Below are 114823 nucleotides of genomic sequence, written 5' to 3' on the forward strand. Positions count from 1 at the left end.
ATCCAGCGACTGCGCCACGAGGCCCCCGAGGGCCCGTTGCGCGTGCGTGCGACAAAGATCGAAAGCTCCCTGCGGGAGTTGGCCCGGCTCTCGGAAAAGCTTATGCAACTGGCCAAGGCCGAAGGCGGCGGGCTGTTGTCCGAAACGCCTCAGGACCTGATTCCCTTGCTGGCCCATGTGGTCGATGAGTGGAAGCACAGCAGTGGTCGGCGGATCGGCTTGCAACTCCCGACCCAGGCCAGTGTTTTTGCGGCCATCGATCCGGACGCCTTCGGCATCCTGTTGCGTAACCTGATCGAGAATGCGTTGAAATACGGCGCGGCGGATCAGCCGGTCGAGGTCAGTCTCACCACCCAGGGTCTGTTGCGGGTGGTCAACGGCGGGGCTGCGGTGCCGGAGCCGGTGTTGCGGCATCTGACCGAGCGCTTTGTAAGGGGCAGCAGCGAGACCAGCGGTTCGGGGCTGGGCCTGGCGATTGCCAAGAGCATCGTCCATGGGGTCAAGGCAAGCATGACGTTAGCCTCACCCGCGCCGGGCAGGACCGATGGTTTCGAAGTCGCCATCCAGTTTCAGCTCGCGCCGACCCTGTCCGCTTGAGCGTTGCCGACTGACGAAAGCGAGTCGAGGTTGGAGCGGGCAGCCAGTCAGTTCTGGGCACGCAAGATCTCTTCATCGCCGTGGAGCTTGGACGGTGACCGCACCTTGATACGACTCGGAAACCGGTTATTACACCGTGCGCGCGGCGTTGGCGAAGTCCCTGTCGGATGGTTCGGTACTCAAGTTGATCGCTGCCATTGCCGAGCGATTCAGCATCCATGTGGGCGAGAAAGCCGCCGCGCAAGCCATACCGGCGATCGGCGCGGTGGGCGGTGCGTTGATCAACCTGGCTTTTATCAATCATTTCCAGGACATGGCGCGCGGGCACTTCATTGTCCGGAAGCTGGAAAGGCGCTACGGCCAGGAGGTGGTCCGGCAGCTCTGCCAGTCCCTTCCCATACGGGGATCACAGAGCTATCGCGTGACCCTTTGAGGCGGGCGCGCCTGCTCGGCAATCACCCGATTGCCGATTACCCGCGCATATCCCGCGGGCTGACCCCCAAGCGCTGCCTGAAGGCCGTGGCCATGTGCGCCTGGGAAGCAAAACCGCAGGCCTGGGCGATGTCCGCCAAGCGCTCCGCCGAGCCGCGCAACAGGCACCGGGCCCGGGCGAGGCGTCGATCGATCAGGTAACTGTGCGGGCTCTTGCCCGTTGCGTCCTTGAACGCACGTATGAAGTAGCCTTCGGATAAACCCAGTGTCTGCGCCATCGCCTGCACGCTCAGCGGCCCGTCGAGCTTGGCGTCAATGAACTCGTCGAGCAGGCGCAGCCGGTGGTTGGTCATCGAACCACGGGACAGCTCCGGCAGCACAGGGTCTCCCGCCGCCCGTTGGGCCAAGGCCAGTGCCCAGGTCTCCCAGTCGTCTTCCACCGAGGCCCGCAACAGCGCGCTGCGCATTCGCTGCGCCAGGGCAATCGCCTGCCGATCAATCCGGTTGTTAAAAGCATGCTCTCCCGCCAGTGCTGTACCGTCGGTGCGGATGATCCGCAGGTATTCGCCGCCCTCGGGCGATTCAGAAAACACGTCGCACCCAGGCGGTATGAATGCCAGGCCGTTGGGCGTGGCCGTGAAGGGGCGCACCCGGTCGCTGCCAATCGCGTGCAGGCCTCGCTGGCTGTCGAAGGCAAAGCCAATGGCGGCCTGGGTCGCTATGTAGCGGGTTGCGTAGCGGGCGCCGGGCAGCAGCTCGATCGCCCACGGCCCGGCCTCGGCACGACGGACCGGTTCGTGTAGGGACGGGGGCGGCAAGTTGTTTCGACGATTCATGGGCACCATCTTACTGAAGGACAACCCTGAAGGTCAGGTCAGTTTTCTGAAAGCCGATGGGCTGTGCTCCTGCCTAGACTGGGCAAAACCTCAGAGAGAACAACCATGCACGGACTGACCCGCGACGACATCGAAAACGCTGCCCGCCAGGTATACCAGGTGATGCCCGCCACCGCCCAATACGCCTGGCCCTTGCTGGCCGAGCGCATGGGCTGCACGGTCTGGGTCAAGCACGAAAACCACACCCCCACCGGTGCTTTCAAGGTGCGCGGCGGCATTACCTTCATGCACTGGCTCAAGCGTACCCACCCGAACACGCAAGGCGTTGTCACCGCTACCCGTGGTAACCACGGTCAGAGCATCGCCCTGGCGGCCCGGGCGCTGGGCTTGAGGGCGCTGATCGTGGTGCCGCGGGGCAATTCCGTGGAGAAGAACAACGCCATGCGCGGTTTTGGTGGCGAGGTCGTCGAGTTTGGCCAGGATTTCGACGAAGCCCGTGAGGAGGCCGCGCGCCTGGCTGAGACGCAAGGCCTCTATCTGGTGCCGCCGTACCATGCCGAATTGATCAAGGGTGTCGCCACCTACTCGCTGGAGTTGTTCAAGGCGGTACCGGATCTGGACACCGTCTACGTGCCCATAGGTTGTGGCTCGGGGATTTGCGGGATTATCGCCGCCCGTGATGCGCTGGGCCTGAAGACCCAGGTGGTCGGTGTGGTATCGACCGAAGCTGACGCCGCGAAGCGATCCTTCGAAGCCGGGAAAATACTGGAAACCGCCTCGGCGAATACCCTGGCCGACGGTATGGCCGTGCGCAAGCCGATCCCCGAAGCCTTTGCGGTGTATGCGGCCGGGGCGGCGAGGATCGTAGCGGTCTCGGACGCGCAGGTTGCCGAGGCCATGCGCGTGTATTACAGCGACACCCACAACCTGGCTGAAGGGGCGGGAGCGGCGGCACTGGCGGCGCTTATGCAGGAGCGTGAGGCCATGGCCGGGAAGAGGGTGGGGGTCATCCTGACCGGTGGGAATGTCGACAGGCCGGTGTATGCGAAGGTGATTGCGTGATCCGCTAATCAGGCAGTCGGGGTCGATTGCTGTCGGGCGCTTCCTGAGGCACGGTCGACCCTCGATGGACAACGCCGAATACGCTCGTTTCGACGTCGCAGCGCCTCCATGGCCAGCAGTAGCGACAAGGCACTGAGCACCATGATGGTTGCCGCGGCAGCGATGGTCGGGTTGAGATTTTCCTTGATGCCCGCAAACATCTGCATCGGCAGGGTGCGTTGCGCAGGGCTGGCCAGGAACAGGGTCACGACCACTTCGTCGAAGGAGGTGGCGAAGGCAAACAGCGCGCCGCTCAGCACGCCCGGTGCAATCAGGGGCAAGGTCACCCGCTTGAATCCATACCAGGGTGTCGCACCCAGGCTGGCGGCGGCCCGGGTGAAGTTGCGGTCATAGCCCTCGAGTGTCGCGTTGACGGTGATCACCACAAACGGTACGCCGAGTACGGCATGGGCGATGATCAGGCCCAGGTAGCTGTTGATCAAACCCCACTGGGCGAAAAAGAAGTACAACCCGACCGCCACGATCACCACGGGCACCACCATGGGTGAAATCATGATCGCCATGATCAGCGCCTTGCCACGAAACTCTCCCCGCGACAACCCGACCGAAGCCAGGGTACCCAACACGGTGGCGAGCAAGGTCGCGGCGGGCGCAATTTTCAAGCTGTTGAGCAGCGCCAGCATCCAGTCCCCGGAATTGAAGAACTCGCGATACCAGCGCAGGGAGAGGCCGCTCAACGGATAGCTGAGAAACGAGCCTTCATTGAAGGACAGCGGAACGATGACCAGGATCGGGATGATCAGGAACATCAGCAACGCCAGGCTGTAGGTGTCCAGAAGCGGGCGCAGCAGACGGATTTCGAACGGTTCGACGTGCTTCATTGCAGGCTCCTCAGGCAGTTCGATTGGCGGGACGCGAGACCTTCGCGTACACCCAGTACAGCAACAACACGACGATCAGCAGTTGAGTGCCCAGCGCGGTGGCCATGCCCCAATTGATGGTGGTGTTGGTGTAGTACGCGACGAAGTAGCTGATCATTTGATCGCCGGGGCCGCCCAGCAACGCCGGGGTGATGTAGTAACCGATGGCCATGATGAACACCAACAGCGCACCGGCCGTCACGCCGGCATACGTCTGCGGCAGGTACACCCGCCAAAACGCTGTGAACGGATGAGCACCCAGGGAAATCGCGGCGCGCTCAAAGCGTGGGTCGAGGCCCTTCATGACCGCGTACAGTGGCAGGATGAGAAACGGCAACAGAATGTGGGTCATTGAAATCAGCACACCGGTGCGGTTGAACACCAACTGCAGCGGTTTCTCCAGGACGCCCAGGTCGATCAACGTGTTGTTGATCAGCCCCCCCGATTGCAGCAGGACGATCCAACTGGCTGTGCGCACGATCAGCGAGGTCCAGAACGGCAGCAGCACCAGGATCAACAGCAGGTTCGCGCGCCGTGCCGGTTGCCGTGACAGCCAATAGGCCAGCGGATAACCCAGCAGCACACAGAACACGGTCACCAACGCGGCGATCAACAGCGAGCGTTTGAGTACATCGACATACAGCGCCTTATCCGGGGCGACAGCGCTGATGTGACCGGCCTCCTTCCTAAGGTCGAACGCCGCCAGCCAATAGAAGTCGGTGTATGGCTGGCCCAGGTGCTTGAGGGTGAACCAGGTCTTGAGATCGGCCAGCGCCGGCACGCCGTTGAGCAACGTTTCACGCACGGGTTTGCCGTTGGCCGGCAGCCGGGTCAGAACGGCATTCGACAGGCTGCTCAAGTGGGCGCTTTCGTAGCCCAGCCGGCGGTTGAAGGCGAACAACTGACCGTTGCTGCGGGCGCTACGCAAATCTTCACCCAGGGCGCTGAAAGCCGCCTCGCCAGGCAGGGCCTGGCCGTCCCAGGTTTTCAACTGAGCCAAGGTCTTTGGCAGGGTGTCGGCGACTTCCGGGTTTTCCACGCTCTTGCTCAGCAGTGAGCCGATGGGGGTCAGAAACCCCAGCACCAGCAACGCCAGCAGGGGAAGAATCAACAGCACCGAACGCCGAGTGTAGGTACGTTTCGTGGCCTGTAATTGCCGTTGTAGTCGTTGCGTCTGAGCCGCTGGCGGCGCTGGCTCGAGGGCAAATGCTTCGGACATGGAGGTCTCCTTTCATCAACCGGACCCGGGTGTGCGGGCGGCGAGCGCCGACACGACCCGGGCAGTCTGTGCGGGCGTTCGATCAGCGCGCCGCCCAGGCGTTGAAACGTTGTTCCAGTTCTTCGCCGTGGTCGATCCAGAAGTTGGTGTCCACTTGCAGGGCGTTCTCCAGGTTGGCCGGGGCCGTTGGCAGTTGTTCCCGGGTCTTGGCGTCGATCAACGGCAGGGTGTCTTTGTTGGTCGGGCCGTAAGGGATATTTTCCGCGAAGACTTTCTGATGTTGCGGCAGGTTGGCGAAGGTAATGAACTGCTCGCCGAGGGCCTTGTGCGGCGAGCCTTTGACGATGGCCCAACTGTCGATGTCATACAGGCTCTGATTCCACACCATCTTGAAGTCATGGCCTTCGTTCTGTGCCGCCGAGACCCGTCCGTTGTAGGCCGAGGTCATGACCACATCGCCCGCCACCAGCCATTGCAGGGGTTGGGCCCCGGCTTCCCACCACTGGATATCGGCTTTGATCAGGTCGAGTTTTTTGAAGGCACGGTCAACGCCTTCGGGGGTACCCAGCACCTGGTACAGCTCGGCGGGCTTCACACCGTCGGCCAGCAGGGCGACTTCGAGGGTGAACTTGGCGCTTTTGCGCAGACCGCGCTTGCCGGGGTAGGTCTTGGTGTCCCAGAACGCCTCCCAACCTTTAGGCGCCGTTTTGAGCTTGGCGCTGTTGTAGGTCAGGTTGGTCGACCAGAGAAAAATCCCGGCGCCACATTCGGTGGCGGCGCCGTTGACGAATTTTCCGGCCTCGCCCAGTTTGCTCCAGTCCAGCGGTTCAAACAGGCCTTCGGCACAGCCACGGATCAGATCGGGGCTCTCGACCTCGACCACATCCCAGCTCACCTGGCGGGTTTGCACCATGGCGCGGACCTTGGCCATTTCGCCGTTGTATTCACCGGCCTGCACCGTGCCTTTGCCGGTGGCGGCGAAGGGCTGGTAGAAGGCTTTGTCCTGGGCGTCCTTGTTGAGACCGCCAAACGACACGACGGTCAGTGATTCGGCATTTACCTGGCCGCCGAAAGCAGCCAGAACAGTCAGTGCAGCAAAACGCTTGAGCATGGCAAGTCACCTGAAGTCATCGATAGGGAGGAGGGTTACGCGGACATGGCACTGAGTGCCGAGGCATCGGCGCTGTGCCAACAGACGGGAAGGCTATGGCCCTCGCGCCAGTGGGGTTGCATCTGGGCGATCGGCACCTTGACGTTGAAGTCATGGTTGCCGGCGACATTCAGGCGTATGCGGACGTGGTCGCCCAGATAAATACACTCTTCTATACGTCCGGCCAGACGGCTGTCATAACGGGCGTCGCCGTCGAGGATCACGCGTTCGGAGCGAATCGACAGGGAAGTTTTGCTGCCACTGACCAGGCCGGGGGTAGCTCGGGCAAATAGAGGTTCGCCCTGATCGAGTTGAACCTGGCAGCGATCTGCACTGAACGAGCCCAATACGCCAGGCAGGACGTTGGTGTCGCCCATGAACCTGGCGACAAAGGTATTGGCCGGGCGCTCATAGAGCGCTTGCGGTGTGTCAACCTGCTGGATGACGCCGTCGTTGAAAATCGCCACGCGGTCGGACAAGGTCAGGGCTTCTGCCTGATCGTGGGTGACGAACACCACGGTGAGGCCGAGGTCACGGTGCAGGTGGCGTATTTCAAGTTGCATCTGTTCGCGCAGCTGTTTATCCAAGGCTCCCAGTGGCTCGTCCATCAGCACCAGTTTCGGTTCGAAAATCAGTGCTCGGGCCAGTGCGATTCGCTGTTGCTGGCCGCCGGACAGTTGGCTGGGGTAGCGCTTGGCGAGATTGCCCAGACGCACCATCTCCAGGGCTTTCTTGACCCGGGTTTCTATTTCATGGCGCTGCATGCGCCGCACCTGCAATGGAAACGCCATGTTTTCGGCGACGCTCATGTGCGGGAACAGTGCGTAGTTTTGGAACACCATGCCAATGCCACGGCGATGGGCGGGGACACTCTCGATAGCCTTGCCTTCGAGAAAGATCTGGCCTTGGGTCGGGGTTTCGAAACCTGCCAGCATCATCAGGCTGGTGGTCTTACCGGAGCCGGAAGGGCCGAGGAGGGTCAGGAATTCGCCCCGGGCGACATCCAGGTCCAGTCGTTTAACCACGGTCTTCAGTCCGTCGTAACTTTTTTCCACCCCTTTGAAGCGGACGAAGGCGCTTGCATTGTTACCGGTCATCTCAAACCCTCCACATTCGTTGTCATTATAAAAACATGATGCATCATGTTTTGTTTTAAGCAGAATCTGTGCCATGGAGCCTGGCTCGCCGGATCTAGGGGTATCGGGGTGAAAGCCCCCGTCCGGCGCACCAGCGGTGTGCCTGGACGCGCGAATCGATGACGAATTGCCCCGGATGAGGGACCAGGCATGGGCGCCGAAGCGGGTTTAGCCAGACCGGCGCCGGCAATGCGTGACGCTCAGCGCAGCTCGTTCAAGGTGCTATCCAGGCGCTCGAGCAGCAAATCCGCATGCTCACGGGCAAAGACCAGGGGCGGGCGAATCTTGAGGATATTGGCCTTGGGCCCGGTTGAGCTGATCAACACCTGACGGCGGCGCATGCCATTGACGACCGCCGCGGCCGCCGCCGTTGCCGGGCTTTGCGTTTGACGATCGGCCACCAGTTCGACGCCGATGAACAGGCCTTCGCCGCGTACATCGCCAATGACTTCGTGATGCTCGGCCAGTTTGCGCAATCCCGCCTTGAGGTAGTTGCCGACCTCACGGGCATTGGCTTGCAGGTCTTCTTCACGCAGCACACGCAGTACCGCCTGCGCGGCCTTGCAGGACACCGGGTTGCCGCCGTAGGTATTGAAATAGCGTTGTTGGCGGCCGAATTGATCGAACAGTGCCGAGCGCCCGACCACGGCGGCGACCGGATGACCGTTGCCCATGGGTTTGCCGAGGGTGACCAGATCCGGAACCAACGCCTCACGGGCAAACCCCCAACGTTGTCCGCCGGTACGGCCAAAGCCGGGCTGTACCTCGTCGGCGATATACAGGCCACCGGCGTCACGTATGCATTGCGCGGCGGCGACCAGTTCGCCGTTGGCGGGGCTGAACACCCCGTCGCTGGAGAAAATGCTGTCCACCAGCAGCGCCGCGGGCTTGATGCCGTGAGCACGCATATCTTGCAACGCAGCTTTTACGCTGCCGACGAAATCCGCCGTTTTGCGATACGTGTCGGGTGCATCGACCAATCGTACATGACTGGCGGTCGGCAGGCCGGTGGCCAGCGACGGCGAAACGTCGGCCAGTGCGCTGGTCACGCCGTGGTAGGCCCAGCGGGTGACAATGATGCCGCTTCCACCGCTGTGGCCACGGGCGATACGCAGCGCCAGGTCGTTGGCCTCGCTGCCGGTGCAGGTCATGGTCAGGTTATCCAGCGGCGCGGGAAACTCGCTGAGCAGATCTTCGGCGTAATCCACGATCGAGGGGTGCAGATAGCGTGTGTGGGTATTGAGCTGGGCACTTTGCTCGGCAATGGCGGCGACCACGGCAGGGTGGCAATGACCGATGGACGCCACGTTATTGTAGGCATCCAGATAGGCTGTGTGGTCTTTGTCGTACAGCCATACGCCTTCACCGCGCACCGGCGCGAAAGGTTCTTCGTAGAACAGTCGATAGCTGGCGCCCAGCGCGCGTTGGCGCCGGCTCAGCAGTTCAGCGGTAGTGGACGAACTCATGGAACCTCCGGCGTGCAGGCCTGGATCAGGCTCTGGGTCAGCAGCCCTGCGGGCAGGGCGGTGAGGCATTGCAGATTGCGCCAACTGTTACGCAGGTTGCGCAGCACGTAGGTGCGGTTTTCCGGATACAGGCTGGCGCGCCATTGGGCAATGGTGATGGCCATGGCCATGCGCAGGGCGATCAGGTCGCCCAGCAACTCAAGCTCCTCGCGCTGCAACGGGATCCGTGCATGGTAGGCGGCGACAAACGCCTTGATCTGCCACAGCGGGTCGAGCGCAGCCGCGTCGAACTGGTAGGAAAGGGCGGTGCCCAATTCGTTGATCAGCGGGGCGTGAAGGGCATCGCCGAAGTCGATGATGGCGGCGACCCGGCTGCCGGTTTCGCCGTCGAGCATGACGTTATGGGGGTTCAGGTCGTTATGAATGACCTGTGCCCTGAGGCTGCCCAGGCGTGGCTTGACGTAGCTTTCGTGGCGATCCAGCAGCGCTGACACCAGGGGCAGTTGATCGGCTTCCAGGCAGTGCAGATAAGGCCTGACCCGTTCGGCGTGGCCGACATCCCAGAGCAGATTGCGGTGCGCGGCCGGGTGTTGGAAATCCTTGAGGGCAAGGTTCACTTCGGCCAGGGATGTGCCCAGTTGGTGCATCAAGGCCACGCTGGGCTGACCCAGATTTTGCGAGATACCGTTGAGGTAACTGACACTGCGCAGTGTCAGTTGCTGCTCGCCGACCCGGACTTCGGGCTCGACCTCGCCGTTGCGCGCCACCAGGACCCGCGGCACTGGCAAATGCGCACCGTGCTGCTCAATGTGCAGCAAGACCTGGGTCTGGAAACTGATAACGCTGGGGTCTTCGGCGGGGTTGATGAATTTCAGAACGAAGGCGCCGCGCGGGGTTTGCAGCAGAAAGTTGGTGTCACGTTCGCCATTCAGTCGCTTGAGCGTACCCTCAAGACCATACACCTGACGGGCGATGTCCAGCGCTGCGCGGCTATCGATACTCGGCGCTTGGGTCGTCATCACGTCGGCGCAGCACACGGGCCCCATGACCGCCTCAGACATGCTGGCCACCATTGACGTGGATCTCCGCGCCGTTCACGTAGGAAGCGCCGCTGGTGCAGAGAAAATAGATCAGAGAGGCGACTTCCTCAGGTTTGCCCAGACGGTTCATCGGCACCAGTCGTTCGACGATATCGGCGGTGCCTGGAGACAGAATCGCGGTGTCGATTTCGCCGGGGGCAATGGCGTTGACCCGAACCCCATGTGGGCCGAAATCGTAGGCCATTTCCCGGGTCAGGGCCGAAAGCGCCGCCTTCGAGGTGGCGTAGGCGACACCGGCGAAAGGGTGGACCTTGGACCCGGCAATGGAGGTAACGTTGATGATGCTGCCCTGGGCCGCTTTCAGTTCATCGAACAGACCCCGGGCCAGCAACGCGGTGGAGAACAGGTTGACGTTGAACACCTTCAACCAGGTGGCGTAATCGGTTTCCAGCACGCCGAGTCGGCTGCTCTCCGGGCCTTTTGGCGAGATGCCGGCGTTGTCCACCAAGGCATCCAGGCGCCCGCCGAGTTTGTCCTTGATGGTCGCCAGGCTGGCGCTGACGCTGTCGATGTCTTCCAGATCCAGGTGGATATGGTTGAGCAAACCTTCTGCCCAGGGACATTCAGCGACCCAGTTTTGCCGGGAGGCGGTGAAGACTTCCCAGCCCGCGGCATTGAAATGCTTGACCGTCGCATGGCCGATGCCGCGGCTGGCACCGGTTAACAGCAGCTTTCTTTTCACGCTCATGAGTGCACCTCTTCAGATTTGAAGTTTGATGCATCATGTTTTTAGGCGTGTCGAGTGTCAATAGGCCGGCGCACGAAAGTTTCGCTAGGCCGTCACTTCCTGGCTGACGGCGATGAACTCGAGCATTTTTTGATTGCCGTCGAGAATGTCGGTCTGAATCGCGTGCTTGGCGGCGGCGGGATCTTGTTGGCGCAGGGCGTTAAGCACTTCGACGTGGTGCTCGATGGCCATGGTCAAGGAGAAATGCACATACGCCTGGGCGATCAAGGGGCCGGCGCGCATCCACAGGCTATCCAGATAGCTGCGCAGTAACGGCATGCGTGCGGTTTCCGCGATCAGAAAATGAAACTCGCTGTTAAGGCGTAGCGCTTCAGGCAGGTCGTTCTGCTTGATGGCTTCAAGGTTGAGCTGGATGTTGGCGTCGATACGCTGCAGATCGTTTGAGGTGGCCAGCCGTGCGGCGGTTTCGGCGCCAAGGCCTTCGAGATTCAGGCGTAGCGTGCGGATTTCCAGATAGGCCGCGCTATCGAGCACGGGCACCCGGATGTCCTTTGGGGTCTTGAGCACCAACGCTTTCTCTTTTGCCAGTTGCAAAATGGCGTCACGCACGGGGGTGACGCTCGTCCCCAACTGACTGGCCAGCTCCCGGATACGCAGGCGGTCATCAGGCTTGAGGCCGCCGGTGATCAGCGCGTTGCGCAGTTGGGAATAGACGTTGCTGCCCAAATAGGTGTGAGTGATAGCGTCGAGAGGGTAAGACATGGATCACCGAGTGCATGGAAGCGTTTAGTCAAAGACTATACAACATGATGCATTAGGCTTTTTGCGAAAATTGGCGTTGCTCCTACCCACGCGCGGTTGCAGCATGGGCATAGACCGCGAGGCCCAGGGCGATTGACTGCTATTCTGACAGGCTCAAGTGCTCCAGCGCGGACTTGACCTGCGTCTGGCCATAGCGATGCGATGGGTATGCGCAACGGTCTGTTGGCCTTGCCCATCATCCGACTGACGCTAGACTTTTCCAGGCCAGGCATCTGGACCCGTTGAGCCGCCGTCAGGGGGGGGCGCGGACTCGATCTCAAGCCGCGCGTGCACCGCGGAGTGCATCTCATGCTCAGAAATGTGAGGCCTCTCGGAAAATCGCATAAACTACACGTCATCATTTCAACCACATGGAAGGGTTTCATGATCACAAAAGCGACCTCGTTTCTTAAAGGCGAGTGGGCCGATGCCACGCTCAAGGTCGGCCATGTGGTGCTTTTTGTGGCAGCGGTATGTATCTCATTGATCGCGATCAGCATCTGGGGGGTATTCAATTCTCTGGAGTATCACCTGCATGACAAAGAAATCGAGATGTCAAATCTTTCCAAGACCTTGTCATCCAATATCGCGGCGACACTGACTCAAGCAGATACCGTGATATTGGGCATTCAGGGGCAAGTGGAAGTCGAAGGCACCGGGGCGCAGACCTTGGAACGCTTGGGCGGCATACTGAAAAACCAACAAAAAAGCCTGCCGCAAGTCCATGGGTTTTTTATTTATGATGAGCAGGGGCGCTGGCTGTTCAATTCGAACGGTGCCGTGCCGTACGGCGTCAATAACTCGGATCGCGACTATTTTATCTACCATCGTGAGCATGCCAGCTTGGCGCCCTATATTGGCCCGGCGATACGCAGTCGCTCAACAAATGAATGGGTCATTACCATTTCGCGAAGGCTCAATCACCCGGACGGTAGTTTTGCCGGGGTGACCCTGGCCACGCTCTATCTTAAATATTTTCTCAGCCTCTATGATGGCATTGACATGGGCGCGAATGGCCTGATCAATCTGACCTCCGCCGCAGGGCATATCATCGTACGCAAACCCTTCCGCGAGATTGATATTGGCACCGATATTTCAACGGGAGAGATATTTGCCTTGTTAACCCCCGAGGTCAGCTCGGGCACCGCCACCATCCGATCATTTATTGACCATGCCGAACGGGTCATCAGCTTTCAACGGGTCAGTGGCTACCCTCTTGTGGTGATCGCCGCCTTTGATAGAAATGAAATACTGGCGGATTGGCGCAGCGAATCCTTTGCCAGTTTTCTTATATCAGCGGTGTTGCTAATTATTCTCAGCGTTCTTGGCTATCGACTGATAAGGCTTATGAGTCGGCAGTTGCAACTGCAAAAGGAGTTGCAGCGTTCTGAGGCAAACTATATCGAGGCCAACAAGGTGCTTGGGCAGTTGGCTCTCGAGGATGGGTTGACCGGTCTGCCCAATCGTCGCAAGTTTGACCTGTTTATCAATACGGAAGTCTACAAGGCAAGACGACGACCCGATGACGTTGCGCTGATCATGATCGATGTCGATCTGTTCAAGAAATACAATGACCATTATGGCCGTGTACAGGGCGATGAGTGTTTGAAAGTGCTGGGCGCTATCATCAAAAATAATATCTCTCGGGAAGGTGACCTGGCCGCCAGGTACGGTGGCGAGGAATTTGCCATCTTACTGTCGAACACCGACTATGTAGGCGCCTTTATCATCGCCGAGAGAATTCGCACTGAACTGGAGAGCAGTTCGATCCAACACAGCGAATCACCCGCCAAAGTCGTCACCATCAGCGTGGGCATCAGTGTTTTATCAGGCTCAAAAGGGGACACGCCCGAGAACTTGATCGATATTGCTGACAAAGCACTGTACGTGGCAAAAACCAACGGCAGAAATCGGACCGTCATTTCCAATCACCGGTCTGATACCTCGACTTGAGCTGATACGCCAGCGGGCGGCGTCGCTCAGGCGTTCGCCAACCAGGCCTGCTGGCGTGCCTGAACCGAAACCGCGGACTCACCCACCCGCTTGGCGTAGACGCCCGGCGCTGATCAGCAGGATGCGTGAGCGGGCGTTGATGCCAACCGTTGGGATTGGCGAGCAACATAACGGACTCCGTCAGGCAAGGCCGCGCCCATCACCACCGGTTTTTTGCCGGTAGCGCGTGGTTTCGGATGGGCATTACAACAGGATATTCAGGCGTCGCAGGACCACATCAAGGAGCACCTGGGCGCCCTTGATCAACTGATCGTCATCGGTGTGTTCGCGGGGGTTGTGGCTGATGCCTCCACGGCTGGGCACGAAGATCATCGCCGACGGCGCAATCCTTGCGATCATCTGCGCGTCGTGGCCCGCACCTGAGGTCATGCGCTTGTGGCTGAAGCCGAAGCGTTTGGCGGATGCCTCGATTTCGTCGGCCAGGCCGGCGTCGAATACCACTGGTTGGAAGCGCACCAACTCCGTGGTGCTGATATGCACGCCCTCGGCTGCCGAGATTTCGGCAAGGAAGCGCGAGAGCCGCTGTTCAGCGCGAACCAGTCGCGTTTCATCGGGGTCGCGCAGGTCCACCGTGAAGCTGGCCTTGCGCGGTATGACGTTGATCACGTTCGGCTCGAAGCTCATGCAGCCGACGGTGGCCAGGGTGGTTCCGTTCGCGTCCAGGGCGATCTTGCGCAGTTCGGCAACCACTGCGCTGGCCACATAACCGGCATCGTGCCGCAAGCGGGTCGGGGTGGTGCCCGCGTGGTTGGCATTGCCTTGCACGATCACCTGTTGCCAGGAGATCCCCTGGAGGTTTTCCACCACGCCGATCAAGGTATTCTCGGCTTCGAGGATGGGACCTTGCTCGATGTGCAGTTCCAGGTATTCGTGTGGAATGATGGAGCCTGGTTGCAGATCGCCGGCATAGCCGATGCGCTCCAGCTCGTCGGCGAGGCGGGTGCCGTCCGTGCCCAGGGTGGCCAAGGCCGCTTCGACCGACATTCCCCCGGCGTATACCAGTGAACCCATCATGTCCGGTTGATAGCGGACACCTTCTTCATTAGTAAAGGCCACGATGACAATGGCGCGTGGCGGCAGTCCACCTGACTCGCGGAAGGCACGGGCCACGGCCAGGCCCGCCAACACGCCATAACAACCGTCCAGTGCGCCGGCATTGGTCACCGTGTCGATGTGCGAGCCGATCATCAGGGGGGCTTGCCCGGCTTGGTCGTCAGCAGCGTGGAGCGTGCCGAAGAGGTTGCCAATACGATCAACCTGGATATCCAGATCCAATTCTTTCATCCAGGCCACGAGCTGGTCGCGTGCGGATTTGTCCGCATCGGTCAGCGCAATTCGGGTACGACCACCGTTCAGGGGGTCGGTACCCAGTTCGCCTAACGCACGGAGCTGCTGAAGAAGCATGGCGCCGTTCAGGTGAAGATCGGGAAGGGGGCTCATGGGCTCTCCGGGCGGCTGAAAGTCCAGCAGGTAGGTCAGTGGACTGCGGTTGTGGAGTCAATCTTATTTCAATGCGATGCACTTATTTATTGAATCTCGATGAGTAACGTCAAGGTAGGACTTGAGGTCCCGGCAACGTTTGAGTCATGGCCAGGCGGATTGTCAAACATCTGATTTACCCCGGGACAAACATCGCTACCGCCGCCGTCCCCATCACCGCCGTCGCTATCCAGCCCAGGACAATCAACGGCCGGCTCACCGTGAAATCACCCATCACCGATTTCTTCGACACCAGGATGATGATGACGACCATTAGCGGTACGGCAACGACCCCGTTGATCACCGCGCTCCAGAACAAGGCTTTCATGGGGCTGATGGGCGAATACTGGATGGCCAGCGCGGCGAGCACGCTGATGGCGATGATGCTGTAAAAGCCTCGGGCGTCGCGCACTCTGCGTTCGAGGCCTTCGTTCCAGCCCAGCGCTTCGGACAGGGCGTAGGCGCCGGAACCCGCCAACACGGGGACGCCGATCATGCCGACGCCCAGTATGCCAAGGGCGAAGAGCAGGTAGGCGAAATCGCCAGCCAGTGGTCGCAATGCGCTGGCGGCCTGCGCCGCGGTGTTGATGTCGGTCACCCCCGCCATATTGAGGGTCACGGCCGTCGCGAGAATGATGAAGTAGGCGGTGATGTTGGAGTAGAGCATGCCGCTCCAGGTGTCCCAGCGGATGCGTCGCAGCTCCTTGCGAGCGGTCCGCGAATCTTGGTTGAGCGGGACACTGTGGGGGTTTTTCTGCATGTCCTCGACCTCTTCGGAGGTCTGCCAGAAAAACAGATAAGGGCTGATGGTCGTGCCAAAAAGCGCCACGACGACCGCTGCGGCGCTGGCATCCGGAGTGAGTTGGGGCCAGACCGTATGTAGGGCCACCTGCTCCCACGGGATATGCACCGTAAACAGCACGGCGGCGTAAGCCAGCAGCGAAAGTGTCAGCCACTTCAGGAACACGACGTAGCGGTGGTAGGGGATGAACATCTGCAGTGCCAGCGTCCCGAACACGAAGATGGCGGTCATCAGATGCCGGTTGACGCCGCTGACCAGTTCCGCCACTTCGCCCATGGCCGCCACGTCGGCGGCAATGTTCAGTGTATTGGCGATAAGCAGTAGCAGCACCACGGCCTGGAGTACGAGCGGTGAAAATGCTGTTTTGATGTTGGCGGCCAACCCCTTGCCGGTCACTCTGCCCAGGTTTGCGCACATCAATTGAACGGCTGCCATCAAAGGAAAGGTCAGTGGCATCGTCCATAGCATGTTCAGGCCGAACTGAGCGCCCGCCTGTGAGTAGGTAGCGATGCCGCTGGGGTCGTCGTCGGCCACGCCGGTGATGAGTCCGGGCCCCAGCTTCGACAGCGGATGTTCTTTCAGGCGCCCCCAAAGGATCCGAAAAACATTCGCTCGGGGAGTGCCTTTGACATCCATTGATACACCTCAATAGTGCTGCGACGGGAGGAGAGTGGAGTGAGTGTCGCAGTCGAAGATGAACGGCTTCTACCTGCGATCAGCGTAGATGTCAAAGCAATCAAATAAGGGCGTCCGGTTGTTTCAGCGCCAGCACCCTGGTGAGCCATTGGACGTTCGCATCCGTGAATCCCCTCGGCCCGTACGACCTTGCGGGCGGCATCCAGGCTGGTTTGCCTGGTGTCTGTTGTGGCTATGATTTGTTTTCTACCTATCGATAGATATATGTTGACAGGAGATAGTGCGCGGCCTCACTGTCTACCTCCCGATAGATAGATAGCAGCGGAGTCAGCATGAAGATCTACGATATCCCCGGTTTTCCTAGCCCGTTACGTATTCGCGTGGTCATCGCCGAGAAAGCATTAGCCTCCAAAATCGAGTTCATCAAGATCGACTTGCCGGCGGCCGAACATAAGCAAAGCGCCTTTTTGGCGATCAACCCTACCGGCACGGTTCCGGTTCTGGAGCTGGATGACGGTACGTATCTGTCTGAGTGCACGGCCATTACCGAGTATCTCGACAACCTCGAGGGCAGTCCCACGCTCACCGGCATCACGCCGAAAGAGAAGGGGGTGATCCACATGATGCAGAAACGTGCCGATGACCAGCTTATCGACGCCATCGGCATCTACTTTCATCACGCCACCGATGGGCTCGGGCCTCAACTGAAACCCTATAAAAGCCCGGAGTGGAGCGACCGGGCCGTATGGGGTGAGCGGCATCGTGAGAAAGCCATCAGCGGCATGCGCTACTTCGACCAGGTCTTGAAAACCCAGCCATACGTGGCGGGCGATCAATTCTCGATGGCCGATATCACCGTTTGGGCCGGTCTGGTCTTCGCTGGTTTTGCCCAGATTGCGATTCCGGATGAATGCACGGCCCTGGTGGCCTGGAACGCCAAGGTCAGTGAGCGGCCAAGCGTAAAAAACCCGGCCTGATGTCTATCTGGAGCAAGGTCTAGGCGGACGTCAGGAAGTTCGCGATGCGGGCCTGGGGCAATGTGTTTGTCGTTACCGGTCCGAGCTGGACTTCAGAAAGGACCTCGTCGCCCTGAGCAGCTCATCGGCCAACGGTGAACCTGTGGTGGCGCGGGCCAATGTCATGGCGCCGACCATCAAGGTGTACTCCACCAGGGCGGTTTGTCTGGCGTGGTCTGAGTCAGCGTCATCCAGGGTGCCCTGGTAAGTCGCCAGCAACTGCTCCAGGCCTTCGACATAGCACTGTTGCAGCGTCGAGGGGACGGGTTCGTGGGCCAGGTCGCTGGCAAAAGCCAGCACCGGGCAGATCTCGGCGTCGTGTGCTCGCAGGCTGTCGGACAGGTAATTGTCGACGATGGCCTGGCGCGACTTGCTCTTTTTGCGATGAGCATCGACGCGTTCCCGCCAGGTCTTGGTGGCCTGCTCGAAGGCCTTGGCACAGGCTTCGTTGGCCAGGGCCTCCTTGGAGTCGAAGTGGCCATAAAAGCCGCCGTGGGTCAGCCCGCTGGCCTTCATCACCTCGTTCAAACTGACGCCGTTCATGCCGCGCTGGCGGAACAGCCGGCTGGCGGTTTCAGTGATGGTGACACGGTTCTGTTCGCTCTGTTTCCTGGATACCCTGGGCATGGTCGCCTCGCGTGATGCTGAAAATATATGTCAACGATCATACATGTCGACGAATCGACAGTCTTGCCAAGCAATAATACATGATGTAAAACATTTATTAAATAAAGGTCGAGCATAATCTATTTGGCCCTTCCCCCCGATGAAGCGCGGCCCGCCCCGCAAGCATAAGGAACACTCCATGTTGTCTAGATTGGTCGCAAACCGCCTGGCACGGCGCCAGGTTCACTATGGCTGGGTGGTCGCCGCCGTCACCTTCCTGACCATGCTGGTGATGGCTGGCGCCATGGGCGCGCCGGGTGTGTTCATCGTGCCTCTGGAGCATGAGTTCGGCTGGAGCAGCGCGCAGATCTCTTCAGCCCTGGCGATTCGTTTCATGCTGTACGGGTTGATGGGACCTTTCGCGGCGGCCTTCATGAACTACTTCGGTCTGCGCCGGGTCGTACTGGTGGCGTTGGCGATCGTGCTCGGTGGCATGATCGGTTCGATGTTTATGAACAGCTTCTGGCAATTGGTGTTGTTGTGGGGCGTGGTGGTGGGTGTCGGCACCGGACTCACTGCTATGGTGCTCGGGGCTACGGTGGCGACCCGCTGGTTTTCCCATCGTCGCGGCCTGGTGGTCGGGCTGCTTTCGGCCAGTTCCGCCACCGGCCAACTGCTGTTCATGCCACTGATGGCTTCCCTGACGGAGCACTATGGCTGGCGCTTGGCGCTGGGCTTGATCTGCGGCGCCATGGCGGTGGTCGTGGTGGCGGTGCTTGCGCTGTTGCGCGATCGTCCAGTGGACCTCGAATTGCCGCTGTACGGGGAGAAGGACGTGTTGCCGGCGCCTGCCCAACGGGGCAGTTTGCTGCAGATGCTGATAAGCCCGTTGAAGGTGCTGCGCGACGTGTCGGGCAGTTGGACGTTCTGGGTGCTGTTCCTCACTTTCTTCGTCTGCGGAGCCAGCACCAACGGGCTGATCCAGACCCACTTTATCAGCATGTGCGGCGATTTCGGCCTGGTCGCCACCAGTGCCGCGGGTATCCTGGCGATGATGGGGATCTTCGACTTCTTCGGCACCGTGGGGTCGGGCTGGTTGTCGGACCGCTTCGATAATCGCTGGCTGTTGTTCTGGTATTACGGCTTGCGCGGCATCTCGCTGATGATCCTGCCATTTACCGACTTCACCGTGTTCGGCCTGTCATTCTTCGCAGTGCTCTATGGCCTGGACTGGATCGCCACCGTGCCGCCCACGGTAAAACTGGTGGCGCAGAAATTCGGCGGCGAGCGGGCCAATATCGTCTTCGGTTGGGTGTTTGCCGGACATCAACTGGGTGCGGCCTTTGCCGCCTACGGCGCGGGGCTGACGCGGACTTTGCTGGCCACTTACATTCCGGCGTTTTTTATCGCCGGGCTGCTGTGCGTGATCGCGGCACTGATTGCCCTGTCGATACCGGTGGTGCTGAAAAAAACGCTGGCGCGTTCGCAATCTCCGGCCTAACGGGGCCAGCCAGGGCAACAAGCGTCCTGGCTGCTTCCGTTCACTCCCTTCAAACACTCAAGGCGAGATAGTCGGTGTAACCCTTCTGGCTGCCGCCGAAGAAGGTGCTGTTGTCCGCTTTGTTCAGCGGCGCATCGGCCTTCAACCGCTCGACAAAATCCGGGTTGGCCAGAACCATCTGACCGTAGGCTTCCATATCCGCCAGCCCGGTAGCCAGGTCGGCGCCAATCTGTTCCCGTGGGCGGCCAGGGCGGTTCACAATCAGAGTGTTGTTCCAGGCCTTGCGGATGTCCGCCAGCAGCGTGTCGTCGCCTTGATGCATGACGTGGAGGTAGGCAAGGCCCAGCTTGTTCAGTTCGGCCACCAGGTAGCGGTAGAGGTCCGGACCTTCTTCGCCTTCGTCAATGCCCCACAGGGTGATGCCCGGTGAGAGGCGAATGGCGGTTTTATCGGCACCGATTTCCTCGGCGATGGCGGTCGCAACCTCGATGGCAAAGCGTGCGCGGTTCGCGATGGAGCCCCCGTATTCGTCCGTTCGGGTGTTTGCGCTTGGCGCCAGGAACTGTTGGACCAGATAAGCGTTGGCGCCATGAATTTCGACACCGTCGGCCCCGGCTTCAATGGCCCGGCGTGCGGCGAGGCGGAAGTCGCCGACTGTCTGGCGCACTTCTTCAGTACTCAGTGCGCGTGGCACGGGGATGTCCTGCATGCCCGTGACGGTGAACATGGGGGTATTCGGCGCAATGGCAGACGGCGCCACACCCTGACGATGGTGGGGCGTGTTATCGGGGTGGGACATACGACCGGCATGCATCAACTGGATAAAAATATGCCCGCCTTGGGCGTGCACCGCGGCGGTGATTTTTTTCCAGCCGGCAACGTGCGCATCGCTATGGATCCCCGGTGTCGTAAGGTAGCCCTGACCATCGGCGGAAGGTTGTGTGCCCTCCGTGACAATCAGGCCGACGCTGGCGCGCTGGGCATAGTATTCGGCCGCCAGCTCTCCCGGCGTGCCATCGAATTCCGCGCGGCTGCGGGTCATGGGGGCCATGGCCAGACGGTTTGAAAAAGTCGCCTGGGCGACCTGTATGGGGCTGAAGAGTGAGCTCATGGTGCGATCCTCAAAAGTGTATGTTGCTGGAACCGCATCATCAGCCTTATTATTTTTGGGATAAATAGTGGTTTCTTGATTTAATTGATCCATTTGTGGAGCAATTGGCGTGGAATTTCTGAACGATATGGCGTTGTTTGTCGAGGTCGTTAAAGCGAAAGGATTTCGTGGGGCGGCCGAGGTGCTGGGCATGCCGAACTCCACTCTGTCACGGCGTATCAGTAGCCTGGAGAAGGCGATCGGTTTGCGCCTCCTGCATCGGACCACGCGCAAGGTCGAGGTGACTGAAGCCGGGCAGATCTACTTCGAGCGCTGCAAGCGGATTGTCGATGAGGCCCGGCTGGCCCATGAGCAGCTTGGCGAAATGCTCGCGCAACCCAGCGGTGTGCTACGGGTTTCATTTCCCGTGGACTTCGCGGTCACTTACCTGGCGCCCTTGATCGCCGAGTTCGCCAGCCTCTATCCGGGCATCAGCTTCGATTTCGACCTGACCTCACGGCGCGTCGACCTGGTGAGCGAGCCCTTCGACGTCGCCATTCGGATTGGTGAATCGGAGGACTCACAGTTGATCGCCCGACCCTTGACCTCCGTGGTGGCGTATTTGTACGCCTCGCCGCGTTATCTCGAAGTCTCGGGCGAGCCCCGCACACCGAGTGATCTCGAACGGCATCAGTGCCTGAGTATTCAGAAGGGCGGGAGCTGGACACTGAACGATGGCGTACAAACCCTCTCGGTAGCGGTGGGAGGGCGTTTCATGGTCAACAGCGTCGGGATGCTTCGGCGGCTTGCCGCGCTTGATCAGGGCATCGTGCTGATGAACGAGGAAATCATTGCCGATGAACTGCGTAGTGGCCAGCTTCGTCGTGTCATGCCCGAATGGAAGGGCAAACCGGTGACGGTCTATGCGGTGACCGAGACCCGATTACTGCCGGCCAAAACCCAGCGTTTCATTGAATTCCTTCGGGCGCGCCTGGAATAAGCGCGGCGGCCGTTAGGCCACAGGTGTGGACATCGGCTGTTCGGCTGCCTCCTGGTGATGAGTGGTGCCAATGAACATATACATGGCGGGCACCATGAACAGTGTCAGCAGGGTGCCGATCGAGAGGCCGGCGAAGATCACCAGGCCCATGTCGTGACGCCCGGCCGCGCCGGCACCGGAGGCCCAGACCAACGGGACCACACCCAGGACCATGGCCGCCGTGGTCATCAGGATCGGCCGCAAGCGTACCGCCGCGGCCTCTTCGATGGCCTCGCGCTTGCTGCGACCTGCGCGTTGCAGTTCGTTGGCAAACTGCACGATCAGAATCCCGTGTTTGGTGATAAGCCCGAGCAGGGTCACCAGGCCCACCTGGGTGTACACGTTGATCGAGGCAAAGCCCATGGTGATGAACGCCAGTGCGCCGAAGAGCGCCGGCGGCACCGAAAACAGGATCACCACCGGGTCGCGGTAGCTCTCGAACTGGAAGGCCAGCGCCAGGTAGACGATCAGGATGGAGAACAGCAGCAGGCCGACAAAGCCGCCCGACTCCTGGATGAACTGACGCGACTCACCCGATGCATCGGAGGTGTACCCCGAGGGGGCGACCTGGTTGAGGATAGTGTCCAGTTTCGTCAGCAGTTCACCCTGGGACAAACCACTCACGCCGGACAGGGTAGCCGAGTTGAGTTGCTGGAAGTGGTTGATGGACTCCGCCTCGGTCGACGTCTCGATATGGGCCACTGTGCGCGCCTGGATCATTGCCCCGGAAGGCGTGCGAATGTAGTAATCGAGAATCTGCTCGGGGTTGAGACGGTCGACCTGCAGTACCTGGGGAATGACTTTGTACGAGCGCCCGGCGGTGGAGAAGTAGTTCACGTAATTGCCACCCAGCGCCGCCGAGAGGGCTGCGCCGACGTCGGCCTGGGTCATCCCCAGGGTTGCGATCTTGTCACGGTCGACGATCAGCTTGGCCTGCGGCTTGTCGATCTTCAGGTCCAGATCGGAGAACCAGAACAGCTGTTGCTTCTGGGCCTCGGTCATGACCGCCTGGGCCACTTCATTCAGGTTCTCGACCGACTCCGTGGTGGTAATGACAAACTGCACCGGCAAGCCTTGGGCGCCCGGCAGCGACGGCAGTGGAAAGGCCGCCATCTTGGCGCCGGCCACCTGGTTCCACTTCTGTTGCAGGTCCAGTATCAATTCTGCTTGCGAACGGGTGCGCTGTCCCCAGGGCTTGAGCAGCACGCCGCCAAGCCCGGAGTTGAGTGACGGCACCCCGGTCAGCTGGAACATCTGCGCGTACTCGGGCTCGGTTTTGGCGATCTGGAAGGCCTGGTCAGCCAGCCGTTCCATCTGCTGCGGGGAGGCTGTCGGCGCCCCCTTGACCTGCATGAACACCAAGCCCTGGTCTTCGGTCGGCGACAGCTCGCTCTTGGCCGTCATGCCGCTGGCGGCCACCAGCAGGAACAGGATAAAACCAAAGGTGACCAGCACCGGCCAGCTATTCAGCCCGGCTGACAGCACCCGGTGATATCGCTTGCGTAACCGGTCGAAATAGCGATCCAGCAGGCGGGCAAATCGACCCTCTTCCTGCCCTGATTTGAAGAGCCGTGAGGTCATCATCGGCGAGAGACTCAGCGCCACCACGGCCGACACGGTCACGGCACCGGCCAACGAGAAACAGAACTCCTTGAACAACGCACCGGTGAGACCGGTGCGCAGTCCGATGGGAACGTACGCGGCAATCAAGACCACGGTCATCGCGACAATCGGACCGCCGAGTTCCCTGGCGGCGACCATGGCGGCCTCCAGTACCCCTTTGCCTTCTTCCTTGATATGGCGGTCGACGTTCTCGACCACAATAATCGCGTCATCGACCACCAGGCCGATGGCCAGTACCAGTGCCAGCAGGGTCAGCAGATTGATCGAGTACCCCAGCAGGAACATGATGAAGAAGGTCCCGATCAGCGACAGCGGTATCGCCACCAGTGGCACAATCACCGCGCGAAATGAGCCGAGGAACAAATAGATGACGATCGAGACGATGATCATGGCTTCGACGAGGGTCTTCACCACCTCGTAGATCGAGGTATTGATGAACTCCGTGGAGTCGTAGACGATCTCGCCCCTGACGCCGCTCGGCAGTTGCGATTGCAGGTCGGGGAAGGCCTTCCTGACGCTGGCGGCGACCGTCAGGATGTTCGCATTGGGCGCCACTTTGATGCCGATGAACACCGAGCGCTTGCCGGAGAATGCGACGCTGGTGTCGTAGCTTTCCGCGCCCAGGGTGACCGTGGCCACATCCTCCAGGTGCACCAGCGCATCGCCGTTCTGCTTGATGACCAGTTGTTTGAATTCATCCACGGTGTGCAAATCGGTACCGGCGGTCAGGTCCACCGTCACCATCTGTCCTCTTGTCGAACCCAGGGCGGACAGATAGTTGTTGTTTGACAAGGCGGCGGAAACGTCCTGCGCCGAAACGTTGTGGGCGGCCAGCTTGCCCGGATCCAGCCAGGCGCGCATGGCGAACTGGCGCCCGCCAAGAATCTCGGCCGTCTGCACGCCTTCGATCGAATCGAGCTTGGGCTTGACCACCCGCAACAGGTAATCGGTGATGTTGTTGGTGGGCAGTACATCGCTGTAGAAGCCCAGGTACATGGCATCGGTGGTCTGTCCAACCGCCACCGTGAGTACCGGCTCCTGGGTCTGCGCCGGCAGCTGGTTCTTGACCGAGTTGACCTGGGTGTTGATCTCCGTCAGCGCCTTGCTGGCCTCGTAGTTGAGCCGCAGGGTCGCGGTAATGGTTGAGATCCCGGTAATGCTCGAGGACGACAGGTAATCAATACCCTGGGCCTGGGCGATGGCCGATTCGAGCGGTTGGGTGATAAAACCGGCCACGGTGGCCGCGTCCGCACCGTAGTAGCTGGTGGTGATGGTGACCACTGTGTTTTCGGTGCGTGGCCACTGGTTGACCGGCAGCCCGAAGATCGATCGCAGCCCCAGTATCAGGATAAACATCGAGACGACAACGGCCCAGACCGGTCGCTTGATGAAGATATCGGTGAGTTTCATGGGCGCGCAGACCTATTGTTCTTGTGGCTTCGGCGACGCGTCGTTCAAAGGCGCGCCCTGACTGTCGATTTTCACCGGTGAACCGTTCTTGAGCTTCATCTGGCCACTGGTGATCACCTGGTCGCCTTCCTTCACGCCGGAGAGGATGGCCACCTGGTCACCGCGGGTTGGCCCGGTCTCGATGAACGTTTGCTGCGCGGTGAGCACCTCGTTGCCCTGGTCGCTCTTCTGTACGGCGATAAAGACCGTCGTCCCATAAGGGTTATAGGTGACGGCGGTTTGTGGCACGGTGAGGTAGCGCTGCTTCGCGCCGGACTCCACGACGGCCTGGGCGAACATGCCCGGCACCAGGCTTTGTTTCGGATTCTCGACGGTGGCTTCAACGACAACGTTGCGTGTGGTCGGATCGAACCTGGTGTCGATGGCCGTGACCTTGCCGGCGAAGGTTTGCTTGGGCAGGCCGCCAGCCGTGACCGCGACCGCCTGGCCGAGGGAAATCGCTGCCAGCTGCGCTTGCGGTACGTTGAAGTCGATGTAGATGGGGTTGAAGGTTTGCAGGGTCGCGATCTTGTCGCCGGGGTTGAGGAATTGACCGGGATTGACACTGGTGATCCCGATCTTTCCGGCAAAGGGCGCGCGGATGGTTTTCTTCGCCAGCAACGCTCGTTGTTGCTCTGCCGCCGCCACTTTCGCCTTCAGGTCGGCGTCGTCCGCTTCGACTTGGGCTTGGGACACCGCGTTCACCGCCAGTTGCGCCTTGTCGCGCTTGAGGACCGTTGCGGCCAGGTTGGCGGTGGCTTCGAGCGAGTGAAGTTGGGCGATGTCCGAGTCCGCATTCAACTGGACCAGCAGGTCGGCGGCCGCCACTTGCTGGCCCGGCTTGAAGCCGATAGTGCGAACGATACCGCCGACCTCGGTGGTGACATCGACGCCCCGTACGGCCTTTATCGAGCCCACGGCGGAAACGCTCGGCTGCCAATCGGCAAGCTCGGCCCGGATGACGGTTACCACGGCGGCTGGCAGCGGGATTTTTGATTGGGCGATCAGCTTCGATATCTGGCTGAACTTCACGCCGGCGATGATCGCAACGATCACCAGCACCACCCCGATCATGACGAGCATAGGCTTGAGCAACCGTCGTTTACGGGCACCGCCAGGTTCGTTCGGCGGGGTCGATGGAGAAGCGGCGATCTTGGCGTCGGCCATGGTTTTTCTCACTGTTTCAATAACGCTCAAGGCTTCCCACGGAGGCAGGGGCCACATCGGTTCGGTTCCACCAGCCACCGCCCAGTGCCTGGAAGAGGGCGGTGGTGTCACTGTAACGGGCGCTTTGCGCCCTGACGCGGGTGAGTACCGCGTTCTGATAGGTCTGTTGCGCGGTCAACAGATTCAAATAGGCCACGGCACCCAGTTGGAACTGCGCCTGGGCCAGCGTCAGGCTTTCGTGGGCAGCCTGTTCGGCCAGCACTTGCTGGTTGAGGGTGTCGGCGTCGGCTTCCAGTGCCCTGAGTGCGTTGGCGACATCCTGGAAGGCGCTGATCACGGTGCCGCGATAGCGCGCGGCCGACTCATCATAGGCGGCCACGGCGGCCTGCTTGCGATGTTTAAGGGTGCCGGCGTCAAAGATCGTCTGGCTGACCGAGCCGGCGAGACTCCAGAACCCCGTCCCCGACGAGAACAGCCGGGTGCCGCTCAGCGCACTGGAGCCCAGTGTTCCGCTGATGCTGAATTGCGGCAGTTGATTGGCAACGGCCACGCCGATATTGGCGCTGGCCTGATGCAGTTGCGCCTCGGCGGCGCGCACATCCGGTCGCTGCTCGACGATGCTCGAGGGCAGGCTGAGCGGTAACCGCTCTGGCAGGTGGAGGGAGGCCAGGTCGAAACTCTCGCCCTGATCCTGATTGGGAAAACGGCCGAGATAAGCCATCAATTGGTTACGGGTTTGCGCGAGCTGCTTTTGCAGGGGCGGCAAGGTTGCGCGGGTTTGCGCGAGTGCCGCCTGCTGCGTGAGCACATCGGTATTGGCGATTGCCCCCAGCCGCCGTCGCGACTGCAGGAGATCAAGCTGATCGTTCTGCAGCCGGATGAGTTCCTGGGTGGCGGTCACCTGGTCGCGCAGGGAGGCCAGGGTGATGGCTGTGTTGACGACATTCGAGGTCAGTGTCAGGTAGGTCGCTTCCAGTTGGTAGCGCTCATACTCGGCCTGGGCCGTGGACGATTCAATCTGGCGACGGCCACCGCCGAACACGTCGGCGTCGTAAGAGACGCTCAGCGAGGCTGAATTGACAGTGAGAATCCGCGCGGGCAAACCAAAAGTGCTGGCGGTCGACGGCAACTGTCGCGTCCTGGACGCACTGCCGCTCAGGGAGGGAAACAGCGAGGACTGCTCGGCGTAAGCCAGTTCGTTGGCCTGATGGAGGGCCGCTTGCGCGGCGGCCACATCCGAATTGGCCTTCAGCGCCTCTTCCACCAGCGCGTTCAGGGCTGGCGAGCGGAACAGCGTCCACCATTGGCCGGGGATATCCATGCCTTCGACCAGTTTTTGCGCCGCGCCTCCTGCCGCCACATCGGCCGAGGCGGTCGTCGTCAGCTTCTCCCGTGAATAGCCGGCATCTTTGGCCGTGCTGGGCCGAACAAAGTCCGGGCCTACGGCACAGCCTGTGAGCATGGCGACGCAAAGCACGCTCGCAGGCGCAAGAACCTGCCAGGTGCGAGAAGTCGCCTGCCGCTGGGGTTGCTCTTTCATGGGCTCTCTAATCAATTAGTCAGTTGTATGAATAGATCAAGCCTGTGCCCTTTGCCTCCTTGCACCAGGGGTCATGCGCAAAATTCGGGGGAGGGCGGCGCCGCGCTCAAGGCGCCACTGCTCATCAGCAGCCTAGTTCTTGAGTTAATGACCGGCAAGTCAAGTGAATGTTCCCGTGGGCGCGAGCCAGCGCTTGAGACGTTGCTGCAAGTGCATGGGATAACGAGCCCGCCCGATCACTGGCTGCATTGCGTGATTCGCCCTTACAACCCCTGGCTGCTGCGAATCAGGTCATAGGCCCGGCGTACCAGTGGGTTCACGGTATTGGGCCGGATCCACAGGTGATAGGTCACATCCGGCAAGCGCGGCAAACCGTCGTTTTCCCCCAGTACCCGCATATCCGGCCCCAGCAGCTCCATGCTGCGCGGTGTCACGCCGAGCCCGGCGCGAATCGCTGCCTTGATGCCGATCAGGTTCGAGGCCAGGTACGCCTGGCGCCAGGCGATGCCTTCACGTTCCAGTGCTTCGATGGCATAGCGTCGGTAGATGCTCGGCTCTTCCACCAGGATCAGCGGCAACGGTTCGCTGGGGACGTGGATGTACTGCGCCGAGCAGATCCACCAGACCGGTGAGGTGCGCAGGGCAAAACCTTGCAGGCGCGAGTCCTCGCGGGTGGAGATGACCATGTCGATCTTGCCCCGGTGCAGGTCCTCCATCAGGTACGGGCTGCGGCCCACATCGATTTCCAGGCGCAGGCGCGGCGCCGAGCGGGCGATATGGCTGAGGATCGGCGGCAGGATGGTGTCGGCGATATCGTGAGGGGAGCCGATACGCAGCACGCCGCTCATATGGTTTTCCTGCAGCGAACTGAGCGCCTCGTCATTCAGCGACAGCAATTGCCGGGCATGGCGCAGCAACTGGCGCCCCGGCTCGGTGAGCTGCTTCTGGCGCCCCTGTTTCTGGAACAGGCCGACGCCCACCTGCTGTTCCAGGCGTTGCATCTGCTGGGTCACGGACGATTGCGTGCGCGCCAGGTGCTGGCCGGCTTCGGCAAAACTGTGATGGTCTACCACCGCGACGAAGGTGCGCAGCAGTTCCAGGTCCAGGGTCGGAGAGGGCATGGCGGCTCGAATTCATATCAAGGACGTTCGCCAATAGATTACAGATCCTGATGTATTTGGCGAGTCGAAAATATGGGGGATGCTTAAAGATCCAGTAAACAGGGCTTATACCGTTTTTCTAAAAAGCTAATAACCAGAAAGTTATAACAATATTAGATATTTGAATTTCCGTTCGCGCCTGGTGCTCCCTAGCATGCGTAGCCACCAGGTCGGGATACGCCGATTGTCATCAAGGGGATAGTCATGTCGTTCAAGCGCACACCGGGCCAACGCCTGCTTCCTGCTTTTATCGGCGCCGTGCTGGCGTTGGGGGCGGTGAGTGCGGTCCAGGCCGACGCCACCCTGGACAAGATCGAGCAGCGCCACACATTGGTGGTTGGCGTGCTGCTGTCCGGCGGGCCCTTCGGTTCCATCGAGCCGTCGACCCAGGCGCCCAAGGGCCTCAATGTCGACCTGGCCAATGCCCTGGGCAAGGACCTGAAGGTCGATGTTGAGCTGGTGCCGGTACTGCCGGCCAACCGCGTGCAGTTCCTGCAGCAGGGCAAGGTCGACCTGCTGATCGCCAATATGGAATGGACGCCGGAGCGTGACGGTCAGTTGGGCCATGTGCCGACGCCGTTTTATAAGGTTGGCGGTACCGCGGCAGTATTGAAGGACAGCAAGATCAGCCGTTGGGAAGACCTCAAGGGGCAGCCGGTGTGCACCTCCCAGGGCAGCAGCTACGTCAAGCCGTTGAGCGAGTTGGGGGCCCAGTTGAAAGCCTTCAAGAGCTCGTCGGAGTCCTTGTTGGCGCTGCGCGGCAACAACTGCGTGGCGGCGGTCCATGACGCGACGCTGATCAATCCGCTGCTGGCGGGCAATCCGGAGTGGCAGGAATATCGCGCCATCACCCCGGAGCTGAACCCGGCGCCGTCGGTGATCTGGACCCGCCAGGGCGAAGTCGACACCCAGAAGCGCCTGGACACGGTGGTCCAGGGCCTGCACCGCAGCGGCTGGCTGATCGAGGCCGAGAGCCGCAATCAGATTTCTCCGAAGTCGCCGGCGCTGGTGGAGCTGCATAACCAGTTCAAGGGTTGATCGTACCTGCAATGTTTTTTGGCGCTCTTGCGGCCCCCTTCGCGGGCAAGCTCCGCTCCCACATTGTCCGAGTGAGCCTGAAGGGGCTGCGGACACTGCAACCTGTGGGAGCGAAGCTTGCCGGGACGCCGGACCGCCGCATAGGCAGACTCCAGGTCGCCCGATCTCTTAAGGATACCCCCGCAATGTTCAAGTATTTGCCCATCGCCCTGGCACTATTCGCCTCCCTGGCCCAGGCCGATGCCACACTCGACAAGATCCAGGCCCGGCACAAGATCAGTGTCGGCGTGATCCTCAGTGGCCCGCCATTCGGCACTATCGACCCGGCCACCGGCGCCCATCAGGGCTATAACGTCGAACTCGCCAAGGGCCTGGCCCAGCGCCTCGGTGTGGAGTTGGAAAGCGTCTCGGTGCTGGCGCCCAACCGTGTGCAGTTCCTGCAACAGGGCAAGGTCGATGCTCTGATCGCCAATATGCAGTTCACCGAAGAACGCGCCGAGATCCTCGACTATGTGCCCACGCCTTACGAAGAAGTCGGCGGCGCCGCGCTGATCCGCAAGGGCGCTGGCATCACCCGCTGGGAAGAGCTCAAGGGCAAGCCGGTCTGCGTTTCCCAGGGCAGCAACTTCACCAAGCCCCTGCAGGAAATCTACGGCGCGCAGATCAAGGCGTTCCGCAGTCAGTCCGAATCGCTGCTGTCCCTGCGCGGTAATGGCTGCGTGGCTGCGGTCCACGTGAGCCCGACCATGCACAGTCTGCTCGACGAGGCCGAATGGTCCGATTACGAGATCCCGTTGCCCACCGACCTGATCCCGTCCCGTTCGGTAATCTGGGTGCGCAAGGGCGAAAAGGATGTGCAGGCCCGTCTCGACGCGATTGTCCGCGACTGGCACCGCAGCGGTTGGCTGATCGAACTGGGCAAGCGCAGCGGCATACCACCGTCCCAGGCGCTGCTGCAGCTGCATGAGCAGTTCAAGGCTGCGGCTCCATTGGCGCAGCTACCATGAGCGGATTGTTCGCGCAGTTACAACAACTGCTGGGCGCCGCCCATGTCCAGGACTCCGTTGCCGGCCGCGCGTTTCTCAGCGACAAGCACCGTGTCTTCCATGGCCAGGTTATCGCCGTGGTGCACCCGGCCAGTACCGAGGAAGTCGCCGCCGTGGTGCGGGTCTGTGCTCACCATGGCGCACCGTTGGTGGTGCAGGGCGGCAATACCGGTCTGATGGGCGCGGCCACCCCGGATGCCAGCGGTAACAGCGTGCTGGTTCTGCTCGACCGGATGAACCGTATTCGCCAACTCGATACCGCCAACGACACCGTCACCGTGGAGGCCGGGTGCATCCTGCAGAACCTGCAGGACGCGGTCCGTGACGTCGGGCGCCTGTTTCCCCTGAGCCTGGGCGCGCAGGGCAGTTGCACCCTCGGCGGCAACCTGGGCACCAATGCCGGCGGCACCGGCGTGTTGCGGTATGGCAACACCCGCGAGTTGACCCTGGGCCTGGAAGTGGTGACCGCCGACGGCGATATCTGGAACGGCTTGCGCGGGCTGCGCAAGGACAATACCGGCTACGACCTGCGCGACCTGTTTATCGGCAGCGAAGGCACCCTGGGCATCATCACCGCCGCCACCTTGAAACTTTTTCCGTTGCCCAAGGCGCAGAGCACCGCCTTGCTGGCATTCGACTCCCTGGAACAGGCGGTCACTTTCCTGTCCCATGCCCGCGCCGGTTTCGGTGCCGACCTGACAGCCTTCGAACTGATGTCCGCCGCCTGCCTGACGCTGTTGCGCCAGCAGTTTCCCGCCGACCCGCAGCCCTTTGCCCAGGCACCGCAAGCCTGGTTCGCGCTGTTGGAGCTGTCCGACAACCACAGCGCCGAACATGCCCGGGAGTCCTTCGAACGGGTGCTGGGCGAGGCCTTCGAGCTGAACCTGCTGGCCGATGCGCTGATTGCCGAAAGCCTGGCCCAGAGCGCCGCGCTGTGGCAGTTGCGGGAAAACATGAGCGAAGCCCAGGCCCGCGAAGGGCGCAACATGAAGCATGATATCTCGCTGCCGATCTCGCGGATCGCCGACTTTGTCCGCGAGACCGACGCCTTGCTGCAGGAGCATTTCCCCGGCGTGCGCAACCTGACCTTCGGCCACCTCGGCGACGGCAACCTGCACTACAACGTCGCCGCGCCCCTCGGCCAGCCGGTCGAAGCGCATATGGCCCACTATGCGGCGCTCAGCGCCCTGGTGCATCGCAACACCCACGCCCACGGCGGTTCCATCAGTGCCGAGCACGGCATTGGCCAACGCAAGCGCGCGCTGCTGGCTGAGGTCAAGAGCCCGTTGGAACTGGACCTGATGCGGCGAATCAAACAAGCCCTCGATCCCCGTGGCTTGCTCAATCCAGGCAAGGTGCTGCCATGACTGTTCGACTGTCCAAACGGGTGCAAAGGGTTTCGCTGTCGGCCAATGCGGCGGCCAAGTCCCGGGCTACGGCCCTGCGCGACGGCGGTCGCGACGTGCTTGACCTGACCACTGGCGAGCCGGATTTCGATACCCCGCTGCATATCAAGGAGGCCGCCTCTGCGGCCATCGTCGCCGGGGCGACCAAATACACCGCGACACCAGGTGTACCGGCCTTGCGCGAGGCGGTACGGCGCAAACTCCAGCGCGAGAATCGCCTCGACTATGCACTGCCACAGATCGTCATCGCCAACGGCGCGAAACAGATCATCTTCAATGCCTTTGTCGCGACCCTCGACGAGGGCGATGAAGTGCTGGTGCCAGTGCCGTACTGGCCGTCTTTCCCGGACAGCGTGCGGATCAACGGTGGCGAGCCGGTGTTTATCCCGTCGACCCTGGAGCAGGGCTGCAAGCTGACCCCGGCGCAATTGGACGGGTTGATCAGCGAGCGCACCCGCTGGCTGATCCTCAACAGCCCGGGCAATCCCAGCGGTGCGGTGTACAGCGCCGATGAACTGGGCGCGTTGGCCGATGTGCTGCGCCGCCATCCCCAGGTGCTGGTGCTGCTCGATGAGTTGTACGAGCACATCCGCTTCGACGGCCAGCCGCCGCTGAACCTGCTCAATGTCGCGCCGGATTTGCAGGCGCGCTGCCTGCTGGTGGGCGGCGTGTCGAAGACCTACGCCATGACCGGCTGGCGGATCGGCTTCGGTGCCGGTCCCCTGGCGCTGACCACGGCCATGAGCGTGGTCCAGTCGCAATCGGCATCCGGTGCTTCGTCGGTCAGTCAGGCGGCGGCCTTGGCGGCCTACGACGGCGGGCTGGATTTCCTCAAGCCGCAAGTGGCGGCCTATCGGCTGCGCCGCGATCTGCTGGTGGCGGCCTTGAGCGAAGTCGACGGGCTCGAAGTGTTGCAACCCGAAGGCGGCTTTTTTGTGTTCGTCCGTTGTGCCGGCCTGATCGGTTGCTTGCGTCCGGACGGTCAGGCCATCGGCAGTGACAACGAACTGGTGGACTATCTGCTGGAGGAGGGCGTTGCCGGGGTCGCGGGCAGTGCCTATGGCCTGTCGCCCTGGTTCCGCCTGTCGATTGCCACGACCACTGACAGTGTCCGTGAAGCCGGCCGCCGGATCGCCGCGGCCTGCGCTCGCCTGGTCGAGGGCTCGGCGTGATGGAAACCTTTGTGCAAGGGGCCGCCCACCTGGGGCTCAACTACCGCTTCCTGCTGGATGCCTACCAACGCGGCAGCCTGATCGACGGGGCCTGGACCACGCTGCTGCTGTGCGTGCTGACCATCATCGGCAGTTTGCTGGCGGGAATCACCCTGGCGGCGATGCTCACCAGCGGGAACAAGGCGTTGTCGCGCCCGGCCCGGGTGTTCGTCGAGGTCACCCGCAATACGCCGACCCTGGTCCAGCTCTACTGCGCCTTCCTGGTATTGAATATGCTGCTGACCCAGGCGGTGGGCGCGGCCAACCCGCTGACGCCGTTTGCCTGGGTGGTGATCGTGATTTCCCTGCACAAGGGCGCCTTTCATGCCGAAGCCCTGCGCGCCGGGATCGAGGCGGTGCCGGCGGTGACGATGGAAGCCGCCAGTTCGCTGGCCTTCAGCCGTCGCCAGTTGCTGTGGAACGTGCAGCTGCCACTGGCCCTGCGCTTTGCCCTGCCGTCGCTGGTCAACAACCTGATCGACCTGGTGAAGATGACCGCCGTGGCTTCGGCTATCGCCGTGGGCGATATCACCTACGCCTCGATCATGATCTGGACCCAGAGCGACAACGTGCTGGAACTGATGATCCTGATGCTGAGCTTTTTCGGGGTTTTGAGTTTTATCGTCAACTGTGTGGGCCGGGCGTTGGAAGCGCGGTTGAGGATGCCCGGTTATGGTTATTGAAGCCTTGTGGCAATGGTCGCCGGCGCTGGCCGTGGGCTTTGCGCAGAATATCCTGATCAGCCTGCTGGCGATTGCCATCGGCTCGCTGCTGGGCTTGCTGATCGGTGCGCTGGGGTTGTCGTCGCTGCGGATCCTGCGCCTGCCGGCACGCTTGTGGGTGCAGTTGTTTCGCAACGCGCCCTGGCTGGTATTGATCTACTTCACCACCTACGTGTTTCCGTTCGAAATCCATGTCGGCAGCTACTACCTGCCGTTTCCCGACTGGCTGAAGGTCACCGTCGGCCTGGCACTGCCGGCCAGCGCCAACGTCGCCGAAATTTTTCGCGGGGCCATCGGCTCGATCCCCGGTACTCAATGGGAGGCCGCGCGCTCCCTGGCCTTCAGTCGCGGCCAGTTGTTTCGCTCGATCATCCTGCCGCAGTGCTTCAAACGCATGTTGCCACCCTGGATGAACCTCTATGCGGTGATCACCATGGGCACCGCGTTGGCTTCCCTGGTGGGCGTGCATGACCTGATCGACACCGCGCAGATCGCCAGCAACACCGTCAACCGCAGCGGTTTCACCGTGCTGATCTACTTCAGCGTGCTGGCGTTGTTCTTCGTCTATTGCTACCCGATTTCCCGTCTGACCCAACGCCTGGAGCGACGCTATGCCTTCTACTGAACCCCTCGTCAGCCTGCGCGACCTGCACCTGTCGTTCGGCGCCAACGCGGTGCTCAAGGGCATTGACCTTGATGTGCAACGCGGCCAGGCGGTGTCCATCATCGGGCCTTCGGGCTCGGGCAAGTCGACGATCCTGCGCTGCATCACCGGGCTGCTCAAACCTCAGCGCGGCACCATTCGCGTCGGCGCCACCGAGGTGCAGCAACTGCAGCGCGAGGCGGAGCTGATCGAGTTGCGCAAGCGGGTCGGTTTCGTCTTCCAGCAATACAACCTGTTCCCGCACCTGTCGGTGCTGGACAACCTGCTGATTGCCCCGTGCAAGGTGCTCGGTCGCCGCCGCGCCGACGCCGAACAGGAGGCCCGGCAGCTGCTCGCCAAGGTGCGCATGGAGCACAAGGCCGAGGCCTTTCCCGGGCAACTGTCCGGCGGTCAGCAACAACGGGTGGCAATTGCCCGTGCCCTGGCCATGCGCCCGGAGCTGATCCTGTTCGATGAGGTGACCTCGGCCCTCGACCCGGAAACCGTCGGCGAGGTGCTGACGGTGATTCGCGAGTTGACTGAGGAGGGCATGACTTGCGTGCTGGTGACCCATGAAATGCGCTTTGCCGAGGAAATCAGCGACCGGGTGTATTTCACCGAAAACGGCCTGATCGTCGAATCCGGCAGCGCCCACCAGGTATTCCAGCAGCCGCAAAGCGAGCGCACCCGCGAATTTCTCCGGCATGCCTTGGGCGATGTCGGCCGTCGCCACCTGCAACCCGATCCGTATTGGCTGAACAATATCAGCCGCTACAGCCTGTCCGTCTGACCGTGATCCACCTGATAAGGAGCCTGCCCATGAGCACCACCGAACGCGCCAACGTGATCGAATCTTTCCTGGTGAAGATCCGCGCCATCCACCAGCGCGGCGTCGACCGCGCCGCTTTGCAAGAGATCGTCGCCCTGTTGGAAGCTCTCGCCGAGCGCCGTGATCTGTTCAATTTCGAAACCTTTCCGGCACCCGTGGCCGGCGAGGGCAATACCGCCTTCCGCTATCGCCTGAACGACGACGGTGAAACCCCGACCCTGTACCTCAACTCGCTGCTGCCGGGCAAGAACACCATCGCCCATAACCACGAGACCTGGGCGGTGATCAGTGCCGTCGAAGGCCAGGAACTCAACCGTGTCTATGCCCGCGCTGACGACGGCAGCGACCCTGAGCGCGCCGAGCTCAAGCTTGAGCGTGAAGTGGTGGTGCAGCCGGGTACCTCCATCGCCTTCCTCGGTGAAGACCTGCACAGCATCCGCGTCGATGGCGAGCAGGCGACCCTGCATTTCCATCTCTACGGGCGTCCGCTGGAATCGCTCAACGGCCGCTATGGCGTGCAGGACGACGGCAGCATCCTCAACTACAACGCTTCGCAGATGGCGCCTTCGATCAAGGCTTACGCCGCATGATCGACCTCCATTACTGGCCGACGGCCAATGGCTTGAAAGTCGGGATCCTGGCCGCGGACGAGCGCTCGTGGGGGCTGGAATGACCTCTTCACTGGAAAGCAGGGTTTCTGTGAGTAAAACCATTACACCGGCACAGTTGCAGCAATGGCTGTTCGACGGGCGCGAAATCGCCCTGTTCGATGTGCGCGAACACGGCCAGTACGGTGAGGCTCATCTGTTTCACGGGGTGCACTTGCCCTATAGCCGCCTGGAGCTGGAAGTCCGTCGTCTGGCACCCGAGCCGCGAGTGCGGCTGGTGATCTACGACCAGGAGGGCGGCGAACTGGCCGCCCGTGCCGAGCAACGCCTGCAAGCACTGGGCTATGAGCAGGTGCACATCCTGCAGGGCGGTGCCGACGGTTGGCAGGCGGCGGGCTTGCAGTTGTTCGCCGGCGTGCATGTGCCGTCCAAGGCCTTTGGCGAGTTGGTGGAAGAAGCCTGCCATACGCCGCATATCAGCGCGACTGAACTGGCCGACTGGCAGGCCCGGGGCAAACCCTTGGTGTTGCTGGACGGTCGACCGTTCGACGAATACCGCAAGATGACCGTTCCGGGTTCGGTCTGCTGTCCGAATGGAGAGTTGGGTTATCGCCTGCACGATCTGGTGGAGGACCCATCGACGCCGATCGTGATCAACTGCGCCGGGCGTACCCGCAGCATTATCGGGGCGCAGACGCTGATCAACCTTGGGGTGAAGAACCCGGTCTATGCCCTGGAAAATGGCACCCAGGGTTGGTTCCTGGCTGACCTGCAACTGGAGCATGGCAGTACCCGCCGCTACGCTGATGCGGCACCGCCGGCCGGTATCGAGCAGCAGCGCGAGGCTGCCCGCGTGCTGGCCCGGCGTGCCGAGGTGCCGACGGTCACGGCGGCGCAGGTCACGGCCTGGGCGCAGGCGGGCGAGGGCAGTCTGTTTCTCTGCGATGTGCGCAGCGCCGAAGAGTTTGGCCTCGGCAGCCTGCCCCGCGCGCAACATACGCCAGGCGGCCAGTTGATCCAGGCCACCGACCTGTATATCGGTGTGCGCCAGGCGCGGCTGGTGCTATTCGACGACGATGGCGTGCGTGCCCCGGTCGTTGCCAGCTGGCTGCGCCAGTTGGGGCACGATGCCCGGGTACTGGAAGACGGACTGTACAGCGGTTTGCGCTTGCCGGTGGCTGCAGCCTTGCCGTTGCCCGAGCTGCCCGTGCTTGAGGCTCGGGATTTGTCCCGTGAACTGGCTGAAGGCGCGGTGGTGCTGATCGATCTGCGTCCGAGCATGGCCTTTCGCAAAGCTCATCTGGTCGGTTCGCGCTGGTCGATCCGTTCGTTGCTGGCCGCTGAAGTGGCCAATGAAGAACGGCCTCTGGTTTTACTGGCGGACGATATCGCCGTGGCGCAGTTGGCGGCCCTGGAGTTGCCCGAGGTCCAGCGGGCGCGGCTGCGGTTTTTCCGCGCGGACCTGTCGGCCTGGAAAGCGGCCGGGCTGACGGTGAGCAACGACCCGTCGGCGTTGCCTGACGAGCGTTGCATCGATTTCCTGTTTTTCACCCACGATCGTCATTCCGGCAACAAGGACGCGGCGCGCCAGTACCTGGCCTGGGAAACCGGCCTGCTGGGGCAAATGACGCCGGCGGAGATCGCCAGCCTGAAGCCGCTGGCACCCGCCAAGGCGCCAGTGGATGTACGGACTCGGCTGATTCACGCTGCTCGTACCGTCAAGGGCAGTGGCCCGCGTTCGGTGAACGTGCCGGTCACCCGCTTGAGTACCGTACTGTTTGACAGTCTGGCGGATATGCGTGACGCCCGCCGCCGCCGCGACAGCGAACGGGTCCTGAGCTATGGCGCCCGGGGCAACCCGACGGCCTTTGCTCTGGAAGACCTGGTGACGGAGCTGGAAGGCGGCCATCGCACACGTCTGTTCGGTACCGGGCTGGCGGCGGTGGCGCAGACCTTCCTGGCCTATCTGCGCCCGGGCGACCATGTGCTGATTAGCGATGGCGTCTACTTCCCGGTGCGGCGTCTGGCGCAGGAGTTCCTCGCGCCCTTCGGCATTGAAGTCGGCTATTTTCCGGCGGACGGCCGGGATATCGAGTCACGCCTGCAGGCCAACACCCGGATGGTCTATTGCGAGTCGCCGAGCTCCTTGCTCTACGAACTGAACGACCTGCCGGCCATCGCGGCCCTGTGCAAGCCGCGCGCTATCCTGCTGGCGGTCGACAATACCTGGGGGTCGGGTTACCAGTACCGGCCGTTGGCCCTGGGGGCGGATATCTCGATCATGGCGTTGACCAAGTACCTGTGTGGTCACAGCGATGTGGTCATGGGCAGCGTCTGTACCTGCGCGGCCGCTTGGCCGGCGCTGGCGCGGATGAGCGACAGCTTTGGCAACACGGTGAGTCCCGACGATGCTTATCTGGTCCTACGCGGTGCGCGGACCCTGGCGGCGCGCCTGGAGGTGCACCAGCGCCAGGGCCTGGAAATCGCCCGCTGGTTGCAGACGCAGCCGCTGGTGCGGCAAGTGTTCCATCCGGCCTTGTCCACGCACCCGGATCATGCGCTATGGGTGCGGGATTTCAGCGGCAGCAACGGGTTGTTGTCGTTCGAGTTCGCCGAGGCCGATCCAGGGCAGTTGCAGCGTTTTATCGGCGCCTTGCAGCTATTCGGGCTGGGCGCTTCGTGGGGCGGCTATGAAAGCCTGGTAACGGTGGCGGATGTGAGCGACCGGCAGTTTGCCGGGCCGAGGCGCAATCCGCTGATCCGGCTGCATATCGGCCTGGAGGCGGTTGCCTCGCTGATCGAAGATTTGCAGCGCGGTTTTGCCGCCCTGGCACGACCCTCCACCTAGCACGGTCTCCCTGTAGGAGCTGGCTTGCCAGCGATGGCGGCCGCAAGGCCGGTACAAGCCTCAAGGGCCTCATCGCTGGCAAGCCAGCTCCTACAGGTCCGCGTTCTGCCTCTGAATCCGGGTCATCAGCCGTGGTTCTGCTCGGTCAGACGTTGTACCGCCAGGCGCCGGTAATGCGAAGGGGTCATGCCCTTGAGTTGCTGGAAGCGCCGGTTGAAGTTGGAGATATTGTTGAAGCCGGACTCGAAGCAGACATCGGTCACTGGCTTGTCGCCGTCCGCGAGCAATTCGCAGGACTTGCTGATGCGCAGGCGATTGACGAATTCGACGAAACAACGGCCGGTGGCCTGCTTGAATACCCGGGAAAAGTAGGTGGGTTTCATGCCCAGGTACTCGGCCACTTCTTCCAACGGCAGTTCGCGGGCGTAGTGGGCAAAGATGTAGTCGACCGCCCGGTTGGTGCGGTCGATATTGTGCTCGTCGGCCAGTTGTGGTGTGGTAGCGCCAGACAGCAACTGGTAGTCGTCACAGTTGCCCAGCAGTTCCAGCAGGATCAGGAAATGACCGAGCCGGGTGACCCCCCGGGAGTCGGCGATACGTTGCATCAGTGTCGTGGCCTGGCGCACGGTGTGCTGGCAACGGAACTCGATGCCGTACTGGGCCCGTTCCAGCAGCGGTGTCAGGGCTTTCAGCTCGGCAAACACCAGGTGGCCGCTTTCGAACAGTTCGTCGGTGAAGTTCACCAGCATGTCGCGCTTGGGTACCACTTCATCCTCGGCCACCTGGCTGATCCAGTTGTGGGGCAGGTTGGGGCCGGTCAGGAACAGGGTCTGCGGGTAGAAGTTGCCGATATAGTCGCCAATGAACACCTTGCCGGAGCTGGCGACGATCAGGTGCAGCTCGTATTCCTTGTGGAAATGCCAACGAACCAGGGGGCAGGGAAAACCATGCTGGCGATAGATGATCGACAGGCCGTTGTGGTCGTCCATCAACTCGTAGGAGGGGTCGGTGACGCGGGCTGCTCGGGTCATGCCTGGCTACTTTTTGTCGTTTTTTGTTGTGGGCGCCTGCCGATAATGCCCTCATCCTCGCCATCGCGCCAGTTGCACCGTGCCCAAGATGGGCCCGTGCCAGGCGCCGGACACCTGGAGCGCCAGTCATGAAAACCCTCCTGCTGATCGGCATGGGCCCCGGGCACCCGGAGCAGATCACCGTGCAGGCGATCAACGCGCTCAACCGCGCCGCGGTGCTGTTCCTGCTGGACAAGGGCGAGGCCAAGGACGATCTGCTGAATCTGCGCAAGGCCATCTGCGAGCGTTATATCCAACAGCCCGGCTGCCGGCAGGTCCAGGTCAGCGATCCGCTGCGCGAGGACTCGGCGGCGTCCTACGAGGCGGGGGTCGAACACTGGCATCGGCAGCGGGCCAGCCTGTTTGCACGACTGATCGACGAGGAGCTCGGCGAAGATGAGTGCGGTGCGTTCCTGGTCTGGGGCGATCCGGGGCTCTATGACAGCACCCTGAGGATTCTCGAGCGGGTTCGCGCGCTCGGCGGTCCGGCGTTCGCCGTCGAGGTGATCCCGGGCATCAGCAGCATCCAGGTGCTGGCCGCGCACCATCGGATTCCGCTGAATCGCATCGGCGAGCCGCTGCTGATCACCACCGGGCGGCGTCTGGCGGCGGCCGACCTGGACAACGTGGTGGTCATGCTCGACGCCCGCTGTGCGTTCGGCCAGTTTGCCGACCAGGACCTGGAGATCTATTGGGGCGCCTACCTGGGCACCGAAGACGAACTGCTGGTGGCCGGCAAGCTGCACGAGGTCGGCGAGCGGATTCGCCGTGTGCGCGAAGCGGCGCGCAAGCGCAAGGGCTGGATCATGGACTGTTACCTGCTGCGCCGGCCACTGAAGTCCTGATTGTGGTGTGGGAGCGGTGCGGCGGTCCGACAAGCCCCGCGCCAACATCCGCAGATTTTTAGTGTTTTCACTCGATTCGAGGGGAAGGGGACTACAGGGCATTTTCTCCTCTGTCAGTTAAGGTTCGTCGGTTTACACACCTGAATCGACGAGGACAACATGAAGGCCACGCCGCCGCGCTGGGTGAATGATCGTCGCTGCTTGCAGATCTGGCTGACCCTGCTCGGATCGGCCTTATCCCTGACGGTCGAATGCGCTTCCCTGGTCTACCTGCCCCATCGTTCAGGTACCTTTGTCATCGACCCGGCCAGCCTGGCCGTGTCCTTGCTGCACCGCGACGAACACCGGCCCCCGGACCTGCTCAGTGCCGCGGCCTTCGACAAGGACACTCAGGTCATCGAGCACACCGGCAACCGCTGGCGGGTCCGACAGGCTGAGCAGGATTTCAGGGTCGAGGTCGGGATGGACCGGGAGGCCCTGGTGGTGACGGTGCATGCCCAACAGCCGGGGCGACTGGAGTGGCCTCGGCCCATCGACGGCGGGGCGATCGAGGCCCATGCGATTCCGTTTGGCGAAGGCGCCTATATTCCCAGTGATGATCCGAAATGGCTGGACTGGCTGCTGCGGCGCTATCAGCCATCGCGGCTCAACGGCGTGCTGTCGATGCCGTTCTGGAGCGAACTGCGCAAGGACTATTCACTGACCTGGATCGTCGAGACGCCGTTCAACACCAGTTTTGGTATCAAGGAGCAAAACGGTCGCCCCGTGCCGACCCTCGGCCATACCTTCAATCGCTTGGCCCCCGATGCACCTTACCGGGTGCGCATTGTCGTCGGCCCGCGGGAGTCGCTGATCGGCGCACGGCTGTACCGGCAATGGCTGCGGGATAACGATCAGTTCGTCTCGTTGCGCGAGAAAATCCACAGCCAACCGCAGATTGCCCAACTGGGCGGCGCGCCGCATATCTATCTGTGGGATGCCGGGCCGCTGAAGGCTGGCGATGTCCTGCACTGGCCGGAGTTCCTACGCTTTTTTGCCCGCCACCGCGACGATAGCGATCACCTGGCGTCCAGGCTCTGGGGGGCCTTCGAACTCAAGGCCCGTGAGGCCTTCTTGCTGGCGCTGGGCGAAGCCGATAGCGCCTCTGAGCAGGTTCCGCCTTTTGCCCGGATCCAGGTGATCCGGGCGATCAACTCCGGGTTGCCTGCGGTGATCGTACGCGAGGCCCGGGCGCCGTTGCCCGGCAATCACGATCCGCAGGCCGAGGTGGCCTGGGCGCAAACGGTGCGTCGGCAGTTGCGCGAGGCCTTTGGTGATCTGCTGGCGCCGGCCGAGCGCTGGGGCGGTGGGTTGTCCCTCGACACCGTTGTCGCCTTGCAAGGCGCGGGTCTGGCGCGGGCCTGGTTGGGCGCCGATGACTGGCGCGACACCTTCTGGCACCCCGAGGCGGTGGACGCCGCCAAGGCCGCCGGCTACCTGGTGTCGGCCTACGACAGCTACGGCAGTGCGCATCCGTCGAATCTGCAAGCCAGTTGGGCGACCGCGAAGATGGGCGATGAACTGGCCGCCGCCGGTTATACCGATGAGCAGGGCAAGAAAGTCCAGGGCTTCAATGGTCGAGGGGTCTACGTCAATCCACGCCGTGTCGAAGCCTATGCCAAGCGGCGGATCAGCGCCGTGGCGCAGGCGGGGCGCCTGAACAGCTACTTTCTCGATGTCGATGCCGCCGGCCCCGAGTTCAGTGATTACACGCCGGGCCGGGAAACCAGCCAGGTGCAGGATGCCGAGGCGCGCCGCCGGCGTCTGGCGTATCCGGTCCAGGCGCTGGACCTGGTCACGGGCAGCGAGGGTGGGCTGGCCTTCTATGCGCCGGTCATCGCCTTCAGCCATGGCATTGCCACCCAGCCCTTTGCCTGGATGGACGCGGATATGCGCAAGAACAAACGCTCGCGCTATTACCTGGGCGGCTATTGGCCGCCGGAAACCCCCAACCTGTATTTCAAGGCGGTGCCGTTGAAGCCGGAGGTGGCGCGCTTCGTGACCTCGGCCGAGTTTCGCTTGCCGCTGTATCAGATCGTGTTGCATGACAGCCTGGTCAGTACCCATCACTGGGAGTACGGTTCGCTGAAATTTTCCAGCGAACGCGAGGTCACGGCGTTGCTGCAATTGCTGTACATGGTGCCCCCGCTGTATCACCTCAACGATCAGGTGATTTCCCGCGATTTGCCGCTGATCAGCGCCTACGACAAGGTGTTCCGGCCCCTGCACGAGCGCCTGTTCAGCCAGGCCATGGATGACTTCCAGATCCTGTCCGCGGACCGCCTGCTGCAGCGCTCGACCTTTGCCGACGGCACGCTGATCACCGTCAACTTTTCCGTCCGGCCCAGCCGCACGCCGGAAGGTCGGCAGCTGCCGCCGTTGTCGGCGCATGTCGTGGTCTCCGGCGAGCCGGCGCAACTGATCGAGATCCGCCAGGTCCTCGGCGCCTCCTGAACATCAGTCGACGCGGTTTTTCGCCTCGATCCACTGGGACATGTACTGGGTGCTCTTGTGGTGATGATGCCGCAGCATCGCCCCGGTGAAATTGTCCCGGCGGTGGGCCGCGAGGTCGAGGCGGCAGGCCTGGATCCGGGCAATCAGCGCGGGGCCGTGGACCCGGCGCTCGTAACGGGCGGCGAGCAGCGCCTGGCCGTTGGCCTGGGCCTGCTGCCACAGCGTGCGGTCCTGGTAGAGGCGCACGGCCGCTTGGGCCAGGGCGACGGCGCTGGTTTCGATGGCGCCGGCCCAGGGCAGCCCACCGTGCATGGCTTCGGCACCGATGGGGGTGGTGACATTCGGCGTGCCGCAGAGCATGGCGTCGATGATCTTGCCCTTGATCCCGGCGCCGAAACGCAATGGCGCCAGGCAAATGCGCGCCGCCGCCATGACGTCCAGGGCATCCTCGGCCCAGTTCATGATGTGAAAACCCTGGGCGGGGTTGTGCAGCGCGGTGGCCTTGGGCGGGGTGTAGGCGCCATAGATCTGCAGCTGGGCCGTGGGCAACTGCTGGCGGATCAGCGGCCAGAGCGTGGTCTTCATCCAGAGCACGGCATCCCAGTTCGGCGCGTGGCGGAAGTTGCCGATGCTGAGAAAATGCGCACGCTCGTCGAAATCGCGATAGGCCGCCACAGGTGTGTCGATCATCAACGGGCACCAGTGCAGCAACGCCGCCGGGACCTTGAATTGTTCGACCAGCAACTGCGACTCGACATCGGAAATCATCAGGCTCAGGTCCGAACGGTAAATCGCGGCGATTTCCCGCTGGGCCTGATCGGTTTCGCTCATCTGTTGGAACACCTGCCGCTGATCGGGAGCGAACAGGCTGCTGAAGTCATTCTGGTCCTGATCGTCTTTCAGGCGCGCCTTGAGCTGTTGTTGGCGGGCATCGCGCAAGCTTTGCAGGTCCGCGGTCTCCAACACCCGCAGGGCCTCGGGGCAGTGTTTTTCCACGCGCCAGCCGAACTGCTCCTCCATCATGAAGCGGTCGAACAGCACCACATCCGGTTGCAGGCCGGCGACAAAGCTGTCGAAACTGCTGCTGTTGAGCTCGATGCGACACTCCTCGATACCCAGGCTCGCCAGGTCGGCCTTGTGTTCGCCGACGGCGGCGGGGCTGGCGAAGGTGACGCGCCAGCCGGCGTCGAGAAAACTCTCGAGGATCTGCATCATGTGGCCGCCAGCCGCCGACGAGCGCGGTTCCGGCCAGACGTAACCGATAACCAGGACCTGAGTGATGTCGGTGGCGTGCATGAGTACGATTCCTTGAAACGGGCAGGGCGGGAAAAAGGGGCGCAATTAAACCACAGCGACGCTCGCGATTGACCTGCCTCGACGCACTGCGTAGCCTTGCAGCTTCGAGGTTCTTCGGCATTCGGCCGAAGCTAAGAAGGGAACGCGGTATGCCGCGGCTGCCCCCGCAACTGTAAACGGTTCGATAGCCCTGCAATGCCACTGTCTGCGGACGGGAAGGCGCAAGGCCAGGTCTACCGCGTGCTGCCCAGAAGGCGCCGCGACGGCCCGACCGTAAGCCAGGAGACCTGCCTCGTGACCGTTTCTCACTACAACCGGGCGGGGTGATCCGGTGGCGAACGCATCCGCGCCCCAGGGCCGTGGTTCTCGTCCCGTATGCCCGCCACTTTGCCAAAGGGCATCCGATGAAAACACTGGCCAAGCTTCCCGTCACCATCGTCACCGGCTTTCTCGGCTCGGGCAAGACCACCTTGTTGCGCCATATGCTCGACAACGCCCAGGGCCGCCGCATCGCGGTGATCGTCAACGAGTTCGGCGAACTGGGCATCGACGGCGAGATCCTCAAGCAGTGCTCGATCGGCTGCACCGAAGAAGAGGCCAGTGGTCGCATCTATGAACTGGCCAACGGCTGCCTTTGCTGCACGGTCCAGGAAGAATTCTTCCCGGTGATGCGCGAATTGGTGGCGCGCCGTGGCGACCTCGATCATATCCTCATCGAAACCTCCGGTCTGGCGCTGCCCAAGCCCCTGGTGCAAGCCTTCCAGTGGCCGGAAATCCGTAGTGCCTGCACCGTCGACGCGGTGATCACCGTGGTCGACAGCCCGGCCGTGGCCGCCGGCACCTTCGCTGCGTTCCCGGACCAGGTGGATGCCCAGCGCAAGCTTGATCCGAACCTGGATCACGAGTCGCCGCTGCACGAACTGTTCGCCGACCAACTGTCCAGCGCCGACCTGGTGATTCTCAACAAGGCCGACCTGATCAGCCCTGAAGACCTGGCCCGGGTGCGCCTGGAAGTGGCCGAAGAACTGCCGCCGGCGGTGAAGGTCGTCGAAGCCAGCAGCGGCCGCCTGCCGCTGGACGTGCTGCTGGGCCTGGGCGCCGGTTCCGAGGAGCATATCGACGGCCGTCACAGCCACCACGATCACCACCACGATGCTGACGATCATGACGATCACGATCATGATGCCTTCGACTCGATCTCCCTGGAGCTGCCGCAAGCGGATGAAAGCCTGCTGCTGGACGTCCTGACGCAACTGGTGGTCAAGCACGGCATTTTGCGGGTCAAGGGCTTCGCCGCGATCCCGAACAAGCCGATGCGTTTGCTGATCCAGGGTGTAGGCACACGTTTCGACAAGCATTTCGACCGTGCCTGGACGGCGGCCGAACCCCGCGTTACCCGCCTGGTGCTGATTGGCCAGGATCTGGATGCCGCGCTGCTCGAATCGACCTTGCGCACCGCGCTGACCGCCTGACCCATGCACCTGCTCAGGACCCAGCCCGGCGGTTTTGTGTCGGATGACAATATTGCCGACCTGGGACAAACCCCCGCCGAGCTGGTGATCCTCTGCAGCGGCGATTCCAGCCTTGCGCTGCTGGCCGAGGCGGCCGGGCAACTGCCCGACGATTACCCGAGCCTGCGCCTGGCCAATCCCATGCAGGTGCAGAACCATGCCTCGGTCGACCTCTATGTCGACCAGGTGCTGCGACATGCCCGGGTCATCCTGCTGTCGCTGCACGGCGGGATCGGCTATTGGCGTTACGGTATCGAGCGTTTGGTGCAACTGGCCGAGCGCGGGGTGACCCTGATCCTGGTGCCGGGGGACGATCGTCCGGACCCGGAACTGAGCGACTTGAGCAACGTACCCGCCGCGGAGGGTGAGCGACTCTGGCATTTTCTGCGCCAGGGTGGCTTGGGCAATGCCCTGGACCTGTACCGCTGCCTCGCCAGTCGTTGGTTGGAGCGCGACTATGCCTGGGCCGAGCCGAAGCCGTTGCCGCGCACGGCGATCTATCATCCTCGCCACGGTGACGCCGGACTGGCCGGCTGGCGCGCCGATTGGCGGGTCGGTCAACCGGTCGCGGCCTTGCTGTTCTATCGCTCGCATTTGCAGGCGGCGAATACCGCCTTTGTCGATGTGTTCTGCCAGCGCTTGCTGGTGGCCGGGCTCAATCCCTTGCCGATTGCCGTGGCCAGTCTCAAGGAGCCCGGGTGCCTGAGCGTGGTTGAGGACCTGCTGGACGAGGTGACGGCCGCAGTGATTCTCAACACCACCGGATTTGCCCAGTCCAGCCCCGAAGCCCCGCATCTTCGGCCATTTCGCCGCGATATTCCGGTGATCCAGGCCATCTGTGCCCAGGACAACGAGCCCGGTTGGCAGGCCAGCGAGCAGGGCCTCGGCCCCCGTGACCTGGCGATGCATATCGCCTTGCCGGAACTGGACGGGCGCATCATCAGCCGGCCCATCAGCTTCAAGGACTTGGCTTGGCGCAGCGAGCGCAGCCAGAGCGATGTGGTCTGCTATCGGGCCCAGCCCGAGCGCATGGATTTCGTTGCAGAACTGGCCCGCCGCTGGGTCGATCTGGCACGGGTGCCGAATGCGAACAAGCGCGTTGCCCTGATCCTCGCCAACTATCCGACCCGCGACGGGCGGATCGGCAACGGCGTGGGCCTGGACACACCAGCGGCGGCGCTGAATATCCTGCGCGCGCTCAAGGACCAGGGTTATCCGCTGAGCGAGGCGTTGCCTGAGAGTGGCACGGCGCTGATCCAGGCTTTGCTCGGTGGGGTCAGCAACGACCTCGATAGCCTGGACCTGCGGCCTTGCCAGCAGAGCATGGCCCTGGCCGACTACCAGGTGATGTTCGAGCGCCTGCCCGAGAGCAATCGCCAGGCGGTGTTGGCGCGTTGGGGCCGGCCGGAACAGGACCCGATGTTCCGTGGCGGGCGGATGATGGTGGCCGGTCTGCGTTTTGGCCTGACCTTTGTCGGCATCCAGCCGGCCCGGGGTTATCAGGTCGATGCCAGCGCGGTCTACCATGATCCGGACCTGGTGCCGCCCCACGGTTACCTGGCGTTCTATTTCTGGCTGCGGCACACCTATGGCAGCCATGCGCTGATCCATGTCGGCAAGCACGGCAACCTGGAATGGCTGCCGGGCAAGGGCGTCGGTCTGTCGCAGCAGTGTTGGCCGGATGCATTGCTGGGGCCGTTGCCGAATATCTATCCGTTTATCGTCAACGACCCGGGCGAGGGGGCCCAGGCCAAGCGCCGGACCCAGGCGGTGATCATCGATCACCTGATGCCGCCGCTGACCCGGGCCGAGACCTACGGCCCGCTGCGCGACCTGGAGCTGCTGGCCGACGAATATTACGAAGCGCAGTTGCTCGACCCGCGGCGTGCCCGCGAGTTGCAGCGGGACATTCTCAAGCTGGTTCGCGAGACGCAGATCGATCGTGAGCTGCAACTGGACGCGGGCCTCGACAGCGATGCCGAGGCGGCGATCTGGCTGCCACGGTTGGATACCTACCTTTGCGACTTGAAAGAGTCGCAGATCCGTGACGGCTTGCATGTGTTCGGCGAATCGCCGACCGGGCGCCTGCGCATCGATACGCTGCTGGCCTTGCTGCGGATTCCCCGTGGTGACGGGCGTGGCGCCCAGTCCAGCTTGTTGCGGGCCTTGGCCAAGGCCTTTGCCATGGGTTTCGACCCGTTGGACTGCGCCCTGGGCGAACCCTGGAACGGGCCTCGGCCTGAGTCGTTGCAAAGCCTCAGCGAGGAAACCTGGCGCACCGCTGGCGACAGTCGCGAGCGCCTGGAACTGTACGCCGGGCAACTGATCGAGCGTGCGCTACGGGGCGAGGTCGATTGCCCGGACACGGCAGGCTGGGCCGATGTCCGGCTGATCATCGACGGACTGCTGACGGTGGTCGCGCCGCGCCTGGATGCCTGTGGCCCGGCGGAGATGAGTGGTCTGCTCGACGCCCTGGCGGGTCGCTTCGTACCGGCGGGCCCCAGCGGCGCACCAAGTCGCGGACGCCTGGATGTGTTGCCCACCGGGCGCAATTTCTTCTCCGTGGATGTGCGCAACCTGCCGACCACCACCGCCTGGCGCATCGGCTTTCAGTCGGCCAACCTGATTCTCGAGCGGCATTTGCAGGACCATGGCGACCATTTGCGCCAGCTTGGTCTGTCGGTCTGGGGCACGGCGACCATGCGCACCGGCGGCGACGATATCGCCCAGGCCATGGCGCTGATGGGCGTACGGCCGGTGTGGGCCACCGGCAGCCAGCGGGTCGACGATTTCGAGATCCTACCCCTGAGCCTGCTGGACCGGCCGCGGGTGGATGTGACCTTGCGGGTTTCCGGGTTTTTCCGCGATGCCTTCGCCAACCTGATCCGGCTGTTCGACGCCGCCGTGCAGGCCGTGGCGGCGCTGGACGAGCCGGCGGAGTTGAATCCGCTGGCCGCCAGGGTCCGCGAGGAGCGCGAGCAGTTGCAGGCCGAAGGCCTGGATGAGCAACAGGCGGCCCGCCAGGCCGGTTGGCGAATCTTCGGCGCGAAGCCGGGGGCCTATGGCGCCGGGGTGCAGAACGCCATTGACGGGCGCTTGTGGCAGAGCCGCGCGGACCTGGCCGAGGTCTACCTGAACTGGGGCGGTTATGCCTATGGCGGCCAGGATGAAGGCACGGCGGCGCGCGGGCAGTTTGCGCAGCGGCTGGGCCAGGTCCAGGCAGTGCTGCAAAACCAGGACAATCGCGAGCACGACCTGCTCGATTCCAATGACTACTACCAGTTCCAGGGTGGCATGTTGGCGGCGGTGGAAACCCTGCGCGGCGCGCCGGCTGCCAGCTATCATGGCGACCACAGTCAGCCGGACCTGCCGAAGATCCGCACGCTCAAGGACGAGTTGAACCGGGTTGTCCGCTCGCGGGCGGCGAATCCGAAATGGATCGACGGGGTCAAGCGCCATGGCTATAAGGGTGCGTTCGAGCTGGCGGCGACCGTCGACAATCTGTTTGCGTTCGACGCCACTACCGGCCTGATTGACGATCACCAGTACGCCTTGCTGGCTGATGCCTATCTGCTGGACCCGGACACCCGCGACTTTGTCCGCGAGCACAATCCCGCGGCATTGCGCGACATGACCGAGCGTCTGCTGGAAGCCCAGCAGCGCGGCTTGTGGCGCGAGCCCGGCGCGTACCGCGAGGCGCTGGAAAACCTGCTGCTGGATATAGAAGAAGATTCCTGAGGTGTGCAAGTCATGAGCGATACCCCGCATTTCCCGCTGTCGGCCGTGGTCGGTGCTGACGACCTGAAGCTGGCGCTGTGCCTGACGGCGATTGATCCGAAGATCGGTGGCGTGCTGATCGAGGGCCCGCGGGGCATGGCCAAGTCGACCCTGGCCCGTGGGCTGGCGGATCTGCTGGCCAGTGGCTTGTTCGTCACCCTGCCGCTGGGGGCGACGGAAGAGCGGCTGGTGGGTACCCTCGATCTGGACGCGGCGTTGGGCGAAGGTCGGGCGCAGTTTTCCCCTGGCGTACTGGCGAAGGCCGACGGCGGGGTGCTTTATGTCGATGAGGTCAATCTGTTGGCCGATCATCTGGTGGACCTGCTGCTGGACGTCGCCGCCAGCGGCGTCAATCGGGTCGAGCGCGACGGTATTTCCCACCAGCATTCGGCGCGATTTGTACTGATCGGCACCATGAACCCGGAAGAGGGCGAGTTGCGCCCGCAGTTGCTCGACCGTTTTGGCCTGAACGTGGTGCTCAGTGGTCAGACGCCGCCGAGCGAGCGCGGGCAGATTATCCGTCGGCGCCTGGACTTCGATAGCGATCCGCAAGGTTTCTGCGAACAGTGGGCGCCGGCGCAGGAGTCCTTGCGCGAGCGTTGTAGCCAGGCCCGGGCCCGATTGCCGGAGATCGCCCTGGATGACCAGGCTCTGGAGGCGATTACCCAGCGCTGCTTTGCGGCGGGTGTCGACGGCCTGCGCGCGGACTTGGTGTGGTTGCGTGCCGCCCGGGCCCATGCGGCCTGGCGCGGTGCCGGACAGATCGCTGCCGAGGATATCGAGGCGGTGGCCGAGTTTGCCCTGCGTCATCGCCGTCGTGAGCGGATGCCGCCAACATCGACACCGGCTTCGAATCCGAGCGCGTCGCCCCAGGCGGCGAGCGAGCCGGACCCGAGTCCGGGTCAGGGGCAATGGGGTGAACTGCCGGCCCAGGCCTTGCCGGTCGGTGCACGTCGGGAAATTCCGAGCTGGCCAAAAAAGCCCCAGGCATCCGCCCTCGACTGAAGCCGGGGGCGGATGCCAGGCCTCGCTCAGGTCACTTGTCTGGTGGGCGTCAAGGCGTCAGCCGGGCCGGCGAAAGCGGCGCGATCAGTTGGGTGGAAACCTTGTTGGGCGGGCGCCCGCGTTCGCGCAAGGACTTGCGCTTTCGTCCGCGCAGCCGTGCGCCCCATGAACTGTGGCTGGTGATTGTCGATGCGTCGGCGTCGACCCGCCGGCACCAAGCGTTGAGTGACGCCAAAGGCTTGCTGGCGCAGTTGTTTGACGATGCTTACCGGCAACGGGCGCGTTTGGCGCTGATGACCGTCAGCGGTGATCGGCCCCGCTGGCAGCTGCAGGGCTTGAAGGCTTCGAGTGACTTGCGCGGTTGGCTGGACGGCCTGGGGGCGGGAGGCGGAACGCCGTTGCAGGCGGCACTGGCGGAAGCGGCGGATTGGTTGAGCAAGCGACAGCGGCGCCATGGGGCTGAACGGCAGCGGGTGTTGTTGCTGACGGATGGGCGCTTGAAAGCCTGGTCGGGCTTGCCGGTCTTCAACTGCCAGGCGTTGCTGGTGGACCTGGAAAAAGGCCCGATCCGCCTGGGGCGCGCTGTGCAGTTGGCGGCGGAGCTGAGCGCGCAGTACCTGCATATCGAAGAGCTTTCAACACTCTGACAGGCTCTGCGATCCTGCTGGGGAGCACGATCAACTGTAGGAGCCGGCTTGCCGGCGATGGCGGGCGTGTGAGCGGCGCAAGGCTCAAGGGCCTCATCGCTGGCAAGCCAGCTCCTACAGGAGGTACGGCGATATCCTGCGGGGAACTCGATCAACTGTAGGAGCCGGCTTGCCGGCGATGGCGGGCGTGTGAGCGGCGCAAGGCTCAAGGGCCTCATCGCTGGCAAGCCAGCTCCTACAGGAGGTACGGCGATATCCTGCGGGGAACTCGATCAACTGTGGGAGCCGGCTTGCCGGCGATGGCGGCCGTACGGCTTGCATCGCCATTGCTGGCAATCGAGCGTCGCCCCCTACAGATCTTGCAGTGTTCTCTGGAGGCGCTTCAGGCCGACAAGGTCCAAGGCTGCAGGTCGTAGCCTTTCTGGCTCAACTCCGCACGGGCCTGTTGCAGCAGGCTGACCAGTTGCTCGGAGTCGGAGTAGGCGCTGCAAGGAATCTGCTGGCGACCGATGCTGTTGTTGGTACGGTCGATCACGGTCAGGCTCAGTTCACCTTTGTCTTGCGCCACCCAGGCAACACACTGGAATGGTTTAAGGGCCTGGCCGGCCATCAGAAGTGCTTCGTTCATACGGAGCGGGGCGTTCATGGATTTTTCTCTCAAGTATGCCCAAACAGTTCGTTGGACCGTCGGCTTGGGCTCACCGTCTCGGTCGGTTACTTGTACTGATGTCCCAACACCGGCATCAGGTCACACAAGTCGTAAAGTTTTTTTCACTTTTTTTCACTTGCTCAGTTCAAGCGTTGTTTCGACCAGACCAACCCCGATGAGTTCGCAGCAAGGGCGCAAAAGCTCTGGTACAGGGCTTCTGGATATAACGCTGGTTTGTCGCCGGGTTTATAACCAAACGGTACAAGATCGCGTCAAATTTTTGCTAGTGTTACAGACAGGTTTGCCAACTGATTGTTTCTAATAAATATTTGAAATTATGGCGCCAAGGATCAGTCATGCAAGAAGCGGTTCCGCTCAGACGCCTGCTGGTGGTTGATCCTTGCGATGACTGTCATCGCTTGCTCCCCGGCTTGCGCATGGTGGGCTGGGATGTCGACAGCTGCAATCTGGACGTCGCCGGCGACCGTTCCTGCGATGTGGGTCTGTTGCGCCTGCAACCTTTTCATCTCGAACGCCCCGAGGCGGTCAAGGACCTGATCAGCCGCAGCGGCACCGAGTGGATTGCGGTCCTCAGCCAGGAAGTGCTGCGTTTGCAGAACGTCGGTGACTTTGTCTGTGAGTGGTTCTTCGACTTTCATACTTTGCCCTTCGATGTTTCCCGCGTACAGGTGACATTGGGTCGCGCCTTCGGCATGGCGCGCTTGCGCGGCCAGGGTTCGATCCATGTCGACCAGCCGGAGCACGAACTGCTCGGCGATAGCCGGTCGATCCGCGAGTTGCGCAAACTCCTGGGCAAACTGGCGCCCACCGAGTCGCCGGTGTTGATTCGCGGGGAAAGCGGCACTGGCAAGGAGTTGGTGGCGCGGACCCTGCACCGCCAGTCCCAGCGCCACGCCAAGCCATTCGTGGCGATCAATTGCGGGGCGATTCCGGAACACCTGATCCAGTCCGAGTTGTTCGGGCATGAGAAGGGCGCCTTTACCGGGGCGCACCAGCGCAAGGTCGGGCGGATCGAGGCGGCCAACGGCGGCACCTTGTTCCTCGATGAAATCGGCGACTTACCGCTGGAGTTGCAGGCCAATCTATTGCGCTTCCTGCAGGAAAAGCATATCGAGCGGGTCGGCGGCAGCCAGCCTATCGCGGTGGATGTACGGGTGCTGGCGGCGACCCATGTGGATCTGGAGGCGGCCATCGGTACCGGACGTTTCCGTGAAGACCTCTATTACCGGCTCAACGTCTTGCAAGTGATGACGGCGCCGCTACGCGAGCGGCATGGCGATGTGGCGATGCTGGCCAACCACTTTTCCCATTTCTACAGTCTGGAAACCGGGCGCCGGCCGCGGAGTTTCAGTGAAGAGGCGCTGGTCGCCCTGGGCAACCATGCCTGGCCGGGCAATGTCCGCGAGCTGGCCAATCGGGTCAGGCGCGGGCTGGTGCTGGCCGAAGGGCGGCAGATCGAGGCCCGGGACCTGGGGCTGGACAGTCTGCCTTGCGACAGCGCGCCCATGGGTACGCTGGAGGACTATGTGCACCGTGCCGAGCACCAGGCGCTGTGCGATGTATTGAACCGACATAGCGATAATATGAGCGTCGCCGCCCGCGTACTGGGGGTATCACGCCCGACTTTCTACCGATTGCTGCACAAGCACCAGATCCGCTAAGGCGCGGTAAGCGAAACGAAAAGGCCCGCAACGTTTGCACGTTGCGGGCTTTTTCATGGGCGGCGTCAGAAGTAGTAGGGGAACTTCACGCTGAAAGAGAAGTTCGGCGCATCGGGGGTCATGCCCAGGGAGAGCATGGGTACTATGGTGAGGTTGGGTGAGGCGGCGATGGTCATGCCGATGTTGAAGAACCCGGAGTTGGCGTCGCTGCCGACCACGTTCTGCCAACCCTGGCCGCTTTGCTGGAGCCGGCTCTTGCGTTGCACCAGGTCCGAGACCGAGAAGGACATGCTCATCTTCTCGTTCAAGGCGAAGGCCACGCCGGCGCCGATTTGGAAGCTGTCGCCGAGCTGAACTTTGCCGGGAACCACCTCGCCCTCCTGCGCACTGATATCGCTGAACGACCTCTCGAAGTTGTGGGTGTAGGCCAGGGTGCCGAACAGTACGGCCGGGTCAAAGGTCTTGACCAGCGAGATGCCCGGTGTCAGGGACCAGACCCCGTTGCCGGTGGGTAAGTCGGTCGGAAAGGTCAGATTGCCCTCGGTGGCCGGGGCCTTGACGAATTTGATGCCATAGGGGTCCTTGCCGGTCGGGGCCTTGACCCGCAGGCTGAAGACCGCGTCCGGCCAGCTTTCCGATTCGTCAAGGAACTTGTAGGCCACGCCGAAGTTGACGTCGCCCAGGGCCGGGTCCTTGGTGACCGTCTGCTCGGCCGTGATTGACGCCGCGCCGTTGTTGCCACCGCCCGATTGATAGGTGGACTCGCGGTAGACAATGGGGGCGTTGATATCGAATTGCCAACGGTTGTCGACGTTGTAGCGGGCCGTCAAGTCCATTGTCCAGGTGTCGGCCTTGATCCTGTCCAGGTTGACCGTACCCAGCAGGATCGAGTCCAGGGCCAGGAAACCGTTGAGAAACAATTGGCGAGTGTCATAGCGCGTATAGGTGATCCCGGTTTCCACGCTGAACTTGCCATTGCCGAAGAAACCGCTGGCCTCGTTGTACAGGTCGGACACACTCTGGGCCGGCGCCGAATCATCCTTGAGCGATTGACCGTAAGAGGCGCCAGAACTGCTGGCCGCAGACCCAGGGGCGTTCGCGCTGGCTGCCGCCACCGTTTGCCCCTTTTTCAGGTCGGCCGGGGATTTGACCAGGCGTTTGGGTGGCGGCGGCGTTGGCTGGTCCTCTACCTGGCGAACCCGTTGTTCCAATACCGACAAGGCTTGTTGTTGTTGTACGTAGCGTTGTTTCAGCTCCTGGAGTTCCTGTTTCAGGGCCTCTACCTCGGGGTCAGGCGCTGCTTGCAGCATCGACGCCGGGAAGAGCACACCCACACATACAGCAGCGCGTAGCGAGAGCGAGAGAGACATGAAATAAGTCGTCCTTTTCTGACGTCCAATGGTCGAAAATGAGCGTAGTTCAGAATCCCATGCTGCGTAGTCCCTTGAGTTGAGTCAGGTTGCAATCCAGTGCTCCTACGGTAGGCATGTTGTTCTGTAACACCACATTGAGTTGAGTCATGCTGCGGACCAGGTTGTTGCCACCCAGCAGGGTGGTGGATTGCAGCACGCCGCCCTGGGCGATCTGCTGCTGCAGATTGCCCTGATTGTTATTGGCCAGTATCTGCATTTTCAGGCCGCTGGAAGAGGCGGAGACGGTGACGCTGCCCGCGGCGCCGAAGCCGGTGATGCTGCCGCCGCTGGTGAGCACTTGCCCCGTTGGCTGAGGACCTCCCGGGACCTGGTTCGCTTCGCTGACATTGATGAGCACGTTGTTGCTGGCGCTGTTGCCGTCGCCAGCGGCGCGCACCACCTGGGTCACACCCGCCGAGGCGTTCAGCCCTGCACCGCCGATAACCGTGCCGGAGCCTTGGGTCGGTGCGGAGCCATTGCCTTGGGTGCTGTAGGTGGTGACGTAGAACTGCGGCTTGACAGTCGATTGCTGAATTTGCAGGGAAGTGGCCGCGCCGATGAGGTCTCCCTGGGCGTTCGTCCAAGTGCTTTGCATGACAATCCCAAAGCTGATGATGCGTCCTGGCATGACATAGCGGCCACGCAGTTCGGAGAGTTCCTGATCTTTCAGTTCGATGGGCTTGAAGGGCAGGGTTGCGTGTGCCGGCAGGCAGGTGAGTGCCAGGCAACTGACCATCAGCCAGTGTGAGTTTTTCATATGCTGCTCCCGGAGCGTCCTGCTCCTTTATTTTTAGTGCACCTTAAAAGAAGTCGCTCTGGATAAAGCCGAAATCCATCAGTTCCGCGTCCTTGATCGGGTGAAAGGTGTCCAACTTGTTCTTGGCCGTGAGCGGCGCCGGTGGGTCGAGCAAGGCGTTGCTCTTGTCGTAGCCGGGGCCGATGATGGCGAAAATGATGCCGTTCCAGCCTTTCTGGAAGTCGGCATTGGTGTAGCGTTTGTGGCCCAGTACCGGGTCGCCGATATAGACCCAGTCCTTGTCGGCGCGCTGCATCACCACGAAATGCTTGTAGCCGCGGATGTCCATCATCACCACGACCGGAATAGTTACGCTGGGCAGGCTGTCGGCGGGAATCTTGTAGCCCCGCGCACGCATGCCGATGCTTTCGATATAGCGCTTCATGTCCAGCATGGAGAAACCCTGTTTCTTGACCAGTTCCTGATCGGAGGTGGTCAGCATGCCTTTGATGATCTGTTCTTCGTTGACGTCCAGCCAGTAGGCTTGGCGCAAGAGGGTGGCGAGTGCGGCGGCACCGCAACTGAAGTCGGTCTTCTGCTCGACCAGATCGGAAAAACGCCGTTCGCGAATGCTTTGTACCTGTTTGTAGAAAAGCACGGCGCCGGGTAGACCGGGCACGGCCATGGTGGCGGCCTGAATTGGAACAGAGAGAAAAAGCGCGAGGGCAAGGGCGATAGCACGCATGGTCATACGCCTCTCAGAGCTGAAAAAAGAGCCCCGTTTCCGGGGCTCTCAGTGCTGTTGCCACTACATGCAGGCGCGGCAGCCGGCAGCAATGGACAGCGTGTTGCCTTGTTGGTTGCCGACACCGGCCGCCACGTTGGCACCCACGTTGCCCGAGGCATTGTTGAGCGAGTTGTTCATGCTGGCGTTGTTGACCACAGGCATTTTCCAGCCATTTGGTGTCATGACTTGATAGGTGATCACACCGTCCAGATCAATGGTGCCCATCTCGGTACCCTTGATGGTTTCTTTCCCTTTGTCACCCCAGCTATCGTTGCCATAACCGCCTTTGCCGCCGCTTTCGGTACCTGAGAAGGTCCCTTTGTAGCTGCCGTCAATATCGATAGTGGCTTTGAGGGTGGTGACTTTGTAGGCTTGTACCGCATCGTTGTTGACTTTCAGGCCGGTGGAGGTCTGGGTAGCCGCACCGCTTGCCGAAGCGACACGACCGCCGGATACCGCGATGGCCAGGTCGTTTTTCTGTTGGTTGAAGTCGCCAGCGGCCACGTTGACACCTATGTTGCCGGAGCCATTGTTGCCGGAGCTGTTCATCGAACCATTGTTCTGGGTGGATTGGTTGTTGACCGTGTTGCTGTAGTTGGTCTGAGTCAAGCTGGTGCTGGAAGTGGCGCTGCCGAAGATGAAGCTTTCGTCGGCGGTGGCCAGCGCGGCTTCGTTGAGTTGCTGGTTGCCATCACCGGCTGCGGTGTTGGCGCCGACGTTACCGCTGGCACTGTTTAGCGAGCTGTTGATGCTGCCGTTGTTCTTGGTGCCTTGGTTGGAGACGACGTTGCCGTGGCTGTCCTGCTTGTCGTTCACCGAGGCGGTGGCGCCGGCGGTGATTTGCAGCAGGGTGGCGAGGCTAGGGTCGTGGTCATGATGACGACGACCGTGTCCTTCATCGCCGCCTGCCTGGGCGGCCATTGCCATGACGGCGGCCAGTGCGAAGACCAGTGGTTTGAGAGCCATTGTGGGTTTCATGGTGTGTATCTCCGTGCTTATTAGTTGAGTTAAGTGTTGGTACTTTCTAATTGGCACTGCACGGGTCAATTCAATCAGCGACCCGGATACTGAGGGTGTTGGCCATTCGGTTGCCCACCCCCGCGCTCTGGCTCACCTGAATCACGCCTCGGCTGCCGGTGAAGGCCTGGTCGCTGGTAACGACCTGGCGGCTGCCTGGTGGTGTGGAAGAGCCTGAGTTCGCTGACAGCGCCACGTTCTGTTGGGACAGGACGCTGTCGTCGATGCTTTGTGGCACCGCACTGATGCTGATGCGCACGACGTTGATCATCTGGTTGTTGGCACCGGCGGATTGGTTGACCCCAACCATGCCGTTACCGTTACTGAAAGCGTTGCCCTGGATGGCCACCTTGGCGTCGATCGCGGTGCTGGCCCCGCTGCTGATTTTCTGGGTCAGCGCGGTGCTGGCGCTGGCGCTGGTGCCGACTGCAATGGCGCGGCTGTTGAGCTGTTGTTGCTGGTCGCCGGCAGCCTGGTTGACCATCACGTTGCCGTTGTATTGCTGGCCGCTGTTGCTGAGGGTGGCGCTGTCGATAACCGGGCTGGCGGAGTCGGCGAGTACGCTGGCGCTGCTGAACAGGGCGAGAAGAAACAGTGAGTGGCGCATGTCATTGCCCCTTGCCGATGGCGCCGAGGGCGTTCATGCCGGCCGAGAGTCCGTGGTTGACCGTATTGGCGATGCTGGCGCCACTGCCGCCGCCGTGTCCGGCGGCCATTCCCGGCAGACCATTGGGGTTGTTCAGGCCCGGCATATCGACGGTATGCTTGTCGATCAGCTGGCTGATGGAGCCGCCGGTGCTGACGCCGGCGATATCGCCATCACTCAGTTCCCGACCGGTAATCGAGGTGATGCGGGCGGACTGGTTGGCGTTGACCGTGGTCGGATTGGGGTCGGGTTGCGCCGGTGCGCGGCCCCACGATTCGGGCTGCAGGGGACGGCTCAGCACAATCACCCCGTTGCCGCCGGCCTGGACCGCGAGGCTGAGCATCGAACTGATCGCGCAACTGATCAGCAAGGTGCGGGTAAAGCCGGTTGTGAGTGTCCCCATGACGAGATTCCTTTTTCAGTACGCTGGCCCTAGCCTGGCGTTGACAAGGAAAGAGCAGAAGTTGTGCCTCTTTTTGTTTTTCTTTTGAAAACAATGAGTTGTTTTGGATTTCGGAGGAGGCGCGCGAAAGCTGTTTCAGGGATGAGACAGGCGCAAGGGGGGCGGGCGGGGGGATTTCTGCGCAACGCAGTAATACGGGCCTTTCAGGGCCGGTGTATCAGCGGCTTAACACCTGGGACATTGTGGGAGTTGAACCGTTGATTTTGAGGCTTCACCTGCGTGCCGGATGTTTCAAGAATGGACACAGGGCTGGAAAATGGCCGGGCCTGACCTTGAAAACACGATGGCTCCTGTAGGCGTTGGCTTGCCAGCGATGAGGTCCTTGAAACTTGCGGTGTCCGTCCGGCCGCGATCGCCGGCAAGCCGGCTCCTACAAGGTGCGCGATGTTTTCAGGCGTGTGTTTTACCTTCCAGCAGTTGGGCGACAGCCGCGAGGGCCTGCTCGCGACGCGCCTGCCAATCGCCGTCAATCACAGTGACCGCTTGTCCATGCCGAGTCAGCCAGTCGAGGCTGGCAGTGAAAAATGCCTGGCGTTCGCCCAGTCCGGGTTGGCAGCGCTGGCCGTCGTCGGTCCAGCCCACGCCTTCGGGGCGCAGTAACAGGTGCAGGTCATAGTGGCGCGCCTGGAGGGCCTGTTCGATCCAGGCCGGGCATTCGCCGAACAGGGTTTGGCTCCAGAGCAGGTTGCTCAGCAGGTGGGTGTCGAGAATCAGCAGCGCCGGTGCCTGCGCGCGGGCCGCGTCCTCCCACTCCAGCTGTCCGCGGGCGATGGCAGGGATGTCCGCCAGGCAGGTGTCGCGCGGGTTGCATTCGATGAAGTAACGCACGTACTCGCCGACCACCAGGCCGCCGAAGTGTGCTTGCAGCTCGGCGGACAGCCCGCTTTTACCACTGGACTCAGGTCCCGCCAGGACGACGACCTTCATGGGCGCGGACATGCGGATTCCTTGGGCTGGAAAAAGGAGGGCGATTGTACCCTCCCGCTGTCACACCTTGAACTGCTTGAGCAAGGTATTGAGCTGCTGGCTCAGGGCCTTGAGTTTTTCACTGTCGACACTCGACTGTTCGGCCGCCAGGGCCGTGCTGTGGGACAGTCCCGCCGCGTCGGTGACGTTCTGGTTGATTTCCTCCACCACATGGGACTGTTCGAGGGTGGCGCTGGCAATCGAGGCATTGAGCCCGTTGAGGTTGCGCAGAGCCTGGCCGATGGCATTCAGGCTCTCGCCAGCGAGACCCGCCTGCTCAATGGTCAATTGCGAGGCACGGCTGCTGTCGCCGATCACTTTCACCGCAGCCTCGGAATGGCCTTGCAGGCGTTCGATCATCGACTGGATCTCCGCCGTGGACTTCTGCGTGCGCTGGGCCAGCAGGCGCACTTCATCAGCCACCACGGCAAAGCCGCGACCTTGTTCGCCGGCCCGGGCGGCCTCGATGGCGGCGTTCAGGGCCAGCAGGTTGGTCTGTTCGGCAATCGACCGAATCACTTCAAGAACGCTGCCGATCTGCGTGCTTTCGGCCGCCAGGGTGCGGATCACTTCCACGGCTTGGTCGATGGTGGCGCAGAGCGAATCGATCTGTTGCAGGCTGTTGTCGATGTTCAACTGGCCCTGCCGGGCCTGGGCTTCGGCGTCACGCATTTCGCTGGCGGCCTGCTCGGCGTTCTTGGCCACATCCTGCACGCCGTAGGTCACTTCGTTGATTGCCGTCGCGACCATTTCCATCTGTTGCGATTGCTGCTGGCTGCGGGCCTGGGCCTGGGTGGCGTTGCTGCCCAGGTCGGTGGAGGATTGGCCGAGCGCCGTCGCCGAGGCCTGGAGCTGGCCGACCACGCTGCGCAGCTTGCTGGTAAAACCGTTGAAATGGTGGGCCAGTTGCGTCACTTCGTCCTGCCCGTGGGTGTCGAGGCTGCGGGTCAGGTCGCTTTCACCGCTGGCGATATTGGCCATGGCGTTCACGCTTTCCTGCAGGGGGCGCACGATGCTGCGGGCAATCATCGTCACCAGCAGCGCCATGATCACGGCAATCCCCAGGCCGATCAGCGACGCGCGCCATACCTGGCCGTAGAACTCGTCCTGCAGGTCGTCGACGTACACGCCCGAGCCGACGATCCAGCCCCAGGGCTCGAAGAGCTGTACATAGGAGGTTTTCTGCACCGGGGCGCTGGCGCCCGGTTTCGGCCAGCGGTAGTTGATCATGCCCGCGCCCTTGGCCTTGGTCAGGGTAACCATTTCGTTGAACAGGGCGTAGCCGTCAGGGTCCTTGATCCCCGAGAGGTCCTGGCCTTCAAGCTTGGGGTTGGCCGGGTGCATGATCATCACCGGGCGCTGGTCGTTGATCCAGAAATAGTCGGTCTGGTTGTAGCGCAGGCCGCGGATCACGCTCAGGGCCTGCTTCTGCGCGGCTTCGCGGCTGAGGGTGCCGGCGGTTTCCAGGTCATGGTAGTAGTTGAGGACGCCACTGGCGACCTGGACCACGTGCTGGGTCTTCTGCGCCTTGCCCTGGTAAAGGTCGTCGTGGATCTGCTGGAGCATCAACAGGCCCAGGGTCAGCAGCATCGCCATGGCGACGATGAGGATGAGCCACAACCGCCGACTGATCGACACATTTCGCAAACTATTCATGAGGACACCGCTCCTGGTTTCTTCTTGTTTTGATCATCGCCGATCTGCATCCAAACAGGTTTTGTCGCTCTTGCCCAGTCAGCTTACGGCTACTTTCCAGGCAGCCACAAACAGGCGTGTCTGATAGGATCTCGGCCCGAAACCGGCAAACCTGAGTTGATGTTTGATTTTTCAGGCATTTTTTACGCTTTGACGACAGACGGTACGGCACGCTGGGCGCCGGTTGCCCACGGGCAGATGATTGAACGTCGAGTTTTTCAAGTGTCACGCGGGGTGCGTGGCAGCATGGGGGAATAATGGATCTTTGGACCGCCGCACAGGCAGTGATTCTGGGTATCGTCGAGGGGCTGACGGAGTTCTTGCCGATCTCCAGCACCGGGCACCAGATTATCGTTGCGGACTTGCTGGACTTCGCTGGGGAACGGGCAATCGCCTTCAATATCATCATCCAGCTCGGGGCGATCCTGGCGGTGGTCTGGGAGTTTCGCCACAAGGTGTTCTCGGTGGTCCGGGACCTGCCGACGCAACGCAATGCCCAGCGCTTCACCCTCAACCTGCTGGTGGCGTTCCTGCCGGCGGTGGTGCTGGGGGTGTTGTTCAAGGAGATCATCGCCACCTACCTGTTCAACCCGATCACCGTCGCCGCCGCGCTGGTGGTGGGTGGTCTGATCATTCTCTGGGCCGAGCGCCGCCAGCACGTGGTGCATGCCGAGACGGTGGATGAAATCACCTGGAAAGACGCCCTGAAGGTCGGCTTCGCCCAATGCCTGGCAATGATCCCCGGCACTTCGCGTTCCGGTGCAACGATTATCGGCGGTTTGTTGTTCGGGCTGTCGCGCCAGACCGCCACCGAATTTTCATTCTTCCTGGCGATGCCGACCATGGTCGCCGCCGCGGTGTACTCCGGCTATGGTTTTCGCCATCAGTTCCAGATGGCCGACCTGCCGGTGATCGCCCTGGGCTTCGTGACCTCCTTTGTCTTCGCGATGATCGCCGTGCGCGGTTTGCTGAAATTCATTGCCAGCCATACCTATGTGGCATTCGCCTGGTACCGAATCGTCTTCGGCCTGGTGATCCTGGCCACCTGGCAGTTCGGCTGGGTCGACTGGTCGAGCCACGAATGAGGGCGTCACGTAGCCCGGAGCGCAGTCGCCAGGCCACTGCTCCGGTTCGGCACCTCAAGCTCAAGCTGGCGGTACTCTTGCTGCTCTGCGCATTGCCCGGATTCGGCGCGTTGCGGATGGGGCTTGGCGGTGGCAGCGTGCTGCCGCTGTGGGCGTACGGAATTGCCAGCCTGCTGGCGTTTTTCCTCTACTGGAGCGACAAGCGCAAGGCCCGCGACGAGACCTGGCGTACACCGGAGAAGGTCCTGCACGCGATCGAACTGCTGGGCGGCTGGCCAGGGGCGCTGATCGCCCAGCAGGTGTTTCGGCACAAGACCCGCAAAGTCTCGTTTCAACTGGTGTTCTGGTTGATTGTGCTGATGCACCAGGTGTTCTGGATCGACCATCTGTTCCTCGGTGCCAGCCTGGTGCACCTGTCCTTCTTATAGCAGCAGGCCGACCTGGACACGCTTGGGCAGTTTCGCCGCCACCAGTTGGTGCGAGCGCTGGATCAGCGCTTGCAGCTCGTCACGGCCCAGCGGATAGGGCGTGTCCATGATGATCCAGTGAGCCCTGGCCAGATACGGCGCCGGGCCGATCCCCGGACGGTCGACGTGACCGAGGAACAGCTCCTTGTCGACCTTGAAGGCCAGCGAGTCGCCGCGCAGCCCCTGCACGGCGAACATCTTGTTCCCGGCAATGGAAAACACCCGCACGCCGCCCCATTTGTAGTCTTCCCGCGCGCCGGGTAGTGTCAGGCAGAAACTCGCGACGTCTTCCCTGTTCATGCTTGATCCTTTCACAGTGCTCTATCTCCGCAACCTTTGAAAACTTCTGCCAGGTGATCGATCCAGGCCCGCACCGCCGGCAGTACGCCGCGCCGATGAGGGTAGACGGCCTGTAGCCAGCCGCCGGGCAAGGACCATTCGGGGAGTATCCGCACGAAGGTGCCGTTGGCCAGCTCTTCCTCACAATACAGCATCGGCAGGACGGTGAAGCCCAGGCCGGCGAGGGCGCAGGCCTTGCGCACGACAAAGTCGTCGACCCCGAGTCGGGCTTCGAGAGTCAGCTCGCGCTTTTCACCCTCGGCGTTGAGCAGGCTCAGGTGCACCAGGCGATCGGCCTCCAGCGCGCCCAATATAGGTGCATTCCTGAGGTCGTCCAGGCGGCTGATAGGGTATTGCTCGAGAAAGGCCGGCGTTGCCAGGATAAAGGTCTGCGCCTGGCGTAGGCGCCGGGTCACCAGCAACGGATCTTCGTCGCCCTGTTCACGAACCCGCAGGGCGACATCGATGCCTTCCGTCACCAGGTCGACTCGCCGATTGACCATCAGCACCTCCAGCTGGACCAACGGGTGCGCGGTCAGGAAGCTGGAGATCACCCAGGGCATGAACTCCTGGGCCAGCCCCACCGGAGAGGACACGCGCAAGCGTCCACGGGGCTCGCTGGACATGCTGGCAACGGCCTCGTCGGCCATCTCGGCTTCCAGTAACATCGCCTGGCAATGGCGCAGGTAGCGCTCGCCGACGGCGGTCAGTTTCAACTGGCGGGTGGTGCGTTGCAGCAAGCGCGCGCCGAGGCGTTCCTCCAACTCGGCGATCCGCCGCGACAGACGCGACTTGGGAATCCCCAGCAGACGCCCGGCCGCCGCGAAGCCGCCGGCTTCGACCACCTTGGCGAAGTAGTAGAGATCGTTGAGGTCTTGCATGGCCGTGACTCGATTGTTCTATGGTTGGGACAAACTATCACATTCAAGCCGTCTAATCGGCCATTGGTTTCGCCTGTAGGATTATCTCAACTTGATCGCCCAGTGGCGATCCTCACTTGGAGATCCGGTATGAAACTCTTGCACATTGATTCCAGCATCCTCGGCGACAACTCCGCCTCCCGTCAGCTGAGCCGCCAGGTTGTCGACGCCTGGAAGCTTGCCGAGCCTTCCGCCGTGGTGACCTACCGCGACCTGGCCAGCGACGCCATCAGCCATTTTTCCAGCCTGACCCTGGTCGCTGGCGGTACCGCGGCGGAACTGCGTGACGCGGCCCAGCGCCACGAAGCCGAGCTCAGTGCCTCGACCATCGAGGAGTTCCTCGCCGCCGATGCCATCGTGATCGCCGCGCCGATGTACAACTTCAGCATTCCGACCCAGCTCAAGGCCTGGATCGACCGCGTCACCGTCGCCGGCAAGACCTTCCGTTACACCGAAGCCGGTCCTGAAGGCCTGGCGGGTGGCAAGAAGTTGGTGATCGTCTCTACCTCCGGCGGCCTGCATGTCGGCATGCCTACCGGCGTGGCCCACGAAGATTACCTGAACGTGCTGTTCGGCTTCCTCGGCATCACCGATATCGAGTTCGTTCGCGCCCACGGCCTGGGCTACGGTGAAGATGTCCGCGCCAAGGCCATGAGCAGCGCGCAGGCACGGATCAGCGAAGAGCTGTTCGCCACCGCGTAAAGCTTTGGTAAACACACGAGCTTCTTTCGGGAACCCCCATTAAACTCTGTACGTTGATCATTCTGAATGGTCAGCGTACGGAGTTTTTTTGCGTCTGGCTGTTCAGGTTTGGCTCGGGTTATGCATCATCGATCAACCATAGGTGCTCTGAAAAACCTCGAAAATTAGCCAAAGCCTGCTCCAGAGCTTTAGTTTCAAGGATTTGAAGAGAATTGGTGTGCTAATTACGCAGCAAAGGTGGGCATCCCCATGATGCGTCTTTGTGCAGTGTTACTGATCTGCTTGTCCAGCAGCCTCCTGACGGTGCAGGCGGCGCCGCCTGCTCATTGGAGCGTTGGCTATCATCGCCTGACGTTCCTTGATCCGCTGGATCTCAAGCCGATGACGGCGATTGCCTTCTATCCTTCCAGTGGCCGCGAGCGTCCGAGCCGGATCGGCAATTACACGATTCAGGCCAGCGAAGACGCCAAGGTCGCCATCGGCCGTTATCCGTTGCTGATGTTGTCCCACGGCAACACCGGCACGCCCCTGGCCTTGCATGACCTGGCCACCTCTCTGGCGCGTAAGGGCTTTATCGTGGTCGCCGTGCTGCACCCTGGCGACAATTACAAGGATCAAAGCCGCCTGGGCACCTTGAGCAACCTTTACGGTCGGCCCATGCAGATTTCCGAAGCCATTACTGCCGCCCTCGGCGACTCGACCCTGTCACCTTTTATCGAAGCCGAGAATGTCGGCGTGATCGGTTATTCGGCGGGCGGCGAAACCGCGCTGATCCTGGCGGGAGCCCAACCGAACCTGGAGCGCTTGCGCCGCTATTGCCAGCAGCGTCCGGATGACAAGGATGCCTGCAACACCAAGGGTGAACTGATCGTCGACCGCGATGACCTGCAGCCGGTGGCTGATCCCCGGGTGCATGCCTTGTTGCTGATGGCGCCGCTGAGCCTGATGTTCGGCCGCCACACGTTGTCCGATGTCCACGTGCCGGTGCTGATGTACAGCGGTGGTGACGACAAACTGGTATTCCCGGACAAGAACGCCGCCGCGCTGGCGCGCAAATTGCCGGTAGCCCCTGAGTTCAAGTTGATCGCCGGGGCCGGGCATTTCGTCTTCATGGCGCCGTGCAGCCCCGAGCAACTCCAGGCCACACCGGGACTGTGTACCGATGCCGAAGGGGTCAACCGCGAGGATATCCATCGCGATCTGATCCACGAAGCCGGGCGCTTCTTCACCAAGACCCTCAGTACGCCGAGCCATGGCGGGATGCAGACCGCCGATCAGTGAGTCAGTCGGCTGCCGCGTGACGTGCCAGCAGCACTGTGACGGATAGGCCGCTGATCGACAAGAGTGCCGCGCTGAAGAAAATCCAGGAATAGCCCAGGTTCGAGGCCACCGCGCCCATCACCGGACCGGCGATGGCCAGTGCCAGGTCGAAAAACACCGCATAGGCACTCAGGCCCGCACCGCGACTGCTGCTCGGCACCTGTCTGATCGCCTCCACCCCCAGCGCCGGATATACCAGCGACAGACCAAACCCGGCCAGGCCGGCGCCGGCCAGGGCGACACCGGTGGACGGCGCTAGCCAGAGCAGCACCAGGCCGAGGGTCTCGATACTCATGCAGGCAATGGCGGCCTTGAAGCCACCGAAGCGGTTGATGCAGCCGATAAACAACAGCCGGGCAAGGATGAAGCAGGTGCCGAACACCGTCAGGCAATAGGCGGCACCGGTCCAGCCGCGGCTGAGGTAGAAGAGGGTGACAAAGGTCGTCAGGGTGCCGTAGCCGATGGACGCCAGGGTCAGGCTGGCGCCATAGGGCGCGATGCGCCCGAACACGGCCCAGAACGGCAGGCGCTCGCCGCGAATCACCGGGACCGAGGGTTTGTTACGGATCAGCAGCAAGGCCCCCAGGGCCAGGGTCGACAAGGCGATGCCGAGGCTGGCGAAGCCGTAATCCTCGACCATCAGCACCCCCAGCGGCGCGCCGATGGCGATGGCGCCGTAGGAGGCGATGCCGTTCCAGGAGATGACCCGGGCAGTCTGGTCGGCACCGACCTGGCCGATGCCCCAGCTGATGGTGCCCACGCCGATCAGGCCCTGGGCGATGCCCAACAGCAGGCGTGCGCCGATCAGAATCCCCAGGCTTGGCAGCGGCAGGTGCTGCACCTGCGTCGACAGCCAGGTCAGGACGCCGCTCAAGGCGATGCCCGACAGACCATAGATGATCGAGCGTTTGGTGCCGATGCTGTCGGCCATGCGCCCGGCCATGGGGCGGCTGAGCAAGGTTGCCAGATATTGCGAGCCAATGGTCAGGCCGGCGATCACCGCGCTGAAACCCAGTTGTCCGTGCACGTAACCGGGCAACACCGCAATCGGCAGGCCGATGCAGAGGAAGGCGATAAAGGTATAGAAAACGATGGAAACGATCTGCAGGGTGATCGTCAGGTTGCTGGACGGTCTGGGCGGTTGCTGGGCGGACATGAAGGCTCGTTCGCGGGCGGGCGGTTAGAGAGCAACATGATGGCGGGATGGTGAGATAAAAGAAAGCAGGCTAACTAATTTCTTGTATGCGCTGTGGACGCTGGCTGCAATGCAAGGCTCACCGCCGCTATCGCCAGCAAGCCGGCTCCTGCCGGTCCGGGGTTGGCTGTCAATCATCGTCGTACATAGAACCTTGTAGGCGCTGGCTTGCCAGCGATGAGGCCCGCCAGTCTTGCATCGACTGTACGGCCGCCATCGCCGGCAAGCCGGCTCCCACAGTATTTAGAACACCACGCCCTGACTGCGCAGGTAGTCGTCATAGGTGCCGCTGAAGTCGATCACGCCGCTTGGGCTCAGCTCGATGATGCGGGTGGCCAGGGACGAAACGAATTCACGGTCATGGCTGACGAAGATCAGCGTGCCCGGGTAATTTTCCAGCGCCAGGTTCAGGGCTTCGATGGATTCCATGTCCAAGTGGTTGGTCGGTTCATCCATGATCAGCACGTTGGGCTTTTGCAGGATCAGCTTGCCGAACAGCATGCGACCTTGCTCACCACCGGAAATCACCTTGACCGACTTGAGGATCTCGTCGTTGGAGAACAGCATGCGGCCCAGGGTGCCGCGAACCACTTGTTCGCCTTCCTTGGTCCAGCGGCCCATCCAGTCGAACAGGTTCGATTCATCTTCGAAGTCCGAGGCGTGATCCTGGGCGTAGTAGCCCAGTTCGGCCGCTTCGGTCCACTTGACGGTACCGGCGTCCGGGGTCAGTTCGTTGACCAGGGTGCGCAACAGGGTGGTCTTGCCGATCCCGTTCGGACCGATGATCGCCACGCGCTCGCCGGCTTCAACGGTGAAGCTGAAGTCCTTGAACAGAGGCTTGCCGTCAAAGCCCTTGGCCATACGCTCGACGATCACCGCCTGGCGATGCAGCTTCTTGGTCTGGTCGAAGCGGATGAACGGGCTGACGCGGCTCGACGGCTTGACTTCAGCCAGTTGGATCTTGTCGATCTGCTTGGCGCGGGAGGTGGCCTGCTTGGCTTTCGAGGCGTTGGCCGAGAAGCGGCTGACGAAGGATTGCAGCTCGGAGATCTGCGCTTTTTTCTTGGCGTTGTCCGACAGCAACTGCTCGCGGGACTGGGTCGCCACGGTCATGTATTCGTCGTAGTTGCCCGGGAACAGGCGCAGCTCGCCGTAGTCCAGGTCCGCCATGTGGGTGCAGACGCTGTTCAGGAAGTGGCGGTCGTGGGAGATGATGATCATCAGGCTGGAGCGCTGGGTCAGGATGTTTTCCAGCCAGCGGATGGTGTTGATGTCCAGGTGGTTGGTTGGCTCGTCGAGCAGCAACACTTCCGGATCGGAAAACAGTGCCTGGGCCAGCAATACCCGCAGTTTCCAGCCAGGGGAGACTTCGCTCATCGGGCCGTTGTGCTGCTCGATGCCGATACCCAGGCCCAGCAGCAATTCGCCGGCACGGGATTCGGCGGTGTAGCCGTCCATCTCGGCGAAATCGGTTTCCAGCTCGGCCACGGTCATGCCGTCTTCTTCGGTCATTTCCGGCAGCGAGTAGATGCGATCGCGCTCGGCCTTGACCTTCCACAGCTCTTCGTGACCCATGATCACGGTGTCGAGCACGCTGAATTCTTCGTAGGCGAACTGGTCCTGGCGCAGTTTACCCAGGCGCACGTTCGGTTCCAGCATGACCTGTCCGCCGGACGGATCGAGGTCGCCGCCGAGGATTTTCATGAAGGTCGACTTGCCGCAGCCGTTGGCGCCGATCAGGCCGTAGCGGTTACCGGCGCCGAATTTGACCGAGACGTTCTCGAAGAGCGGTTTGGCGCCGAACTGCATGGTGATATTTGCGGTGGAGATCAATTACTTTACCTATCAAGGGGTTACGCGCTGCTGATTGGGTGCTTGGGCCATTCCCTGGGCATTTAGGAGCGTGTCCATCTCGCTCCGGTCACCGCTAGAGTTCAGCCAGCGCGCGTACGTAAAGAGCAGCATCCGACGTGGTGTCCGAGCTGCTGTGCAATAAAAAGGCGGGATTCATTCCAGACATTGGCTCCATTGTCGCATACGTGTGACGACAGTTACATGTCTGTCGGCAAGCCCTTGTCGTCCAAGGCCTGGGGACGGCGTGCAATAGATATGTACGGCCTGAGACGTAACGCTTCTGCGCAGAATATTTTCCGGCGGTTCGGGTGGTGTTTCGGGCGAATGCCGATTACCCGGGCTGGTGGCAATGAGTGTCAGTTATTGAAGCCATGATTCTGGAGGCCGTACATGCGCGATGGAGCAGCTACAACCACTGAAAGTGTCGATGGGGCAGACAGCAACGGGGCGTTGAAAAGACCTGGCTCGTCGATCCAGGCGGGAGGGAAAAGACCCAGGCCCCTGGACAGTGAAATCTCGGCTGCGACGCAGGGCCATGAACCGAGCCAATGGGGCGTCGACCTGATGCCTTGGGGACAGTCGACGCGGCAGGCCGAGACTGCTGATCCCTTTGACTGCCAGATCGTTCTCGAACTGGGAGAGGTGCCGGGGATTGCGGACGCCATCCAGACACTCGTGTTGCAACATCCCGACAAGTCTTTGCTGTGGTTCCGGCTCAACGAGCAAGGCTATGCGCCGGTACTGGGCGACCCGACCGTCATGAGCGGCCATGCGCGGATCCTGGTTCTGGGCGTGGCGGCCGAAGCGGGGACCCTGGGCGGTTATACGACCTCAGCCCTGGAGCAAAAGATCAGCGAGTTTCGTGGCTGGCTGCGCAGTCGCTACCACTACGGCGGTTATGGCTTGAGAGGGTCGATCTACGAGGATTACTTGTCCAATGCCCCGTCGTGGAACAGCAAGCACTGGGCTTACCCGGTTTCCGGCATGGGCGGCGACGGCAAGCGCGATCCTGATTTCTGGCGTCAGGTGAAAAAGGTATTGCGCGATAGCGCTGGAACACGCGAACAAAAGATGCAGGCACTCCGCAAGTTGGATCTGCGGCTGGATTTGCATGGCCTGAATTTTTTCCGCATGCCGGGAAGTATCGCCACCGAACTGGAATGGCTGGATGGCGCGCTGATTGCCGATATTCTCCAGCGCAAGTCCGGTGGCGGTCATGAGTCCGCGGTGAGCCGTGTGATAGAGCCCATGGCCGGCTCGGGGGTCTACTCGAACTGGGTCAGGGCGCTGGGGTTCCGGGGCAAGGTCATCGTCAACGATATCAACCCGTTGGTCTCGCTGACACAGAGCGAAGTGGTCAGTCATCCGCAGGTGCTTCTGCGGGCTATACAGGAAATCAAATCCGACCTATTGGCGATTGGCCGCCAGCATGGCTTTGATTTCGACGATAACCTGGCGATGAGCTTTGAGCGCGCCTTTCCAGAAAACCTGGCTTTGCCAGACAAAAAGCAGGAAAGAATAAAAAGAAAAGAAAAATTCAAGGCATTTGTCAAAACGGATCGGGCGAAGCGTCTTCGCCAGGCCATAAACGAGTATTTCGAAGACAGCCTGGCTCAACTGATCACACTGAAAGACGGCAGGGTGATTGTCGATGAGCAGCCGGAAAGGCCACTGATGACGGAAAACCACAGGACAACGGCCAGAACCCGGGTCGCCGCGTTGTTTTATATCATGCAGAATTCGGCCAATCACAATGGCACGGTGACCCTCATTTCTGTCCCCGGCAAAGGGCACCGGCTACATTTACCCCTCAATCTGTTGACGGCTGATGAGCATTACAAGGTCCATCTTCTGCCGTTGAACACCAATGAGAGGAAGTTGCTTTTTCTCAGTCGACTGCACCATGGGCACCCCGAAACCACTGAGTTTCTTTCAGGTGACGGTTGGGCCCTGTTTGCCCGTTCGGATGTCGGGCCGGGTGATTTGATTCTGCTCAGTGGCCATTTCAGTGACAGCTATTTAAGCGTGGAGGCCTTTTATGAAAAAGTCGATCAGTACGTCCAGCGTGCGGCTGAAAAGGGCGCCCAGATCCTTATTGTCAATGATTTCAGCGAGGTCAAAGAGCAAAGGTTCAAGCAGCGCGGGTTCCAGGTTTCCCGTCATGCAAGAGCGAACGGCAATAAAAAGTTCTACCTGCTGGCCTTGAAAAATATTGTGGTATCGCCCGGCACGCCGGAGGCATTGACCGACAACCTGCGAGATTTCGTGGTCACGATGCGTGGCATCGAAAAACAGGTCGGTTTTATTCCTGGTGAAACACCGGCCCTCTGGAATGACAACGATTACTACGACCCCGAGGCGGTCAAAAGGGCCAATGTCAGTGCTTGGAGCCCGGGCGAGGGGCGTGAGCACCTTTCGCAAGAAACGGGTGCGCTCAGCCGGGATGAAGTCGGCGAGTGGGATCTGCCGGTACCGACGGCATCCAACGACAGCGAGAGCACCAGCCGGTTCGATTACCAATTGATTCTTCAGCTTGAGGACAATCCGACGGTCAGGCAAGCGGCGATCGACCTGGCGGGTAAACACCCGGCGAATTCGCTGGTGGTGCAGATGGACGTCACGGCCAAGCTGCAGTGGGGCAATGCCCAGGATGCGCTGTTGACGCGGATCGGCCAGTGGAACCGTCAGGGAAAAAGCCACTGGCGTCTGCAAGCGGTCGGCCACGGTCGGGACAACAGCGCCGGACAGCGGACCCTCGCGGGTTATCTGCCGGCGGAGCTGGCGCTGGCCATCCGGCAGTTGTTGAATCATGGGCTGCTGGATGGGCAGGCGCGGGCCCGTAGCCCTGCGCCGGAACATATCAGCCTGGTGGGCTGCGCGTTGGTGGACAACGAGCCGACGCAAACCGCCAGTTACATACAGGCGTTCGCCCACGCCCTGGACCGGGAAAATATCCCCACGCGGTCCATCGCGGCCCACTCGGCCAGGATCATCGTCAACCCGCGCGGCGGCAAGCGTGGTGTTACCGTCACGGATACCAAGCGGGTGCTGCGCCGCCAGGGCGAGTCCTGGGTAGCGCTGGTCGCGCCAGGAAAAACCGGTTTTGACGAAAGCCTGCTGTTGACTGAGACGCTGGGCGAAAAAATGGCGCAGTTGCGGGTGAAAAACCAGCGACTCGTCATGCTGACGCGGGCCGACGATTTCCAGCAGGGCATGAAACAACTCTACCGCGACCAGCATTTGTCCGCGGCTGAGTGGCTGCCACTCTGGCATAGCCTGACGCCAGAGGGCGGTGATTACCGGCTGGCGTTCGTCGATGCTGCACACCCGGGGCAGCCACCACGGATACTGCGGTTTGCCGATCGGCGCGTGGCGGATTTCCTGGAGCATTACAATCAGCAACTGCTGACGCTCCGCCAGGCCCATGGCGTGGAAGGCGAGTACTTGACCCAGCGGCCTGGGGTGACGGAAGGCGAGGCCCTCGATGGGCTGAACGCCTTGTTCATTGTCCAGAGCCTGTTTGCCTGGTTCAGCCAGAAGAGCCGCGCGCAGGCGGCCGACGGCGAGTTGCCGGAGATCTTGAACCGGACATTGCAGGTGCATGGTTGGCTGAACACGGTGCAGATGGTCCACGGTGCATTGGAGGACGCGGGGAAAGTCGCCCAGCTTTATCGTTCGGCGATGGCCATCAGTGCGGGCAAGGTGCTGTTCAGCGAGGGGAAGTCCCTGACCTTGCTGTCGTCGATCTCGAAACTCAGGACCGGGGCCGGGCTGTTGTTGAACCTGGGCAGCGCGGTCCTCGACATCATCGAACTGTCGCAGGCGCAGAATGAAGCCCAGCGCGCGGTCTTCGCGACCCAGTTGGCCTTTGATAGCATCGGATTGACCACCAGTGTGTTCAGTCTTGGTGCGTCGATGGCCGCGAATGCCGGCGTCGTCGGCGCCGCCACCGCCGCGGGTTTCGCCGGTGCGCTGGCGGTGCCGCTGGCGGGCCTGGGGGTTGGCTTCAACGCCCTGGCCCATGCATTCAGCGCCGTGGCGGAGGAAGCGGCTCAGGTGGGCAGTTATTTTGCCGGGCTTGATGAAGCCTATCGCCTGGGCGGCTACCGCCGTGTGGAACGCAACACCCGCGGCGATCATGAGCAGGGCCCGGCCCATGTCCTGATGGAATCGATCCCGGGCGCGGTGATCAGCACGCTGGATCTGCGCCTGCGGCAACTGACCCTGGACAGCCAATACCTCTATCGCAACGACCCGACCGACGCGATCGGTTCCGGTCGGAGCAACTACTTCTTCTGGTGGCCAGGGCGGGCGCCGAACCTGGAGAAGCAGCAGGCGATCAATATCCGCGAAGGCATCGGTTATCGCCAGGCCCAGGTGGGCTTCGTTGCTGATGACGCGATATTGGTGTTGCCGTCGACCGCGAAGTCGTACCTCAATTACGAGTATATGATTCTGCCGTTTGCCACCGGCCGTAACGATCACGGCTTCGATGTGTTGCGCAGGTTGGAGGAAGACTATCGCTTCGACTTTGATTTCTATGCATTCCCCGGCGAGCGGATTGTCCGGCGGATTATCCCGGAATATGTGGCGACGTCGGTGACGGTGCTACTGGACCGGCAGGCGCGTGACATTCTCGTGCCCGCGCTGCCGGAGATCATGCAGGGCAAACTGTCCTATCAGCTTGAGGGTGATGGGGGTGAATACCGTCTGAGTCTGCAGGAAGGTGTATCGATTTCCCTGGGTGGCAGCGCGACCAGCCGCTGGAGGCTGGATGCCCGCCAATTGAAGGAGGCCGCGATCCGCCTCAACGGCAACCAATTGCAGGTGGGTAGCCTGCGGATCACGCTGCACGAGGCCTGCGGTGAGATATCGCTGATCAATGCCAGTGCCGAGCTTTTTTCCGTCGACCGGGAGAAACAGGCGCTGGTCCTGCTGGAGGCCGATGGCAGCGGCTTTGCCGACTGGCGGGCCCTGCATGCGCACCTGCGGCAGTTGACCAGTCAGGCACCGCACAGCCAGCCATTTGTTCCGGTCGACCACTATCGGCCGGCCGGAGAAGACACGGGCCGGGCTTTCTATCAGGTGAGCCTTGACCGTTTCATCTACACCCATTTCCCGCAGATCAGTGAGTTTCTCAGCCAGGCGCTGCTGGGTGGCACGCTGGACGACAGGGCCTGGTTTTACCGGGGGGCGGATGTCTGGCAGGTGCAGATCGCCACGGGGCAGGTGTTGCGCCAGTATCGGCCACGAACCTTTGCCGCGCAGGTCAGCCGCAGCAGCCTGGTGCAGCGTGATGGTCAACTCCTGCTATCGATTGAAGAGGCGTTGCCTGATGGCACGATTCAGCACATTTACCAGGTCGAAGAGGCCGCGCTGAAACTGCTGGCTATCCAGCTGGACGGGCCGCTGGCCCAGCCCGGCGAGGACAGCGCTGACCTGCTCTCAAGCGTCCCGCGGTGGCGCGAACCGACAGAGCTGATGACCACGCAGGATCGGCAAGTCAGGGCCAGTTATGCGCGCGTGGTGACCTGTACCCTGGGTCGTGCGCCGGCCACGGAACGTCAGTGGCTGCTGTTTGACACCGAGGGTCTGTCGCCGCGTGTTGTCAAGGCGAACCTGGGGGCTGCCATGGCGCAGGACCTGGCGCTGGTCGGTACCATGGCGGGGGATAAGCCGAGCTTCTACTTTTATGACCCGCACGGGCGACAGGTCTACTTTCAGGCCGATGACGGCTTGTCCGGGGCGCCGGCTACGGTGCTGGCTCTGAGTGACGTCACCTCGGTCAGTGGCGGTGATCAGTCACCGTGTCTGGCACTGACGATGGAGGGCAGCGTGTGGTTGCTGGACCGCGGTGCCGTGCGGCTGGCGGGGGTGGTGTCCAGTTGGTTGCTGCGTCATCGGGTGGGGTTGACCACGGCGCTGGAGAAACTGGCCAGCGCCAGCGCGGGCCAACTCGACAACCTGGTGCTATGGGGCTTGCGGGATTCAGCCGGGAAAGCGCTCAACGCCTGGTACGACATTGCCGCGCGACAGGTCGTGCAGGGCGGGAGCAATCTGGATGGCCGGCATTCCCTGACTTATCTGGGATTGACCACAGAGGGCGGCCACGCCTGGATCCTGGATGCCGATAGCCAGCAACTCTATCGTCAGGCCCAGGTAGCGGTGTCGGAACTGAGCCTCGATGAACAGTTGGTGCCCTCACCGAGCGCCGCCGACGCGCAGGTCTGGCAGACGCAACGAAACTGGATCAGGGCGCTGCGCCAGGGCAATAGCCTGCGCCTGGAAAGTCGCGACGGCGCGATAGTTTTGCTAACAATGGCCGCGACCCCGGCGGACCGCGCGGTGCTGATCGCCCTGCGCATCAAGGCCCATCAGCCGGCGGGGCAAATCGCCGAGTTGATCAGGGCCTTGCGCCAGCACTATGAGTTGCCGTCGGCCGTGAGGCTGTTGGTCGAGCCGGGTCAGGCTCCGGGCTGGTATCTGCCTGACAGTGCAGAGCTGTTGTGCGCCGCCGGTCCGCAGGCCGGCCATCAGTTGACTTACCTGGGCAAAGCCGCGGGGCAGGCGGGTGGCTATATCCATGATGAGGACAGCGGGCAGTTGTGGTGTATCGATAGCCGGCAGTCAACCCTGGCGGGTTGCTACAGCTTTGTCCATTTGTCCGAAGGCAGCCTGATCCTGCAACTCGACGAGGCCGATACGGCGGCGTTGCCGGTCCTGGAGGAGGCGAATTGCCTGATGCTCTCCGGTCGGAGCGGCGCTGTGCATCACTACCCACTGGATCGTACGCTGTTGACCCATTACCGGCAGATCATCATCGATGAGCAGAGCCATGATGCGGTCATCCGTTCCGATTCCGAACGCCTGGTGTTGCATCGCGGTGGCCAGGACTTGATGCTGTACGACAATGATGCCCATACCAGCCTGTTGATCCCCGATATCGATCAGGCGGCACAGCGTGGGACGAAAGTGCAACTGGCACCGCAGCCGCTGAGCGGCGTGCTGGCTGGGCTGGGCCGCCAGTGACGAGATCGGCGGTCCCGCGGCGGCGCTGAACTCGACAGCACCGTGGGTATATTATGGGGTGAGGCGTTGTCCAAACCCCATAACACACTCACCCTTGAGGAGAGCCGCCATGTACAGACTTGTCTTCGCGCCGGCAACCTTGCTGGTCATTGGGCTTCTGGCCGTTGCTCTTCCCGCCGACGGCGCGCCTAGGGGCGGGACGTCCGCTACGATCCTGCTGGCGCAAAACCTGCCCAACAGCGACAACCCCTACAACCCCTACAACAGCCCGATTCGCCGCGCCAACCCCAACAGTCGCCAGGGGTCGGTGTCCAGCGTACCGCCCTTGCGCGGTCCGAATACCCTGCCGACGCCACGGCCCTCGACGATTGAAAACGGCGCGATCGAGAATGGCTACCCACGTGACACATCAGCGCCGATGGCGGTGCCGATCAAGTCGGGCACCCGCAGCGATCCGAATACACAACGCTGAGCCAGGCTGCCAGTTGAGGTGGTGGTGATTGAGGTCAACGACAACCCGAACATGGACGCTGGCATCGAGGACGCCTATCTGCAGGATGACCTCTACGCCCTGGTGCTTGAGGAGTTTGTCCGGCGCCTGGAGCTCAAGCGTCGTGGCCAGGCCTGGTAGTCGATGATTCCAGGCATTGACTTGACCGCGGCGCCCGGATAACGTCAGTGCATGACTTCCACCCAGCGCTTTTCTCAGCCAAGCATTATTACCGCCATTCCTTATCTGGCGGGCTGACCTGTATCTGTTACCCAAACCCGCCTCCGAGGCGGGTTTTTTGTTTCTGTCTCCGAGGCCAACCGATCACCCGGAGACCGCCATGCCCAGCACCGCCAGCCTCAGCCTGGAACCTGCCACCGATAGCCGCCTGCTTGGCGACTATGTACGAAAGATCCTTGCCGCGCCGGTCTACGACCTGGCGATCTGCACGCCGCTGCAAGGGGCCCCGGCACTGTCCCTGGCCCTGGGCAATCAGATCCTGCTCAAGCGCGAAGACCTGCAACCGACGTTCTCGTTCAAGATCCGTGGGGCCTACAACAAACTGGTCCAGCTCAGTGAAGCCCAGCGGCGCTGTGGCGTGGTCACGGCGTCGGCGGGTAATCATGCCCAGGGCGTGGCCCTGGCGGCCCGGACGTTGGGGATCGAGGCGACCATTGTCATGCCGACCAGTACACCGGAGCTGAAAGTGCAGGGGGTGCGCAGTCGCGAGGCCACGGCGGTGCTGCACGGGGAAAGTTTTCCGTTTGCCCTGGCCCATGCCCTGCAACTGGCCGAAGAGCATGGTTACACCTTTGTCTCACCGTTCGACGATCCGGATGTGATCGCGGGGCAGGGGACCGTGGCCATGGAGTTGCTCAATCAACATCCCGGGCCACTGACAGCGATCTTTGTCCCGGTCGGTGGTGGCGGGCTGATCGCCGGTATCGCCGCCTATGTCAAATACCTGCGGCCAGAGGTGCGCATCATCGGCGTGGAGTCGGAACACTCCAACTGTCTGCAAGTTGCACTAAGGGCCGGCGAGCGGGTGGTGTTGCCCAAGGTCGGGACCTTTGCCGATGGTGTGGCGGTGGCGCAAATCGGTGCGTACGGCTTTGAAGTCTGCCGTCAGTATGTCGACGAGGTCATCACCGTCAGCAACGACCAGCTGTGCAGCGCGATCAAGGACATCTATGACGATACCCGCTCCATCACCGAACCTTCCGGTGCGCTGGCGGTGGCGGGCATCAAGCAGTATGTGGAGGTCCATGGGCTACATGGCCAGACCCTGGTGGCGATCAACTCGGGGGCCAATATCAACTTCGACAGTCTGCGCCATGTTGCCGAACGCGCGGCCCTGGGCGGGGCCGCGTGAGTCGGAAGCGGTTATTCGCGGCTGGCGGGCTTGACCAGCTTGGACGGTGTCCAGATCCGGTAACGGATCTCGAGGTCATCGGGGGCGTAGATCACCAATGGCAGTTTGCTGTTGTAACGCAGCATGTAGCCTTCACCGATCACCGGGACGAAGTCTTTTTTCGTCTTGCTGCCGGGCGGGCAGGCCATCAGGGTGGACATCGGCCCGGTGACTTTCTCCAGGCGGTAATAGGCGTAGCTCCAGCCCTCGAGGTTTTTCTCGTCGAGGTTGCCGCCCAGGCGTTTCGGGTTGCAATCGACGGGCATGACCTTGCCAGCGATGATCTCGACCCGGTGATCGGCGTCCTTGGTCATCTTCGGCACGCGGATGACCGAACGGCTGAAACCGTCCTCGGCCTTGGGGAACGGCGCCAGGTCGGCTTTGTCGGCGGCGATCGCGCCAGTGGTGGTGGTTAGCGCCAGCAGCAAGGTTGCGGCGATAGTCGTCGAATTCATGAGCTCTCGTTGCCCTGTCATGAGGGAGACTCCCTCGTTTGATGGATGCGGTGGCGGCACGGCGCCGAATGATACTGGCGTTGGATGCCTGTCCAGGCCAGGGGCGTTTGCCACGATACCGGCAAACGGTATGGTCCTAGAAGGCATTTAATGCATTTTGCATTGGCACGCGGGCCTATTAGCGCCTTAACGCATTGATTTTTCCAGCAAACAATAATTCATCTTGTTTCAGCACGCGGTGTGCACTGTCGCCGTGTCGGATTGTCGGACGAATAACCTTAACGAGTGGTGTGAAAAGGCCTAATCTAAATTCGGTGTCGTCCTCCATGGCTGGACCGGGCGCCCGCCTGAAACACAGATGTGAATGGCTAACCCTGGCTGTTCTGCCCAAGACCTGGCCGTCTCACATAAAGGAGAGAGTCGCCATGCAAGTATTATCCACGTTGGAACTACGCAATATCATCGAGAGCAGTTTCCTGCCCACACGCTGCCAATGCAGCCTCGGCGCTGACGAGTCGTTGACGGTGAGAGTCTTCGACCGAAAATCCGAACGGGTGGACTTGGTGGTCACCGGTATCCAGGCTTCGACGCTTGATAGCAGCCGGGCCATTTCCGACCTGATTGCAGAGCTGCGTTATGACCTGAAAAATCATCAGGTCGCCGCGCTTGGCGAGATGAAAGCCCGGGCGCGCTAACGCCCCGTCTCATTTGCGCCCACCCAGACACGCGCTTCCCCGACCGGGGGAGCGCGTGTCGCATGGAAAATCTTCGCGCCAACGGATAGAACCCTTAACGTCAGTGTCGAACTGTCAGTAAACTGCGCGTCTTCCCCCAGTACCATCCATCTCCAGAGGTTTTGCATGACACTCAGTCCTTTTGCGGGCAAGCCGGCACCGGCACAGTTGCTGGTTGATATTCCGCGACTGGTATCGGCCTATTACACCGGCCAGCCCGATGCGACGATCTCCACCCAACGCGTGGCCTTCGGCACCTCCGGGCATCGCGGCAATTCGTTCGAGCTGAGTTTCAACGAGTGGCATGTCCTGGCCATCAGCCAGGCCATCTGCCTGTATCGCCAGGCCCAGGGGATCGATGGTCCGCTGTTTGTCGGCATCGACACCCACGCCCTGTCCACGCCGGCCGGCGCCAGTGCGTTGGAAGTATTCGCTGCCAATGGCGTAGAGAGCATGATCGCCGCCGGCGACGAGTACACGCCGACACCGGCGGTGTCCCACGCGATCATCTGCTACAACCGCGGCCGCACCGCGGGCCTGGCGGACGGTGTGGTCATCACCCCGTCCCACAACCCGCCGGAAAGCGGCGGCTTCAAGTACAACCCGCCGAATGGCGGCCCGGCCGACACCCATGTCACCAAGTGGATCGAGGCCAAGGCCAACGAACTGCTGGGCAACCGCCTGGCCGGCGTGAAGCGCGTGAGCTACGAGCAGGCGCTCAAGGCCAGCACCACCCATCGCTACGATTACCTCAATACCTACGTGGCCGACCTGATCAATGTCATCGACCTCGACGCCATCCGCGCCTCCGACCTGCGCCTGGGTGTGGATCCGCTGGGCGGGGCCGGGGTGCGTTACTGGACGGCGATTGCCGAGCACTATCGACTGAACCTGGAAGTGGTCAACCGCGAAGTCGACCCGACCTTCCGCTTCATGTGCGTGGACTGGGACGGCAAGATTCGCATGGACCCGTCCTCCAGCCATGCGATGCAGGGCCTGATCGGCTTGAAAGAACGTTTCGACGTGGCCTTTGCCTGCGACCCGGACCATGACCGTCACGGCATTGTCACCCCCTCCGGCGGCCTGTTGGCGCCGAACAACTACCTGGCCGTGTCCATCGACTACCTGTTCCAGAACCGTCCGCAGTGGCGTAGCGACGCGGCAGTGGGCAAGACTGTGGTCAGCAGCGGCCTGATCGATCGGGTCGCGGCCCGCCTGGGCCGGCGCCTGTACGAAGTGCCGGTGGGCTTCAAGTGGTTCGCCGACGGCCTGTTCGACGGCTCCCTCGGCTTTGGTGGCGAGGAGAGCGCCGGGGCCTCGTTCCTGCGCAAGGATGGCAGCGTCTGGACCACCGACAAGGACGGTTTGATTCCGGCCCTGTTGGCGGCGGAAATGACCTCGCGCACCGGCCGCGATCCGAGCCAGATCTATCGTGGCCTGACCGATGAACTGGGTGAGCCGTTCTCGGTTCGGGTCGATGCCAAGGCCACGCCGGCGCAGAAGGCCCTGCTGAGCAAGCTGGCACCGGAACAGGTGACCTCCACGCAACTGGCTGGCGAGGCGATTCAGCGCATCCTCAGCCATGCACCGGGCAACGACCAGGCGATCGGCGGGTTGAAGGTGATGACCGAGAACGGCTGGTTCGCCGCGCGTCCTTCGGGCACCGAGGACATCTACAAGATCTACGCCGAGAGCTTTATCGGTGACGATCACCTCAAGCGCCTGGTGGAAGAAGCACAGGTGCTGGTGGATGGAGCGATTTCGCCGAACTGAACAGGGTTTCTGTAGGAGCCGGCTTGCCGGCGATTGCGATGTGACATTCACCACCGTCATCGCTGGCAAGCCAGCGCCTACAGTTGATTGCGTTTGCAGCGTAAAAAAGGGGTGAACGACGATTGTCGTTCACCCCTTTTTTGCTTTGCCGATCAGCGAATCAGGCCAAATCCACCAGGATGATTTCGCTGTCCTGCACGGCCGTCACCCGCAGCACCTGCTCATCCGCCACCGCGACCCCGTCGCGCGCTTCGGCCCGCAGGCCATTGACCTCGATCACCCCCGTGGCCGGTACCAGGTAGGCGCGCCGACCGCTGTCCAGACGATACTCGGCGCTTTCCCCGGCTTTCAGGTTGGCCGCCACCAGGCGGGCATCGGCGCGAATCCGCAGGCTCTGGTCGTCGCCGGCCTTGCCGCTGGCCAGGGTGACGAAGCCTTCGCCACGTTCGCCCTTGGGAAACGGCTTGGCGCCCCAGGACGGTGCCGAGCCGGCCTCGTTGGGAATGACCCAGATCTGGAAGATCTTGGTCGGCGTCGCTTCCAGGTTGTACTCGCTATGGGCGATCCCGGTCCCGGCGCTCATGACCTGGACATCACCGGCTTCGGTGCGGCCCTTGTTGCCGAGGTTGTCCTCGTGGCTGATGGCGCCTTCACGGACGTAGGTGATGATTTCCATGTCCCGGTGCGGGTGCTTTGGAAAGCCGGTGCCGGGCGCGATCACATCGTCGTTCCAGACCCGCAGGTTGCCCCAGTTCATGCGCTGCGGGTCATGGTATTCGGCGAACGAAAAGTGGTGGTGCGCATCCAGCCAGCCGTGATGAGCGCCGCCCAGGGTCTTGAAGGGTCGAAGTTGCAGCATGAGTCTTCTCCTGTTCAGGTTCGTCACGGGCCGGCAGGAGCCGGGGCAGGACGGTAACCGATGGTTGATGGCAACGATCATCTATCAAAGTGATATCGATAAAAAGCGTAAAAAATGCCTTAAAGCAATCGGTTTATTCGATGTTTATAGTTCTCCCTGGACTTTCAGTTCGTCGCCTAAATGGCTGATCGGCAAGCAATTGACTAGAACTCAGGACGCAATGGAGCGACCATAGGCCTTTCGCCCAGACCGTCGCCTACCTGGAGTCAGCGTGCCATCACCGACACCCGAACCGCCTGCCGAACTTTCCTCCCTGGCTCAATTGCCCCTGTTCAAGCGCCTGCTGGCCAGATTGCTGGGCGGCGGACTGAGTCGCCTGCGGGCCCAACACGTAGCGTCCTGGTTGCAGGGGCAGGCCGATGGCTTTCGTAGTGGTCATGGCGCGGGCGTCGAGTACGGTTATGACGAAGGGCGGCGCGACGGCCTGGAGGAGGGGCGCCAGGTCCTGCTGATTCGCGATACGCGGCCGCTGGAGCATCGCGCCCCGGGGGTCGACGATAACCTGTTCGACGACTGGCGACTGCCGCTGACGGCCGAATTGAAGAAGCGGATCAAGGCCGATGTGGCCCGGCTCCTGCCTGCGCACGCGCAGCCCAGTGCCGCGCAATGGAAAATGATCTTCAGCGATACACCCTCGACGGCGGTGATTGCCGGCGCCGGTGCTGGCAAGTCGACTTCGCTGGTCCTGCGCATCCTGCTACTGACCCACTACCTGGGCTTCGAGCTGGATGCGATGACCGTGGTGACCTTTACCCGTGAGTCGCGCAAGGACTTCATGACCAAGCTGGTGGAAGTCATGGGCCTCTGGGGACATAGGCTCAGCCCCCGGGATGCCCGTGAAGTGGTACGCACCTTTCACTCGCGGATTCTGCCCATGGTCCGCAGCCTGCCGGGCTTCGGCCAGTTGCAAGCGTTCGAGAACCTCAGCGAACGCGACCTGTTTACCGATGAGGGCGCCGACAGCAACCCGTTCGACCTGCGGATCAACGACGCCCAGCGCCAGCAGTTGAACGCCTGCTATCAGCGTTTGCACACGGATCATCCACGCTTTCGCGAAGTGCTGGTGCCGCTCTACAAACAAGCCTTGCAACTGCGCGAGCTGGATCAGGACCACCCGGATGTGCGCAAGCGCATGGCGGTCACCGAGCTGGCGTCCAAGCGCGACGAGGAACTGTGCGATACCCTGGAGGACCTGTGGTTTCGCGCGGGGGCCTGGCCGATCGCCGGGATTGAACCGGACCGCCAGGTCATCGAGATCAACGGTTCGGCGTTCCATTGCCACGGTTACATCGCTGAGCTGGAGGCGTGGGTGGTGCTCGGCTTCGATCCTCGGGAGAGCCCGCAGATCAGCCGTCCCGGGTCCAAGCTGACAGTGCGCGCCGAATGGGCGGTAAAGCGCACCCTGTTTCAAGCTTTCTGTCGTAAACCATTGATATGGTTGGAAAGCTATGAGTCAGCCAAGTGTGTTCTTTCATCCCTGGCCGGGGATGCCACGGCCGGCCCTGGCTTCGATTACAAGGTCAAGGGTGAGCTGGCGTCGGCGCCACTGCTCGACTGTTTTGTGATGGCCGCCGGCTTTATCGAGAACCTGGGCCTGGATGTACCCGCCGCTGTGGCGCGAATGAGTTTCGCCCAGGACGATCCGGACCGTTTCTTCTTCGAAGCCCTGAGCCTGTTCTGGAAGGCCCTGGAAACCCATCTGTTGGCCCAGTCGCCACCGATCATGACCTATAACCGCATGTTCTCGCTGTTCGGCGAAAACACCCCGGAAAACCAGACGCTGCTCAGCGACGAGCTGTTGCGACCGTTGTCGCACCTGATGATCGACGAGTTCCAGGACGTTTCGCCGCAGATCGTCTCCTGGCTACGGGCCAGCCTGCGGGAAATCCGTCGGCGCGGTCCGGCGCTGCAGGTGGGTCGGGCGGCCCGGCATTCGTCACTGTTGTGCGTGGGCGATGACTGGCAATCGATTTATGGCTGGCGCGGCAGTTCACCCAAGTACTTCATGGAGTTCACTAAACAGTTCCCGTCGCCAGGGACGACCCGGGTCATGCTCAGCGATAATTATCGCAGCCACCAGCACATTATCGATGCCGCCGAGCATATCGTCCGCGCGGCACCGGCGATTGCCGGGAAAAAGGCCAGGGCCGGCGGGGCGCCGAAGGTGCTGTGGCCGGTCAATGTGCTGGATCGTGACGATGCCGGTCTGGCCAAGCGCTTGGAGGAACACTATCGGCGCGGTGAAAGTATCTTGATGTTATTTCGAAAAAGTAGCGATAAGTTACTGATTAATGAGCATATTTTATCTGTGGTTAATGTTGATTCTAGTTTGCCTGTCGAGCAGCGCCGGCTCAAGCAATTGACCTATCACAGCGCCAAGGGGTTGCAGGCCGATGTGGTGTTCCTGCTGGGCGACTGCCTGCACCTGACCCGTTCACCCTACAAGAATCAAGTCTATCGCATGGCCGGGCTGGGCGACGATGGCGATGCGGAGGCCTACGACAACGCGCAGAAGGACGAAATCCTGCGGTTGGCCTACGTCGGTATTACCCGGGCGGTGAAGCACTGTTACTGGTATCTGGATGGGCAGGATGGCCAGGCCGCGAACGGGCCGAAGGCCTCGGATCGGATTGCGCCGGACAAGGCGTTTTTCGCTGATTTGCGGGTCAAGCCCTGAAGGTTGCGCGGCGGTAGATGGAATATTGAAACTGTGGGAGCGGAGCTTGCCCGCGAAGGCGTCCGTGAGAACGCTAAAAGCTTCGCGGGCAAGCTCCGCTCCCACAAGGTTGGGTGTTTGCTCTTGGCCGCCTGAGTCAGTTGACGGCCCGCAGGCTCATGGGTGGCACGAAGGATTCAAGCTCATCCTCAACCGCCTCGATGATTCGCTCGACATCGGCGGCATTCATCACTGTGGCACAAGGAATACCGGCGATGGCGATCAGCGTCTCGCCACTGGCCCGGTCGAACAACCGGGCGATCATGCTGCCCGGTGCGTCCATGCTGGCTTCGAAGCCCATGGGATGAAAATGCCAGCGCATCAGTTGGCAAGCGTTGGGGAAGGTCACCTTGCTGAAGACTTTATTCATGTCGCCCACCTGTTTCATTGAGCGCTTCCTTTTGCTCGCGGGTAGGAACGGCTGGACCTCATGGTCCGGCCACCAATAGGAGGCTTAAAAATAGCATCCGTTCAGCGGACGCAGGAGAGTTTTTTCAAGCCGTTCGGCGATTGTTTTCGTGTAACTTGATCTGTGTCTATAGATCTTGATTCGAGTGCGCCATGTCCGATGACGATGACGGCCCGCAGCAGACCCGGGCGACCGGTGAAACCGTTCTGCGTTACCACCTGTGCTGGAAACACCGCGACCTCGACGGGGTGATGGCGCTTTATCACCCCGAGATCCAGTACCACGACTTCTTCCAGAACCGTGTCCTGGGCCTCGCGGAACTGCGTGAATACGTGCGCCTGAGCATGCCGCGCGAATCGGACGAGGCCCTGGAGCACAGCGATCGCATCCGCCTGGATGGCAACACCGCCTTTATCCAGTACCAGACCACCCTGCGTGGCGGCCAGGGCCTGGTGTCGTTTCGTTCCAGCGAGGCAATCACCGTGCGTGACGGCCTGATCTGGCGCGTCAATGAGTACGCCTCCCTGGTGCGGGAGCAGGTCACCCGCGAAACCACCGGCGGTCTGCGCGCGGCGGCCAGTCGCCTGGGGTTGTCGCCGCGGCAACTGAGCTTTATGGCCGCCGACCTGCAACAGTATTTCCAGCGCCAGCAAGCCTACCTGGATCCCGACCTGGACCTGCAGCGGGTGGCCAAGGAATGCGGTTACAGCCGCAATCAGATTTCCTATCTGCTCAATCAGGTGCTCGGCCAGAGTTTCTACCGCTACGTCAACCAGGCGCGCTTGCAGCACCTGCTGACGGCGCTGGACAAGGCCGCGCCACCGGTCCGTGTCGACGAACTGGCGTTCGCCGCCGGGTTCAATTCCCTGTCGGCCTTCTACAAGTGCTTTCGCGAGCACACCGGCCTGTCGCCCAAGGCTTATGCCCGGCAAATTTCTCTGCGGGCACGCGCGCAAGACAGCCTCTGAGTGCTGGCACTAGGATCGCAGCCATCTGTTACGGGTTGTGGAGTCTGGAATGCCGGCATGGCGCAATATCAGTTTATGGATGGATCAGCTCGATGAGCCGCTGACGCCCCGTGCGTCCCTGGAGCAGGACCTGGATGTCGACGTGGCCATTGTCGGCGCCGGTTACACCGGGCTCTGGACCGCGTATTACCTCAAGCGCCAATCCCCGGCATTGAACGTGGTGATCCTCGAGGCACAGACCGCCGGTTTCGGCGCTTCGGGGCGCAACGGCGGCTGGGTGATGGGCAATCTGCTGGGCGAAGAGCGCCTGCTGGCCGGGCTGTCGCCCGAACAGCGGCGGGCCTCCTTCGACTTGTTGCATGGCATTCCCGACGAGGTGAAGCGGGTTATCGATCGCGAGGGCATCGACTGCGACTACCGCAAAGGGGGCGTGCTGTACTGCGCCGCGCGTTACCCCGAGCAGGAACATAGTCTGCGGGCCTACCTGGACAAACTCTACCAACAAGGTCTCAACGAGAGCGACTACTGCTGGCTGAACCCCGAGCAATTGGCCCGGCAGATTCGCCTCGCCCGACCCTACGGGGGCATTCATGCCCCCCATGTCGCCACCATCCAGCCGGCGAAACTGGTGCGCGGCCTGGCGCGGGCCGTCGAGCGCCTGGGGGTGCGGATCTTCGAAAACAGCCCGGTGACCGACTGGCGTTCAGGTGGCTTGCGCACCGCCCAGGCACAGATCCGCAGTCGCTGGGTGGTTCCGGCCGTGGAAGGCTACTCGGTGACGTTGCCGCCCCTGGGCCGCTATCAACTGCCGGTACAAAGCCTGCTGGTGGCTACCGAACCTTTGTCCGAGGCGACCTGGGACGAAATCGGCCTCAGCCAGGGCCAGGCTTTCAGCGAGAGCAGTCGCCAGGTCACCTACGGCCAGCGCTCGGCGGACAACCGGCTGATCTTCGGTGCCCGCGGTGGCTATCGCTTTGCCGGTCGGCTCCGGCACGACTTCGACCTCACCGACAGCGAAATCGAATTGCGTCGCTACCTGTTCGGCGAACTGTTCCCGCAACTGAAGAAGGTCCGCATCAGCCATTCCTGGGGCGGCAACCTGGGCATGTCGCGACGCTTCCAGCCGCACATGCTCTGCGACCGCGCCAATGGCCTCGCCCTGGCCGGCGGTTACGGCGGCGAGGGCGTGGGTGCCAGCCAACTGGGCGGGCAAACCCTGGCCGACCTGATCCTCGAACAGGACAGCGAGCGGGTCCGGCAACCCTGGGTGATCCGCGAGGGCGGTCTCCAGGCGCTGAAGGCCTGGGAGCCGGAACCCTGCCGCTGGCTGGGTTACAACGCGATCATCCGCAGCTTTGTCCATGAGGACCAGACCCTCGCCAACCCCAACACAGCGCCCTGGCGGCGCAAGCTGGCGAGCGGCGTGGCCGGGTTCATGGAAGGTTTCATGCAGTAACCGGCGCCTGGGCGCCGGCTCATCCACCCGTGGGATCAAGCCTATGAGCATTACACAATTCAAGCACACCGCGACTGCCGTCCTCGAGGTTTCCAACCCGGTGGCGGTGCCCCTCGGCGAGCCGGTTTCAGTGGCCTCGGTCACCTGCGTCGAGCGCGACGATGGCGTCGAAACCGGGGTCTGGGAATGCACCCCCGGTCGCTGGCGGCGGCAGATCGTCGCCCAGGAGTTCTGTCACTTTATCCAGGGGCGCTGCACCTTCACCCCGGACCACGGCGAGCCCTTACAAATAGAAGCCGGCGATGCACTGATGTTGCCGGCCAACAGCTGCGGAATCTGGGATATCCAGGAAACCGTGCGCAAGACCTATGTGCTGATTTTCTGATCCTCTGATCGCCCGAACCTGCCAACAAAAACTCACACAGGAATCGACTCATGATCCGCATGTCCCTTGCTCCCTTGATGCTGGTCGCGTCCCTCGGCCAGGCGGCCGAGACCGTCAAGATCTTTAACTGGTCGGAGTATATCGGCCCGGATACCACGAAGAACTTCCAGGCGGATACCGGGATCGGCTTCAGCTATGACGTCTATGACAGCAACGAAACCCTGGATGGCAAGTTGATGACCGGCAAGTCCGGCTACGATGTGGTGTTTCCGTCCAACCACTTCATGGCCCGGCAGATCGAGGGCGGTGCGCTGAAAAAACTCGACAAGCGCCAACTGCCAAACTGGAAGAACCTCAACCCGGCGTTGCTCAAGGCGCTTGAGGTCAACGATCCTGGCAATGAGCATGGTTTCCCGTACCTGTGGGGCAGCACGGGCATCGGCTACAACATCGACAAGGTCAAGGCAGCCCTTGGCGACAATGCGCCGCTGGACTCTTGGGATTTGATCTTCAAGCCCGAGAATATGCAGAAGCTGCAGAAGTGTGGGGTGGCGATACTCGACAATGGCCCGGAGTTGCTACCGGCGGCCTTGAATTACTTGCACCTGCCGCATCACAGCAAGAATCCGGCGGACTATAAAAAAGCCGAAGCCTTGCTGATGAAAGTACGTCCCTATGTGGCTTACTTCCATTCTTCCAAGTACGTCAGTGACCTGGCCAACGGCGATATCTGCGTTGCAGTCGGTTTCTCCGGCGATATCCTGCAAGCCGAGAGTCGGGCCAAGGAAGCGAAGAACGGTATTAATATCGGTTACTCGATTCCCAAGGAAGGCGCCGCCATCTGGTTCGACATGGTGGCCATGCCGGCCGATGCCCCGGATGAAAAGGCCGGCTATGCCTTTATGAACTACCTGCTGCGCCCGGAGGTGATGGCCAGCATCAGTAACTATGTGAAGTATGCCAACGGCAATGCGGCGGCCGATGCCCTGGTGGACCCGGTGCTAAAGGCCGATACCAAGGTTTACCCGAGCCCGGAAATGATGGGCAAGCTGTTTGCCCTGGAAGCGATGCCGCTGAATATCGACCGGGTTCGTACACGGCTGTGGAGCAAGATCAAGACGGGCGAATGATTCGCTACAATTCCGTGATCCGCTTGTGGGAGTCCAATGCTCCCACACGTTGTTTTTGCGGCCACTTTGTACATCTATGTACAGATAGTAGCGCATGGCTACTATCATAAAGTATGAATGACATTGCGTGTATCAATAGCGAAGCACTTATTCGCAGGCTATTCATAAACTAAAATATTTTTCATTTCCCCCTGAATAAAATCCCGGCTCGTGCCGATAATCAGTTCAAGCCCACCGTCGATAAGAAGAGTGGCGCCAGCACTGTCGGTATGGCCTTTTGCTATCCGGCACGTCTCCGGCATGGAAGCTAATAGTCCTCACGTCTATAGAGAGCAGCCCATGTCCCTCCGAAATATGAATATCGCCCCTCGCGCCTTTCTCGGTTTTGCATTTATTGCATTACTGGTGATTGTGCTGGGGGTCTTTTCCCAGACCCGCATGACAGTGATTCGTCAGGCGTCCATCGACATGGAAACCAATCAACTGCCCAGCGTGGGGTATCTGGGCAATGCGCTCGAAGATGTCCTGCGTATGCGTATTCTGTCCTTTCGCGTGCTGGTCAACCGAGAGCCCGCCGCCTTGCAGGACTCCGAAACACGTATCGCGGCGCTGGTGGACAAAGTTCGCAAGGACGTGAAGAGTTACGCCGATCTGCCAGCGGATGGGGAGGAGTTGGCCAAGTACAAGGAGTTCGCCGCGACGCTCGATACCTATCTCCGGGACCAGGGCCAGATGCTGCTGCTGTCACGCCAGGACAAGGTCGAGGAGATGCGTAACCTGATCAACAACCAGATCAAGGCCGGTACGGACCTGATGGGCGTGCAGCTCAACCAGTTGGTGGAGATCAACAAGGCCGGGGCCGTGGCCGCGTCGGCGCTGGCCGGCGAGCAATACAGCAATGCCAGTTTCGGCATTATTCTGGTCTCGGTGCTGGCGGCGCTGATGACCGTGCTCTTGGCCTGGTTGTTGACCCGCAGCATCGTCGTGCCACTGAACAAGGCGGTCGAGGCGGCTGAAACCATTGCCGGCGGTAACCTGACCAAAGCCATTGTCATCGAGGGCAAGGATGAGCCGGCGCGTTTGCTCAGTGCCTTGTCGGCGATGCAAGGTAATCTGCGCAAGACCATCGAACAGATTTCCGGTTCGGCCACCCAGTTGGCATCGGCGGCCGAAGAGCTCAGCGCGGTGACCGAAGAGGCGTCCCGTGGGCTGCAGCAACAGAACAACGAGATCGAGCAGGCGGCCACGGCGGTCAACGAAATGACCAGTGCGGTGGAAGAAGTGGCGCGCAATGCGGTGTCGACCTCCGAAGCTTCGCAACAGTCCAACCAGGCGGCACGGGAAGGGCGCGACCGGGTGGTGGAAACGGTGGGCGCGATCCAGGCCATGACCCAGGACGTACAAAACACTTCGGTATTGATCGAAGGCCTGGCGACCCAGGGCCGCGACATCGGCCAGGTGTTGGACGTGATCCGTGCCATTGCCGAACAGACTAACCTGCTGGCCCTCAACGCCGCCATCGAAGCCGCGCGGGCCGGTGAGGCCGGGCGTGGTTTTGCGGTGGTGGCCGATGAGGTGCGGGCGCTGGCCCATCGCACCCAGCAGTCAACCAAGGAAATCGAGCAAATGGTTGCCGGGATCCAGAATGGCACCGGCCAGGCCGTGCAATCGATGCAGCAGAGCAACCAGCGGACCCAGAGCACCCTGGAGATGGCCCGTGCCGCCGGTGTGGCGCTGGAGCAGATCACTCAATCCATCAACCTGATCAACGAACGCAACCTGGTGATCGCCAGCGCCTCGGAAGAGCAGGCCCAGGTGTCGCGTGAAGTCGATCGCAACCTGGTGAACATCCGCGACCTGGCTTCCCAGTCGGCCTCCGGTGCCAACCAAACCAGCGCCGCCAGTCATGAACTGTCGCGTCTGGCGGTGGATTTGAATTCGATGGTCGCCAGATTCGTGATCTGATTGTTGATCGGGCGTGTCGGTGCTGTAGGCACGAGCAATTGAATGCCGCTCCTACACGCCGTTTAGATAATCGTCCGAATCACCACCACAGTGAACCGAACAGCGCCAGTCACGGCGCTACACGCCATGCCTGGCGCACAATAAAAAAGGCCCATCACCAGGATGGGCCGTTCTTTAACCGGGTGTCACATCATCCAACAGATAATCAGGTGATTACAGGAAGTTGATTGGGTAGTCGGTGATCAGGCGGAAGTCGTTGACGTTGCCTTCACTCTCGGCAGCATTGGCACGGTGCCAAGCCTGGCGTGCACGGATGGACAGGTTTTTCAGAGGACCAGACTGTACAACGTACTTGGCTTCCAGGTTGGTTTCGAAGTGATGACCGTCTGAGCCATAGCCGTTTTGGGCAGCATATACAGCGTTCATATGGGTACCGTCGATACCTTCGCCATGGGCATAACGAAGCATGAAGCTCAGGCCTGGGATGCCGTACTCGGCCATTTTGATGTCATAACGAGCCTGGAGGGATCTTTCACCCGGGGCGTTGAAGTCGGAGTACTCAATCGAGTTGCTCAGGAAGATCGACTCGGTACCGCGGTTTTTGTCACCCGCACCGATGTAGTCGAATGGCTCGTTGCCGTTGATCTTCTGGAACGCCAGAGTAACGGTGTGTGCCTTCAGGAACGAATAGGCTGCTGCCAGCGAGTAGGCGGTGTTGGAGATCTTGCCTGCTTTCGCCGCACCGGTGTCGGTGGTGCGATAGAGGTTGAAGTCGAAGTTCAGAGACTGATCGGTCGCCAACGGAAGGGTGTAGTTCGCGTTGGTGTAGTACTGATTCCACGTGTCTTGGGCCTTGGCACCGTAGAGCGATACGCTCAGGTTCTCATTGAGACCGTACTTGCCGCCCACGTAATCAATGCTTCTGATCGGAGTAACGCCGTATTGGCTAAAGAGGTTGCCTTGCAGTGTGGTGTTGTCCTCGCTGCTGCTGGCGTAGAAGTGACCGGCGTCCAGATCGAGGTCTTTGACCTCGCTGCTTTGCAGCTGGAAGCCACGGGCAGTCTGTTGGAACTGACGGGGGGTGCCGAAGGCGAATACTGGCGCCGTGTTTGGGGTGAAGTCACCGAACTTCAGCTCGGTTTTGGAGATGCGAACGGCAATGTCGGCACCGGCTTTGCCGTAGCTGTTGTCGTTTCCAGTATTGCTGCTATTGCGGGGTAGATTGAGCGAGCCACCCTCATCGTCACGACCATAGAGTTTGTAAGCCGCATCACCAAAGCCTTCAACTTTGACACCGACAGTCCCTTGAGTGTAGCCGGAGCTGAATTTTCCCCGGATGCCTTGGGTCCAGTCGATTGAGTCTTTATTACGTTTGTTAGGTTTTTGATCCTGCCGGGTCCGGTTGAAGTAGAAGTTCTCCAGAACCACGCCAGCCTTGGCTCCTTCAACAAAGCCCGGGGCATCAGCCTGAGAGGTTACAAACGGCTCAGCCATGGCCAATTGGGAACCTACTGCAGAAACAGCCAGGGCGATCATGCTCCACTTCATTACGCGCATCGTCATTTGCTCCGTTTATTTTTAGGAAGAATACTGCCGTCCCACTTGTATTTTTGTCTGGGCGGCTCTTTCTTTTTTTGAGCGTCAGCTTTCTTATTTTTGCGTCGGCGCGAACTTATATCAGGTCGGTATTTGTCGGGCAAACTTCGTTTTCGGTGTGTTGCTGAGTTTTATGGTAATTGAGATCTGTTTGCAAATTACGTGCGGTCTCTAATCTACCGTCGGTCCGTTTTACAAGGGTTCGAACATATAATGTGGGGGGCGCTTGTTCAAGGCGCTTTATTGAAAGGTGTCAGAAAGGTTGGTGGTTTAAGGTAATGGGCGCAAGACCAAAATTTGCGATTTCTGCAGAGGTTAATGTTAAGGGGCTTTGTTGAAAGGTTCCAGAAAGGTGGGTGGTATATAGTAATGGATGCGAGACTAAAATCTGCGGTTTCTGCAGGGGTCAATATGATTAAGGGGCTTTATTGAAAGCTGTCAGAAAGGTTGGCGGTATATAGTGATGGGTGCATGACCAAAATCTGCGGTTTCTGCAGAGGTCAATATATTTGGCTGCGTGAAGATCTGACAAAACAATGAAAACAATAAAAGCAGTGGAGAAAAATATGAAAGCGAGTCCGTCCGAGCAGCCGCTGGTGGGCAAGGATGAAGTACCCACTAAATTCTGGCCGTACGGCTGGTGGAAAATCATGGAGATTCGCATCGGTATCATACCGTTGCCGGTGTACCTGCTGCTTCTGGTGTTGCTCGGTGGATTCGCCCTCACCGACAAGGTGCCGACTGACATTTCCGTGTCGATCGCCATTCTGGCGATAGGCGGCTATAGCTGCGCCGAGCTTGGCAAGCGCCTGCCCTTTTTCCGCAATATTGGCGCCGCCGCGATTTTCGCCACGTTCATTCCCTCGTTTCTGGCTTTCCAGCATCTGGTGCCGGATCTGGTTCTCAAGAATGTGACGGAATTTACCAAGTCGTCCAATTTCCTTTATCTGTTCATTGCCTCGATCATTGTCGGCAGTATCTTCAGCATGGATAGAACGGTGCTCATCAAGGGCTTTCTGAAGATATTCGTGCCGCTCGCTGCCGGCACCGTGGCGGCGGCCATCGTCGGCACCCTGGTCGGCACCTTGTTGGGCTTGGGCGCCTTCCACACCTTCTTCTACCTGGTCGTTCCGATCATGGCAGGCGGCGTTGGTGAAGGCGCGATCCCGTTGTCGATCGGTTATGCCGCCATCCAGCATGTGCCTCAGGGTGATGTTTTCGCGCAAGTTCTGCCGCCGGTGATGCTGGGCAGTCTGACGGCTATTCTGCTGTCCGGACTATTGAATGCCTATGGCAAGAAAAATCCGCACCTGACCGGCGAAGGCCGTCTGCAGCCGGGCGAGCACGATGACATGGAGCCGAGCAAAGAAGCCCTGCCGGGGCATATGGATATCTCCCATATCTCCGCGGCCGGCATCACCGCCATCACGTTGTACATGGTCGGGTTGATGGCCTTCAAATTGTTCGGATTTCCGGCACCGGTCGCCATGCTGTTTGTCGCGGTTGTGCTTAAGCTGTCGCGCGCGGTGTCGCCGCAATTGCAGCAAGGTTCGTTCGTCGTCTACAAGTTCTTTTCGACGGCAGTGACTTATCCGTTGCTGTTCGCGATCGGCGCTGTCATGACCCCGTGGGACAAGCTGGTCGCTGCTTTCAATTTGCCCAACCTGATCACGATCGTGGCAACGGTGGTGACCTTGATGGCGACGGGTTTTGTGGTCGGGCGCTGGATGAAAATGTATCCGATCGAGACCGCGATCGTGAACGCTTGCCATAGCGGCCAGGGCGGCACCGGAGACGTGGCGATCTTGACCGCCGCCAACCGCATGCAGATGATGCCGTTTGCGCAAATCGCCACGCGCATCGGCGGCGGTATCATGGTGACATTGGCGCTGATCGCCATCTCTCAGTTGACATAAGACGACAGAGAAAAGCCCCCCTCCAGGTCTGGAGTATTATCCAGTTTCAACAACACTCATGGATATTGCTTAATCCGTACAGCATGAGTGTCGTGTATAGGCAGGGGCGTAGCACCTATAGGGGGGGCATGATCATCCAGCATCATGCCCTGGATGAAGTTTTTCAGGCGTGAGACTTCAAGAAGCTGCGCAGGTTTTTTATAGTTGATTGCCCGGAACCCGGGTATTGAATAAACGGGTGTGGAGTCTATTTTTCTGAAGACTTCAGCGTGGCGTGTTTGGGCGAAATAAAGCGTGAATGCTGATGAAAAGGCTATGTCGGATTAATGACTCCGTCAGGCTCGCCATTGATTTGGTGTGACATGTTTTGATCAAGGGTAATTAGGGAATTGTAACTCGGTCAGAATAGCGAGACTGCAAGTAATAATATTTCCTAAAGGCGCGTAATCTGCACGTGTGAGTACATCTAATATTGACATCGTGTATGCAATTGACCGAAATTAACCAGGCGATCGAAGGTGTTAGACGTCTCGGTTGGCTAGGGGCGGCTTACTGGAAACGAATAAAAAAAATATCCGAAGAACTCTGGAGAAAACACGATATGCAGCGGAAATTGTTGGGTTGTGCAACTGCAATATGGGCCTTGAGCTTAATTGCCACTTCAGTGAGTGCTGCTGATCTGAAACAGATCGGAAAATTGGAAGTTCCAGGCGAACCTCTCAACGGGTTCGACATCACCTACGTTGATCAGGCAACCAACCTTTACTATTTGGCCGATAGATCCAACAAGTCTGTCGACGTGTTCGATGTCACCAGCGGCAAAATGGTCGACCGGCTGCTCGGCGGATTCGTAGGGCAATTGAAGAGCAGTTCTGTATCGGGTCCGAACGGTGTCGTCGTCGCTGGCGGCGATTTGTGGGCCGGCGACGGCGACAGTACTGTGAAGGTCATCGACCTCAAGACGAAAAAAGTCACTGCTACCCTTTCGACCGGCGGAAAGTCCCGGGTTGACGAGATGGCATACGATCCAGACGCCCACGTTGTGATTGTCGGCAACAATGCTGACGAGCCGCCGTTCCTGACGCTGTTCTCGACCGAGGCCGGGCATAAAGTCGTGTCCAAGATTGTTTTTGAGGATGCCACGGACGGAATCGAGCAGCCTATCTACGATGCTGTGACGAAGAAGTTCTATGTTTCGGTTCCCGAGTTGAAGAAGGATAAGGCCAAGGGCGCAGTCGCCGTCATCGACCCGAGCAGCGGCAAGCTCGAGAAACTGATGCCTGTGGATGACTGCCATCCCAATGGGCTGGTGAAAGGACCTGGCGCAAATCTGCTGTTGGGTTGCGACGCTGGGAGCAAGGACGGCGGCCTGAAGCCGGTGCTCGTGGTCATGAAAACCGACGGTTCGGTGGTCAAGGTCATTCCTGGTCTCGGTGCAGCCGACATGGTCGCCTACAATCCGAAAGTCAATCAATATTACAGCGCTTCGCGCAACATGCCGGGTGCCCCGGAACTCGGCGTCATCGACGCGAAATCCAACACCCTCGTCCAGCGCATAAAACTGTCTGGCGGCACCCCGCATTCGGTCGCTGTCAGCGAGAAGAATAACCACGTCTTCGTGCCGCTCGGCGCGAAGGGCGGTGGTTGTGATGGTTGCGTTGCCGTCTTCGAACCAGGTAACTGATTTTTCATCCTGATCGTCCAGCCTTGCGCGTCGCCAATACAGGCGGCGCGCAAGGCTGTCGGTTGTCTGTGTATCCAGAAAAAGCGCTTGATCGGTATCGTCTCGAATGCTGATGCGCAATAGCTTTTACCTTTCCTCCCATTGCCATCCTTGTCATGTACCTGACCTGTATAAATTCCAGCAGGGAATGCAACGAGATGGCCTCACTCGCGTCGGGTCTGCTTACGTTTTCCGGTGTACTCGAGTCGGCGAAGAACATCACGTCTATAAGAGAGCAGTCCATGTCCCTACGAAATATGAAAATCGCTCCTCGCGCCTTTCTCGGTTTCGCATTCATTGCATTACTGGTGATTGTGCTAGGGGTCTTTTCCCAAACTCGCATGACGGTGATTCGTCAAGCGTCCGTTGATATGTATACCCATCAACTGCCCAGCGTGAAATATCTGGACAATGTGGGCGAATACATTCTGCGTATGCGTATTGTGTTCTATCGGATTCTGATCAACCGTGAGCCCGAGTCCTTGCAGAGCGAGTATCCGCGCATCGTTGGTCTGATCGAAAAAGTTCGCAAGGACGAGAAAGCCTACGCAGATTTAACGGCTGATGGGGATGCGCTGGCCAAGTACAAGGCGTTCGCCGCGACGCTCGATACTTATATAGGGGGCCTGAACCAGGCGTTGGAGCTATCGCGCCAGAACAAGGTCGAGGAGTTGGGTAACCTGATGAAAAACCAGCTCAAGACCAATTCGGATGTGATGGAGGAGCAGCTCAAGCTGTTGGTGGAAATCAACATGAAGGGGGCCACGGACGCATCGAACCAAGCTGGCGAGCAATATAACAACGCCAGCCTCGGCATTCTTCTGGTCTCGGCTCTGGCGGCGGCGATGACCGTGCTCTTGGCCTGGTTGTTGACCCGCAGCATCGTCGTGCCGCTGAACAAGGCGGTCGAAGCGGCTGAAACCATTGCCGGCGGTAACCTGACCAAGGCCATTGCCGTTGAAGGCAAGGATGAGCCGGCCCGGTTGCTCGGCGCGTTGTTGGCAATGCAAGGCAATCTGCGCAAGACCATCGAGCAAATCTCTGGTTCGGCCACCCAGTTGGCGTCGGCGGCCGAAGAGCTCAGCGCGGTGACCGAGGAGTCGTCCCGCGGGTTGCAGCAGCAGAACAACGAGATCGAGCAGGCGGCCACGGCGGTCAACGAAATGACCAGCGCAGTCGAAGAAGTGGCGCGCAACGCAGTGTCGACCTCCGAAGCTTCGCAGCATTCCAATCAGGCGGCCCGTGATGGACGCGACCGTGTCGTCCAGACGGTGGAGGCGATCCAGGTCATGACCCAGGACGTGCAAAGCACCTCGGTGCTGATCGAAGGGTTGGCGACCCAGGGCCGCGACATCGGCCAGGTGCTGGATGTGATCCGCGCGATTGCCGAACAGACCAACCTGCTGGCCCTCAACGCCGCCATCGAAGCCGCGCGGGCAGGCGAGGCCGGGCGCGGTTTTGCGGTGGTGGCCGATGAAGTGCGGGCGCTGGCCCATCGCACCCAGCAGTCGACCAAGGAAATCGAGCAGATGGTCGCCGGGATCCAGAATGGCACCGGCCAGGCCGTGCAATCGATGCAGCAGAGCAACCAGCGGACCCAGAGCACCCTGGAGATGGCCCGTGCCGCCGGTGTGGCGCTGGAGCAGATCACTCAATCCATCAACCTGATCAACGAGCGCAACCTGGTGATCGCCAGCGCCTCGGAAGAGCAGGCCCAGGTGTCCCGTGAAGTGGACCGCAACCTGGTGAACATCCGCGACCTGGCTTCCCAGTCGGTCGCCGGTGCCAACCAGACCAGCGTCGCCAGTCAGGAACTGTCGCGCCTGGCGGTGGACCTCAATACCATGGTCGCGCGCTTCGTGATCTGAGCCTCGAGCGTTGCCGCGTCCTGGCAACGCTCGCTACCCGCACTGGCGTCAGTTCGGGTAGGCCTGCGGATTGACCAGGTTCGCCGGCCGTTCTCCGGCCAGAGCCGCCAGCAGATTGTCCACCGCGCAGCGCGCCATGGCTTCGCGGGTCTCATGGGTGGCCGAGCCGATATGCGGCGTGGCCACCACATTGCTTAGGCTCAGCAAGGGCGAGTCCGGCGCCAGCGGTTCGCGATCGAATACGTCGAGGCCGGCGCCGCGGATCTGGCGGTTCTGCAAGGCCTGGATCAAGGCCTGTTCGTTCACCACCTTGCCCCGGGAAATATTGATGAAAATACTTTCCGGGCGCATCAGGGCCAACTCCCGGGCACCGATCAGTCCCTCGGTTTCAGCGGTCAGGGGCAAGGTCAGGCAGATGAAGTCGGCCTCCTGCAAGAGTGCGTGCAGCCCCAGGTAGCGCGCATTGAAACGCTGTTCCACTGCCGGCTTGGGCGAGTGACTGTGGTAGAGCACCGGCATGCCGAAACCGAAATGCCCACGCTGGGCCAGGGCTTCGCCGATCCGTCCCATGCCGATGATGCCGAGCTTCTTGCCATGTACATCGCTGCCGAAATGCAGCGGGCCGATATTTCGCGTCCACTGCTTGTTGCGCACCAGGTTCGCCAGCTCCACCACGCGCCGGGCGGTGGCCAGGATCAGGGCGAACCCGGTGTCGGCGGTGGTTTCGGTGAGGACGTCCGGGGTGTTGCTGAGCAGGATCCGCCGGCGGTTCAGGTAGTCGATATCGTAATTATCAACGCCGACCGAGACACTGGCGATGGCTTCCAGTCGCGGGGCCAGGTCGAGCAGCGCCGCGTCCAGTTTCAGGCTGGCACCGAGCAGGCCCCGTGCCTCGGGCAGGGCCGCGCGCAGTTGTGCCAGGCCGTTGTCCCCCACGTCCTCGATCAGGGTGACCTGGGTGTGCTCATGCAGGCGAGCCATCAGCGGGGGCGAGAGTTTCTTGTACAACACAACCGGTTTTTTCATCGGATTCGCTCGACAGGTTCAGGGATGGGAAAGCGCACGCCGCGTCGGCAGGCCCTTGGGGGCTGCGCGATCGCTGGCGCCGGGATGGAGGAACACGGTCAGCACCACCGACAGCAACAGGGCAGCGCTCATCAACAGGTAGGAAGCCCCTGGCGAACCGGTTTCGCTGTTCAGGTAGCCCACCAGGTAGGAGCCGCCGAAGGAGCCGAGGGCACCCATGCTGTTGATCAGTGCCATGGCGCCACCGGCGACGTTGGCCGGGAGGATTTCCGGGACAATCGCAAAGAACGGCCCGTAGGGCGCGTACATGCAGGCGCCGGCGAGCACCAGCAAGCTGTAGGACCACCAGAAATGCTCCGCGCCCAGGGCGTAGGAGGCATAGAACGCCAGCGAAGCCACCAGCAACGGCGGCCAGACAAAGCGTTTGCGCCGCTGCAGCTTGTCCGAACCCCAGGACACCGCGAGCATGGCGATCACCGCGGCCAGATAGGGCAAGGCCGACAACCAGCCGGCTTCGACCATGTCCATCTTCAGGCCGCTCTTGAGAATTGACGGCAGCCACAGCACAAAGCCATAGACGCCGATGCTCCAGCAGAAGAACTGCAGGGCGAGGATGATCACCTTGGGTTCGCGGAACGCCTGGGCATAGTTCTTCACCGCCTTGATGCCGACCTGCTCGGCGGCCAGGGCGCTGTCCAGGTCGCGCTTCTCTTGCGCGCTGAGCCAGCTCGCCCGGGCTGGGCGTTCGTCGGCCAGGCGCCACCAGATAAAGGCCCAGATCACCGCCGGCAGGCCTTCGACGATAAACATCCAGCGCCAGCTGAAGTGCTGCACCAGATAACCCGAGGCCACCGACATCCAGAGCATGGTCACCGGGTTGCCGAGGATCAGGAAGGTATTGGCCCGTGAGCGCTCGGCGCGGGTGAACCAATGGCACAGGTACACCAGCATCGCTGGCATCACGGCGGCTTCGACCACGCCGAGCATGAAGCGGATGCCGATCAGCATATAAGCGCTGGAGACGATGCCGGTGAGGGTGGCCAGGCCGCCCCAGAGAATCAGGCTGACGAAGATCAGCTTTTTCACGCTGTGTTTCTGCGCGTAGAGGGCGCCAGGCACCTGGAAGAAGAAATAGCCGAGAAAGAACAGTGCGCCAAGCAGCGACGACAGGCCGGGGGTGATGTTGAGGTCGGCAGCCATGCCCGAGGCGGCGGCGAAGCCGTAGTTGGCGCGATCCAGGTACGCCAGGCTGTAGGTGATGAAAACGATGGGCATGATGTACCACCAGCGGCGGGTGGCGAGTTTCAGCGTATGCATGGTGTGGCTCCTGAGCTTGTTGTTTTTGTCGCAGCAGGTGGCATTCAAAAAACCTGGTCTTGCTTAATCGACTGGCGCGGGGCGGTGCGCCGCTGTCAGTTGTTCCCGGGTCGGCAGACTTTCCATGTCGCCGCGGCTCTGCACCGCCTGGGCGCCGATCCAGTTGCCGCGCGCCACGGCCTGGGCCACGCTGTGGTTCTCCAGCAGCGCACTGACCACACCGACGGCGAAAGCGTCACCGGCCCCGACCGTGTCCACCACGGTTTGCACCGGCACGGCGGCGACAAAACCCTCGTCTTGCTGGGTCCGGTAGTAGGCGCCGTCGGCCCCGAGCTTGATGGCGACGACGGCGGCGCCCTGGTCGAGGTAGAAGGCGGCGATGTCGCGGGGCTCCTGGTAGCCACTGAGTAAGCGGCCCTCGCTCAGCCCCGGCAGCACCCAATGGGCGAGAGCGGCGAGGGCGTTGATGTCCTCGATCATCTGTTTTTCGCTGGCCCACAGGCTCGGCCGCAGATTGGGATCGAAGGACACGCTGCGTCCGGCGGCCGCCATCTGCGTCATCAGTTCGAACGACAGCTCGCGGGCGCTGGCCGACAGGGCCGGCGGAATACCGGTGGCGTGCAGATGGCGGGCCTTGAGCAGTTCCGGGCGGATATCGGCCACTGACAGGTGGCTGGCCGCCGAACCGCGGCGGAAATATTCCACCTGTGGGTCCTGGCCCTGGTCTTCCCTGGACTTGAGTTGAAAACCGGTGGCACAGGTCGGGTCGATGTCTACGTGATCACAGTGCAGGCCTTCGCCTTGCAGGGTGTCGATGACGAAACGGCCCAGGGAGTCGGCGCCGACCCGGCTCAGCCAGTTCACCTTGAAGCCCAGGCGCGCGAGGCCGATGGCGACGTTGCTGTCGGCTCCGGCGATGCGTTTGTGGAAGTGCCCGACCCGGGCCAGGTCGCCGGTCTGTTCGGCGACGAACATCGCCATGGTTTCGCCGAACGAGAGGATTTCGATCTCAGGCATGGGCCGTTTCCTCCATGGACCGGCCCAGGCGGGCGAGGGTGTGCACGTGTTCGCGGGTGACGGCCAACAGGTCGTCGCCTTGCAGCGGGTATTCCACGGCCCGGGTCAAACCTTGACTCATCTGACCGATCAAACCTTCCCACCGCTCCAGATCGATGGCGCTCGGTGGCAGGGCGACGAGCTTGCCGTCCGCGCGCTGGGCCACGGCCTTGCAGTGCAGGTAGTCGACATGCCGGCCGAGCAGGCGTGCCGCGCTGCTGGCGGATTGGTCCTGCCAGTGCCAGTTGCCGATATCGAAGGTCATTTTCACCGGCAGGCGCTGTTGCTCAACCTGATCGAAAAAGCGCTGCAAGGGTTCGATGCGCCCGCCCTGGGTGGTCTGGTCGTTCTCCACCAGCAGGTGCACCGCTGAGGCCGACAACAACCCCGCCAGGTTCGACAGGTCGCTGTTGTCACTGAAGTAGCCCAGGGAGACTTTCAGCCAGCGGGCGCCAAAGGCTTCGGCGCGCCGCAGGGTGGCCGCCAGTTGCGAGTCCGGGTGTGACTGACCGGCGGGCCACAGCTCCAGGGGTGACGAGTAGGCGCACTCCAGGCCCATGGCGGCGGTACGGCTCGCAAAGCGCTGGGGGTGTTCATCGGTCAGCAGTTCTTCGCGCACTTCGATACGACGGGCGCCGGCCTCGGCCAGCAGTTCGATAAAGCTTTCCTGGCCGCGTTCGCGGACCAGCGGCGCACCGTAGCTGGAGAGGCTGATAGAGACGGGAAACAGCTGTTCTTTCATTGTTGTTGTACCTCTGAAACCGGTTTCATTTTTTGGCGAACCTCTATAAATGGTTGCAGGCGGCGTGGAAGCTCAGGCAGAACCTGTTGCCCCGGCGCGTCGCCTTAAGAGGGATGCTCCACTTTTACTCGTCGGGTCGAGCCGCGGACGATCAGTTGGGCGGGGAAGTCGATGACTCTCGCGGCGCCCTTGTCTCCCCGTAACCGCTTGAACAGGCAGTCGAAGGCACTGACGCCGATCTGTTGCGTGGGCTGGGCGAGGGCAGTGATGCCGCTACCAACCAGCGGGAACCACTCCAGATCGTCCAGGGCGATCAGGCCAATATCGTCGAACAGCTTGCAACCCAGTTCGCGCAGGGCCTGGACGCTGGCCAGGGCGGCGATGCCGTTGGCACAGAACAGCGCCTTGGGACCGGGGCCCGGCGTGGCCAGGAAGTCTTGCAACTGATGCCGCAGTGACTCACCTGTATGGCCAATGCGACCGCTCAGCGAGCCGCGCCGGGCGATCTCACGGTTGAAGTGCTCGATCCGTTCCAGGCGCGAGCTGGTGCCGTCCAGCGGTTCGCTGACCAGCATCAGGTCGCGGTAACCCTGCTGCTCCAGGTGGTCGACGGCGCTGCGCACGGCGGCAGCGTTGTCGAGGCCGACCAGGTCGCTGTCCAACTGCTCGACCTTGCGATCCACCAACACCATTGGCATTTCCTGGTGCAGTTCCTGCAGTTCTTCGAGGTGATGGCCGAGGGTGTTGAGGATCAGGCCTTCGATGTTGTACGAGCGCAGCGCCGCCAGGTGCAGGCGCTCCTGCTGATCGTCGCGGTCGGTGTTGCACACCACCAGGCTGTAGCCGTGGGCGCGACAGGCGGTTTCCACGCCATGCATCACGGCAATCGAATAAGGGTTGCGGATATCGGCCACCAGCATGCCGATCAGGCGCGTACGGCCGCGCTTCAGACCACGGGCCATCTGGTTGGGGCGGTAGCCCAGTTCGCTGATCGCCTGTTCGATACGCAAGGCGATGGCTTCGGAGAGCAGGGCCCGATCATCGCCGATAAAGCGCGACACGCTGGCCTTGGAAACCCCGGCACGTTCGGCGACATCGAGCATGGTTACGCGGCTGCGTTGGGCAGCGGAAAAACTGTTCACGGCCTGGAACCTTTTCTTGGCGTTGTCGGCAGGCGGTTTGTACATCAGCACTGAAACCGGTTTCAGGAGAACTCAAGACCAGGGTGGTCGTCAAGTCACTTTTTGCCGGCCAGGTCGATTACAGGTCCAGGGAGCGGCGCAATGCGGCGAGGAGTTTGGCGTAGAGCAGATCCACCTCCGGCGCCAGGCCGCGGGCCCGCAGGCAGCCATGCACCAGGCCGTGACCGGGATGGAAAGCCACGGCGACACCGGCTGCTGCAAGGCGCTCGGTGTACTGCACGCCGTCATCGCGCAAGGGGTCGAATTGCGCCACGGCGATAAACGCCGGGGCCAGGTCGCGCAGATCCGTGGCCTGCAACGGCATCGCATAGGCCGCAGGCTTGGCCGAGCCCGGCAGGTACAAGGCGTGATAGCCGTGCACATCGCTGGTGCTGAGCAACGGCGCGTCGGCGCATTCGCTGCGCGAGGGCAGCCGCTCGTCACCCCCCAGCCCCGGGTAGATCAGGGCTTGCAGCCGCGGCTGCGCTTGCCCGGCATCACGCAGGGCCAGGCACACGGCGGCGGCGAGATTGCCACCGGCGCTGTCACCGGCAATCGCCATGCGTTGCGGGTCCAGTTGCCAGGTCGCGGCGTCAGCTTGCAAGCCGCGCCACACCGCCAGGCAATCGTCGAAGGCCGCCGGAAAGGGATGTTCCGGCGCGAGTCGATAGTCGACGGCGATGACCACGGCGTTGAGCAGGGACGCCAGTTCAGCGGTGATGAAATCATGGGAGTCGAGGTCGCCGACCACCCAGCCGCCACCATGCAGGTAGACCACGCTGGGCCAGCCATTGGCAGGTACTGCTGAAGTCGGGCGGTATTGGCGGATGGGCACCTGATCGATCAGTTGTTCGCTGACACTGATGTCCGCCGGGCGTGCCGGGGTGAAAGCCCTGCACATGGCGCTGTAGCCGACGCGCAGACCGTTGATGCTGGTATCCGGATAGCTGAAATCGAGGGTCCTGGCGACAAAGGCGCTGAGTTCGGGAGAGAGCGGGTAATCGGTCATGCGCAGTCTCAGCTGTGTTCTGGATGGCAGGAAAACCGGTAGGAGCGTTATTGGTCTGGAGATAGGTGCTTTATTGTGGGAGCGGAGCTTGCCCGCGAAGAGGCCCGTGAGGACGCTAAAAGCTTCGCGGGCAAGCACCGCTCCCACCCAAACACCGCAGCTGCGCGCCTACAATTAGCGCTATTTCAAACTGGCCTGCACGGTTGCCACGCCGTCCTTGCCGTCAACACTGGTCACGCCGCTCAGCCATTTCTGCAGATCTTCCGGGTGATCGCGCAGCCATTTTTTCGCCACGTCCTGGGGTGTCTGGCGCTCCATGATCGGTACCATCAGTTGGCTTTCCTGGGCGGCGCTGAACGTCAGGTTTTCCAGCAGCTTGTTGACGTTCGGGCAACGCTGGGCGTAATCCGGGGCGGTGACGGTGGATACGGTGGCCGCGCCTTCGTTAGGCCCGTAGACATCTTCGCTGCCGGTCAGGTAGGCGATTTTCATATTGATGTTCATCGGGTGCGGGGTCCAGCCGACGAAGACCACGAACTCCTTGCGGTTGACCGCCCGCTGTACCGCCGCGAGCATCCCGGCTTCCCCGGACTCCACCAGGTTGAAACCCTTGAGGCCGAAGTGGTCGGTATCGATCATGGTCTTGATGGTGGTGTTGGCGCCGCTGCCGGGCTCGATGCCATAGATCTTGCCGCCGAGCTTGTCCTTGAACTTGGCGATATCGGCGAAGGTCTTCAGGCCCGCGTCAGCCACGTATTGCGGCACGGCGAGGGTGGCCTGGGCGTCGGACAGGCTGGGCTGGGCCAGGACCTTGACCTGGTTGGCGGCGATAAAAGGCGCGATGTTCTTGTCCATCGCCGGTTTCCAGTAGCCGAGGAAGATATCCAGGCGTTTGTCACGGATCCCGGCAAAGATGATCTGCTGCACGGCGCTGGTCTGCTTGCTTTCATAGCCCAGTCCATTGAGCAGCACGTCAGCCATGCCACTGGTGGCGATGACGTCGGTCCAGTTGACCACGCCCATGCGCACGGTCTTGCAGGAAGCGTCTTCGGAGGCCAGTACGCTGGTGCTCAGGAGGGCGGTACCGCAGAGGAACAGACAGCTGTTGAACAGTCTTTTCATGATACGCAGGTCTCGCGGCAGGTCGTTTATTGTGGAGTTCGGTGTCTTCATGCACCGTCCGGCCACGTTACGCAGCCGGCTGCTGGCAAAAGCGCACCAGTGCGACCGGCTTTTGCACTGCGGCGACTCCCGCCCCGTTATACCAGCACGCTCAGCCAGGTCGAAACCAGCAGCAACAGCGCCATGCAGCGATTGAACCGCTGCATCGCCAGGGGCGAGCGAAACAACCGCGCGGAGCCGACCCCGAGCACCGCCCACAGGCTCATGCACGGCAGCGACACCAGGAAGAACACCAGGGACAGCGACAGCACGTGGGCCTGGCGCTCGGCGCCGCTGCCGGCGAACACGCCGACCACCGCCAGGGCCATCATCCAGACCTTCGGGTTGATCAGTTGCAGGCTGGCCGCGCCCAGCAGGCCGAGGCGTTTGACCGGGGCCGCATCGGGGTCGATGGCGTGGGCCGGGGCGCTGAAGATCTGCCAGGCCAGGTAGCTCAGCCAGGCGATGCCGAGCCATTGCATGCCCGTCCGCACCTGGGGCAGTCGTGCCAGTGATTCACCGACACCGCTGCCCACCAGCAGGACGATCAGTGCGGCGCCAGCACCGGCGCCGAGGATGATCGGCAGCGCTGCCGCCAAACCATGGCGGGCACTGTTACTCAGCACCAGGATGTTGTTCGGCCCGGGAGTGACGGAGGCGACGATGGCGAAGAGCACAAAGGGCAGGAGGCTGGAAAGACTGGACAACATGGCGGCGGGCTCCGGGGAAAGATCGATGCAGCGATCTTCCCGTGTGCCGCTTCAGGCGTCTGGAAGATTTGAGCAGCGCTTGCGGTAGGCGGCGGGCGTCAGCCCATAGGCGCGCACGAACCAGCGGCCCAGGTGGCTCTGGTCGGCAAAGCCCAGGGTCACGGCGACGTTCGCCGGGGTTTCGCCCCGGGACAGCAGTTGCCGGGCCTTGGCCACCCGTAATTGCACCAGGTAGGCATGGGGCGGCAGGCCGTAGGCGGCCTTGAAAGCGCGGGTCAGGCGGAAGCGGTCGACACCGCAGACGGCGGCGACCTCATCCAGGCTCAGGTCGTGTTGCAGATGGGCGTGCAGGTACTCGCGGGCGACCTGCGCGACCCGCGGCAGGCGCGGGTCGTCGCGGTAGCGGGCGCGCCAGTGCAGATGGTCGGTGAGGCTGGCGAACATCTGGTCGAGGGCGCTTTGCCGGACAATGCGCAATTCCTGGGTGTGAATGGCCTGGAACGCGGCACTGGTGGCCTGGGCCAGGCGGGTGTCGGTGGCCAGGGTGTTGGCAAAACTCAATTGGCTACCCGCTGGGGCCTCCTCGAACAGCGCGCTCAGTTCCCGTTCCAGCCAGTGCGGGTCGAGATAGATCGTTCGGTAGGTGAAACCGCCTTCAGTGGGGGCGTCGCCGTCGTGGATCTCGCCGGGTTCGAGCAGAAATACGTTGCCCGCCAGGCTCTGGTAGCGGGTGCGACGGCAATTGAACTGCTGCACGCCTTGCTCGGTGACTCCCACCAGGTAGCTGTCGTGCCAGTGGGCATCATAGGCATGGGTATGGCCTTGGAAACGCGCGCGCAGCGTTTCAATGCCGGTGTCCCGGTCCTGGTTCAGGTCGACCCAGTGGTTGGCGGTGCTGGACATGGGGTTCCCGGAGTCGTGGTCAATCGTGCAGTGGTTCAGTTAATGCCTGCGGTCGGGTATCCGTCTAGAAGATCCGTGCAAGGGCTCGACACTACCCCGATAGGGGAATTGGCGGGCAGGTGACGAGCGCCTAGAGTGGCGGCACATTTCAAATACGCAGACAGAGAGGGATTATGCGCGCGCGCGAATGGGGAATCACCCTGGGCCTGGGAACACCGGGTCCACTCAATGCCATCACCGATGTGCCGGGGGTACGGGTCGGTCACAGTACGCTGAAGAGCGAAATCGACGGCAAGCAGGTACGCACCGGGGTGACGCTGATCCAGCCACGAGCCGGGGTGGCGCGGGCGCAACCCTGTTTTGCCGGTTGCCATGTGCTCAACGGCAATGGCGATGCCACGGGGCTGGAGTGGATTCGCGAAGCCGGGCTGCTGACCACGCCGGTGGCGATCACCAATACCCATAGTGTGGGTGTGGTGCGCGATGCGCTGATCGCCGACGAGCGTGACAGCCTGGCGGACCCGGCAGTGTACTGGTGCATGCCGGTGGTCATGGAGACCTATGACGGGGTGCTCAACGATATCTGGGGCCAGCATGTCGGCCCCACGCAGGTCCGTGAAGCGTTGGCCGATGCCAAGCCCGGGCCGGTAACTGAAGGCGCGGTGGGGGGCGGTACCGGGATGATCTGCCACGAGTTCAAAGGGGGTATCGGCACTTCGTCACGGCGTTTGCCGGCAGCGCAGGGCGGCTGGATCGTCGGTGCATTGGTCCAGGCCAACCATGGCAAACGCCAGGAGCTGCGGGTGGATGGCTATCCGGTCGGTCGCCAGTTGCTGGACATCCCGTCTCCTTTCGCCCGCCGCGGCAGTCCGGGGATGGGCTCGATCGTGGTAGTCCTCGCCACCGATGCACCGTTGCTGCCTCATCAATGCCAGCGCCTGGCGCAACGGGCCTCTATCGGTATCGCCCGTACCGGTGGTGGCACCGAGGACTCCAGCGGCGATATCTTCCTGGCCTTCGCCACCGGCAACGAGCAAATACCGACGGCCGATTACGGGCGCAAGGACCGGCCTTTCAGCAGCCCACTGACGATGGTCAACAATGACCATATTTCCCCGCTGTTCCTGGCGGCCGCCGAAGCGGTGGAGGAGGCGATCATCAATGCTCTGCTGGCCGGCGAGGACATGACCAGCGCCGATGGAACAGCGGTGCCGGCGTTAAAGGGCGAAGTTGTCCTGAATGCACTCAGGACATGCGGGTGGCCGGGAAATGTATAAGTAAGGAAATGACTACTCGGTCATTTATTGAGGCACTTCGCATGTGTATTCTTGTGGCTTGAAGTTTTCCGAAAGTCTGCTTGCTGGAGTCGGTCGTTATTGTCAGAAAAAACTTTCACGACATAAACCAATGTTTGTAGGCGTTTTCCTTGTTTGGGCGATTTGCTATCAAAAAAACGCTGGACGTTTGATTTCAGATTGTGTCAGTTTCTCGCTGCCTTCAAAAAGGGCGAGTGATAGGATGATCTCGCCAAGGGATTGTCGCTATCTGACAAAAACTGTTTCACTTGCAAACAAGGAAGTGTGTTTATGTCGAAAGTCAAAACCAAAGCTATTGTTTCCCCGGAGGCGGCACTGGCGGCCAACGGTACAAGTTCCGCCTTTAACCAGATCGATAGCTTCAGCCATCAATACGACCGTGGCGGCAACCTCACGGTCAATGGCAAACCCTCCTACTCCGTCGATCAAGCCGCCACGCAACTGTTGCGTGACGGTGCCGCCTGGCACGATCTGGACGGCAGCGGCAAGATCGAACTGACCTACAGCTTTCTGACTTCCCAGACCTCGAATTTCAGCGGTCTGGGCGTCACCGGGTTCAGTCAGTTCAGCGCGTTGCAGAAGTCGCAGGCCGTTCTGTCCATGCAATCCTGGGCGGACGTGGCCAACGTGACCTTCACGGAGGCCGCGAAAGGTGGCGATGGTCATATGACCTTCGGTAACTACAGTGGCGGACAGGAAGGCGCGGCCGCATTCGCCTTTCTGCCGGGAACCGAGCCTGGCTACGACGGCCAGTCCTGGTACCTGACCGGCAGCGGCTACAACGTCAACAAGACGCCTGGCCTGAACAACTACGGTCGCCAGACCCTGACCCATGAGATCGGCCATACCCTCGGCCTGGCTCATCCCGGTGACTACAACGCCGGCGAAGGCAACCCGACCTACAATGACGCGTCCTATGCTCAGGACACCCGCGGCTACAGCGTCATGAGTTACTGGAGCGAGAGCAACACCAGCCAGAACTTCAGCAAAGGCGGGGTCGAGGCTTATTCCTCGGGCCCGCTGATGGATGATATCGCGGCGATCCAGAAACTCTACGGCGCCAACTACAGCACCCGTGCCGGTGATACCACCTATGGGTTCAACTCCAATGCCGGTCGCGACTACCTGAGCGCCACCTCGTCTTCGGACAAGCTGGTGTTCTCGGTCTGGGACGGTGGCGGCAATGACACCCTGGACTTCTCCGGGTTTACCCAGAACCAGAAGATCAACCTGCATGACGGCTCGTTTTCCGACGTTGGCGGCATGGTGGGCAATATCTCCATTTCCCAGGGTGTCACGATCGAGAACGCCATCGGCGGTTCGGGCAACGACCTGCTGATCGGCAACGACGTGGCCAACGAACTGCGCGGCGGTGCCGGCAACGACATCCTCTACGGGGCTGGCGGTGCCGACAAACTCTGGGGTGGTTCGGGCAGCGATACCTTTGTGTTCGCCGCCGTTTCCGACTCGGCGCCGAATGCCGCCGACCGGATCATGGATTTCACCAGTGGCCAGGACAAGATCGATTTGTCCGGGATCACCCATGGTTCGGGCCTGACCTTCGTCAACGCATTCACCGGCCATGCCGGCGATGCTCTGCTGACGTATGCCTCGGGCAGCAACCTGGGTACCCTGGCGGTGGACTTCTCCGGACACGGCGTCGCCGATTTCCTGGTGACCACCGTGGGTCAGGCAGCGGTCACGGATATCGTGGCTTGAGTTGATGCGGTACGGGCAGCGCTGCAGCGCTGCCCTCTGGCCCGGTAGTCGATACCCATGATCAAGACCTGTGTCCGCAGTATCTATTCGACGTGGCTGATGGCTGCGTTTCTGACGTTTTTTGGAGCAGTCACCATGGCGAGAAGCCTGATCCTGACCCCACCCGAGGCCCTTGCCGGTCAGTGGCGGATGTACCCCGAAGGTGAACAAGCCAAGGCCTGCGAGCTTGACTTGGTGCTGCAATCACCACGCCTGGCTGGCGACCTGGCGTGCATCGCCGGCTGGTTGGGCGAGCGCCCGGCCAATTGGGAGCCGACGCCCGATGGCCTGTGGCTGTATGGCGCCGAAGGCTCCGGAATCGTGCACTTCAATCGGCAGAGGGCGGACCGTTATGAAGTGCGTTTGAAGAGTGGCAGCGTTCTGGTGCTGGTGCGCGGTACGTCCTGAGTATTCAGAGGCAAATCGATTAAACGGTCACTGGATGTCCAGTGTCTGTTAGTTGTTTTCTTGTTCAGTCTTTAATGAGTCGCGAAAGAACGGCTCCTGTTGGAAGTACCTATATTCCCGAGCGGCTCGCCGGCCATCGAATAAAGGTACGTATCCGGCTGTCCGTAAACTTCAAGGAAGAGAGATGAACCCGCCGAAAATGATGTCCGGGACACCTTTGATCCGTGTCCTCGGCGATTATAAAAGTGTCCTGCTCAGCGTCGGTTGTTTCACCGCGCTGATCAATCTGTTGATGCTGGTGCCTTCGATTTACATGCTCCAGGTCTATGACCGGGTATTGACCTCACAGAATGAAACCACCTTGGTGATGTTGACCCTGATGGTGGTGGGGTTCTTTGCCTTTATCGGGCTGCTGGAAGTGCTCCGCAGTTTTATCGTGATCCGCATCGGCAGTGTCCTGGAGCGGCGCCTGAACCTGCGGGTCTATCAGGCGGCCTTCGAGCGCAACCTGTTGCGCGGCGAGGGACACGCCGGCCAGTCCCTCGGCGACCTGACCCAGATTCGCCAGTTCCTTACCGGGCCGGCGCTGTTCGCCTTTTTCGACGCCCCCTGGTTTCCCATCTATCTGCTGGTGATCTTCCTGTTCAATCCCTGGCTGGGGGTCTTCGCCAGTGTCGGCGTCTTGCTGCTGATTGCCCTGGCCTACCTCAACGAGTCGATGACCAAAAAGCCCCTGAGCGAAGCCAGCGGTTATTCGCAGCGTTCGACTCAGTTGGCCACCAGTCACCTGCATCACGCCGAAACTATCCAGGCCATGGGCATGCTCGGCGCGCTGCGCACGCGCTGGTTCCAGGTGCACTCGAGATTTCTCGCGCGGCAGAACCGCGCCAGCGATACCGGGGCGGTGCTTACTTCCCTGAGCAAGATGTTGCGCCTGTGCCTGCAATCGCTGGTGTTGGGCCTGGGCGCGCTGTTGGTGATCAAGGGCGAGATGAGCGCCGGGATGATGATCGCCGGCTCCATCCTGATGGGGCGGGTGCTCAGCCCCATCGACCAGTTGATTGCGGTGTGGAAGCAGTGGAGCACGGCCAAGCTCGCCTACCAGCGCCTGGACAGTCTGTTGCGCGACTTCCCAGAAGTAGAAGGGCAGATGAGCCTGCCCGCGCCCCAGGGCCAGGTGGCCTTTGAACAGGTCAGCGCCGGACCGCCGGGCAAGCGTATCGCGACCCTGCACCAGGTGAGTTTCAGCCTGGCCCCCGGTGAAGTGCTGGGGGTGCTCGGCTCCTCCGGCTCGGGCAAGTCGACTCTGGCCCGGGTGCTGGTGGGCGTCTGGCCGACCCTGGGCGGCACCGTGCGCCTGGACGGTGCCGACCTGCACCGCTGGGACCGCGACGATCTCGGTCCACATATCGGTTACCTGCCCCAGGACATCGAGTTGTTCAGCGGCACCATTGCCGAAAACATCGCCCGGTTTGCCGAGGTCGATTCAGCGAAGGTGGTCGAGGCGGCGCGCCAGGCCGCTGTGCACGAATTGATCCTGCGTCTGCCTCAGGGCTACGACACCTTGCTCGGCGAAGACGGTAGCGGCCTGTCCGGCGGACAGAAGCAGCGCGTGGCGCTGGCCCGTGCGTTGTATGGCGGCCCGCGCCTGGTGGTGCTGGACGAGCCCAACTCCAATCTCGACGTGGTTGGTGAAACCGCCTTGACCCAGGCGATTGCCCAGCTCAAGACACGGGGCTGCACGGTGGTTCTGGTGACCCACCGTTCCACCTCCCTGACCCAGGCGGACAAGTTGCTGGTGCTCAACGAAGGTCGCTTGCAAGCCTTCGGCAGCAGCGCCGATGTGCTCAAGGCACTCTCGGCCGGCGTGGCACCGCCACCCCAATCAACCCGCGAGACCGCGACTCCGGCCGGCGTCAGCCTGAGCCGACAGTATCCGGCGCCGACGCGCAGCAGCGGCGCATGAGCAAGGACAGCACGATGCAGATCAGTACCCCTGTTGAATACCGGGAACACGATGCCCGGTTCTTTGCCCGTCTGGGCTGGTGGTTGGCGCTGGTGGGCGCTGGCAGCTTCTTTCTCTGGGCGGCCCTGGCGCCGCTGGACCAGGGCATTGCGGTGCAAGGCAGCGTGGTGGTGTCCGGCAAGCGCAAGGCGGTGCAATCCCTGGGCGGCGGCGTGGTCAGCCGGATCCTGGTGCGCGAAGGGCAAGTGGTGCATCAGGGCCAACCGCTGTTTCGTCTCGACCAGACCCAGCTGTCGGCCGATGTGCAATCACTGCAGGCCCAGTACCGCATGGCCTGGGCCAGTCAGGCACGCTGGCAGAGCGAGCGCGATAGCCTGCCGCGGGTGGTGTTTCCCGCCGAGTTGAGCAGCGATCCCGACCCACGCCTGGCGCTGGTGCTCGAAGGCCAGCGGCAGTTGTTCAGCAGCCGTCGCGAAGCCTTTTCCCGCGAGCAGGCCGGTATCCGCGCCAGTATCGATGGCGCCGCTTCGCAACTGGCCGGTATGCGCCGGGCGCGTAGCGACATGCTGGCCCGCGCCGACTCCCTGCGCAGTCAGCTGGATAACCTCAAACCCCTGGCGGACAGCGGCTATATCCCGCGCAACCGCCTGCTCGACTACCAGCGCCAGTTGTCCCAGGTGCAACAGGACCTGGCACAGAACAATGGCGAAAGCGGGCGGGTCGAGCAGGGCATTGTCGAGTCGCGGCTCAAGCTCTCCCAGCACGGTGAGGAATATCAGAAGGAGGTCCGCGGCCAACTGGCCGAGGCCCAGCTCAAGACCCTGACCTTGGAGCAGCAACTGCGTTCGGCGGGTTTCGATCTGCAACACAGCGAGATCAGTGCGCCAGCGGAGGGCATCGCGGTCAACCTGAGCGTACACACCGAAGGCGCGGTGATCCGCGCCGGGGAAACCCTGCTGGAGATCGTGCCCCAGGGCGAGCGCCTGGAAGTCGAGGGACACCTGCCGGTCAACCTGGTGGACAAGGTCGGCAGCCATCTGCCGGTGGATATCCTGTTCACCGCCTTCAACCAGAGTCGCACGCCACGGGTGCCTGGCGAAGTCAGCCTGATCTCCGCCGACCAGCTGCTCGATGAAAAGACCGGCGCACCGTATTACCTGCTGCGCACTTCGGTGAGCGACATGGCCCTGGGAAAACTCAACGGGTTGGTGATCAAGCCGGGCATGCCCGCCGAGATGTTTGTGCGTACCGGCGAGCGCTCACTGCTCAACTATCTGTTCAAACCGCTGCTGGACCGCGCGGGTTCCGCGCTGACCGAGCAATAGGATGTTCCACCGAATGAAGACACTGTCGATGATCGCGGCAACGCTGTCCCTGTTGGTCAGCACCGGCAGCCAGGCCATGGGGCCGTTCCAGGTTTATGAGCAGGCGCTGCGCAATGACCCGGTATTCCTCGGCGCGCTCAAGGAGCGCGATGCCGGCCAGGAAAATCGCGTCATTGGCCGCGCCGGCCTGCTGCCGAAGATTTCCTACAACTACAACCAGGGCCGCAACGATTCACGGGCCACCTACCTCAGCGAACGCGGCAACGCCCATGAGGATCGCCACTACACCAGCTCCGGTTCCACGCTGATGCTGCAACAACCGCTGATCGACTACGAGGCCTATGCCAATTACCGCAAGGGCGTGGCGCAAGCGTTGTTCGCCGATGAAACCTTTCGCGGCAAGAGCCAGGAGCTGCTGGTACGGGTCCTGACCCATTACACCCAGGCGCTGTTTGCCCAGGACCAGATCGAGATCGCCCAGGCCCGCAAGAAAGCCTATGAAGAGCAGTTCCAGCAGAACGAGCAGTTGTTCCGCCAGGGCGAG

The 114823-nt window shown here is 61.6% G+C and carries 92 protein-coding genes, 3 pseudogenes and 1 riboswitch (2 of these 96 only partly in view); of the genes and pseudogenes, 50 read left to right on the forward strand and 45 right to left on the reverse strand.

All coding sequences use genetic code 11. From position 1 onward, the window contains the following. Both AC07VG_RS13045 and AC07VG_RS13050 read left to right on the forward strand, forming a co-directional pair. A protein-coding gene (locus AC07VG_RS13045) for an ATP-binding protein (RefSeq protein ID WP_495002129.1) crosses the window boundary here: on the forward strand, nucleotides 1-597 show its final stretch. 747 nt of this gene lie to the left of the window's left edge; the window shows 597 of its 1344 coding nt (coding positions 748-1344); its start codon lies beyond the left edge, outside the window; the stop codon is at nucleotides 595-597. Nucleotides 598-733: 136 nt separating this feature from the next. Continuing rightward, complete coding sequence (locus AC07VG_RS13050) at nucleotides 734-1030, forward strand: EcsC family protein (protein WP_495002130.1); 297 nt, start codon at nucleotides 734-736, stop codon at nucleotides 1028-1030. Between the two features lie 37 nt (nucleotides 1031-1067). On the opposite strand, the gene AC07VG_RS13055 is transcribed toward AC07VG_RS13050, so the two are convergent. Beyond that, nucleotides 1068-1865 (reverse strand): AraC family transcriptional regulator, encoded by a 798-nt coding sequence (locus AC07VG_RS13055; protein WP_495002131.1) that lies wholly within the window; start codon nucleotides 1863-1865, stop codon nucleotides 1068-1070. Nucleotides 1866-1970: 105 nt separating this feature from the next. On the opposite strand from AC07VG_RS13055, the gene AC07VG_RS13060 reads away from it, so the two are divergent. Further along, nucleotides 1971-2927, forward strand: coding sequence for a threonine dehydratase (locus AC07VG_RS13060; protein WP_495002132.1), 957 nt, complete (start codon nucleotides 1971-1973; stop codon nucleotides 2925-2927). An 8-nt stretch (nucleotides 2928-2935) separates the two neighbouring features. Here the strand turns inward: AC07VG_RS13060 and AC07VG_RS13065 are convergent, their stop codons facing one another. The 8 genes from AC07VG_RS13065 to AC07VG_RS13100 all read right to left on the reverse strand — a co-directional run bounded on the left by AC07VG_RS13065 (nucleotide 2936) and on the right by AC07VG_RS13100 (nucleotide 11368). Further along, nucleotides 2936-3808 (reverse strand): ABC transporter permease, encoded by an 873-nt coding sequence (locus AC07VG_RS13065; RefSeq protein ID WP_495021303.1) that lies wholly within the window; start codon nucleotides 3806-3808, stop codon nucleotides 2936-2938. Between the two features lie 10 nt (nucleotides 3809-3818). Then, the gene (locus AC07VG_RS13070; protein ID WP_495021304.1) at nucleotides 3819-5066 is read right to left on the reverse strand and encodes an ABC transporter permease; all 1248 of its coding nucleotides are present in this window, start codon (nucleotides 5064-5066) and stop codon (nucleotides 3819-3821) included. An 82-nt stretch (nucleotides 5067-5148) separates the two neighbouring features. Next, nucleotides 5149-6177: an ABC transporter substrate-binding protein gene (locus AC07VG_RS13075; RefSeq protein ID WP_495021305.1), complete on the reverse strand. Its 1029-nt coding sequence runs from the start codon at nucleotides 6175-6177 to the stop codon at nucleotides 5149-5151. Between the two features lie 35 nt (nucleotides 6178-6212). After that, on the reverse strand, nucleotides 6213-7313 hold the full coding sequence (locus AC07VG_RS13080) for an ABC transporter ATP-binding protein (protein WP_495021306.1): 1101 nt from the start codon (nucleotides 7311-7313) through the stop codon (nucleotides 6213-6215). A gap of 239 nt (nucleotides 7314-7552) precedes the next feature. Beyond that, nucleotides 7553-8818 carry an aspartate aminotransferase family protein gene (locus tag AC07VG_RS13085; protein WP_495021307.1) on the reverse strand — a complete coding sequence of 422 codons (1266 nt, stop codon included), beginning with the start codon at nucleotides 8816-8818 and terminating at the stop codon, nucleotides 7553-7555. Beyond that, nucleotides 8815-9879 carry a phosphotransferase gene (locus AC07VG_RS13090; RefSeq protein ID WP_495021308.1) on the reverse strand — a complete coding sequence of 355 codons (1065 nt, stop codon included), beginning with the start codon at nucleotides 9877-9879 and terminating at the stop codon, nucleotides 8815-8817. The genes AC07VG_RS13085 and AC07VG_RS13090 overlap by 4 nt, the downstream gene beginning before the upstream one ends. Next, entirely contained in the window at nucleotides 9872-10606 is a 735-nt protein-coding gene (locus AC07VG_RS13095) for an SDR family NAD(P)-dependent oxidoreductase (RefSeq protein ID WP_495021309.1), read from the reverse strand. The genes AC07VG_RS13090 and AC07VG_RS13095 overlap by 8 nt, the downstream gene beginning before the upstream one ends. Before the next feature lie 84 nt (nucleotides 10607-10690). Then, entirely contained in the window at nucleotides 10691-11368 is a 678-nt protein-coding gene (locus AC07VG_RS13100; RefSeq protein WP_495021310.1) for a GntR family transcriptional regulator, read from the reverse strand. Between the two features lie 423 nt (nucleotides 11369-11791). On the opposite strand from AC07VG_RS13100, the gene AC07VG_RS13105 reads away from it, so the two are divergent. After that, complete coding sequence (locus AC07VG_RS13105) at nucleotides 11792-13360, forward strand: sensor domain-containing diguanylate cyclase (protein WP_495021311.1); 1569 nt, start codon at nucleotides 11792-11794, stop codon at nucleotides 13358-13360. A gap of 243 nt (nucleotides 13361-13603) precedes the next feature. Here AC07VG_RS13105 and AC07VG_RS13110 read toward each other — a convergent pair whose 3' ends face one another. Next, on the reverse strand, nucleotides 13604-14860 hold the full coding sequence (locus AC07VG_RS13110; protein ID WP_495021312.1) for a Zn-dependent hydrolase: 1257 nt from the start codon (nucleotides 14858-14860) through the stop codon (nucleotides 13604-13606). 175 nt (nucleotides 14861-15035) lie between these two features. After that, nucleotides 15036-16337 (reverse strand): NRAMP family divalent metal transporter, encoded by a 1302-nt coding sequence (locus AC07VG_RS13115; RefSeq protein ID WP_495002136.1) that lies wholly within the window; start codon nucleotides 16335-16337, stop codon nucleotides 15036-15038. Between the two features lie 332 nt (nucleotides 16338-16669). On the opposite strand from AC07VG_RS13115, the gene AC07VG_RS13120 reads away from it, so the two are divergent. Next, on the forward strand, nucleotides 16670-17314 hold the full coding sequence (locus AC07VG_RS13120; protein WP_495021313.1) for a glutathione S-transferase: 645 nt from the start codon (nucleotides 16670-16672) through the stop codon (nucleotides 17312-17314). A gap of 72 nt (nucleotides 17315-17386) precedes the next feature. On the opposite strand, the gene AC07VG_RS13125 is transcribed toward AC07VG_RS13120, so the two are convergent. Next, the gene (locus AC07VG_RS13125; protein ID WP_495002138.1) at nucleotides 17387-17980 is read right to left on the reverse strand and encodes a TetR/AcrR family transcriptional regulator; all 594 of its coding nucleotides are present in this window, start codon (nucleotides 17978-17980) and stop codon (nucleotides 17387-17389) included. Nucleotides 17981-18158: 178 nt separating this feature from the next. Here AC07VG_RS13125 and AC07VG_RS13130 point away from each other — a divergent pair, with 178 nt between their 5' ends. Further along, entirely contained in the window at nucleotides 18159-19460 is a 1302-nt protein-coding gene (locus AC07VG_RS13130; RefSeq protein WP_495002139.1) for an MFS transporter, read from the forward strand. A 49-nt stretch (nucleotides 19461-19509) separates the two neighbouring features. Here AC07VG_RS13130 and AC07VG_RS13135 read toward each other — a convergent pair whose 3' ends face one another. Then, entirely contained in the window at nucleotides 19510-20571 is a 1062-nt protein-coding gene (locus tag AC07VG_RS13135; RefSeq protein WP_495002140.1) for an alkene reductase, read from the reverse strand. A 109-nt stretch (nucleotides 20572-20680) separates the two neighbouring features. Between AC07VG_RS13135 and AC07VG_RS13140 the strand changes: the two genes are divergently transcribed. Further along, nucleotides 20681-21550 carry a LysR family transcriptional regulator gene (locus tag AC07VG_RS13140; protein ID WP_495002141.1) on the forward strand — a complete coding sequence of 290 codons (870 nt, stop codon included), beginning with the start codon at nucleotides 20681-20683 and terminating at the stop codon, nucleotides 21548-21550. Nucleotides 21551-21562: 12 nt separating this feature from the next. Here the strand turns inward: AC07VG_RS13140 and AC07VG_RS13145 are convergent, their stop codons facing one another. The 4 genes from AC07VG_RS13145 to AC07VG_RS13160 all read right to left on the reverse strand — a co-directional run bounded on the left by AC07VG_RS13145 (nucleotide 21563) and on the right by AC07VG_RS13160 (nucleotide 28489). After that, complete coding sequence (locus AC07VG_RS13145; RefSeq protein ID WP_495021314.1) at nucleotides 21563-24622, reverse strand: efflux RND transporter permease subunit; 3060 nt, start codon at nucleotides 24620-24622, stop codon at nucleotides 21563-21565. Between the two features lie 12 nt (nucleotides 24623-24634). Continuing rightward, nucleotides 24635-25744 (reverse strand): efflux RND transporter periplasmic adaptor subunit, encoded by a 1110-nt coding sequence (locus AC07VG_RS13150; protein ID WP_495002233.1) that lies wholly within the window; start codon nucleotides 25742-25744, stop codon nucleotides 24635-24637. Between the two features lie 100 nt (nucleotides 25745-25844). Next, a complete protein-coding gene (locus AC07VG_RS13155; protein ID WP_495002143.1) occupies nucleotides 25845-27368 on the reverse strand; it encodes an efflux transporter outer membrane subunit in 1524 nt (507 codons plus the stop codon). A gap of 263 nt (nucleotides 27369-27631) precedes the next feature. Continuing rightward, on the reverse strand, nucleotides 27632-28489 hold the full coding sequence (locus AC07VG_RS13160) for a LysR substrate-binding domain-containing protein (RefSeq protein ID WP_495002144.1): 858 nt from the start codon (nucleotides 28487-28489) through the stop codon (nucleotides 27632-27634). 243 nt (nucleotides 28490-28732) lie between these two features. On the opposite strand from AC07VG_RS13160, the gene AC07VG_RS13165 reads away from it, so the two are divergent. The 9 genes from AC07VG_RS13165 (at nucleotide 28733) to metC (ending at nucleotide 38879) form a co-directional block, all read left to right on the forward strand. After that, nucleotides 28733-29566, forward strand: a complete 834-nt coding sequence (locus tag AC07VG_RS13165) for a transporter substrate-binding domain-containing protein (protein ID WP_495002145.1) — start codon at nucleotides 28733-28735, stop codon at nucleotides 29564-29566. Between the two features lie 185 nt (nucleotides 29567-29751). Further along, complete coding sequence (locus AC07VG_RS13170) at nucleotides 29752-30573, forward strand: transporter substrate-binding domain-containing protein (protein WP_495021315.1); 822 nt, start codon at nucleotides 29752-29754, stop codon at nucleotides 30571-30573. Beyond that, nucleotides 30570-31979 carry an FAD-binding oxidoreductase gene (locus AC07VG_RS13175; RefSeq protein WP_495021316.1) on the forward strand — a complete coding sequence of 470 codons (1410 nt, stop codon included), beginning with the start codon at nucleotides 30570-30572 and terminating at the stop codon, nucleotides 31977-31979. Before AC07VG_RS13170 ends, AC07VG_RS13175 begins: the two co-directional genes overlap by 4 nt. After that, nucleotides 31976-33190: an aminotransferase class I/II-fold pyridoxal phosphate-dependent enzyme gene (locus tag AC07VG_RS13180; protein WP_495021317.1), complete on the forward strand. Its 1215-nt coding sequence runs from the start codon at nucleotides 31976-31978 to the stop codon at nucleotides 33188-33190. The genes AC07VG_RS13175 and AC07VG_RS13180 overlap by 4 nt, the downstream gene beginning before the upstream one ends. Then, on the forward strand, nucleotides 33190-33912 hold the full coding sequence (locus AC07VG_RS13185) for an amino acid ABC transporter permease (protein ID WP_495002149.1): 723 nt from the start codon (nucleotides 33190-33192) through the stop codon (nucleotides 33910-33912). The genes AC07VG_RS13180 and AC07VG_RS13185 overlap by 1 nt, the downstream gene beginning before the upstream one ends. Beyond that, entirely contained in the window at nucleotides 33902-34576 is a 675-nt protein-coding gene (locus AC07VG_RS13190; protein ID WP_495002150.1) for an amino acid ABC transporter permease, read from the forward strand. The genes AC07VG_RS13185 and AC07VG_RS13190 overlap by 11 nt, the downstream gene beginning before the upstream one ends. Further along, complete coding sequence (locus AC07VG_RS13195; RefSeq protein WP_495002151.1) at nucleotides 34563-35384, forward strand: amino acid ABC transporter ATP-binding protein; 822 nt, start codon at nucleotides 34563-34565, stop codon at nucleotides 35382-35384. Before AC07VG_RS13190 ends, AC07VG_RS13195 begins: the two co-directional genes overlap by 14 nt. A 29-nt stretch (nucleotides 35385-35413) precedes the next feature. After that, nucleotides 35414-36013 carry a cysteine dioxygenase family protein gene (locus AC07VG_RS13200; protein WP_495002152.1) on the forward strand — a complete coding sequence of 200 codons (600 nt, stop codon included), beginning with the start codon at nucleotides 35414-35416 and terminating at the stop codon, nucleotides 36011-36013. Nucleotides 36014-36122: 109 nt separating this feature from the next. Continuing rightward, nucleotides 36123-38879, forward strand: a complete 2757-nt coding sequence (gene metC, locus AC07VG_RS13205; protein ID WP_495021318.1) for a cystathionine beta-lyase — start codon at nucleotides 36123-36125, stop codon at nucleotides 38877-38879. Between the two features lie 125 nt (nucleotides 38880-39004). On the opposite strand, the gene AC07VG_RS13210 is transcribed toward metC, so the two are convergent. After that, the gene (locus tag AC07VG_RS13210; protein ID WP_495002154.1) at nucleotides 39005-39910 is read right to left on the reverse strand and encodes a helix-turn-helix domain-containing protein; all 906 of its coding nucleotides are present in this window, start codon (nucleotides 39908-39910) and stop codon (nucleotides 39005-39007) included. A gap of 128 nt (nucleotides 39911-40038) precedes the next feature. Between AC07VG_RS13210 and cobF the strand changes: the two genes are divergently transcribed. Beyond that, the gene (gene cobF, locus AC07VG_RS13215; protein ID WP_495002155.1) at nucleotides 40039-40794 is read left to right on the forward strand and encodes a precorrin-6A synthase (deacetylating); all 756 of its coding nucleotides are present in this window, start codon (nucleotides 40039-40041) and stop codon (nucleotides 40792-40794) included. A 159-nt stretch (nucleotides 40795-40953) separates the two neighbouring features. Then, nucleotides 40954-43287: a glycoside hydrolase gene (locus AC07VG_RS13220; protein ID WP_495002156.1), complete on the forward strand. Its 2334-nt coding sequence runs from the start codon at nucleotides 40954-40956 to the stop codon at nucleotides 43285-43287. Nucleotides 43288-43290: 3 nt separating this feature from the next. Here AC07VG_RS13220 and AC07VG_RS13225 read toward each other — a convergent pair whose 3' ends face one another. After that, nucleotides 43291-44583, reverse strand: a complete 1293-nt coding sequence (locus AC07VG_RS13225; RefSeq protein WP_495021319.1) for a glycosyltransferase — start codon at nucleotides 44581-44583, stop codon at nucleotides 43291-43293. A gap of 90 nt (nucleotides 44584-44673) precedes the next feature. Beyond that, a riboswitch (cobalamin riboswitch) is annotated at nucleotides 44674-44892 on the forward strand. Between the two features lie 95 nt (nucleotides 44893-44987). On the opposite strand from AC07VG_RS13225, the gene cobW reads away from it, so the two are divergent. The 4 genes from cobW to AC07VG_RS13245 are packed head-to-tail and all read left to right on the forward strand — an operon-like array spanning nucleotide 44988 to nucleotide 51523. Continuing rightward, the gene (cobW, locus tag AC07VG_RS13230) at nucleotides 44988-46055 is read left to right on the forward strand and encodes a cobalamin biosynthesis protein CobW (RefSeq protein WP_495002158.1); all 1068 of its coding nucleotides are present in this window, start codon (nucleotides 44988-44990) and stop codon (nucleotides 46053-46055) included. 3 nt (nucleotides 46056-46058) lie between these two features. Next, entirely contained in the window at nucleotides 46059-49832 is a 3774-nt protein-coding gene (cobN, locus tag AC07VG_RS13235) for a cobaltochelatase subunit CobN (protein WP_495021320.1), read from the forward strand. Nucleotides 49833-49844: 12 nt separating this feature from the next. Continuing rightward, nucleotides 49845-50876 (forward strand): magnesium chelatase ATPase subunit I, encoded by a 1032-nt coding sequence (locus tag AC07VG_RS13240; RefSeq protein ID WP_495002160.1) that lies wholly within the window; start codon nucleotides 49845-49847, stop codon nucleotides 50874-50876. Between the two features lie 35 nt (nucleotides 50877-50911). Further along, nucleotides 50912-51523: a vWA domain-containing protein gene (locus AC07VG_RS13245; protein ID WP_495002161.1), complete on the forward strand. Its 612-nt coding sequence runs from the start codon at nucleotides 50912-50914 to the stop codon at nucleotides 51521-51523. Between the two features lie 382 nt (nucleotides 51524-51905). On the opposite strand, the gene AC07VG_RS13250 is transcribed toward AC07VG_RS13245, so the two are convergent. Continuing rightward, entirely contained in the window at nucleotides 51906-52169 is a 264-nt protein-coding gene (locus AC07VG_RS13250) for a hypothetical protein (protein WP_100943402.1), read from the reverse strand. A gap of 359 nt (nucleotides 52170-52528) precedes the next feature. On the opposite strand from AC07VG_RS13250, the gene AC07VG_RS13255 reads away from it, so the two are divergent. Further along, a complete protein-coding gene (locus AC07VG_RS13255; RefSeq protein ID WP_495002162.1) occupies nucleotides 52529-53854 on the forward strand; it encodes a sigma-54 dependent transcriptional regulator in 1326 nt (441 codons plus the stop codon). A 65-nt stretch (nucleotides 53855-53919) separates the two neighbouring features. On the opposite strand, the gene fapF is transcribed toward AC07VG_RS13255, so the two are convergent. The 8 genes from fapF to AC07VG_RS13295 all read right to left on the reverse strand — a co-directional run bounded on the left by fapF (nucleotide 53920) and on the right by AC07VG_RS13295 (nucleotide 61537). Then, nucleotides 53920-55224 carry a fibril amyloid transporter FapF gene (gene fapF / locus AC07VG_RS13260; protein WP_495002163.1) on the reverse strand — a complete coding sequence of 435 codons (1305 nt, stop codon included), beginning with the start codon at nucleotides 55222-55224 and terminating at the stop codon, nucleotides 53920-53922. A 49-nt stretch (nucleotides 55225-55273) separates the two neighbouring features. Continuing rightward, nucleotides 55274-56023 (reverse strand): fibril amyloid subunit FapE, encoded by a 750-nt coding sequence (gene fapE, locus AC07VG_RS13265; protein ID WP_495021321.1) that lies wholly within the window; start codon nucleotides 56021-56023, stop codon nucleotides 55274-55276. A gap of 43 nt (nucleotides 56024-56066) precedes the next feature. After that, nucleotides 56067-56747 (reverse strand): fibril amyloid maturation endopeptidase FapD, encoded by a 681-nt coding sequence (gene fapD / locus AC07VG_RS13270; RefSeq protein WP_495002165.1) that lies wholly within the window; start codon nucleotides 56745-56747, stop codon nucleotides 56067-56069. Between the two features lie 63 nt (nucleotides 56748-56810). Beyond that, nucleotides 56811-57767 (reverse strand): amyloid-like fimbrin subunit FapC, encoded by a 957-nt coding sequence (fapC, locus tag AC07VG_RS13275; RefSeq protein WP_495002166.1) that lies wholly within the window; start codon nucleotides 57765-57767, stop codon nucleotides 56811-56813. Nucleotides 57768-57837: 70 nt separating this feature from the next. After that, nucleotides 57838-58413 (reverse strand): fibril amyloid subunit FapB, encoded by a 576-nt coding sequence (gene fapB / locus AC07VG_RS13280; protein WP_495002167.1) that lies wholly within the window; start codon nucleotides 58411-58413, stop codon nucleotides 57838-57840. Between the two features lies 1 nt (nucleotide 58414). Then, on the reverse strand, nucleotides 58415-58855 hold the full coding sequence (fapA, locus tag AC07VG_RS13285; protein ID WP_495002168.1) for a functional amyloid chaperone FapA: 441 nt from the start codon (nucleotides 58853-58855) through the stop codon (nucleotides 58415-58417). Nucleotides 58856-59305: 450 nt separating this feature from the next. After that, a complete protein-coding gene (locus tag AC07VG_RS13290) occupies nucleotides 59306-59842 on the reverse strand; it encodes an AAA family ATPase (RefSeq protein WP_495021350.1) in 537 nt (178 codons plus the stop codon). Between the two features lie 60 nt (nucleotides 59843-59902). Beyond that, nucleotides 59903-61537, reverse strand: coding sequence for a methyl-accepting chemotaxis protein (locus AC07VG_RS13295; RefSeq protein ID WP_495021322.1), 1635 nt, complete (start codon nucleotides 61535-61537; stop codon nucleotides 59903-59905). Between the two features lie 296 nt (nucleotides 61538-61833). On the opposite strand from AC07VG_RS13295, the gene AC07VG_RS13300 reads away from it, so the two are divergent. Further along, on the forward strand, nucleotides 61834-62661 hold the full coding sequence (locus AC07VG_RS13300) for an undecaprenyl-diphosphate phosphatase (protein ID WP_495002170.1): 828 nt from the start codon (nucleotides 61834-61836) through the stop codon (nucleotides 62659-62661). Beyond that, nucleotides 62658-63089 carry a DUF1294 domain-containing protein gene (locus tag AC07VG_RS13305; RefSeq protein WP_495002171.1) on the forward strand — a complete coding sequence of 144 codons (432 nt, stop codon included), beginning with the start codon at nucleotides 62658-62660 and terminating at the stop codon, nucleotides 63087-63089. The genes AC07VG_RS13300 and AC07VG_RS13305 overlap by 4 nt, the downstream gene beginning before the upstream one ends. Here AC07VG_RS13305 and AC07VG_RS13310 read toward each other — a convergent pair. Further along, complete coding sequence (locus AC07VG_RS13310) at nucleotides 63084-63428, reverse strand: MmcQ/YjbR family DNA-binding protein (RefSeq protein WP_495002172.1); 345 nt, start codon at nucleotides 63426-63428, stop codon at nucleotides 63084-63086. The genes AC07VG_RS13305 and AC07VG_RS13310 overlap by 6 nt on opposite strands. An 11-nt stretch (nucleotides 63429-63439) precedes the next feature. Further along, nucleotides 63440-64348 (reverse strand): LysR substrate-binding domain-containing protein, encoded by a 909-nt coding sequence (locus AC07VG_RS13315; protein WP_495002173.1) that lies wholly within the window; start codon nucleotides 64346-64348, stop codon nucleotides 63440-63442. Between the two features lie 129 nt (nucleotides 64349-64477). On the opposite strand from AC07VG_RS13315, the gene AC07VG_RS13320 reads away from it, so the two are divergent. Next, a complete protein-coding gene (locus AC07VG_RS13320; RefSeq protein WP_495002174.1) occupies nucleotides 64478-65089 on the forward strand; it encodes an FMN-dependent NADH-azoreductase in 612 nt (203 codons plus the stop codon). 249 nt (nucleotides 65090-65338) lie between these two features. Then, the gene (locus AC07VG_RS13325) at nucleotides 65339-66370 is read left to right on the forward strand and encodes an alpha/beta hydrolase family protein (RefSeq protein ID WP_495002175.1); all 1032 of its coding nucleotides are present in this window, start codon (nucleotides 65339-65341) and stop codon (nucleotides 66368-66370) included. A 1-nt stretch (nucleotide 66371) separates the two neighbouring features. Here the strand turns inward: AC07VG_RS13325 and AC07VG_RS13330 are convergent, their stop codons facing one another. Then, nucleotides 66372-67565, reverse strand: coding sequence for an MFS transporter (locus AC07VG_RS13330; RefSeq protein WP_495002176.1), 1194 nt, complete (start codon nucleotides 67563-67565; stop codon nucleotides 66372-66374). 282 nt (nucleotides 67566-67847) lie between these two features. Further along, nucleotides 67848-69437 carry an ABC-F family ATPase gene (locus AC07VG_RS13335; protein ID WP_495002177.1) on the reverse strand — a complete coding sequence of 530 codons (1590 nt, stop codon included), beginning with the start codon at nucleotides 69435-69437 and terminating at the stop codon, nucleotides 67848-67850. Nucleotides 69438-69848: 411 nt separating this feature from the next. Here AC07VG_RS13335 and AC07VG_RS13340 point away from each other — a divergent pair, with 411 nt between their 5' ends. From AC07VG_RS13340 to ilvA, 4 genes and pseudogenes are all read left to right on the forward strand, one after another. Next, a complete protein-coding gene (locus AC07VG_RS13340) occupies nucleotides 69849-76487 on the forward strand; it encodes a TcdA/TcdB pore-forming domain-containing protein (protein ID WP_495021323.1) in 6639 nt (2212 codons plus the stop codon). Between the two features lie 109 nt (nucleotides 76488-76596). Next, complete coding sequence (locus AC07VG_RS13345) at nucleotides 76597-76959, forward strand: hypothetical protein (protein WP_495002179.1); 363 nt, start codon at nucleotides 76597-76599, stop codon at nucleotides 76957-76959. Nucleotides 76960-76974: 15 nt separating this feature from the next. Continuing rightward, nucleotides 76975-77118, forward strand: a pseudogene (locus AC07VG_RS13350) (hypothetical protein); the annotation flags it as partial. A 199-nt stretch (nucleotides 77119-77317) separates the two neighbouring features. Further along, nucleotides 77318-78349: a threonine ammonia-lyase, biosynthetic gene (gene ilvA, locus AC07VG_RS13355; protein WP_495021324.1), complete on the forward strand. Its 1032-nt coding sequence runs from the start codon at nucleotides 77318-77320 to the stop codon at nucleotides 78347-78349. 11 nt (nucleotides 78350-78360) lie between these two features. Here the strand turns inward: ilvA and eco are convergent, their stop codons facing one another. Continuing rightward, nucleotides 78361-78843: a serine protease inhibitor ecotin gene (eco, locus tag AC07VG_RS13360; RefSeq protein ID WP_495002181.1), complete on the reverse strand. Its 483-nt coding sequence runs from the start codon at nucleotides 78841-78843 to the stop codon at nucleotides 78361-78363. Between the two features lie 425 nt (nucleotides 78844-79268). Here eco and AC07VG_RS13365 point away from each other — a divergent pair, with 425 nt between their 5' ends. Both AC07VG_RS13365 and pgm read left to right on the forward strand, forming a co-directional pair. Next, nucleotides 79269-79538 carry a DUF1652 domain-containing protein gene (locus tag AC07VG_RS13365; RefSeq protein WP_495002182.1) on the forward strand — a complete coding sequence of 90 codons (270 nt, stop codon included), beginning with the start codon at nucleotides 79269-79271 and terminating at the stop codon, nucleotides 79536-79538. A gap of 165 nt (nucleotides 79539-79703) precedes the next feature. Next, nucleotides 79704-81350, forward strand: coding sequence for a phosphoglucomutase (alpha-D-glucose-1,6-bisphosphate-dependent) (gene pgm / locus AC07VG_RS13370; RefSeq protein WP_495002183.1), 1647 nt, complete (start codon nucleotides 79704-79706; stop codon nucleotides 81348-81350). A gap of 160 nt (nucleotides 81351-81510) precedes the next feature. Here pgm and AC07VG_RS13375 read toward each other — a convergent pair whose 3' ends face one another. Continuing rightward, nucleotides 81511-82209, reverse strand: coding sequence for a pirin family protein (locus AC07VG_RS13375; RefSeq protein ID WP_495002184.1), 699 nt, complete (start codon nucleotides 82207-82209; stop codon nucleotides 81511-81513). A 271-nt stretch (nucleotides 82210-82480) separates the two neighbouring features. Here AC07VG_RS13375 and AC07VG_RS13380 point away from each other — a divergent pair, with 271 nt between their 5' ends. Beyond that, nucleotides 82481-84946, forward strand: coding sequence for a UvrD-helicase domain-containing protein (locus AC07VG_RS13380; RefSeq protein WP_495021325.1), 2466 nt, complete (start codon nucleotides 82481-82483; stop codon nucleotides 84944-84946). A gap of 136 nt (nucleotides 84947-85082) precedes the next feature. Here AC07VG_RS13380 and AC07VG_RS13385 read toward each other — a convergent pair whose 3' ends face one another. After that, complete coding sequence (locus tag AC07VG_RS13385) at nucleotides 85083-85373, reverse strand: DUF1652 domain-containing protein (RefSeq protein ID WP_495002186.1); 291 nt, start codon at nucleotides 85371-85373, stop codon at nucleotides 85083-85085. A 173-nt stretch (nucleotides 85374-85546) separates the two neighbouring features. On the opposite strand from AC07VG_RS13385, the gene AC07VG_RS13390 reads away from it, so the two are divergent. The 6 genes and pseudogenes from AC07VG_RS13390 (at nucleotide 85547) to AC07VG_RS13415 (ending at nucleotide 91298) form a co-directional block, all read left to right on the forward strand. Beyond that, the gene (locus AC07VG_RS13390) at nucleotides 85547-86362 is read left to right on the forward strand and encodes an AraC family transcriptional regulator (protein ID WP_495021326.1); all 816 of its coding nucleotides are present in this window, start codon (nucleotides 85547-85549) and stop codon (nucleotides 86360-86362) included. 49 nt (nucleotides 86363-86411) lie between these two features. Continuing rightward, entirely contained in the window at nucleotides 86412-87818 is a 1407-nt protein-coding gene (locus tag AC07VG_RS13395; RefSeq protein WP_495021327.1) for an NAD(P)/FAD-dependent oxidoreductase, read from the forward strand. A 43-nt stretch (nucleotides 87819-87861) separates the two neighbouring features. Beyond that, nucleotides 87862-88203: a cupin domain-containing protein gene (locus AC07VG_RS13400; protein ID WP_495002189.1), complete on the forward strand. Its 342-nt coding sequence runs from the start codon at nucleotides 87862-87864 to the stop codon at nucleotides 88201-88203. Between the two features lie 50 nt (nucleotides 88204-88253). Further along, entirely contained in the window at nucleotides 88254-89333 is a 1080-nt protein-coding gene (locus AC07VG_RS13405; RefSeq protein ID WP_495021328.1) for a polyamine ABC transporter substrate-binding protein, read from the forward strand. Nucleotides 89334-89687: 354 nt separating this feature from the next. Beyond that, nucleotides 89688-90440, forward strand: a pseudogene (locus AC07VG_RS13410) (MCP four helix bundle domain-containing protein); the annotation flags it as partial. Next, the gene (locus AC07VG_RS13415; RefSeq protein ID WP_495002235.1) at nucleotides 90435-91298 is read left to right on the forward strand and encodes a methyl-accepting chemotaxis protein; all 864 of its coding nucleotides are present in this window, start codon (nucleotides 90435-90437) and stop codon (nucleotides 91296-91298) included. The pseudogene AC07VG_RS13410 and the gene AC07VG_RS13415, both read left to right, overlap by 6 nt. A 213-nt stretch (nucleotides 91299-91511) precedes the next feature. Here the strand turns inward: AC07VG_RS13415 and AC07VG_RS13420 are convergent, their stop codons facing one another. Further along, nucleotides 91512-92855 (reverse strand): OprD family porin, encoded by a 1344-nt coding sequence (locus AC07VG_RS13420; RefSeq protein ID WP_495002191.1) that lies wholly within the window; start codon nucleotides 92853-92855, stop codon nucleotides 91512-91514. A 605-nt stretch (nucleotides 92856-93460) separates the two neighbouring features. On the opposite strand from AC07VG_RS13420, the gene AC07VG_RS13425 reads away from it, so the two are divergent. From AC07VG_RS13425 to AC07VG_RS13440, 4 genes and pseudogenes are all read left to right on the forward strand, one after another. Continuing rightward, entirely contained in the window at nucleotides 93461-94810 is a 1350-nt protein-coding gene (locus AC07VG_RS13425) for a 2-hydroxycarboxylate transporter family protein (RefSeq protein WP_495002192.1), read from the forward strand. 484 nt (nucleotides 94811-95294) lie between these two features. Further along, nucleotides 95295-96494, forward strand: coding sequence for a YncE family protein (locus AC07VG_RS13430; protein ID WP_495002193.1), 1200 nt, complete (start codon nucleotides 95295-95297; stop codon nucleotides 96492-96494). A 296-nt stretch (nucleotides 96495-96790) separates the two neighbouring features. Further along, nucleotides 96791-97543: pseudogene (locus AC07VG_RS13435) on the forward strand (MCP four helix bundle domain-containing protein); the annotation flags it as partial. After that, on the forward strand, nucleotides 97538-98401 hold the full coding sequence (locus tag AC07VG_RS13440; RefSeq protein ID WP_495021351.1) for a methyl-accepting chemotaxis protein: 864 nt from the start codon (nucleotides 97538-97540) through the stop codon (nucleotides 98399-98401). The pseudogene AC07VG_RS13435 and the gene AC07VG_RS13440, both read left to right, overlap by 6 nt. Before the next feature lie 48 nt (nucleotides 98402-98449). Here AC07VG_RS13440 and AC07VG_RS13445 read toward each other — a convergent pair whose 3' ends face one another. The 9 genes from AC07VG_RS13445 to AC07VG_RS13485 form a co-directional block, all read right to left on the reverse strand. Further along, entirely contained in the window at nucleotides 98450-99427 is a 978-nt protein-coding gene (locus AC07VG_RS13445) for an NAD(P)-dependent oxidoreductase (RefSeq protein WP_495002195.1), read from the reverse strand. 18 nt (nucleotides 99428-99445) lie between these two features. Next, nucleotides 99446-100744, reverse strand: a complete 1299-nt coding sequence (locus AC07VG_RS13450; protein WP_495021329.1) for an MFS transporter — start codon at nucleotides 100742-100744, stop codon at nucleotides 99446-99448. A 63-nt stretch (nucleotides 100745-100807) separates the two neighbouring features. Continuing rightward, complete coding sequence (locus tag AC07VG_RS13455) at nucleotides 100808-101761, reverse strand: sugar kinase (RefSeq protein WP_495021330.1); 954 nt, start codon at nucleotides 101759-101761, stop codon at nucleotides 100808-100810. Then, a complete protein-coding gene (locus tag AC07VG_RS13460; RefSeq protein WP_495002198.1) occupies nucleotides 101754-102542 on the reverse strand; it encodes a sugar phosphate isomerase/epimerase family protein in 789 nt (262 codons plus the stop codon). Before AC07VG_RS13460 ends, AC07VG_RS13455 begins: the two co-directional genes overlap by 8 nt. Before the next feature lie 104 nt (nucleotides 102543-102646). Continuing rightward, complete coding sequence (locus tag AC07VG_RS13465; RefSeq protein WP_495002236.1) at nucleotides 102647-103684, reverse strand: LacI family DNA-binding transcriptional regulator; 1038 nt, start codon at nucleotides 103682-103684, stop codon at nucleotides 102647-102649. Between the two features lie 118 nt (nucleotides 103685-103802). After that, entirely contained in the window at nucleotides 103803-104732 is a 930-nt protein-coding gene (locus AC07VG_RS13470; protein WP_495002199.1) for an alpha/beta hydrolase, read from the reverse strand. 180 nt (nucleotides 104733-104912) lie between these two features. Further along, a complete protein-coding gene (locus AC07VG_RS13475; RefSeq protein ID WP_495002200.1) occupies nucleotides 104913-105854 on the reverse strand; it encodes a choline ABC transporter substrate-binding protein in 942 nt (313 codons plus the stop codon). Between the two features lie 137 nt (nucleotides 105855-105991). Further along, complete coding sequence (locus tag AC07VG_RS13480; RefSeq protein ID WP_495002201.1) at nucleotides 105992-106603, reverse strand: LysE family translocator; 612 nt, start codon at nucleotides 106601-106603, stop codon at nucleotides 105992-105994. Between the two features lie 51 nt (nucleotides 106604-106654). Continuing rightward, nucleotides 106655-107506 (reverse strand): helix-turn-helix domain-containing protein, encoded by an 852-nt coding sequence (locus tag AC07VG_RS13485; protein WP_495002202.1) that lies wholly within the window; start codon nucleotides 107504-107506, stop codon nucleotides 106655-106657. 173 nt (nucleotides 107507-107679) lie between these two features. On the opposite strand from AC07VG_RS13485, the gene AC07VG_RS13490 reads away from it, so the two are divergent. The 6 genes from AC07VG_RS13490 to AC07VG_RS13515 all read left to right on the forward strand — a co-directional run. Further along, nucleotides 107680-108783 (forward strand): DmpA family aminopeptidase, encoded by a 1104-nt coding sequence (locus AC07VG_RS13490; RefSeq protein ID WP_495002203.1) that lies wholly within the window; start codon nucleotides 107680-107682, stop codon nucleotides 108781-108783. Between the two features lie 309 nt (nucleotides 108784-109092). Beyond that, the gene (locus AC07VG_RS13495) at nucleotides 109093-110541 is read left to right on the forward strand and encodes a serralysin family metalloprotease (protein WP_495002204.1); all 1449 of its coding nucleotides are present in this window, start codon (nucleotides 109093-109095) and stop codon (nucleotides 110539-110541) included. A 135-nt stretch (nucleotides 110542-110676) separates the two neighbouring features. Then, nucleotides 110677-110988 carry a protease inhibitor Inh/omp19 family protein gene (locus AC07VG_RS13500; RefSeq protein ID WP_495002205.1) on the forward strand — a complete coding sequence of 104 codons (312 nt, stop codon included), beginning with the start codon at nucleotides 110677-110679 and terminating at the stop codon, nucleotides 110986-110988. Between the two features lie 184 nt (nucleotides 110989-111172). Further along, a complete protein-coding gene (locus AC07VG_RS13505) occupies nucleotides 111173-112954 on the forward strand; it encodes a type I secretion system permease/ATPase (protein ID WP_495021331.1) in 1782 nt (593 codons plus the stop codon). Continuing rightward, entirely contained in the window at nucleotides 112951-114279 is a 1329-nt protein-coding gene (locus AC07VG_RS13510) for an HlyD family type I secretion periplasmic adaptor subunit (protein WP_495021332.1), read from the forward strand. Before AC07VG_RS13505 ends, AC07VG_RS13510 begins: the two co-directional genes overlap by 4 nt. 1 nt (nucleotide 114280) lies before the next feature. Continuing rightward, nucleotides 114281-114823, forward strand: the 5' portion of a protein-coding gene (locus AC07VG_RS13515; RefSeq protein ID WP_495021333.1) for a TolC family outer membrane protein. The gene runs 807 nt beyond the window's last position; 543 of the gene's 1350 nt are visible here — the first part of the coding sequence; its start codon is at nucleotides 114281-114283; the stop codon falls past the right edge of the window.

The sequence above is a fragment of the Pseudomonas sp. GW821-FHT03C07 genome (assembly GCF_059420925.1).

What these genes read in the sequence shown, in the direction of transcription:
- fapE (WP_495021321.1), bottom strand. Translation starts at nt 56,023, where the DNA reads ATGAAAAACTCACACTGGCTGATGGTCAGTTGCCTGGCACTCACCTGC.
- AC07VG_RS13065 (WP_495021303.1), bottom strand. Translation starts at nt 3,808, where the DNA reads ATGAAGCACGTCGAACCGTTCGAAATCCGTCTGCTGCGCCCGCTTCTG.
- AC07VG_RS13330 (WP_495002176.1), bottom strand. Translation starts at nt 67,565, where the DNA reads ATGTCCGCCCAGCAACCGCCCAGACCGTCCAGCAACCTGACGATCACC.
- AC07VG_RS13060 (WP_495002132.1), top strand. Translation starts at nt 1,971, where the DNA reads ATGCACGGACTGACCCGCGACGACATCGAAAACGCTGCCCGCCAGGTA.
- AC07VG_RS13135 (WP_495002140.1), bottom strand. Translation starts at nt 20,571, where the DNA reads ATGAGCTCACTCTTCAGCCCCATACAGGTCGCCCAGGCGACTTTTTCA.
- fapD (WP_495002165.1), bottom strand. Translation starts at nt 56,747, where the DNA reads ATGCGTGCTATCGCCCTTGCCCTCGCGCTTTTTCTCTCTGTTCCAATT.
- fapC (WP_495002166.1), bottom strand. Translation starts at nt 57,767, where the DNA reads ATGAAACCCACAATGGCTCTCAAACCACTGGTCTTCGCACTGGCCGCC.
- AC07VG_RS13075 (WP_495021305.1), bottom strand. Translation starts at nt 6,177, where the DNA reads ATGCTCAAGCGTTTTGCTGCACTGACTGTTCTGGCTGCTTTCGGCGGC.
- AC07VG_RS13100 (WP_495021310.1), bottom strand. Translation starts at nt 11,368, where the DNA reads ATGTCTTACCCTCTCGACGCTATCACTCACACCTATTTGGGCAGCAAC.
- AC07VG_RS13345 (WP_495002179.1), top strand. Translation starts at nt 76,597, where the DNA reads ATGTACAGACTTGTCTTCGCGCCGGCAACCTTGCTGGTCATTGGGCTT.
- AC07VG_RS13155 (WP_495002143.1), bottom strand. Translation starts at nt 27,368, where the DNA reads ATGAAAGAGCAACCCCAGCGGCAGGCGACTTCTCGCACCTGGCAGGTT.
- AC07VG_RS13365 (WP_495002182.1), top strand. Translation starts at nt 79,269, where the DNA reads ATGCAAGTATTATCCACGTTGGAACTACGCAATATCATCGAGAGCAGT.
- ilvA (WP_495021324.1), top strand. Translation starts at nt 77,318, where the DNA reads ATGCCCAGCACCGCCAGCCTCAGCCTGGAACCTGCCACCGATAGCCGC.
- fapF (WP_495002163.1), bottom strand. Translation starts at nt 55,224, where the DNA reads ATGTCTCTCTCGCTCTCGCTACGCGCTGCTGTATGTGTGGGTGTGCTC.
- AC07VG_RS13085 (WP_495021307.1), bottom strand. Translation starts at nt 8,818, where the DNA reads ATGAGTTCGTCCACTACCGCTGAACTGCTGAGCCGGCGCCAACGCGCG.
- AC07VG_RS13195 (WP_495002151.1), top strand. Translation starts at nt 34,563, where the DNA reads ATGCCTTCTACTGAACCCCTCGTCAGCCTGCGCGACCTGCACCTGTCG.
- AC07VG_RS13175 (WP_495021316.1), top strand. Translation starts at nt 30,570, where the DNA reads ATGAGCGGATTGTTCGCGCAGTTACAACAACTGCTGGGCGCCGCCCAT.
- AC07VG_RS13440 (WP_495021351.1), top strand. Translation starts at nt 97,538, where the DNA reads ATGCAAGGCAATCTGCGCAAGACCATCGAGCAAATCTCTGGTTCGGCC.
- fapB (WP_495002167.1), bottom strand. Translation starts at nt 58,413, where the DNA reads ATGCGCCACTCACTGTTTCTTCTCGCCCTGTTCAGCAGCGCCAGCGTA.
- AC07VG_RS13180 (WP_495021317.1), top strand. Translation starts at nt 31,976, where the DNA reads ATGACTGTTCGACTGTCCAAACGGGTGCAAAGGGTTTCGCTGTCGGCC.
- AC07VG_RS13450 (WP_495021329.1), bottom strand. Translation starts at nt 100,744, where the DNA reads ATGCATACGCTGAAACTCGCCACCCGCCGCTGGTGGTACATCATGCCC.
- AC07VG_RS13460 (WP_495002198.1), bottom strand. Translation starts at nt 102,542, where the DNA reads ATGAAAGAACAGCTGTTTCCCGTCTCTATCAGCCTCTCCAGCTACGGT.
- AC07VG_RS13315 (WP_495002173.1), bottom strand. Translation starts at nt 64,348, where the DNA reads ATGCAAGACCTCAACGATCTCTACTACTTCGCCAAGGTGGTCGAAGCC.
- AC07VG_RS13505 (WP_495021331.1), top strand. Translation starts at nt 111,173, where the DNA reads ATGAACCCGCCGAAAATGATGTCCGGGACACCTTTGATCCGTGTCCTC.
- AC07VG_RS13080 (WP_495021306.1), bottom strand. Translation starts at nt 7,313, where the DNA reads ATGACCGGTAACAATGCAAGCGCCTTCGTCCGCTTCAAAGGGGTGGAA.
- AC07VG_RS13240 (WP_495002160.1), top strand. Translation starts at nt 49,845, where the DNA reads ATGAGCGATACCCCGCATTTCCCGCTGTCGGCCGTGGTCGGTGCTGAC.
- pgm (WP_495002183.1), top strand. Translation starts at nt 79,704, where the DNA reads ATGACACTCAGTCCTTTTGCGGGCAAGCCGGCACCGGCACAGTTGCTG.
- AC07VG_RS13375 (WP_495002184.1), bottom strand. Translation starts at nt 82,209, where the DNA reads ATGCTGCAACTTCGACCCTTCAAGACCCTGGGCGGCGCTCATCACGGC.
- AC07VG_RS13150 (WP_495002233.1), bottom strand. Translation starts at nt 25,744, where the DNA reads ATGCTCGTCATGATCGGGGTGGTGCTGGTGATCGTTGCGATCATCGCC.
- AC07VG_RS13115 (WP_495002136.1), bottom strand. Translation starts at nt 16,337, where the DNA reads ATGGATGTCAAAGGCACTCCCCGAGCGAATGTTTTTCGGATCCTTTGG.
- AC07VG_RS13160 (WP_495002144.1), bottom strand. Translation starts at nt 28,489, where the DNA reads ATGCCCTCTCCGACCCTGGACCTGGAACTGCTGCGCACCTTCGTCGCG.
- AC07VG_RS13290 (WP_495021350.1), bottom strand. Translation starts at nt 59,842, where the DNA reads ATGAAGGTCGTCGTCCTGGCGGGACCTGAGTCCAGTGGTAAAAGCGGG.
- AC07VG_RS13320 (WP_495002174.1), top strand. Translation starts at nt 64,478, where the DNA reads ATGAAACTCTTGCACATTGATTCCAGCATCCTCGGCGACAACTCCGCC.
- AC07VG_RS13190 (WP_495002150.1), top strand. Translation starts at nt 33,902, where the DNA reads ATGGTTATTGAAGCCTTGTGGCAATGGTCGCCGGCGCTGGCCGTGGGC.
- AC07VG_RS13325 (WP_495002175.1), top strand. Translation starts at nt 65,339, where the DNA reads ATGATGCGTCTTTGTGCAGTGTTACTGATCTGCTTGTCCAGCAGCCTC.
- AC07VG_RS13495 (WP_495002204.1), top strand. Translation starts at nt 109,093, where the DNA reads ATGTCGAAAGTCAAAACCAAAGCTATTGTTTCCCCGGAGGCGGCACTG.
- AC07VG_RS13120 (WP_495021313.1), top strand. Translation starts at nt 16,670, where the DNA reads ATGAAGATCTACGATATCCCCGGTTTTCCTAGCCCGTTACGTATTCGC.
- AC07VG_RS13170 (WP_495021315.1), top strand. Translation starts at nt 29,752, where the DNA reads ATGTTCAAGTATTTGCCCATCGCCCTGGCACTATTCGCCTCCCTGGCC.
- AC07VG_RS13405 (WP_495021328.1), top strand. Translation starts at nt 88,254, where the DNA reads ATGATCCGCATGTCCCTTGCTCCCTTGATGCTGGTCGCGTCCCTCGGC.
- AC07VG_RS13390 (WP_495021326.1), top strand. Translation starts at nt 85,547, where the DNA reads ATGTCCGATGACGATGACGGCCCGCAGCAGACCCGGGCGACCGGTGAA.
- AC07VG_RS13400 (WP_495002189.1), top strand. Translation starts at nt 87,862, where the DNA reads ATGAGCATTACACAATTCAAGCACACCGCGACTGCCGTCCTCGAGGTT.
- AC07VG_RS13095 (WP_495021309.1), bottom strand. Translation starts at nt 10,606, where the DNA reads ATGAGCGTGAAAAGAAAGCTGCTGTTAACCGGTGCCAGCCGCGGCATC.
- AC07VG_RS13415 (WP_495002235.1), top strand. Translation starts at nt 90,435, where the DNA reads ATGCAAGGTAATCTGCGCAAGACCATCGAACAGATTTCCGGTTCGGCC.
- AC07VG_RS13220 (WP_495002156.1), top strand. Translation starts at nt 40,954, where the DNA reads ATGAAGGCCACGCCGCCGCGCTGGGTGAATGATCGTCGCTGCTTGCAG.
- AC07VG_RS13165 (WP_495002145.1), top strand. Translation starts at nt 28,733, where the DNA reads ATGTCGTTCAAGCGCACACCGGGCCAACGCCTGCTTCCTGCTTTTATC.
- AC07VG_RS13470 (WP_495002199.1), bottom strand. Translation starts at nt 104,732, where the DNA reads ATGACCGATTACCCGCTCTCTCCCGAACTCAGCGCCTTTGTCGCCAGG.
- AC07VG_RS13255 (WP_495002162.1), top strand. Translation starts at nt 52,529, where the DNA reads ATGCAAGAAGCGGTTCCGCTCAGACGCCTGCTGGTGGTTGATCCTTGC.
- AC07VG_RS13305 (WP_495002171.1), top strand. Translation starts at nt 62,658, where the DNA reads ATGAGGGCGTCACGTAGCCCGGAGCGCAGTCGCCAGGCCACTGCTCCG.
- AC07VG_RS13395 (WP_495021327.1), top strand. Translation starts at nt 86,412, where the DNA reads ATGCCGGCATGGCGCAATATCAGTTTATGGATGGATCAGCTCGATGAG.
- AC07VG_RS13500 (WP_495002205.1), top strand. Translation starts at nt 110,677, where the DNA reads ATGGCGAGAAGCCTGATCCTGACCCCACCCGAGGCCCTTGCCGGTCAG.
- AC07VG_RS13200 (WP_495002152.1), top strand. Translation starts at nt 35,414, where the DNA reads ATGAGCACCACCGAACGCGCCAACGTGATCGAATCTTTCCTGGTGAAG.
- AC07VG_RS13070 (WP_495021304.1), bottom strand. Translation starts at nt 5,066, where the DNA reads ATGTCCGAAGCATTTGCCCTCGAGCCAGCGCCGCCAGCGGCTCAGACG.
- AC07VG_RS13485 (WP_495002202.1), bottom strand. Translation starts at nt 107,506, where the DNA reads ATGTCCAGCACCGCCAACCACTGGGTCGACCTGAACCAGGACCGGGAC.
- AC07VG_RS13110 (WP_495021312.1), bottom strand. Translation starts at nt 14,860, where the DNA reads ATGAGCCCCCTTCCCGATCTTCACCTGAACGGCGCCATGCTTCTTCAG.
- AC07VG_RS13210 (WP_495002154.1), bottom strand. Translation starts at nt 39,910, where the DNA reads ATGACCCGAGCAGCCCGCGTCACCGACCCCTCCTACGAGTTGATGGAC.
- AC07VG_RS13225 (WP_495021319.1), bottom strand. Translation starts at nt 44,583, where the DNA reads ATGCACGCCACCGACATCACTCAGGTCCTGGTTATCGGTTACGTCTGG.
- AC07VG_RS13185 (WP_495002149.1), top strand. Translation starts at nt 33,190, where the DNA reads ATGGAAACCTTTGTGCAAGGGGCCGCCCACCTGGGGCTCAACTACCGC.
- cobW (WP_495002158.1), top strand. Translation starts at nt 44,988, where the DNA reads ATGAAAACACTGGCCAAGCTTCCCGTCACCATCGTCACCGGCTTTCTC.
- AC07VG_RS13105 (WP_495021311.1), top strand. Translation starts at nt 11,792, where the DNA reads ATGATCACAAAAGCGACCTCGTTTCTTAAAGGCGAGTGGGCCGATGCC.
- AC07VG_RS13295 (WP_495021322.1), bottom strand. Translation starts at nt 61,537, where the DNA reads ATGAATAGTTTGCGAAATGTGTCGATCAGTCGGCGGTTGTGGCTCATC.
- AC07VG_RS13250 (WP_100943402.1), bottom strand. Translation starts at nt 52,169, where the DNA reads ATGAACGCCCCGCTCCGTATGAACGAAGCACTTCTGATGGCCGGCCAG.
- AC07VG_RS13480 (WP_495002201.1), bottom strand. Translation starts at nt 106,603, where the DNA reads ATGTTGTCCAGTCTTTCCAGCCTCCTGCCCTTTGTGCTCTTCGCCATC.
- AC07VG_RS13310 (WP_495002172.1), bottom strand. Translation starts at nt 63,428, where the DNA reads ATGAACAGGGAAGACGTCGCGAGTTTCTGCCTGACACTACCCGGCGCG.
- AC07VG_RS13425 (WP_495002192.1), top strand. Translation starts at nt 93,461, where the DNA reads ATGAAAGCGAGTCCGTCCGAGCAGCCGCTGGTGGGCAAGGATGAAGTA.
- AC07VG_RS13090 (WP_495021308.1), bottom strand. Translation starts at nt 9,879, where the DNA reads ATGTCTGAGGCGGTCATGGGGCCCGTGTGCTGCGCCGACGTGATGACG.
- AC07VG_RS13420 (WP_495002191.1), bottom strand. Translation starts at nt 92,855, where the DNA reads ATGCGCGTAATGAAGTGGAGCATGATCGCCCTGGCTGTTTCTGCAGTA.
- AC07VG_RS13145 (WP_495021314.1), bottom strand. Translation starts at nt 24,622, where the DNA reads ATGAAACTCACCGATATCTTCATCAAGCGACCGGTCTGGGCCGTTGTC.
- fapA (WP_495002168.1), bottom strand. Translation starts at nt 58,855, where the DNA reads ATGGGGACACTCACAACCGGCTTTACCCGCACCTTGCTGATCAGTTGC.
- AC07VG_RS13490 (WP_495002203.1), top strand. Translation starts at nt 107,680, where the DNA reads ATGCGCGCGCGCGAATGGGGAATCACCCTGGGCCTGGGAACACCGGGT.
- eco (WP_495002181.1), bottom strand. Translation starts at nt 78,843, where the DNA reads ATGAATTCGACGACTATCGCCGCAACCTTGCTGCTGGCGCTAACCACC.
- AC07VG_RS13130 (WP_495002139.1), top strand. Translation starts at nt 18,159, where the DNA reads ATGTTGTCTAGATTGGTCGCAAACCGCCTGGCACGGCGCCAGGTTCAC.
- AC07VG_RS13300 (WP_495002170.1), top strand. Translation starts at nt 61,834, where the DNA reads ATGGATCTTTGGACCGCCGCACAGGCAGTGATTCTGGGTATCGTCGAG.
- AC07VG_RS13455 (WP_495021330.1), bottom strand. Translation starts at nt 101,761, where the DNA reads ATGCCTGAGATCGAAATCCTCTCGTTCGGCGAAACCATGGCGATGTTC.
- cobF (WP_495002155.1), top strand. Translation starts at nt 40,039, where the DNA reads ATGAAAACCCTCCTGCTGATCGGCATGGGCCCCGGGCACCCGGAGCAG.
- AC07VG_RS13445 (WP_495002195.1), bottom strand. Translation starts at nt 99,427, where the DNA reads ATGAAAAAACCGGTTGTGTTGTACAAGAAACTCTCGCCCCCGCTGATG.
- AC07VG_RS13055 (WP_495002131.1), bottom strand. Translation starts at nt 1,865, where the DNA reads ATGAATCGTCGAAACAACTTGCCGCCCCCGTCCCTACACGAACCGGTC.
- AC07VG_RS13125 (WP_495002138.1), bottom strand. Translation starts at nt 17,980, where the DNA reads ATGCCCAGGGTATCCAGGAAACAGAGCGAACAGAACCGTGTCACCATC.
- AC07VG_RS13510 (WP_495021332.1), top strand. Translation starts at nt 112,951, where the DNA reads ATGAGCAAGGACAGCACGATGCAGATCAGTACCCCTGTTGAATACCGG.
- AC07VG_RS13340 (WP_495021323.1), top strand. Translation starts at nt 69,849, where the DNA reads ATGCGCGATGGAGCAGCTACAACCACTGAAAGTGTCGATGGGGCAGAC.
- AC07VG_RS13385 (WP_495002186.1), bottom strand. Translation starts at nt 85,373, where the DNA reads ATGAAACAGGTGGGCGACATGAATAAAGTCTTCAGCAAGGTGACCTTC.
- cobN (WP_495021320.1), top strand. Translation starts at nt 46,059, where the DNA reads ATGCACCTGCTCAGGACCCAGCCCGGCGGTTTTGTGTCGGATGACAAT.
- AC07VG_RS13475 (WP_495002200.1), bottom strand. Translation starts at nt 105,854, where the DNA reads ATGAAAAGACTGTTCAACAGCTGTCTGTTCCTCTGCGGTACCGCCCTC.
- AC07VG_RS13430 (WP_495002193.1), top strand. Translation starts at nt 95,295, where the DNA reads ATGCAATTGACCGAAATTAACCAGGCGATCGAAGGTGTTAGACGTCTC.